The following is a 115,343-nucleotide window of genomic DNA, read 5'->3' as shown; positions in this document are numbered from 1 at the left end:
CGCCGCCCGCCGGCAGCGCCCGGCCGCGATTCAGGCGCGGCGTGCGGGTTCGCCCTTCACGCCGAGCATCAGCGCGGCGCCGCTCAGCGCGAGCAGCGCGGCCAGCAGGTACACGGCGAGATCCATGCTGCCGGTGCGCGTGCGGATCAGCCCGATCACCCACGGGCTGACGATGCCGCTCGTGATCCCGATGCTGCTGATCAGCGCGATCCCGGCCGCGGCCGCGTTGCCCGACAGATAGCGGGTCGGCACGGCCCAGAAGATCGGCAACGCGGCGAAGATCAGCGTCGCCGCGATCGACAGGCACGCGAGCATCGCCGCGAAGCTGTGCAGGTGCAGCGTGAGCGCCGCGAGCGCCAGCCCGCCGCCGATCGTGCAGCACGCGAAGTGCTTGCGGCGCTCGCCGGTGCGGTCGGAATGGCGGGCGATCAGGATCAGCCCGACCGCGCCGACCGCGTTCGGCACGACCGTGTAGAGGCTCACCGACACGACGTCGGTCACGCCGAAATCGCGGATCATCAGCGGCATCCAGAAGTTGAGCGTCAGCGATGCGCAGGTCAGCGAGAAATAGATGAACGCGAACAGGTAGACGCGCGGGTTCGCGAGCGCGGCGACCAGGCTGCGCTTATCGTGTGCGCCATGCGCACGGCCATCGCTGCACAGCGCGGCGACGCGCGCCTTTTCGTCGGACGTGAGCCACGCGGCGTCCTGCGGCCGGTCGACCAGGTACGTGAACGCGAAGCATGCGAGCACGATCGCCGGCGCGCCTTCGATCGCGAACATCCATTGCCAGCCGTGCAGCCCGAGCACGCCGCTCATGTCGCGCATGATCCAGCCCGACATCAGGCCGCCCAGCACGCCCGCCACCGCGACGCCCGCGAAGAACACCGAGATCGCCGCCGCGCGGCGGTTCGCCGGGAACCAGTAGGTCAGGTACAGCACGATGCCGGGAAAGAAGCCGGCCTCGAATACGCCGAGCAGGAAACGCAGCACGTAGAAATGCGACGGCTGCGACACGAACATCATCGCGGTCGACGCGATGCCCCACAGCAGCATGATCCGCGTGAACGTGCGGCGCGCGCCGAAGCGCGCGAGCAGCAGGTTGCTCGGCACCTCGCAGAACACGTAGCCGACGTAGAACACCGCGGCGCCGAGGCCGTACATCGCATCGCTGAAGCCGAGGTCGTGCTTCATCTGCAACTGCGCGAAGCCGATGTTGATGCGGTCGAGGAACGACACGACGTAGCAGAGGAACAGGAACGGCACGATCCGCCACGCGATCTTGCGGAACAGCAGCGCGTCGCCGGCAGCGGACGCCGGCGCGGATTCACAGGCGGAAGCCGACGCCGCGGCACTCGCGTGCGTGATCGTCGCTTCGGCGGGAAGCGATTGGGGCATGTCTCTCTCCAAACGGGCCGCGCGATTCGGGCGCGCAGCAGTCTCCGCGGGCGTGCATGCGCCCGGCTTTCTTGTGAGATCGGAAGTCGGCTCCCTGAACCGCCGCGCGATGCGGCCGCCGCTCAGGCGCCGTCAGGAAAACGGCGCGGCGCCCGCCCGGACGCCCCGCCGCCGTCACCCATTCAGTCCTGCAGCGCGTCCCACATTTCCTTGTCGCGCTGCGCGGTCCAGATGCGCGGATGCGTGATGCCGCTCGCCTCGTCGTACGCGCGCGACACGTCGAACGGCAGACAGTGCTCGTAGATGAACACGTGGCCGAACTTCGGATCCATCGCTTCGCGCGTGAGCGCCATCGACGCCTTCAGGTCGAGCTTGCGCTCGACGGCCTTGCGGCCCTGCGCGAGCAGCGTCGTCACGAAGTCCTTCGTGTAGTCGAGGCCCTTGTTCACTTCGGCCGGATTCAGCAGCGCGGGGCCGCGGCCCGGCACGAGCTTTTCCGCGCCGAGCGCGCGCAGCGCCTCGAGCGTGGCCGGCCACTGTTCGAGCTGCGCGTCGCCGCAATAGCAGGCCGCGTCGTACTCGACCAGGTCGCCCGAGAACAGCACCTTCTGCGACGGCAGCCAGACGATTGTGTCGCCCTTCGTGTGGCCCGAGCCGACGTGCATGATCTTCACCTCGAGCTTGCCGAGGAACAGCGTGATCTCGCGCTCGAACACGAGCGTCGGCCAGGTCAGGCCCGGCACCGTCTCCACGCCCGCGAACAGCCGCGGGAAGCGCTCGATCTCCGACTTCATGTCGGCCTCGCCGCGCTCGACGATCATTTCGTAGGTGCCGCGGCTCGCGATCACGTGCTGCGCGCCTTCGTCGAAATACGCGGACGCGCCGAGCACGCGCACCGCGTGGTAATGCGACAGCACGACGTGCTTGATCGGCTTGTCGGTCACGCTGCGGATCTTCGCGATCAGGTCCTGCGCCATCGCGGGCGTCGCGGTCGTGTCGACGATCAGCACGCTGTCGTCGCCGATGATCACGCCCGAGTTCGGGTCGCCTTCGGCGGTATAGGCGTACGCGTTCTCGGACAGCTGCGTCCAGGTGACTTTCTTCTCTTCCAGATCGGCTTGGGAGGCGAATGCTTTGGCCATGTTGCGTTCCGTGGCTGCGAGCCATGTGTTGAGGGGAGTGAGCGGATCATCTTCCCGCGCCGATTATTTGTCAATGACAAATTCACTTGCTATTGTCTAATACGGGTAAACCTGCGGGCTGGCGCGTCAAATGGCGTCGGATACCATGCGGGGTTTCGTCAACGGAAGAATCATCGCGTGCAGAACCACGAAGTCAGCGCAGACGACGCGCCGCCCAAGGCGCAGCGCGGGATCCAGAGCGTCGAGGTCGGCGGCCGGCTGCTCGACGCGCTCGCGCGCCGGCGCAAGCCGCTCGGGCTGTCGGAGCTGGCGGCCGCGGCCGACCTGTCGACCGCGCAGGCGCACACCTATCTCGTCAGCCTGACGCGGCTCGCGCTCGTGAAGCGCGACGCGCTCACCGGCAACTACGAGCCGGGGCCGCTGTCGCTGCGGCTCGGGCTGATGTCGATCGAGCGCCAGCCGGCCTATCGCGCGGCGCTGCCGCACGCGGCGCGGCTCGCGGAAGCGGTCGGCCTGAGCGTCGCGCTGTCGGTGCCGGGCGCGCTCGGGCCCACGATCGTGCGCATCGAGCACGGCGGCTATCCGCTGCACGTGAACCTGCACGTCGGATCCGTCATGTCGCTCGACACGACGGCGACCGGCCGGGTGTTCCGCGCGTTCGGCGACCCCGCCCAGCTCGACGCGATGGCGGCCAGCCAGGCCGGCGCCGGCGCCACGCTCGCCGGCGCGGAGGGCGACCAGCCCCCGTCCGACGCCCGCGCGTGGCAGGCCGAACTCGACGCGATTCGCGCGCGCGGGATCGAGCGCGGCGTGGATCGGCCGAGCCCCGGCGTCAGCGCGATGTGCGTGCCGGTGCTGGACGCGGACGGCCGCCTGCAACTCGCGTTGACGGTGATCGGTTCGAGCGGCTCGATCGACGTCGGCTGGGACGGCCCGATCGCGACGGCGCTGCGCGATGCGGCGCGGCAAGCCACCGCGGCGCTCGACGCGGGACGCGACGCACCGCCGGTCGCGCCGGGCATGCCGCCGGCCACGCAGCGCATGCCGCCCGCGCTCGCCGACGACACGAAGGCGCAGCGCGGCATCAACGCGCTCGACAGCACGGGCGAACTGCTGCTCGCGCTCGTCTCGGCGGGCCGTGCGCTGCCGTTGCGCGATCTCGCGGCAGCCGCCGGCATGCCGGCCGCGAAGGCGTTTCCGCACCTCGTGAGCCTGCAGAAGATCGGCCTGCTGAGCCGCGACGACGCGGGCTGCTTCGGCGGCGGCCCGCTCGCGCAGGCGCTCGGCCTGATCGCGATGCAGCGCGTGTCGCCGACGCGCGATGCGGAAGCCGAAATCGTCGCGCTGGCGGCCGCGACCGACCTGAGCGTGGCCGCGGCGACGCTCGGGCCGCTCGGGCCGACCGTGATCCGTCTCGAGGAATCGGCGCGGCCGCAGCACGTGAGCCTTCAGGTCGGCACGGTGATGTCGCTCGTGAATACGGCGATCGGGCGGATTTTCGCAGCCGGCATGTCCGACGACGTGCTGGCCGGCCTGCTGGCCGACGAGCCGGTGCGCCTCGCGGGCCGCGCGACGCAGGTCGACGACGCGTTTCGCGCGCGGCTCGCGACGATCCGCGCGGACGAACTCGATTTCGCCTTCGACGCGCCGGTGCCGGGCATCGGGACGATCGCCGCGCCGGTGTTCGATCACACCGGCAGCATCCGGCTCGTGATTGCGATCATCGGCTCGTCGCGCGGCTTCCCGCGCGGGCCGCACAGCGAACTCGCGCATACGCTGCTCGCCGCGGCGCGCCGCCTGTCGTGGCGCTTCGGGTGGATCGGCGGGTAATCGCAGCCGCGCTGCCGCGCCCGTTCTCATCACCCGGCTTTTCCTTTTCGCCCGTCAATGCGAGGCCGTGCTCGCCACGGTCTCGGCACGCCCGCTCGTCACGCAGAAGGTGGCGCAGCTCATGTTGCGTGGCAGCAACATAAATTGTCAGTAATTCTCATATAACGAAATCGCATTTCACAAGACGGTGACGTTTCTTTATGATTAGGGTTATCCCTAACTCGCCACCTACATGGGGCTTCGTCATGCAAACGTCTAATGTCTCCGATCGTTCCACCCAATCCGCTGGCTGGCTCGCACGTGTCGGCGAGCTGCTTGCAGAAGCATGGGCACTGCACCTCGAGAACTGCGCACTCATCGCTGAAGCGCACGCACGCCTGCCGCGCTGAGCGCAGCGACCGGCCGCCAGCCGGCCGCACGCCATCTCCATCCGTCTGATGCGCCTCGCCGGGACGCGCGCCGAAAGGCCGCCGCGTCCGGCATGGGGCGCCTGACGGAAGTCGCAAAAAGGGCGAATGCCGTCGATGGAATGGTGCTCACGCGCTGGGAGCACGGTCGCAGCGATGTCGATACGCAGATGCCGGTGCCGGCGAACTTGTCGGCACGGTGTTGATCGCAGCTTCCCGGAATGTCCGGCCGCTGCGTAGCCGATGCATGCCCGCTGCGCACCATGCGCCGGGCCTGGCCGTCACGGAAGATTCATCCGTTTTCCCGCCGCGCGGGCACGGCCTGCCGGTATCCGGCTCCGGGCCGCGCGCAACGGGCGCGAAGTCCGATTCCCGCCCTTCTCCAGCACCGCCGCGAACCGCGTCGTCACGACGCCGCGCGGCGCGTCGCCCGCGTCTTCATACCTGAATCGACGGCACGTCTTTCATGCACCGCAGCGCGAACATCGAGCGACTGTGGCGAATGCTCGAAATCCTGTACAGCTTCTCCCGCAGGAAGCGCTCGTAGCCGGCCGTGCCGTCCACCGCGACCTTGATCCAGTAGTCGTATTCGCCCGACACGAGGTAGGCCTCGAGCACTTCGGGCAGCGCCGCGAGTTCGGCGCCGAAACGCGCGAGCGCATCGTCCTCGTGGCGATCGAGCGTGACTTCGAGGATCACGATGTCCGCGTAGCCGAGCATGCGCTGGTTGACCAGCGCGACGTAGCCGTCGATGTAACCGTCGAGTTCGAGCTGCCGCGTGCGGTTCCAGCAGGCGGTGGTCGACATGCCGATCTGTTCGGCCAGTTCGGCGTTCGACAGGCGCGCATTTTTTTGCAGTGCACCGAGGATCTTGCGGTCCTGGTTGTCGAGGGTTTTCGGCGTGCGTTCGCGGGTAGCCATGACAGGAAGAATCTTCTACTGAAAATCTGCATTCTATCTGAACAGGCTTCCGGTTTCGGGTGCGTTTTGCTGGAAAATAGGAAGCCTTTTAACCGGCCCGCTTGATACATTTTCTCCATGCCTGGTGTCCGGCACGCTCCCCGCGACAACCCCTTCGCACCGGGACGCCTGGCCGCAATCACGAGTTGCGGCGCAGGACACGCAGGCATGCAACGTCCCGCCCCCCGCGCGCCTACCCGGTCGCACGGGCCGGCGCCTGATCCTCCGTTTTCGCACTCCCGTCATGTCGTTCAGGCTTTATCTGTCGTTCCTCGCTGCGTCCGCCGTCCTCATCTACGCACCCGGCCCCGTCAACCTCCTCACGATGAACCAGGCATTGCGCGCCGGCTGGCGCCGCGCGCTGCCGTGCGTCTGGGGCGGCACGCTCGCCGTGCTGCTGCAGCTCGCGCTGACCGCGCTGTGCCTGAATTCGCTGGTTCACCTCGACGAGCACGCGCTGACCGTGCTGCGCTGGGCCGGCGCCGCCTACCTCGTATGGCTCGGCTGCAAGCAATGGCTCGGCCGGGCGCCGGTCACCGCGCCCGCCGCGTCGACGGACGCCGGCAGCACGGCACCCGACGACACCGCCACCGGACGCGCGCTGTTCTGGCGCGGCGTCGCCACCTCGGGCCTGAACCCGAAGACGCTGCTGTTCTTTCCGTCGTTCTTTCCGCAGTTCATCGTCCCGGATCCCGACTGGAGCCTGAACGCGCAATTCCTGCTGCTCGCGGCGAGCTTCGCGCTGCTGTTCGCCGGCGGCGTCGCGTCGATGGCGCTGTTCTCGCACCGGCTGAGCCGTGCGCTGCAGCGGCCGGCGCGGATGCGCGCGATGAATCGCGTGACGGGCGGGCTGCTGGTCGGGATGGGCGCGATCATGGTCGGCTGGAACTGAGCGGCCGCCTGCGCGCGTGACGTGGCGCGCTACGGCGCGCATCACCCCACGCCGGCCGACGCGCGGCCGGTACGACCAGTACAATCGCGCGATGTCCGAACTGCTCACTTACGGCGGCCTGTTCGCCGTGTCGATGGTCGCCGCGACCCTGTTGCCGCTCCAGTCCGAAGCCGTGCTTGCCGGCCTGCTGCTCGCCGGGCGCGAACCCGTGTGGGCGCTGGTGCTGGTGGCGAGCGTCGGCAACGTCGCGGGCGCGGCGATCAACTGGGCGCTCGGCCGCGGCATCGAACACTTCCGCGACCGCCGCTGGTTTCCGGTGAAGCCGGCCGCGCTCGCGCGCGCCGAGGGCTGGTATCGGCGCTATGGCCGCTGGTCGCTGCTGCTGAGCTGGGCGCCGGTGATCGGCGACCCGCTGACGATGATCGCCGGCGTGCTGCGCGAGCCGCTGCCGACCTTCGTCGCGATCGTGACGATCGCGAAGGTCGGGCGGTATCTGGCGATCGCGTGGCTCGTCGTGCCTTGATGCATCGGCGCCTTGATGCCTTGGCGCCTTGGCGCACCGACGCATTCACGCATCAAGGCGGCCGCCCGCACGACGCCCCGTCGCCGTTACTTCTTGTCTCCCGCCAGGTCGATCGCCTTGTCCGATCCGACAGCGTTGCGCAGCTGGAATTTCTGGATCTTGCCGGTCGACGTCTTCGGCAGCTCGCCGAAGCGCACGACCTTCGGCACCTTGAAACCCGCGAGCAACTGCCGGCAGTGGGCGACGATCTCTGCCTCGGTCGCGCTCGCGCCTTCGCGCAGCTCGACGAACGCGCACGGCACCTCGCCCCACTTCGGGTCGGGCATCGCGACGACCGCCGCGACCGCGACGGCCGGATGCCGGTACAGCGCATCCTCGACCTCGATGCTCGAGATGTTCTCGCCGCCCGAAATGATGATGTCCTTGCGGCGATCCTTGATGCGGATGTAGCCGTCCGGCGTCAGCACGCCGAGATCGCCCGTATGGAACCAGCCGCCGTGGAATGCTTCCTCCGTCGCGTGCGGGTTCTTCAGGTAGCCCTTCATGCAGATGTTGCCGCGGAACATGATCTCGCCGAGCGTCTCGCCGTCGGCCGGCACCGGCGCCATCGTGTCCGGATCGAGCACCGTCGCGCCCGCTTCCAGGTGATAGCGCACGCCCTGCCGCGCATTGAGCCGCGCGCGCTCGTCGTCCGGCAGCTCGTCCCAGTGCGCCTGCTTCGCGCATACGGTTGCCGGGCCATAGACCTCGGTCAATCCGTACACGTGCAGCAGGTCGAAGCCGATCTCCTTCATCTTCGCGATCACGGCCGGCGCGGGCGCGGCACCGGCGACCATCGCGTGCACCGTGTGATCGATGCCGGCGCGCAACTCGGCCGGCGCATTCGCGATCGCGCTCTGTACGATCGGCGCGCCGCAGTAATGCGTGATGCGTTCGCGGCGGATCAGGTCGAACACCGTCTTCGCGTCGAACTTGCGCAGGCACACGTTCACGCCCGCGCGCGCCGCGACGGCCCACGGGAAACACCAGCCGTTGCAGTGGAACATCGGCAGCGTCCACAGATACACCGCGTGCTTCGGCATGTCCCATTCGAGGAGGTTGCTGATCGCCGCGAGATACGCGCCGCGATGGTGATACACGACGCCCTTCGGGTCGCCCGTCGTGCCGGACGTGTAGTTCAGCGCGATCGCGTCCCACTCGTCGGCGGGCGGCGTCCATGCGTAGTCGGGGTCGCCGCCCGCGACGAACGCCTCGTAGTCGGTCGCGCCCGCGAAGCGCGCGGGGTCGGCCGGCATCGCATCGGCGACGCTGACGATCTTCAGGCCCGGCACTTCGAGCGCCGCGCGATGCGCGAGCTCCGCGTATTCGGTGTCGACGATCAGCACCTTCGCCTCGCCGTGACGCAGCATGAACAGCACCGATGAAATGTCGAGCCGCGTGTTGATCGTGTTGAGCACGGCGCCGGCCATCGGCACGCCGAAGTGCGCCTCGACCATCGCCGGGATGTTCGGCAGCAGCGCGGCCACCGTCTCGCCGCGCGCGACGCCGGCCTGCGCGAGCGCGCTCGCGAGCTGCTTCGCCCGCGTGTAGGTCTCGCCCCACGTGCGCCGCACGTCGCCGTGCACGATCGCGAGGCGCGCGCCGTAGACTTCGGCCGCGCGGACCAGAAAATCGATCGGCGTGAGCGGCACGTAGTTGGCATCGCGGCGGCCGAGTCCGGCCTCGAACATCTGCGTCATGATCCTGTCTCCCGTTTTCTGTCGACCGGCGCGTGCGTCGGCCTCGTATCCGGCAAGTGTGCATGCACCCCGACCGGTCTTGATGTGGTTCAATTGCCGCTAGCCTAACGGGCGCTATTGTGAGCCGTCTGTCATCGAAACGACAGAGTGCCTCATGAGCGCTGCGCGTTATCCCTATCCTCGCAAACCCGCATCCATGCACGACCACCTCGTTGCGCCGCCCGACGCGGCCGCCGCTGTCAGCCCGCCGGCCAGCCCGCCGGCCGACACGCCGCTCGAACCGGGCCCGTTGCCCGCCCTGTCCGTGCTGTTCGGCCAGTGCGCGTGGTTCCGCGCGCTGGCGCCGGAACACCAGGCGCTCGTGCTCGCGCATTCGCGCGCCGAGCAGCACGAGGCCGGCGACGTGATCGCGCAGCGGCTCGCACCGTCCGAATACTGGATCGGCGTGCATCGCGGGTTGCTGAAGCTCGCGATCTTCAACGCGTCGGGGCGCGGCTGCACGTTTTCCGGCGTGCCGTCGGGCGGCTGGTTCGGCGAAGGCAGCGTGATCAAGCGCGAGCTGCGCAAGTACGAAGTCGTCGCCGTCCAGCGCTCGATCGTGCTGTTCGTCCCGGTCGACACGTTCCATGCGCTGCTCGACACGAGCCTGCCGTTCACGCGCTTCGTGATCCACCAGTTGAACAACCGGATGGGCGAGTTCATCGCGTCGATCCAGAACAGCCGGCTGCTCGATGTCGACGCGCGCGTCGCGCAGGCGCTCGCGCAGCTGTTCAACCCCGCGCTGTATCCGGACACCGGCCCGTCGCTCGCGATCTCGCAGGAGGAACTGGGAATGCTCGTCGGCGTGTCGCGGCAGCGGATCAACCAGGCGTTGCAGCAACTCGAGAAACTCGGCGTGCTGCGGCTCGCGTACAACCAGATCGAAGTCGTCGACCTGGCCGCGCTCGCGCGGGTCGGGATGGAACAGATCTGAGCGACGCCCGATGAACGGAAGCGTCGCCGCTGCGGCATGCGCGTGCGATGCGGCGGCCTTTTTCGGGCATCGGCGTCCGCGCGCGTTTTCATCCGATCAATCGACCTGAAGTCGCCTCGGTCGCCGCGCGCCGAACCTGACAAATCCGCCAGTTTCGTGTCAGTGACTCGTTCAGCCCCGACGCCTATCATTCGGGTTCCCCTCACCGCCGCCTGATCACCGCCTGTCCCGCCGCCTCCATGTGGATCGTCAATCTCGCGCTCAGGCGCCCCTACACGTTCATCGTGATGGCCATCATGATCGTGCTGGCCACCCCGCTTGCGCTGATGCGCACGCCTGTCGACGTCCTGCCGGCGGTCAACATTCCCGTCATCAGCGTGATCTGGAATTACACCGGCTTCTCCGCGAAGGAGATGACCAACCGCATCACGGCCGTCCATGAACGGATCCTGACGACGACCGTCAACAACATCCAGCACATCGAGTCGACGTCGCTGCCGGGCATCGCGGTCGTGAAGGTGTTCCTGCAGCCCGGCGCGAACGTGCAGACCGCGATCGCGCAGACGGTCTCGTCCGCGCAGGCGATCGTGCGGCAGATGCCGCAGGGCGCGACGCCGCCGCTCGTGATCACCTATTCGGCGTCGAGCATCCCGGTGATCCAGCTCGGGCTGTCGAGCAAGACGCTCAGCGAACAGTCGCTCGCCGACATCGCACTCAACTTCCTGCGGCCGCAACTGATCACGATCCCGGGCGCGCAGATCCCGTTTCCGTACGGCGGCCGCACGCGCGTGGTCGCGATCGACCTCGATCCGCAGGCGCTGCTCGCGAAGGGCCTCACGCCCGCCGACATCGTCAACGCGGTCAACGCGCAGAACCTCGTGCTGCCGACCGGCACCGCGAAGATGGGCCAGACCGAATACCGGATCGACACGAACGCGTCGGCCGACACGGTCGCGGACATCAACGGCCTGCCGGTCCAGACCGTCAACGGCGCGACGACCTACCTGCGCGAGGTCGCGTCGGTGCGCGACGGCTTCGCGCCGCAAACCAACGTCGTGCGGCAGAACGGCCAGCGCGGCGTGCTGATGTCGATCCTGAAGACCGGCGACGCGTCGACGCTGAAGGTCGTGTCGGACCTGAAGGCACTGCTGCCGAAGGTGATCCCGACGCTGCCCGAAGGGCTCACGATCACGCCGCTGTTCGACCAGTCGGTGTTCGTCAACGCCGCCGTGCAGGGCGTGATCCACGAGGCGCTGATCGCCGCCGTGCTGACCGCGATGATGATCCTGCTGTTCCTCGGCAACTGGCGCAGCACGCTGATCATCGCGATCTCGATTCCGCTGTCGATCTTCACGTCGCTGATCGCACTCTCCGCGCTCGGCGAGACGATCAACATCATGACGCTCGGCGGGCTCGCGCTCGCGGTCGGGATCCTGGTCGACGACGCGACCGTCACGATCGAGAACATCGAGCGGCACCTGCATCTCGGTACCAACCTGCACGACGCGATCCTCGAAGGCGCGGGCGAGATCGCGGTGCCCGCGTTCGTGTCGACGCTGTGCATCTGCATCGTGTTCGTGCCGATGTTCTTCCTGACGGGCGTCGCGCGCTTCCTGTTCGTGCCGCTCGCCGAAGCCGTGGTGTTCGCGATGCTCGCGTCCTACGTGCTGTCGCGCACGCTCGTGCCGACGCTCGCGATGCTGCTGTTCCGCCCGCAGCAGGCCACCAGCGGCGCAGATCATTCGACGTCGCGTTTCGCGCGTATCCATCACGCGTTCAACGCCGCGTTCGAGCGGCTGCGCGCGTGGTACATCGTGCTGCTCAGCATGCTGCTGGTGCGCCGCCGCTTCTACGCGACGTGCTTCCTCGGCTTCTGCGTGCTGTCGACCGGCCTCGTGTTCGTGCTCGGCCGCGACTTCTTCCCGAACGCCGATTCCGGCAACCTGCGGCTGCACATGCGCGCGCCGACCGGCTACCGGATCGAGGAGACCGCGCGCCTTGCCGACCGGGTCGAGCGCGTGATCCGCGAAACCGTGCCGGCGGACGAGCTCGGCGCGATCGTCGACAACCTCGGGCTGCCGGTGAGCGGCATCAACCTGTCGTACAGCAATGCCGGCACGATCGGCACGCTCGACGGTGAACTGATGATCGCGCTGAAGCCTGGCCACCGCGCGACCGCGCACTACGTGCAGACGCTGCGCACGCTGCTGCCGCAGCGCTTCCCGGGCGTCGAATTCTTCTTCCAGCCGTCGGACATCATCACGCAGATCCTCAATTTCGGTCAGCCGTCCGCGATCGACGTGCAGGTGCTCGGCAACGATCTCGCGAGTAACATGGCTATCGCGAGCAGCCTGATGAAGAAGATCAGGCAAATCCCCGGCGCCGTCGACGTGCACGTACTGCAGCGCAACGACGAACCGACCCTGGTGGCCGACATGGACCGTACGCGCATGCAGCAGCTCAGCCTCTCCGCGCAGAACGTCGCGCAGAACATGCTGATCTCGCTGTCCGGCAGTTCCCAGACGACCCCGTCGTTCTGGATCAATCCGCGCTCGGGCGTCCAGTACCCGCTGCAGATCCAGACCCCGCAATACAACATCGCGTCGATCGACGACCTGCTCGGCACGCCGATTTCCGCGAGCGGGCGCGCGGGCATGCCGCTGCAATTGCTCGGCAACCTCGTGCAGATCCATCCCGTCGCGAACCCGGCCGTGATCACGCACTACAACATCCGCCCGGCGATCGACCTGTACGTGAGCGTCGAGGGCCGCGACCTCGGCTCGGTCGCGGGCGCGATCGACCGGATCGTGTCCGACGCGCGCGCGACGCTGCCGCGCGGCACCGACCTGTCGGTGCGCGGCCAGGTCGAGACGATGCGCACGTCGTACCTCGGCCTCGGCGCGGGCGTCGCGATGGCGATCGTGCTCGTCTACCTGCTGATCGTCGTGAATTTCCAGTCGTGGCTCGATCCGCTGATCATCATCAGCGCGATGCCGGCCGCGCTCGCCGGCATCGCGTGGATGCTGTTCATCACCGGCACGCACCTGAGCGTGCCCGCGCTGACGGGCGCGATCATGACGGTGGGCGTCGCGACCGCCAACAGCATCCTGGTCGTGTCGTTCGCGCGCCAGCGCCTCGCGGCCGGCGCGCCGCCGCTCACGGCCGCGCTGGAGGCCGGCGCGACGCGGATCCGCCCGGTGCTGATGACGGCGCTCGCGATGATCATCGGGATGGTGCCGATGGCGCTCGGTCTCGGCGAAGGCGCCGAGCAGAACGCGCCGCTCGGCCGCGCGGTGATCGGCGGCCTGCTGTTCGCCACCGTTTCGACGCTGCTGTTCGTGCCGCTCGTGTTCGGCGGCGTGCATGCGCGGCTGGCCCGCCGGCGCGCGCGCCCGGCCGGACACTGAATTTCTAGCCTATCGACCCGGTCAATTCATGGAAGAGAAACATCACAGCTCCGTCGGCATCCAGGTGGACGAACACGGCATGCACCTGCCGACGCGCACGTCGGTGTCGCGGCGCGGGCGGGTCGTCCTGATCGTGATCGGCGTGCTGCTGGCCGCAGGCGCCGCGCGCACGATCGTCGTCAACGTGCTGAACCGGAATCACCTCGACGCGGTGGCCGAGCAGAACACGCGCCAGTACGTGAGCGTCGTGCATCCGGTCGACGCGGCCACCGGCGGCAAGCTGGCGCTGCCCGGCACGCTGCGCGGCTTCGTCGAAGCGCCGATCTACGCGCGTGCGAGCGGCTACGTGCTGCGCTGGCAGGCCGATATCGGCGCGCACGTGAAGCAGGGGCAATTGCTCGCCGAGCTCGACACGCCCGAGCTGAACCAGGAACTCGCGCAGGCCACCGCGCAGCGCCAGCAGGCGCAGGCCGCGCTCGCGCTCGCGAAGACGTCGTTCGACCGCGCGCAGCAGCTGCGCCAGCGCGATGCGGTGTCGCAGCAGGAACTCGACGACCGGCAAGGCGCGTTCAACCAGGGCACCGCGAACCTCGCGGCGGCCGATGCGAACATGCGCCGGCTCACCGAGCTCAAAGGCTTCCAGCGCATCGTCGCGCCGATCGACGGGATCGTCACGCAGCGCAACGTCGACGTCGGCGACCTCGTCAATTCCGGCAACGCGGGCCGCGCGCTGTTCACGGTCGTGCAGGCCGACCGGCTGCGCCTGTACGTGCAGGTGCCGCAGGCTTATGCGCAGCAGGTGAAGGTCGGCCAGCGCGTGAGCGTCGCGCAGGCAGAACTGCCCGGCCAGACCTTCGACGGCACCATCACGCGCACGTCCCAGGCGATCGACGTCGCGACGCGCTCGCTGCAGATCGAGATCACGCTGCCGAATCCGGACGGACGGCTGCTGCCCGGCGCGTACGTGCAGGCAACCCTGCCGATGACGCCGGTCGGCCGCCTGCAGATTCCGGCCAACACGCTGCTGTTCCGCGCCGAAGGGCCGACGGTCGCGACCGTCGACGCGAACGGCCAGGTGCGCCTGAAGGCGGTGACGGTCGCGCGCACGATCGGGCAGACGCTCGAAGTCGACGGCCCGCTCACGCCGAACGACCGCCTCGTCGCGAACCCGAGCGATGCGCTCGCGAACGGCGACACCGTGATCGTGCAGGCGCCGCCGGTCGTGAAGCCGGCCTCCGCGGCCGCGGGAGCGCAGTCGTGAGCGCGCTGCGCGCCTGCCTGCACCCCGCAACGGTCGTGGCCGTCGTCGCGGTCGCGACGCTCGCCGGCTGTACGGTCGGCCCCGACTACCGGCGCCCTGCCGTCGAGACGCCCGCCGTGTGGCGGCTCGACCCGGCGGATGCATACTGGCACCCGGCCGCGCCGGCCCGTGCGCCGCTCGACCCGGCGTGGTGGACCGCGTTCGGCGACGCACAGCTCGACGCGCTCGAAACCGACGCGCTGCGCAACAACCAGAACCTGAAGGCCGTCGCCGCGCGCTACGACCAGGCGAAGGCGACGCTCGCGTCGGTCGCGTCCGCGCAGTATCCGGCCGTCGGCCTGAATGCGAGCGGCCAGCGCTTCAAGATCTCCGCCGACCGGCCGCAGACCAACTACGCGACGAAGAGCATGTCGACCGTGCAGAACGACATCCAGGTCGCCGCGAGCGTCAGCTACGAACTCGACCTGTTCGGCCGCGTGCGGCGCAGCGTCGAATCCGCGCAGGCCAGCTCCGAGCAGGCGCGCGACGATTTCGCGAACGCGCGCCTGGTGCTGAGTGCCGATCTCGCATCGAGCTACTTCGCGCTGCGCGAGCTCGACACCGAGATCGACGTCGTCAAGCGTTCGATCGACCTGCAGCAGAAGGCGCTCGACTACGTGAGCGCGCGCCACGACCTCGGCGCGGTGTCCGGCCTCGACCTGCTGCAGCAGCGCGCGCAACTCGACGCGACGCGCACGCAGGCGCAGTTGCTGATCCAGCAGCGCGCCGAGGTCGAGACGGCGATCGCAACGCTGGTCGGCACGCCGGCCCCTGCGTTCTCGCTGCCGCCGCGCGTGGCGCCGATCAACGCGCCCGCGCTGCCGACCGGGATGCCGAGCGACCTGCTGCAGCGCCGGCCCGACGTCGCATCGGCCGAGCGCGCGATGGCCGCGGCGAACGCGCAGATCGGCGTCGCGCGCGCCGCGTATTTCCCGCGCATCGCGCTGTCGCCGGACCTCGGCTGGGACGCGACGCGCTTCTCCGGCCTGTTCACCGTGCCGGCGCTGCTGTGGTCGATCGGCGCGTCGGTCAGCCAGCCGCTGTTCGAAGGCGGCAAGCTGAAGGCCGGCGTCGATTTCGCGCAGGCCGGCTACGTCGCCGCGCAGGCCAATTACCGGCAGACCGTGCTCACCGCGTTCCAGGAGGTGCAGAATGCGGTGACGGGCCTGTCGGTGCTGGCCGAAGCCGCGCAGCAGGCGTCGGCGGCCGTCGACGACGCGCGCAAGCTCGTGTCGCTCGCGCAAGACCGCTATGCGGGCGGCCTGACGCCGTTCATCGACGTGCTGACGGCCCAGCAGCAGTTGCTGACGAGCGAGCGCCAGGCCGTGCAGATCCAGGGCCAGCGCGCGGCGCTCGTGGTGTTTCTTGCGAAGGCGCTCGGCGGCGGCTGGGACGGCGGCACACCCGGCGGCGCCCCGCCGACCGACGTCGCAGCGGCCGGCCCGCAACCCGCTACGAGCGTCACTCCCTAACCCGGTTACGCGGACCCGCCCATGAAAGTCCTGATCGTCGAAGACGAACCGAAAGTCGTCGAATACCTGAAGAGCGGCCTGAGCGAGGAAGGCTGGGTCGTCGACACCGCGCTCGACGGCGAGGACGGCGCGTGGAAGGCCGTCGAATTCGACTACGACGTGGTCGTGCTCGACGTGATGCTGCCGAAGCTCGACGGCTTCGGCGTGCTGCGCGCGTTGCGCGCGCAGAAGCAGACACCCGTGATCATGCTGACCGCGCGCGACCGCGTCGACGATCGCGTGCGGGGCTTGCGCGGCGGCGCCGACGACTACCTGACCAAGCCCTTCTCGTTCCTCGAACTGATCGAGCGGCTGCGTGCGCTCACGCGCCGCGCGCGCGTGCAGGAATCGACGCTGATCTCGATCGGCGACCTGCGCGTCGACCTGATCGGCCGGCGCGCGACCCGCGACGGCACGCGCCTCGACCTGACCGCGCAGGAATTCCAGCTGCTCGGCGTGCTCGCGCGGCGCAGCGGCGAGGTGCTGTCGAAAACGACGATCGCCGAACTCGTGTGGGACGTGAACTTCGACAGCAACGCGAACGTCGTCGAGACGGCGATCAAGCGCCTGCGCGCGAAACTCGACGGCCCGTTCGCGGAGAAGCTGCTGCATACGATCCGCGGCATGGGCTACGTGCTCGAGGCGCGCGAGGACGGCGACGCGGAGCGGCACGCATGAAACGCTCGATCACCCTGCGCCTGTCGGCGATGTTCGGCATCGTGTCGCTGCTCGTGTTCACGCTGGTCGGCTGCGGGCTGTTCGTGATGATGGAGCGCCAGTTGCTCGCCGAACTGCGTGCGACGATCGACACGCGCGCGAAGGTCGCGCAGATGATCGTGTCGCACGCGACCACGGCCGCGCGCGGCCGCCTGATGCAGGAAAAGCTCGCCGACCTCGAACCGCCCGACGGGTCGACGCGCTACCAGGTCGACGGCCCCGACGCGGACTTCCGCTTCGGCCGTCCGGTCGACGGCGTGCCCGTCGGCGAACCGTTCGGCGCGTTCCAGCAGTACGCGCTGAACCACAGCAGCTACGACGTGATGACGAAGACCGTCCCGATCGCAGGCAGCGGCGAGCGTCCCGACCTGAAGCTGGTCGTCGCGTCGTCGTGCGAGCGCACGCAGCGCATGCTGCGTCGTTTCGCGTGGACGCTCGCCGCGCTGATCGCGATCGCCACCGTCATCACGCTGCTGCTGAGCCGCGCGGTCGCGCGCTTCGGGCTCGCGCCGCTCGAACGGATGTCGCAGGACGCCGCGGCCATCGGCGCCACCGACCGCCGCCAGCGGCTGCACACCGACGCGCTGCCGACCGAGCTGCGCGATCTCGCCGCGTCGTTCAACGGCGCGCTCGAACGCATCCAGCAGACCTACGCGCGGCTCGAGGCGTTCAATGCGGACGTCGCGCACGAGCTGCGCACGCCGATCAGCATCCTGATCGGACAGACCCAGGTCGCGCTGACGAGCCGCGACCGCTCGGTCGACCGGATGCGCCAGACGCTGCAGTCGAACCTCGAGGAATTCGAACGGTTGCGCGTGATCATCAACGACATGCTGTTCCTGTCGCGCAGCGATCGCGGCGAACGCGCGACCGACCTGAAGCACGTGTCGCTCGCCGACGAAGTGCGCCGCATGCTCGACTTCCTCGAGATTCCGCTCGACGAAGCGCAGTTGCGCGCCGAACTGCACGGCGATGCGCGCGCGGCAGTCGACCCGTCGCTGTTCCGCCGCGCGATGACCAACCTGCTCATCAACGCGATCCAGCATTCGGCGCCCGGCGCGACGCTGAACGTGACGATCACGCCGCGCGATACGCTCGTCGACGTGTCGGTCGCCAACCCCGGCGAGCCGATCGACCCGGCGCAGCGCGCGCACGTGTTCGAGCGCTTCTACCGGCTCGAGGAAGCGCGCGCGAACAGCAAGGAGAATCACGGACTCGGGCTGTCGATCGTCAAGGCAGTCGCGGAGATGCATGGCGGCAGCGTGTTCGTCGCATGCGCGGGCGGCGTCAACACGTTCGGCTTCTCGGTGTCGACGCAACCGGGAAGCAGCGGCCCGCTGCGCGCGGCCGACGCCGGCGACCCGCACGCGCTGCGGCCGGCGCCCGCGCCGCGCGCGATGCATTGACGGCGGCCGCGCCGCCGAGGGCAGTTTTCTTCAATACGGACACGCACGGCTTCTTTAGTCTCGATGCGACTTTGACATTCGCATGGAGGCAATCAATGAGCATGCTGGTTTCGATGGCCGCGTTCGCGCTGGCGTCGTCGATCACGCCCGGTCCCGTCAACATCGTCGCGCTCAGCGCGGGCGCACGCCACGGCCTTGGCGCGAGCCTGCGCTATGCGGCCGGCGCGACCCTCGGCTTCGTCGCGCTGTTCCTGCTGATCGGCCTCGGGCTGCACGCGGCGCTCGCGCGCTGGCCGATGCTGACCACCGCCGCCCAGTGGTCGGGAATCGCGTTCCTGCTTTACCTCGCGCTGCGGCTCGCGCTCGACGACGGCCGGCTGTCGGCCGATCCGGACGATCCGGCTGCGCAGACCGTCGCCGGCCCGTCGGCGGCGGCCGGCGCGGCGATGCAATGGCTGAATCCGAAGGCGTGGCTCGCGTGCGTGGCTGCGATGGGCGCGTATGCGGCCGACGGCGAGCCCGCGCAGGTGTGGCAATTCGCGGCGTTGTATCTGGTGATCTGCTTTGCGTCGATCGCGTGCTGGGCGTACGCGGGTGCGTCGCTGCGGCACCGGCTCGCGAATGCGCAGCGAATGCGGCTGTTCAATCGCGCGATGGCGCTGCTGCTCGCGGGCAGCGCGCTTTATCTGCTCGACGTTTAGCGCCGTTGTTTCGGTGTGTGGTCGCGAGGCCGGCACCGCCCCACGGTTCGCCGGTCAGCTCGCCGCGCTTCGATACTGCCCAGGCGTGGCGGCCGCAATGCGCCGGAATGCGCGCTGGAAATGCGCCTGGTCCGCGAAGCCCGCATCGAGCGCGACGTCGGCGATCGGCCGGCCGCGGCGCAACTCGGCCCGCCCGTACTGCACGCGGCGGTCGATCAGGAACGCATGCGGCGTCATCCCGTAGCGGGCGTTGAACGCGCGGATCAGGTAGGACGGCGACAAGTCGGCGGCCGCGCAGATCGCATCGAGCGACACGGCCTGACGGCAATGCGCGGCGATGTAGTCGGCCGCGCGCGCGAGCTTCGCGTTGTCGGCCCCGGGCCGGGCAGTGTCGGGCAGCTCGCGATCGAGCGCGCCGTGCAGCCGTGTGAAGAACTCGACTGCCGCACTCTCCTTGCCGAGCGGATCGACGCCGGGCGCCACGAGCGTGCGGTAAAAGCCGCCGAACCGTGCGAACAGGTCGCGCCGTTCCGTCAACTTCGGCGAAAAGCCGTGAAAATCGCGGTTCGGGTCGCGTCCGAGCGAATGCTGCAGGCGGGTGAGCCACGGCACGTCCACGTAGACCATCCGGTACGCCCATGCGTCGGGGCCGTACGGATTGCACGCATGCACCTGCTCCGGATCGATGATCACGAGCACGCCGCGCCCGACGTGCTCCTTGGTCGCGCCGTTCAGGTAGGTGCTCGTGCCGCCGACGATCGCGCCGAGCGAAAACGTGTCGTGCGTGTGCTTCGCGTAGCAGATCGTCCGCCCGTCGTCGACGGTGCGCGCCTCGATGAACGGCAGCGCGGCGTCGCGCCAGAACGGCGACGGCATGGCGCAGGGGTTGGCGGAACGGCTCACGCGACGGGCTCCCGGATCGGATGGCGAACGCACACCGTACAAGACTGCGCGGCGCGATGCAACCGCGACCCGACGCTTCGCGGCCGGATCGCCTAAGCTTTGAATTCCGGCCGCCACGGCGCACCCGGCGGGTTCCGTTCCCCTCTTCCAACCGGTACACTCATGCACATCGATCTGACAGGCAAGACCGCGGTCGTCACCGCTTCCACCGCCGGCATCGGGCTGGCGATCGCCGAAGGGCTCGCGCAGGCGGGCGCGCGCGTCGTCGTCAACGGACGCAGCGAGAAGTCGGTCGACGCCGCGCTCGCGCAGCTGCGCAGCGCCGTACCCGGCGCGGACCTCGACGGCGTCGCGGCCGACCTGTCCGACGCCGCCGGCGTCGCGCGCATCGCGCAGCACACGCCGGAGGCCGATATCCTCGTCAACAACGCGGGCATCTACGGGCTGAAGGCGTTCTTCGACATCGACGACGACGAATGGGCCCACTACTTCCAGATGAACGTGATGTCGGGCGTGCGTCTCGCGCGGCACTACCTGAAGGGGATGCTCGCGCGCAACACGGGCCGCATCGTGTTCATTTCGTCGGAGTCGGGGCTGAACATCCCGGTCGACATGATTCACTACGGGTTCACGAAAACCGCGCAGCTGGCGATCGCGCGCGGCCTCGCGAAACTCGCGGCCGGAACCCGCGTGACGGTCAATTCGGTGCTGCCGGGGCCGACGATGTCGGAAGGCGTGCGGGCGCTGCTGAAGGAAACGGCCGACGCCACGGGCCGCAGCATCGACGACGTCGCGGTGGATTTCGTGCGCAGCGAGCGCGCGAGCTCGATCATCCAGCGGCCGGCGACGACGGAGGAAGTCGCGAACCTGGTCGTGTACGTGTGCTCGCCGCAGGCCTCGGCGACGACGGGCGCGGCGTTGCGCGTCGATGGCGGCGTGGTCGACACGATCGCGTGACGACGGCGTGACACGCTCGCGCGGCGCATGGCGGCCGCGCTAGCGCGAGGCGGCCTTGTCCGACTGAAGCGTGCCCTTGCGATCGGCGTCCATGCAGGTATCGAAGCCGTGTTGCGTGACGGCACCGGCCTTGTCGAACACGACGAAGAAAGCCCGGTGATCGTTGTCGTGCTCGATGAAGTAGTTGTAGCAGACGCCGCTGCCGTTGCGGACCATCCACACGCTGCGCGGGTTGCCGCCGGCGCGAACGATGTCGGCGCGCGTCGCGCCGTGCCGCGACGCGGCCCTCGCCAGCGGCGTGCGCGAATACGAGAACGGCAGCCACGAGTCGAACCACGCGCAACCGTGCAGCATCAGGCAGCTGGCGGCCAGGGACAGCGTCGCTGCGGGGCGGGACATCGGAATCAATCGCATGCTTGGTGAAATCTGCTGCGCCATGCCGGCGTGATCGAAAGCCCCATGCTACTCGACCTTTGGGTCCGGATCGAAAAGAAATGTAGAGACTGGTGTCCGATGCGCTGCCCGACGCAGTCCGGCGCAGGCCCGATCGTCACGAATCGTTGCCGTGCCGCGCGCGTTCGCGCGCCCACCCGCCCCCTGGCGTCGATGCGTCGAATCGGCGCGACGGGCGGCATCGTCAAGCAACCCATTCCGCCCACAGCATCGTCAGCACCGTCATCAGCGCGGGGCCGACGAACAGCCCGATCAGCCCGAACGTCTCGGCCCCGCCGAGGATGCCGAACAGCACGAGCAGGAACGGCAGGCGGGTCGAGCTGCCGATCAGCACCGGCCGCACGAAATGCTCGGCGACGAACACGACCACGCAGCCGAGCACCAGCACCACGACGGCCCACGCGGTCGCGCCCTGCACGAACAGCCAGAGCGCCGCGCCGCAGAACACGATCGGCGCGCAGAACGGCAGCATCGCGGCGACGGCCGTGACGAGGCCGAGCAGCGCGGCGTGCGGAACCCCGGCGAGCGCATACGCGACGCCGAGAATGGCGCCCTCGCCCAGCCCGACGACGACCAGCCCGGTCACCGTGCCGTACACGGCCGCGACCATCCGCTCGATCAGATCCGCGCCGCCGCGGCCGAACGCACGCCGCGCGCCCTGCAGCAACGCGCCCGACAGCTTGTGGCCGGCCCGCATGATCACGAACAGCGTGACCAGCATGAAGCCGAACTCGAACAGCGCATGCGCGAGCTTCGTGCCGAACTGCCGGCCGAACGCGATGACCTTCTCGCCGCTCGCGCCATGCATTGCGCTCCCCGCGTGCAGCGGATGACCGAGATTGGCCTGCCACCACTCGGTGACCTGCGCGGCACCGTACGGCAACCGGCCGACGACGTCCGGCAGCGGAATGCCGTTGTCCTGGATCGAATGCAGCCAGAGGCGCAGGTCGTGCGCCTGCGAGATCGCCTGCGCGAGCGCGATCGCGACCGGCAGCACGACCAGCAGCGACACGCCCGCGGTCATCACGGTCGCGATCAGGGTCGGCCGGTCGCGAAACCAGCGGTCGGATTCGAAGCGTTTCAGCAGCGGCCACAACGCGATCGCGATCACGCAGGCCCACGCGATGGCGGGCAGGAAATCGCGGATCACCCACAGCGCGAGCACCAGCAGCACCGCATACAGCACGGCGCGGGCGATCTGCTGGGCACGCGGCCGCGTGGCGGAATCCTGGGAAGGCGAGACATGTGCGCGCATGGCACCTCGGTCGAAATGAAAAAATGGCGGTCGTGCAGGCCGCAAGCCTGTACGAACCGCCATTCTATCCATCGACGCCGCAACGGCATGCGCACGCACTGCCAAGCATCGTCAAATGCGTGCCGCGAACGCCGCACCGCCGCGCGGTGCAACGCGCGCTCAGGCCGCCTTGTCGGCGATGCGGTAGCGTTCGAGCCAGTGCGCGTACGGCGCGGGCAGCGTCCACGACGGCCGCTCGACGCCGAGCTGCTTGGCCGCGTAGTACGGCCAGTGCGGATCGGCAAGATGCGCGCGGCCGACCATCACGAGATCGAGCTGCCGCTCGGCGACGACGCGCTCGGCCAGTTGCGGCGTGTCGATCCCCCAGGCGGACGACACCGGCAAGCCGGCCTCGCGGCGCACGCGTTCCGCGATCGGCGCGAGGAACGCCGGGCCCCACGGAATGCGCGCGGCGGGCGTCGAGAAGCCGACCGACACGCTCAGCATGTCGAGGCCCTCCTGCTTCATCCGCTGCGTGAGCGCGATCGATTCGGCGAGCGTTGCTTCATCGCGCCCGTCGTATTCGATCACGCCGAGACGCGCGGTCAGCGGCAGGTGCTCCGGCCAGACCTGGCGGACGGCCTTCAGCGTGTCGACGAGGAAACGGCCGCGGTTTTCCGCCGAACCGCCGTACTCGTCGTCGCGCTGGTTCGAATGCACGGAGAAGAAGCTCTGGCCGAGGTAGCCGTGCGCGAAGTGCAGTTCGAGCCATTCGAAGCCGAGGTCGCGGGCGCGCTTCGCCGACGCGACGAAGTCGGCCTGCACGCGGGCGATGTCGTCGTGCGTCATCGCGCGCGGCGTCTTCGGCAGGTGCGCGCCGAACGGCACGGCCGACGGTGCGATGGTCTGCCAGCCGCGCGGATCGCCGTCGGCGATGTGGTCGTCGCCTTCCCACGGACGGTTCGCGCTCGCCTTGCGGCCCGCATGCGCGATCTGGATGCCGGGCACCGCGCCGGCCGCCTTGATCGCCGCGACCGACGGCGCGAACGCCTCGGCCTGCGCATCGGTCCACAGCCCGGCACAGCCCGGCGTGATGCGGCCTTCCGGCGACACGGCCGTCGCCTCCGCGATCACGAGGCCCGCGCCGCCGCGCGCGATGCCGGCCAGATGCACGTGATGCCAGTCGTTGACGATGCCGTCTTCGGCGACGTACTGGCACATCGGCGGCACCGCGATGCGGTTGCGCAGCGTGACATCCTTGAGTTTGAACGGTTCGAACAGGGCAGACATCCACCACTCCTTTGCTTGGTTCTGCGAAACGACTGGATGAGCCGCCGCGCGGTGCGCACGGCGGAACGATGCGAGCCGTCGCCGGGACGGTCGCGCCCGACGACGGAAACCATCCGGCGCCGATCATGCCGGCGCCAGGCTCGGCTTACTGACGGCCGAGCTTCGCGAGCAGCGCCTCGGCCGCCGGCTCCGACGACGCAGGGTTCTGCCCCGTGATCAGCAGCCCGTCGGTGACGACATGCGGCGCCCAGTCGGCGCTGCGCTCGAACTGCGCACCGTTGGTCTTCAGCATGTCCTCGACGAGGAACGGCACCACTTCCGTCAGCTCGACGGCCGCTTCCTCGCTGTTGGTGAAGCCCGTCACACGCTTGCCGCGCACGACCGACTCGCCGGTCTTCGGGTCCTTCACGTGGCGCAGCACGCCCGGCGCGTGGCACACGGCCGCGACCGGCTTGCCGGCCGCCAGCGCGCGCTCGATCAGGCCGATCGAATGCAGGTCCTCGGCGAGATCCCACAGCGGGCCATGCCCGCCCGGATAGAACACCGCGTCGTAATCGTCGACCGACACCTCGGCCAGCTTGCGCGTGGCGGCGAGTTCGGCCTTGGCCGCCGGATCCGCGTCGAAGCGGCGCGTCGCGTCGGTCTGCGCCGACGGATCGCTGCTTTTCGGATCGAGCGGCGGCTGGCCGCCCTGCGGCGACGCGAGCGTCAACTCGACGCCCGCATCCTTGAACGTGTAATACGGCGCGGCCAGTTCCTCGAGCCAGAAGCCGGTTTTCTTGCCGGTGTCGCCGAGCGTGTCGTGCGAGGTCAGGACAACCAGAATCTTCATGATCGGACACTCCTTCGAAATGGGGGAACGGGGCCGCGTCGCGGCGGCGGCGGCGGCGCGCCTGCGGGTTAGGCCGCTGGCGCGCGTCAACGTGCCGGCTCCATACCAAAAATATTGCCAGGCCTAATAGACCAGTCGTCTAGAAATGGCTCGAAAAAAAGTGACGGCATCACCTGCGCGCCCAGCATCGCAGCGCGATATGGCATTTTCGCGACGTCGCATTCATGAGGCTGGATGATAGCGCCGAATTAGACCGGTCGTCTAGAAACCCGCCATTCGGCCCTGCCGCCGTCATGGCTTTTGCGACGGAGCGCGTCCCGCAACGTCCGTTGCGGATCGCGCCCCGCTCCCCGGCTCACACCGCGTCGGCTACCCGTGCAGCGGCCCGTCCGTATCGCCGGCGTCGATCACCGGCATCTCGAGCCGATGGCCGCGAACGCCGTCCGCGAGCAACGCCAGCATCAGGTCCGCGAGCGCACGCCCGGTCGCATGTCCGGTCGGCTGCACCACCGCCGTCACGCGATGCGGATGCGCGACGTCCGGCGGCACGCCGTCGTAGACGATCAGCGACATGTCCCGCCCCAGCTGCAAGCCGCCGTCGATCAGCGCCCGGAACGCGCCGCCGCCCACGATGTTGTTGTCGACCAGCAGCGCGGTCGGCCGTTCGGCCCGGGCGAGCAGCGCCTGCACGCCCTGCTGCCCGCCGTCACGCGTAAACGGACACTCGACGAGCAGTGCCGGATCGGGCGCGATACCGGCCTCGCGCAGCGCCGCAAGATACCCGGCGCGACGCTGCATCGCGAAATTGAGCGACAGCGGCGCACTGATCATCGCGATACGGCGATGACCGAAGCCGATCAGGCGCCGCACCGCATCGCGCGCGCCCGCCTCGTTGTCGAAATCGAACCACGCGTAAGGCTCGGCGGCTTGCGTGCGACCGTACGCGACGTACGGAAACGCTTGCGAACGCAGGTACGCGAGGCGCGGATCGTCGACCAGCGTGCGCGCGACGATCAGCCCGTCGACGAGCTTGCCGTCGACGAGCCGGCGATACGTGTCCAGTTCGGCGTTCGGCCGCGCGGCCGCGATGATGAAGTCGAGATTGCGCTCGCCGAGCCGTTCGGTAATGCCGGCGACGACTTCACCGAAGCGCGGGTCGCCCAGATCGCCGGCCCCGAACGGATACACGATGCCGATCGCATCGGCACGCCCCGTCGCCAGCCGCCGCGCGGTCGGATCCGCGACATAACCGAGTTCGCGCGCGGCCTTCATCACGCGCTCGCGGGTCGCCTCGCTCACGTCGTCATAGCCGTTCAGCGCCCGACTGACCGTCGTGCGCGACAGCCCGAGGGCATCCGACAGCACCTTCAGATTCACCTTCACGTCGCTCCTCGCGTTGTGCATGCCATCCGGCCGGGCCGCCCGTGCAGCAATTATTGCCGAATGGTAGTTATTACCGTCAAATATTTATCTTTTGACGTCCAAACCGGTTTGAATTAGCATCCAAACCGGTTTGGATATCGATATCCCGTCAGCAGTTCCTTCTCACCGTCAACGGAAACTACGCCTACATGACTTACTTTCCTTTTTGCCGCGCGACCGCGGCCAAACGTTTGCTGTTCGCTGGCGCGGCACTGGCCGCCTTCGCGTCCGCGTCGAGCGTCGCACTTGCACAGAGCACCGGTGCCCCCGCGCCCACGCCGCATACGCAGCAGGCCTATGACCCCGAAGGCAACTTCACGATGCGCTGGACCCGCGCGGACATCCGCCAGATCGTCGCGCAGTCGCACACGGCCGGCGCCGACAAGAACTCGCTGCCGCAGGCGCTGACGATGCCGGACATCCCGCAGGATTTCCCGCTGATCAACTCGAACGTGTGGGTCTGGGATACCTGGCCGCTCGCCGACCTGCGCGCGAACCAGCTCAGCTACAAGGGCTGGGAGGTGATCTTCTCGCTCACGGCCGACCCGCATGCCGGCTACACGTTCGACGATCGTCACGTCCACGCGCGCATCGGCTTCTTCTACCGCCGTGCCGGCATTCCCGCGTCGCAGCGGCCCGCGAACGGCGGCTGGACCTGGGGCGGCCACCTGTTCCCGGACGGTGCGAGCGTCAAGGTGTTCGGCACGTCGCCGATGACCAACAACGCCGAATGGTCGGGCTCCGCGCGCCTCACGCAGGGCGACAACGTCAGCCTGTACTACACCGCGACGTCGTTCAACCGTTCGGCGCCCGGCGGCGCCGACATCACGCCGCCGCAGGCGATCATCACGCGCGCCGACGGTCATATCCATGCCGACGACAAGCACGTGTGGTTCAGCGGCTTCGACGATCACAAGGCGCTGCTGCAGCCGGACGGCAACTACTACCAGACCGGCCAGCAGAACACCTACTTCTCGTTCCGCGATCCGTTCGTGTTCACCGACCCCGCGCATCCGGGCAAGACCTACATGGTGTTCGAAGGCAACACGGGCGGCCAGCGCGGCGCCCGGACCTGTACCGAGGCCGACCTCGGCTACGCGCCGAACGATCCGTACCGCGAAGACCTCAACGCCGTGATGAACTCGGGCGCAGTGTATCAAAAGGCCAACGTCGGCCTGGCGGTCGCGACGAACCCGCAACTGACCGAATGGAAGTTCCTGCCGCCGATCCTGTCGGCGAACTGCGTCGACGACCAGACCGAACGCCCGCAGATCTATCTGAAGGACGGCAAGTACTACCTGTTCACGATCAGCCACCGCACGACGATGGCCGCGGGCGTCGACGGGCCGGACGGCGTCTACGGCTTCGTCGGCAACGGCATCCGCAGCGACTTCCTGCCGCTGAACGGCGGCAGCGGCCTCGTGCTCGGCAACCCGACCGACTTCTCCGCACCGGCCGGCGCGCCGTATTCGCAGGACCCGAACCAGAACCCGCGCGAATTCCAGTCGTATTCGCACTTCGTGATGCCGGGCGGGCTCGTCGAGTCGTTCATCGATGCGATCGGCCCGCGTCGCGGCGGCACGCTCGCGCCGACGGTGAAGGTCAACATCAACGGCACGTCGACGGCGGTCGACCGCACGTACGGACGTGGCGGCCTCGGCGGTTACGGCGACATCCCGACGAACCTGCCGGCGACGGGCGCCGGTCACTGACGGCGACGCGGGCACCCGCCCGTGACGAGTCCGTAAAGGGCTCGCTACGGACGCGGCGGGCACCGCCCGCCCGCGTCGAGGCGGCGCACGTCGCGCGTGTCGCGGGCGCGCCGCCTCCCTCCTTCGCAGAAATCGCGCATGCCGCCGTCGCAAGCGGCATGCGCGTTCCTTTCCCGCTTCGCGCGCCGAAGCACGGAACCCCGCATGAAATCGACGTTTTTTCGCTTTTCCCGCTGGATCGCCCGGCTGCTGTTCGCGTGTGCGGCAAGCGCGGCCTGCACGCACGCCATCGCCGCGCCCTGCGGCACGCCGCCCGAAAACGGCACGCCGCAATGGCGACCGGCCGTGCATTACACGCCGCAACGCAACTGGATGAACGATCCGAACGGCCTCGTGTACGAGAACGGCCGCTATCACCTGTTCTACCAATACAACCCGCTCGGCCACGACTGGGGCAACATGTCGTGGGGCCATGCGACCAGCACCGACCTCGTCCACTGGCGCGAGCAGCCGGTCGCGATGCGCGCGAGCGCGACGGAGGAAATCTTCTCCGGCTCGATCGTCGCCGACACGCACAATACGTCCGGCCTCGGCGCGCCGGGCGAGACGCCGCTGGTTGCGCTTTACACGAGCGTCTACAAGGACGGCTCGGGTCACGCACCCGGCACGCAGGCGCAATCGCTCGCGTACAGCCTCGACCACGGCGCGACCTGGCGGCCCTACGCGCGCAATCCGGTGCTCACGCTCGATCCGGAATCGAAGCAGTTCCGCGACCCGAAGGTGTCGTGGTACGCGCCGGGACGCTACTGGCTGATGACGACCGTCGTCGCCGATGCGCAGGTCGTGAAGCTCTATCGTTCCGACGACCTGATTCACTGGTCGTTCCTGAGCGATTTCACGCTGCCGGACGTGCCGCATGCGGGCGTGTTGTGGGAAATGCCCGACCTCGTGCCGCTGCCCGTCGACGACGATCCGCGGCACATCAAGTGGGTCATGATCGTCAACGTCAACCCGTGGTCGATCGCCGGCGGTTCCGGCGCGATGTATTTCGTCGGCGACTTCGACGGCCGCACGTTCGTCCCCGACCGGGTCGCACCGGCCGGTTCCGATCCCGCACGATTCCGCTGGGTCGATCACGGCGCCGACTTCTATGCGGCCGGCGCGTTCTCCGGCGCGCCGGGCGCGCGCCCTGTCGCGATTGCATGGATGAGCAACTGGGACTACGCGGCGAAAGCGCCGACGGCGCCCTGGCGCGGCGCGACGACGGTGCCGCGCGAACTCGCGCTGAAGACGATCGGCGGCGAACCGACGCTCATCGTGACGCCGGCAGCCGCGTTCGATGCGTGGGCCGACGGGCGGCCCGCCGTGCATGAAGGCAACCTGAACGTCGAGTCCGCCACGCGCACGCTGTCGGACGCCACGCGCGGCACCGTCCAGCGCATCACGGTGACGATCGCGCCGCAGCGCGCGGCCCGCGCGGGTTTGATCGTGCGGGGCTCCGCGGATGGCTCGATCGGCACCCGGATCGTGTACGACACGGCGAAGCGCACGCTGACGCTCGACCGCTCGCGCTCCGGCGCCACGGATTTCGCGGGCACGTTCAGCCGCGAGCACATCGTCGATCTGCCGCTCGAGCACGGACAACTGCGGCTCGAAATCGTCGTCGATCGCGGTTCGGTCGAGGTGTTCGCGAACGGCGGCCGCGTCGCGCTGACGGACCTGATCTTCCCGCCGCCCGATGCGGACCGCGTCGCCGTGTTCGCCGAGCACGGGAGCGCGACGTTCTCGGGGTTGACGGTCACGCAGCTCCACGGACGCGATCAGGCCGGCGACGTCCGTGACGCCTGTGCATCGCGCTAGCGATGCGATTGCACGGCGGGGCTGCGGCGCCTGACCTCGCGTCAGGCCGTGCAGCCCCGCCGGTTCCACGCTCAAAGCAAGCCCATCCCGCCCGATGCGATGATTTCCGCGCCGACGATGAACGCCGACTCGGGCGCGCTCAGGTGCAGCACCGTCGACGCGATTTCGTCCGGCGTGCCGAACCGGCCGATCGGGACGAGCCCCCTGATCTTGTCGGCCGTCTCGTCGAGCGTCGCCGCATCGAGGCCGAGCTTGCCGTACAGCGGCGTCTGGACCGGCCCGGGGCTCACCACGTTCACCCGCACGCCGTGCGGCAGCAGTTCCGTCGACAGCGTCTTCGCGAACGAATTGACGGCCGCCTTGCTCGCCGCATACACGGACGAACCCGGCATCCCGATGTGCGCGTTGATCGAGCCATTGATCACGATCGACGCGCCGCGGTTCAGCAGCGGGACGAGCGCCTGGATCTGGAAATACGCGCCCTTCACGTTCGTGTCGAACACGAGATCCCACAACGCCTCGTCGATATCCGCGAACGGTGCGAGTTTCGCGACGCCCGCGTTGATGAACACGGCGTCGAGGCGCGCACCGGCGGCCGCGATCGCGTCCGCGAGCGCTCGCGCCGACGCGACGCTGCCGGCCTCGTTGCGGATCGCGAGCGCGCCGTCGCCGAGCGACTCGCGCGCGGCGGCAAGCGTCTGCTCGTCGCGGCCGGTGATGATGACCCGCGCGCCTTCGGCCGCGAATGCCCGTGCGGCCGCCAGGCCGATGCCGCTGTTGCCGCCCGTGACGAGGACCGTTTTTCCTTCGAAGCGATGCATGATGTTCTCCTTGAACCGGTGAGTTGACCGTGAACACAGGATGCGCGCGGCGCGCGGCCTTGCCGTACGACCGGCGCGGCAGACATGTGCGAAATCTTCGAACGTGTTTGCCCCGGCCGTCCGGCGCGTGCCGGCCCGGCGCGCTCAGCCCGACACGTCGATCCCGTCGAGCAGGCGCTGCGCGAGCCGCGGTTCGCGCAGTTGCTCCAGCCACCATTGCAGCGCGCGGCCGTCGCGGTCGCCACGCCACGCGACATATAAAACGTTCGGCTCGCGCGGATCGGCCGTTTCCTTTTCGACCAGCTCGCCGCGCGCCAGCAGCGACGCGACCCGCCGGCGCGGCACCCAGCCGACGCCGAGCCCGTCGCGCTGCGCGAGGATCTTCGCGCGCATCGACGGCACCGCAAGCACCGCCTGCCCGCCGAGCAGCCCGTACACGCGGCCGCCGGCCTGCCGCGACGAGTCGGCGACGACGACCGCGCGATGCGCGCCGATCGCGTCCCGGGTCAGCCGCGCGCCCGCCGACGCCAGCGGATGGCGCGGCGCGACGGCGAACACCCACTCCATCGCGCCGAGTTCGAACCATTTGAAGCCCGGAATCGCCGGCGGCTCGTTGGTCGCGCCGACGACCAGATCCGCGCGACCATCGCGCAGCGCTTCCCAGGTGCCGCCGAGCACTTCGTGCGTGAAGCGCAGCGACACGCCGGAATCGAGCGCATCGAATGCGCGGACGACCGGCAGCAGCGTATCGAATTCCAGCACCTCGTCGCTGACTATCCACAGCCGGTCTTCCCAGCCGCTCGCGACCTGCCGCACGCGCTGCGCGAGCCGCGCGACGTCCAGCGCGAGGCGCGATGCCTCGTCGGTCAGCAACTGGCCGGCCGGCGTGAGCTGCAGCCGGTAGCCGCGCCGGTCGAACAGCAGCGCGTCGAAGCGCGTTTCGAGTTGCCGCGCGGCGTGCGACACGGTCGACGGCGCCTTGCCGAGCCGCGCGGCCGCCCGCGACAGGCTGCCGGTGGCGCGGATCGCATCGAGCAGCGCGAGTTCGTCTTCGGACAGCATGAGGGCGCTCCGGTCGGGGGTCTGGTGGATCGTAAGGCAGCGGCGGGCGCCGGCGCAATCGAATGGCGCTGCCGGCAGCTGGCGGATGCCGTGCCGGCAGGAGCGCCGTAGCGCGCCGTGCCATTTTCCGCATCCGGCGGGCGTTGCGTGCCATGTGCTGCCGTTCCGTGCTCCCTCGACGCCACGCGCGTGCCCCGGCCGAACGATGGATGCCGCCCGCGCATGCGCGAACGCCGATCCGGCCATGAACTTCCGGTATGCTGATCGACGCCATATTTCCGAATTCGAGGTAACCACTGCGATGGACATCGCGATCCGCATCGAAGGCCGTCACGACCTGACCGGGCAAATCTTCCGGCAGTTGCGCACCGCGATCGTCGACGGGCGGCTCGAAGGCGGCGCCCGGCTGCCGTCGACGCGCGATCTCGCGAAGCAGCTCGGCGTGTCGCGCAAGACGACGCTCGACGCGTTCGAACGTCTCGTCGCCGAGGGTTACCTGAACACGCGCGCGGGCGACGGCACGTTCGTCGCCAGCGGCCTCGCGCGGGTTCCGCACGCGGCGGCCGCAACGCCGTCGCTCGTCGAGGATTCGCCGCCCGTCCATGCCGTCGACGCACGCGCGCTGTGGGACGCGCTGCCCGACGCGCTCGCGATGCCCATGCCGCAGGACACGCCCGCGTTCGACTTCCGCGGCGGCGTGACCGACAAGGCACTGTTTCCGTTCGACGCCTGGCGCCGCTGCCTGCATCACGCGTTGCGCCAGCAGGCACGCGGCCCCGGCCAGTACCATGCGCCGGCCGGCGATCCGCAGTTGCGCGGCGCGATCGCGCGCTACGTCGCGTTCAGCCGCGCGGTCGCGTGCGGCTGGGACGACGTGCTCGTCACGCAAGGCGCGCAACAGGCGCTCGACCTGATCGCACGCGTGGTCGTGCGGCCCGGCGACGTCGTCGCGGTCGAGAATCCCGGTTATCCTCCGGCGCGCGCGGCGTTCGCGTCGCTCGGCGCGACGGTGATCGGCGTGCCGGTCGATGCGCACGGCCTCGTCACCGGGCGGCTGCCCGACGACGCGCGCCTCGTCTACGTGACACCGTCGCACCAGTTCCCGCTCGGGATGCCGATGACGCTGGAGCGGCGCGTCGCGCTGCTCGAATGGGCGCAGCGCCGCCGCGCGGTGATCATCGAGGACGACTACGACGGCGAGTTCCGCTTCGAAGGCCGGCCGGTGGAATCGCTGAAGAGCCTCGACCGCACGGGTCTGGTCGCGTACGTCGGCACCTTCTCGAAGACGATCTTTCCCGAACTGCGGATCGGCTACGCGATTCCGCCGCGCGCGCTGCGCGGCGCGCTCGCCAAGGCGAAGCAGATCGTCGACTGGCACACCTGCACGCTGACGCAGGCGGCGCTCGCGCGCTTCATGCTCGAAGGCGATTTCGCGCGGCACCTGCGGCGCGTGCAGAAACACTACGACGCGCGCCGCAAGATGCTGCTCGCGCATCTGCGCGGCGGCCTCGCGCCGTGGTTCGACACGATCGTGCCGACCGCCGGCATCCACCTCGCCGCGCACCTGAAACCGGGGCTCGACGAAGCCGCGCTGGTCCGCGCGGCGCGTGAGCACGACATCGGCCTGTACGGGATCACCGCGTTCCACGTCGGCTCGGCGGCCCGCGCGGGGCTGCTGTTCGGCTATGGCGGGATCGACGCGCTGCGCATCGACACCGCGCTCGCGAAGCTGGCCGCGCTGCTGGATTCAGGCCGTGTCGGCGGGCTGCAACTGGTTACCTGAATTTTCCTGGAATTGGCCATTCAAGCAGGCCAGTGGCACGCTTAAAGTGGGTCCTGTCGCGCCACCGGGCGCACCCAACCGAACAGGACCTGCCATGCAACCGCGTCTGAACTTCTATGCCGCCAGCCCGAACGCCATCAAGGTGATGCGCAACGCCGAGGAATTCCTCGCGAAAAGCTCGATCGAGAAGCCGCTCGCCGAACTCGTCCGGCTGCGCGCGTCGCAGATCAACGGCTGTGCGTTCTGCGTCGACATGCACACCACCGACGCACGCAACGGCGGCGAAACCGATCGCCGCCTGGCGACGGTCGTCGTCTGGCGCGAAACGCCGTTCTTCACCGAGCGCGAACGTGCGGCGCTCGAATGGACCGAAGCGCTGACGCTCGTCGCCGACAACCACGTGCCCGATGCCGTGTGGGAAGCCGTGAAGCCGCATTTCAGCGACACGGAGTTGTTCGAGCTGTCGATGCTGATCGCGACGATCAACACGTGGAACCGCTTCGCGATCGCGTTCCGCAAGATGCCCGAGTAAGGGGAGACGACGATGATGCGCTCCAGCTCCACGCTCCGCCGCACGATGCTGTGCGCGTCGCTCGCACTCGGCGCCGCGCTGCCGGCCGCAGCCCGCGCGCACGATACCGGCGACAGCGTGCACGCGATCATGCAACAGGCCGTGCCCGAAGCGCCCGGCAAGCTCGCCGTCGTCGCGACCGTCGACTATGCGCCGGGCCAGGCGTCCGACGCGCACAAGCACCTCGGCTCGGTGTTCGCGGTCGTGTCGAAAGGCGAAGTGCTGTCGCAGGTGAACGACGGCCCGGTGCGCCGCTATCGCGCCGGCGAAGGCTGGTACGAGCCGCCCGGTTCGCGCCACAGGGTGTCGCGCAATGCGAGCGCGACCGAGCCCGCGCAACTCGTCGTGTTCGGGCTGACGGGCGAGCATGTGCCGCTGAAGTCGCCGATCGATCAGTAACGATGTTTCAGGGGGCGTGCCGCGTCGGGCACGCCTTCGTGCTGCACGGCCGGGTCCCGGCCCATGCCGCGCGTCTTCCCCATTAGCCGCTCCCTACAATCCACCGCCGGCACACGCCCCTTCGCCGCGCCGCCTCCCCGCCCGTCCGCCCCGCCATTCGCCACTCGCCTGATCGCGATCAACCTGGGCGAAAACCCTTCCTTGAAATTAACTAACTCATCAATTAGCGTCGATTTCATGAACGCGAAATCCACCGTCGCCAGGCCGCGCGGGCGCCGCCCGTCGGTGGACGACTTCGACTTGCGCGACCACATGCTCGACGTCGCGATGCAGCTGTTCGCCGAGCGCGGCATCGCCGCGACGACGGTCGCGCAGATCGCCGAGGCCGCCGGCGTCACGTCGGCGATGGTCCACTACTACTTCACGAATCGCGAGCAGTTGCTCGACGCGATCGTCGAGGAGCGGCTCGCGCAGGTCATCGCGTTCGTGTGGCGGCCGACCGCGCCGCACATCGAAAACGATCCGTTCGCGCTCGTCGCCGAGCTCGTCGACCGCTTCTTCGACGTCACGCATCGCATGCCCTGGTTGCCGTCGATCTGGCTGCGCGAGATCGTCCATGAAGGCGGCCTGCTGCGCGAGCGGATGATCCGGCGTATTCCGCTCGAGCATGTCGGGCGGTTTGCCGAGCGCATCCGCGCCGCGCAGCAGGCCGGCACGCTGAACCCCGCGCTCGAGCCCGCGTTCCTGTTCCATTCGATCATCGCGCTGGTGATGCTGCCGCTCGCCACCGCGAAGCTGTGGCAGAGCGCGCGCGGCCTGCCGCCGATCGATCGCGACGTGCTGCAGCGCCACGTCCGCGCGCTGCTCGGGTCCGGCATGCAGCCACCCGCCGCCGCGCCGGATCCCGACGCGCATTCGCGACGGAGGCCGTCGTGAACGCGCCCGGCCCGCTGCCGCTCGCGCTGGCCGCCGCCGTCGCGTTGCTCGCCGGTTGCGGACGGCCGGCGAACGACGTCGCGACCTTCCAGGGCTATGTCGAAGGCGAGTTCGTATACCTGTCGTCGTCGCAGGCGGGCACGCTGACGCAGCTGTCGGTCGAACGCGGCCAGGCCATCGCGGCCGGCGCGCCGGTGTTCTCGCTCGAAGCCGTCAACGAAACGGCCGCGCTGCGGCAGGCGCAATACCAGCTCGACGCCACGCGCGCGCAGCTTGCCGACCTGCAGACCGGCAAGCGCCCGCCGGAAGTCGCGGTCACGCGGGCCCAGCTCGCGCAGGCCGCGGCACAGGCCGCGCGGGCCGCCGCGCAATTCGCGCGCGACGAACGCCAGTACGCGGCCGGCGGCCTGTCGAGGCAGCAGCTCGACGATTCGCGCACGTCCGCACAGACCACCGCCGCGCAGGTGCGCGAGTTGCAGAACCAGGTCGACGTCGCGCGCCTGCCGGGCCGCGCGCAGCAGGTGGCGGCCCAGGCAGCGCAGGTCGATGCCGCGCAGGCGGCCGTCACCGAAGCGCAATGGAAACTCGACCAGAAGCGCGTCGCCGCGCCCGCCGCCGGGCGCGTGTACGACACGCTGTACCGCGTCGGCGAATGGGTGCAGGCCGGCAATCCGGTCGTGCAGATGCTGCCGCCGCAGAACCTGAAAGTGCGGTTCTTCGTGCCGGAGGCCGCCGTCGCGTCGATCGCGCCGGGGCGCACGGTCGCGATCCGCTGCGACGGCTGCCCGGCCGACGTCCCCGCGCGCGTCACCTACGTGTCGCGCGCGGCCGAGTACACGCCGCCCGTGATCTACAGCAACGAGAGCCGGACCAAACTCGTGTTCATGGTGGAGGCGCGCCCCGCCGTCGCCGACGCGCCGAAGCTGCACCCGGGCCAGCCCGTCGCCGTGAGGATGCGATGAACGCACCGCCCGCCCCGTATGCGATCGACGTCGACCGCCTGAACAAGCGCTTCGGCGACAAGCACGTCGTGAAGGACGTCTCGCTGCGCGTCGCGCGCGGGGAGATCTTCGGCTTTCTCGGGCCAAACGGCAGCGGCAAGACGACGTCGATCCGCATGATGTGCGGCCTGCTCACGCCCGACTCGGGCAGCGGCACCTGCCTCGGCTACGACATCGTGCGCGACAGCGCGCAGATCAAGCGCCGCGTCGGCTACATGACGCAGCGCTTCTCGTACTGGGAAGACCTGTCGATCCGCGAGAACCTCGATTTCGTCGCGCGCGTGTACGGGATGCCCGATCGCCAGGCGGCCGTCGCGCGCGCGCTCGACGGGCTCGGTCTCGCGAGCCGCGCGGACCAGCTCACGGGCGCGTTGTCGGGCGGCTGGAAACAGCGCCTCGCGCTCGCCGCGTGCATGCTGCACGAGCCGGAGCTGCTGCTGCTCGACGAACCGACCGCCGGCGTCGATCCGGCCGCGCGCCGCGACTTCTGGGAAGAGCTGCACCGGTTGGCCGCGCAAGGCATCTCGGTACTCGTCAGCACGCACTACATGGACGAGGCCGAGCGCTGCCACAAGCTCGCGTACATCGCGGCAGGCGCGCTGCTCGCGCAAGGCACGGCCGCGGAGATCGTCGCGTCGCAGCACCTGTCGACGCGCACGGTCACCGGCGGGCACCTGGCGGAACTGTCCGCGCGCCTGCGCACGATGCCGGGCGTCGACCAGACGGTCGTGTTCGGCTCGACGCTGCACGTGAGCGGCCGCGATCGCGCGCTGCTCGACGCGACGCTCGCGCAGGTCGCGGCGCAGGCCGGCGCGCAGGAGAACGGTCACGCGCCGCTGCAGGTCGCGCCGATCGACACCGGGCTCGAAGACGTCTTCATCTACATGATGGGCCGCGCATCCGGGCCGCCCGGCGGAGCGGCGACATGAGCACGTGGACGGGCCTGCGCGACGCGTTCTCGGTCGCGCGCTGGTGGAGCATCGTGCTGAAGGAATTCCTGCAGCTGCGCCGCGACCGCGTGACGTTCGCGATGATCGTCGGCGTGCCGATCATCCAGCTCGCGCTGTTCGGCTTCGCGATCAACACCGATCCGAAGCACCTGCCGACCGCGGTGATCGTCGCCGACTCGAGCCCCTTCGCGCGCAGCTTCATCGCCGCGATGCGCAATTCCGCGTACTTCGACATCGTCGCGACGCTGCCCGACGAAGCGGCCGGCCGGCATGCGCTCGCACGCGGCGACGTGCAGTTCGTGCTGAGCGTGCCGGCCGACTTCTCGAAGCGGCTGCTGCGCGGCGAGCGCCCGTCGCTGCTCGTCGAGGCGGACGCGACCGATCCCGTCGCGACCGCGTCGGCGCTCGGCGCGCTGCCGGGCCTCGTGCAACCCGTCGCCGACAAGGACCTGACGGGCCCGCTCGCGCACCTGAACGGCCGCCCGGCCGCGTTCGACATCGTGCTGCACCGCCTGTACAACCCGGAAGGCATCACGCAGTACAACGTCGTGCCGGGCCTGATGGGCGTGATCCTGACGATGACGATGGTGATGATGACGGGCCTCGCGATCACGCGCGAACGCGAGCGCGGCACGATGGAGAACCTGCTGGCGACGCCCGTGCGGCCGCTGGAGGTGATGACGGGCAAGATCGTCCCGTACGTGTTCATCGGGCTGATCCAGGTGTCGATCATCCTCGTGGCCGCGCGCTTCGTGTTCCACGTGCCGTTCGTCGGCGGCATGGTCGCGATCTACCTGTCCGCGCTGCTGTTCATCGCCGCGAACCTGACGGTCGGCATCACGCTGTCGTCGCTCGCGCAGAACCAGTTGCAGGCGATGCAGCTCGCGGTGTTCTACTTCCTGCCGAACATCCTGCTGTCGGGCTTCATGTTTCCGTTCGCCGGGATGCCGAAGTGGGCGCAGTTCATCGGCAACCTGCTGCCGCTCACCTATTTCAACCGCCTGGTGCGCGGCATCCTGCTGAAAGGCAACGGCTGGGCCGACCTGTGGCCGTCCGTGTGGCCCGTCGCGCTGTTCACGCTCGTCGTGATGGGCGTCGCGCTGCGCTTCTACCGGCGCACGCTCGACTAGGGGCCGCACGATGAAACCGGCTTCGCGTCGCGCCCGCCCCGCCGCCCGCCGCAGCGCATGGGCAGCCGTTGCGCTGCTCGTCGCCGGTTGCACGGTCGGGCCGGATTTCCGCACGCCCGACGCGCCGGCCACACGGCAATACACGCGCGATGCCGCGCCGGTCACGACGGCCGCCGCCGCCGGCCCGGGTGGCGACGCGCAGACGTTCGCATCGGCCGCGCACACGCCGCAACAGTGGTGGACCGCGTTCGGCTCGGCACCGCTGAACCGGCTCGTCGATACCGCGTGGCACAACAGCCCGACGCTCGCCGAGGCCCGCGCGCGGCTCGACGAAGTGCGCCAGAACCATGCGGCAGAAGCCGGCGCGACGATGCTGCCGCGCGTCGATGCGAACCTGTCCGCCAAGCGCGAGAAGGTCGACATCGCTGCATTCGGCCTGCCCGCCAACGTGCCGAATCCCGGGCCGTTCACGCTGTACGACGCGTCGGTGAGCGTGTCGTACGCGCTCGACGTGTTCGGCGGCAATCGGCGCGCGCTCGAGGCGTTGCGCGCCCAGGTCGACTATCAGGCGTACCTGCTCGACGCCGCACGCCTGACGCTCGCGGGCAACGTCGTCGCGACTGCGATCCTGCGCGCGTCGCTCGCACGGCAGATCGCGCTCACGCGGCAGCTCGTCGACGCGCAAGCCCGGCAGTTGCGGATCGTCGACGCACGCTTCGCGGCGGGCGGCGTATCGCAGGCCGACGTGCATGCGCAGCGCACGCTGCTCGCGCAGACGCAGGCCTCGCTGCCGCCGCTCGCAGCCCGCTACGCGCAGGCCGGCCACCGGCTCGCGATCCTGCTGGGCGCTCCGCCGTCCGGTGCCGAGCTGCCCGACCTCGCGCTCGACGCGCTCACGCTGCCGCGCACGCTGCCGGTCGCGCTGCCGTCGACGCTCGCGCGCGAACGGCCCGATATCCGCGCGGCGGAGGCCGTGTTGCATCAGGCGAGCGCGAACGTCGGCGTGGCGACCGCGAACCTGTATCCGCGTTTTTCGATTTCGGCGGGGATCGGTTCGGAACGCACGCGCATCGCGGATATCGTCAGCGGGCTGAATGTGTGGAATGTCGGCCACGGCCTGACGCAGCCGCTCTTTCATGGCGGCGAGCTGCGCGCGAGGAAGCGCGCGGCCGAAGCCGCGTACGACGCCGCGTTCGCGAGCTATCGGGAAACCGTGCTGCTGGCGCTCCAGCAGGTCGCCGACGCGATGCGCGCGGTCGAACACGATGCGACGGCGCTGCAAGCGCGCGACACGGCCGCACGGGAAGCGGCGGCAGGCAACGCGATCGCCGGCGACCGTTACGCGGCGGGCGGGATCAGCGCGTTCGCGCTGCTCGACGCCCAGCGGCAGGCATTGCAGACCGCGCTCGACCGCACGCGCGCGCAGGCCGACCGGCTGACCGACACGGCGGCGCTGTTCCAGGCGCTGGCGGGGAACTGGATGGATGATGCGGCGCGGTGATCGACACGACGGCGTCGGCGCCGACCGGGCATTGCCGGCCTGCACGTCATGCACCGCATGAGCGGCACACTTGTCGGGCTCGACAGCCGTCGCCGCGCGCTTCCATTCGACGACCATCCATGACCGAACCCGCAATACGCACAACGCGTGCCGCAAATGGAAAAACCGGCCCGAAGGCCGGTTTTCGTACCGCAAGCCGTAAGCGGCGCTCGCGCGCCGCGCGGCATCAGAAGCGGTGGATCAGGCCGACGCCGGCCGCGATCTGGTTCTGCTTCGAACCTGCGCCCACGCCGTCGCCGATCGACGTCGTTGCTGCCTGGATGCCGCCAGCCTTGTTCAGCGTGTTGCCGCTCGCGTGCTGGTAAGCCTCAACTGCATAGAGGCCGGTGCGCTTCGACAGGCTGTAGTACTGCGACAGCGTGACCTGGTGGTACTTGGCTGCGCTCGAGACGCCGTTCGACTGCGTTGCCGCCGTGTACGAGTAGCCTGCCGCGAAGTCCCACTGCGGCGCTGCCTTCCAGTGCAGCACGGCGCCTGCCGTGTTGAAGATCGCCGTATTGCGGAACGCCGAGCCAACTCCCGGCACATACTGGACGTTCGTGTACGACACGGACACGTCCCATGCCGGCGTGAACTGGTAGCCGGCCGTCACACCGAGGCGCTGCTGCGTTTGCGCCGTCTGGTAGCCGCTGTTGATCGCCGACACGGCCGGCTGGCCGCCGCTCGTGACCGTCGAGTTGTCGCCCCACACGCCGCCGCCGAGCGTCGAGTTGTTGACCTTCTGGAAGCCAACCGCGATGCCTGCCGGGCCGTTCAGGTACTGGACCGCCGCGCTCCAGGTCGAGCCGCGGTTGAAGCTGCCTGCCACGCCGCCGAGCGAGTACGAACCGCCGACCGTGAAGCCGTAGAACTTCGGCGACATGTAGACGAGCGAGTTGTTCGCGCGGTAGCTGGTGTCCAGCGAGTCGATATCGCCCGGGTGCGCGCCGTAATAGCCGGTCAGCCAGGTCGTCGGGCTATACGGCGACAGCAGCGTGTAGTACGCGGTGTACTGGCGGCCAGCCGTCAGCGTACCGTACGTCTGGTTGGTCAGGCCCACCCACGCCTGACGCGTAAAGATGCCGTTCGCCCATTGCGACGAGCCGTTGTTCGCGTTGAAGCCGGCTTCCAGCTGGAAAATCGCCTTCGTTCCGCCGCCGAGATCTTCGCTGCCCTTCAGGCCGAAGCGGCTGCCTGCCCAAATGCCGGTGGCCATCTGCACCTTCGAGTGACCGCCCGTGGTCGCGCCGACCGCCGACGAGTTGTTCTGCCAGGCGATAGCGTTATCGACGATACCGTACAGGGTCACGCTGCTCTGGGCGTGGGCTGCGGTAGCGGCTGCGAGACCCGCTGCCGTCATGGCGAAAGCGACGCGCTTTTTCATTGATTCTCCGTCCTCAAAGAATGATTTCTTTTCTGGTGTGGTTTTATGACTGACACATGTGCGAGTACATGCCGGTGCGATTCTGACGGATTACCAATCGTTTCCCAACATGTGCAGTCGGTCATCGTATGATCGACGCAACGCGGGGGTTCACCAAACGGTTACATAACACCTGAAAACGCTTACGCAGCGGGCCTTTCCGGCATTTCCCGGTGAAAACCCTAGCTTTACATTTTTACTGGTGCATCGCGACCGTCCAATGTCGTCAGACGCCCTCGGCAACAACCTTCCTACGAATGCGTGAGCGCGGCTGACGCCGCGATTCACGCCGCCGCGCAGGATCGCTGACATTCATGACACCCACGTTTCGGGAAGCGAAATCGTGAAAACGTTTCAGTCCGCGTGCGGACCATCGGACGGGAGACGGGAGCGGCCCGGCGAACGCGGGCCGAGGGGCGATGCCCGCGCCTACGGCGCCGGCATCGTTCAGCGCGAGTCGGCGATTCAGCGCGCGGACGGCTGCGCGATCCGCGCGTTCACCGCGTCGACGAGCGCGGTGATCCGCGCACGGATCGCGGCGTTCGAACCGACGAGCGCGAGCGACGACGCCATGATCCGGTAGATCCGCTTGCGCGGCACCTTCGCCGGCGTCGCCGGATCGAGCCACGCATCGTGGCCGGCCAGCAGTTCGAGCGTTTCGAGGCCGATCATGATCGGCCACAGGCATGCGAGCCGCAGCCGCACGAAGCGGCGCGGAATCGCGAGCGTGTAGCGGCACGCGTCGCGATACTGGTCGAGCGTCACGCGCAGCAGGTCGACCAGCACGCCGCGCGCGCGCGCCGACGCATCGGGTGTCATCAGGTCGGCGACGCCGACGCCGTATGCGGCCAGCACGTCCTCCGGCAGATAGCAGCGGCCGATCCGCAGGTCCTTCGCGCAGTCGCGCAGGATGTTGGTCATCTGCAGCGCCTTGCCGAAACGGATGCCCTTCTCGCGCATGTCCGGCACGTCCCAGCCGCGCGCGGCGCGCGTGTGTGCGCCGGTCATGTCGGTCCAGAATTCGCCGACGCAGCCGGCGACCAGGTACGTGTAGCGATCGAGCTCGGCACGGTTCGGCAGCGACGCGACGCGGCCCGACTGTTCGTCGGGGAACGTGCGCAGGTCGAATTCCATCCCCGACGTCAGCGTCGCGACGACCTTGCGGATCGAGGCGCAGTCCGCATCCGGCTGCGCGCGCAGCAGCGCGAGCATCGGCTGCATCGAGCCGAGCAGCACGTGTTCGTGCGAATCCGTCTGCATCCGCGTCACGTCCTCGAGCGAGCGCGACAGCGCCGCGCCGTCGCCGAGCCGCTCGATTTCGTTCCGCAGGTCGGTCAGCAGCGCCGCGCGGCGATCGGGCGCGACGAGCGCCGTGTCGGCGATCGTGTCGGCCGCGCGCGCGAGCAGGTAGGCCAGGCCGACCGGGTCGCGCATGCCGTCGGGCAGCACGCGCAGCGTCAGGTAGAAGGAGCGGGAAACGTTCTTCAGCAGGTCGCCGAGCAGGTAGGCGGGATCGGTATGCGTCGTCATGGGTCGGTAAAAATCGGCCGGCGCGGGCCCCGGACGCACGCGGGCGCCGGGCGCCCGCGCCGGCCCGCGAGTCGCCGCATCGCCGTGCGCGGGCGGGTGTCGGCCCGGCGCGGCGATGCAAAAGTCCCGCAAGTTTAGTGCATCCGGCGACCACGCTCGCGATCCGTCCGACGAAGTGAGCGCGCAACCGCCGAACCGCGTCGGCGCGACGATCGCGGCGCCGGCTGGCGGCGACGGGCGGATCGCACCGTCTCGACCGCGACGTGTTCCCGCAATTCTCGCGCCTGACGCGACAACAAAACAGAAAGGCGCAAGTAATACATATGTAATGCTCCGGTGCGACGATCGCGTCCCGTTCGCTCACGCGGCCCCGCATCGCCGGACCGCTTGCCCTTTCACCGACTTCCGTTCCGAAGGTTCATCGACATGCTCTTCCCGCGCCCGACCGCCCTGCGCTGCATCCCGTTCGCCTGTGCCGCCGCCGTCCTGCTTGCCGCCTGCGGCGGCGACGACGTCTCGGCGTCCGATCCCGCTCGCCCGATCTCCGCGAAGGTCCAGGTCGTCGGCCATCGCGGCGCGAGCGCGCTGCGCCCCGAGCACACGCTCGCGTCGTACCGCAAGGCGATCGAGGACGGCGCGGACGTGATCGAGCCCGACCTCGTCGCGACCCGCGACGGCGTGCTCGTCGCGCGCCACGAGAACGAGATCTCCGGCACGACGAACGTGTCGACGCTGCCGCAGTTCGCGAGCCGCAAGGCGACCAGGACGATCGACGGCACGCAGCTGACCGGCTGGTTCACCGAGGACTTCACGCTCGCCGAGCTGAAGACGCTGCGTGCCCGCGAACGTATTCCGCAGGTGCGCCCGGCGAACACCGCGTACAACGACCAGTTCGAGATTCCGACCTTCGACGAGATCGTCGCGCTCGCGAAACAGATGTCCGCGCAGACCGGCCGCACGATCCACCTGTATCCGGAAACCAAGCACCCGACCTACTTCCAGTCGATCGGCCTGCCGCTCGAGGATCGTCTCGTCGACGCGCTGCTGAAGGATCCGTACACGGCGCGCACGGCGACCGTCTACATCCAGTCGTTCGAGGTCGCGAACCTGAAGGCGATCCGCAACCGGATCAAGTCGAGCCAGCCGAACTGGAAGCTCGTGCAGTTGATGGACGAAGCCGGCCAGCGTCCGTACGACTTCGTGAAGGCGAACGACAAGCGCACTTACGGCGACCTGTCGACGCGCGACGGGATGCGCGAGATCGCGTCCTATGCGAACGGCGTCGGCCCGTACAAGACGTCGATCATCGCGGTGGCCGCGGACGGCACGCTGCAGCAGCCGACGTCGTACGTGCGTGACGCGCACGCAGCCGGCCTCGTCGTGCATCCGTATACGTTCCGCCCGGAGAACAACTTCCTGCCCGCGTCGCTGAAGGATGGCGGCACGCCGGCCACGCGCAACACCGCGGGCTCGGTGCGCGAGATCCAGGCCTACCTGCGCGCGGGCATCGACGGCTTCTTCACCGACGATCCGGCCGTCGGCCGCACGGCCGTCGATACGTTCAAGCGTTGAGCGCGCTGAACGTGCCGCATACGATGAGCCGCTGAACATGCGGCAACCGGGCGCGGCGCATCGCGTGCCGCACGCCGGTTGCCGCGCCGTGGTCAGATCACGCGGAAGTGGTGCGTGCCGTCCCGCTTCAGCTGGTCGACCAGCCCGTATTCCCAGTCGAGATACGCCTGCATCGCGGCGGCCGCGTTGTCGGTGCCTTCGTACGGGCGCCGGTAGCGATCGACGCGCGGCGACGCGAGGCGTGTCTCGCCGTGCTCGAGCGGCAACCCCGCGTCGATCCACGCGGCCGTGCCGCCGGTCAGCACCGAGATCGCCGCGGAAGCCGGCAGCCACGCGCGCGCGTCGTCGGCCGCGAACCGCGCGAGCAGGCTCGATCCGCACGTGAACACATAGCGCCGCGCCGGCGGAATCGCGGCGAGCGCGTCGCGCAACTGCGCGCGCACGACGAACCACGCGCCGGGGATATGGCGCTTCACGTAGTTCGCGCTGGCCGTCACGTCGACGATCGCGAGCTCGCCCGCGGCCGCCTCCTTCAGCCAGCCCGCGAGCGTCGCGGGCGACACCTCGCTCACCTGCGGCGTCGCGGGCACGTCGCGCGGCGGCTGGCCGCGCTCGGTGAACGCCGCCGTGCCGGCCGGCTCGAGCACCCGCACGTCCCAGCCCATCTGCGCGAGCCACGACGCGGTCATGTCCGCGCGCACGCCGTCATCGTCGGCGAGCACGATCCGCGCGCCGCGCACGGCCGCGTGATGGTCGGTCTCCTGCACGAGCTGGCCGCCCGGCGTGCCCAGGAAGCCCGGCAGATGGCCGGCCTCGTATTCCTCCGGCGTGCGCACGTCGAAGCGGTACAGCGTGCGGCCCGGTTCGTCGAGCGCGGCGAGCTCCGCGAGCGCGATGCGCGGCACGCCCGCGCGCTCGGCCACCGCGCGCGCGGCGCGGCGTGCTTCCTCACGCTGCGCGGGTGCGATCTCGTCCGGAAAGCGTCGCGCGGCGCCGTGCTCGAGCGTCTGGCCGGCGAGCGTCCAGCCGATCGTGCCGTTGCGCAGTGCCGCGACCGGGTTCGGCAACCCCGCGTTGACGAGCGACTGCGTGCCGATGATGCTGCGCGTGCGGCCCGCGCAGTTCACCACCACCTGCGTCGCCGGATTCGGCGCGAGCGCGCGCACGCGCAGCACGAGTTCCGCGCCCGGCACGCTCGTCGACGTCGGGATGTTCATCGTCTGGTATTCGTCGAAGCGGCGCGCGTCGACGATCACGACGTCGGCCTTTTCATCGATCAGCGCCTGCACCTCCTGCGCGGACAGCGACGGCGTATGGCGCTCGGCCTCGACCCATTCGCCGAACGACTTGCTCGGCACGTTCACGTCGATGAACAGTTCGCCGCCCGCGGCGAGCCAGCCCGCGAGGCCGCCGTCGAGCAGCCGCACGTCGGTATAGCCGAGCTGCGCGAGTTTCTCGGCCGCGCGCGGCGCGAGATCCTCGCCGCCGGCTTCGCCGAACACGACGATCGGCGTGTCGCGGCGCGGAATGCGCGTCCATGCGTCGAGTTCGAGCTTCGACAGCGGAAAGTTGGCGGCCCACAGCGGGTGGCCCTGCGCGTAGGGATCTTCCTCGCGCACGTCGATCAGCGCGAGCTCGTCGCGGGCCAGCAGGCGCGCGCGTACGTCCTGGTACGACGCGACGGGGAAACGGGAAGTGGAATCAACGGATTGCGTCACGATGTCTCTGTCGGATTCTGTTGGAGTCGGTGAAGAAAGCACATGGAAAACGGATGCAGCTCGATGCCCGCGGGCACGCCGTCGCAACGGGGCGCCGGCGACTTGCGGCGTCATGCGTCCGGTCACGCGTTCGAATAGCCGGACACGAACGGCTTCACGGTGCCGTCGTCCAGGAACACCGCACGTTCGACCTGGCCGATGTTCGCGCCGTACACGTGAATGCTGACCGACACCTGGTCGTCGAACGCGTTGGTCACGCGATGAACGTCGCCGATGCGCGGCGACACGGCCTCGACGTCGCCCGGCTGCAGCCGTACCGCGTCGCCCGCCGGCACCGGCCTGCCGGCCGCGTCGAACCGGTACGGTTGCGAAAACTCGCCGCCGCGCAGCATCCCGATCAGCCCCCACACCGTGTGGTTGTGGATCGGCGTCGTCTGGCCGGCCCCCCACACGAAGCTGACGACAGAAAACCGCGCGTCGGGATCGAGATGCAGCAGGTACTGGCAGTAACGCTCGGGATCGGGCTGCGCGAACGCGTCGGGCAGCCAGTCGTCGTGCGCGACGAGCGCGGCCAGCAGCGCGCCGCCCTCGTCGAGGATGCGCGCCTCGTTCGCGCCGGACGCGAGCAACGCGCCCAGCCCGTCGACGAACGGACGCAGCGGCGTCTGCTGCAACGAAAGCGTACTCATCGGCTGCCTCCTCGAATATGATGCCGAATATGATGGATCGTCATGATGCACCTGAAATACCATGCAGAACAAACATGAAAATTAGCGATATCGACGCTTTTGCAGCGGTCGTTCGCGGCCAGACGCTGAGCCAGGCCGCGGCCGAGCTCGGCATGACGCAGCCCGCGATCACGCGGCGCGTGCAGAACCTCGAGGAGGCGCTCGGCGTCACGCTGCTCGACCGCAACACGAAGCCGCCGCGCCCGACCGACATCGGCCTGCAGGTGTTCGAGCAGTGCCGCGCGATCCTGCGCGAAGTCGACGCGCTGCGCGAACTGACGGCCGGCCAGCGGCCGCCCGCCGGCGAATTCCGCGTCGGCCTCACGCAAGGGCTCGGCGAGCTGATGCTGCCCGGCCTGATCGCGCAGCTCGCCGCGCAATGGCCGGCGCTCGCCACGCAGGTCACGACCGCGTGGGGCGGCATGCTCGTCGAACGCGTCGCGCACCGCGAACTCGACGCCGCGCTGGTGTTTCTGGCCCGCGAGATGGTGCTGCCGCCGCACGTCGAAGGCGAGCGGCTGCTGGCCACGCGGCTCGTCGCTGTCGGCCGCAAGGGCGACTGGCCGCGCCGCAGCTACCGGCTCGCCGACTGCCAGGCGCGCGGCTGGGTGCTCAATCCCGACGGCTGCGGCTTTCGTGCGGGGCTGCGCCGCGCGCTCGACGCGCAGGGGCTGCCGATGCCGGTCACGCTCGAAGCCTACGGCCGCGACCTGCAATTGCAGAGCGTCGCGAACGGCTTCGGGATCGGGCTGATGCCGCTGCCGCTCGTCGAAGGCAGCCCGCTGCGCGACGCGGTCGACATCGTCCCGCTCGCCGATTTCAAGCCGCAGATCGATCTGTGGCTGCTGCACCGGCAGGACGCCGCGCGCTTCAAGGCACCGCTCACGGCCGTGGCCGCGCATGCGCGCACCGCGTTCGCGCTGCCGGCGGATGCGGCCGGGCACGACGAAGCCGCTTGACCACGCGCGACGGCGCCTGCGCGGCGGCGTCGCGTTGGCGTTGGCCTTTGCGTTGGCCTTTGCGTTGGCCTTTGCGTTGGCCTTTGCGTTGGCCTTTGCGTTGGCCTTTGCGTTGGCCTTTGCGTTGGCCTTTGCGACCACCATCCCGCCGCCCCGCTCACGCATCGCTGTCGCGACCGGATACCGGCACGTCGCGTGACGTTCCGCCCGCTTCCGCTTCCGCGTTCGTGGCAGCGCGTCGCGCCGCCGCGTCGAGCACGGCCCGTCCGGCGGCCACCGCGATCGCATCGTCCTGCGGCGTATGCACGCGGCTGCACAGCACGTCGCGATAGTGGCGTTCGAGCGGATTGTGGCGGCTCAGCCCGTGATTGCCCGACAGCTTCAACGCGTGCTCGACCGTGCGGATCGCCTGTTCCGTCACGGTCCGCTTGACGAGGCCGCTCGTCGTCACCGTCGGCGGGTCGCCCGCATCGGTGCGCGCGATGTGCTCGTCGAGCAGCACGCGGTTCGCATGCAGCCACCCTTCGATCTCGCCGACAGCCTCCTGCACGCGCGGCAGCGTCGCGAGCGGCGCACCGAGCCCGCTCGGCGCGCGCGTCGTCGCGAAATCGAGCAGCCAGTCGCGCGACGCGCGGGCGACCGCGTCGTAGAGGCTGCCGAGCAGCGCGACCATCCAGGCCTGCTGGTCGGCCTGCGCATCGACATCCGCATGACTCGCGGCCGACACGGCCCACGCATCGGGCGCGCGCACGTCCACCGCATGATCGGCGGGCAGCCGCACATCGTCGAACACCACCTCGTGACTGCCCGATGCGCGCAGGCCCAGGTGATTCCAGCTTTCGATCACGCGGATGCGCGCATCGACTTCCGTGTCGCGCTCGCGCCGCACGAGGAACACGCCGACGCGCGGCTCGGGTTCGTCCGTGCGGGCCCACACGGCCAGCCAGCGCAGCGCCGGAATGCCGGTGCTGTACAGCTTGTGGCCGGACAGCCGCCAGCCGTCGCCGTCGCGACGCGCGATCGTTTCGGGCAGGCCGCCGCGCGACGGCGAACCGAGCGCCGGCTCGACGCGCAGCGCGTTGATCAGCGCGCCGTCGGCAACCGCGCTGTCGAACACCGCACGCCGCAGGCGCGCGGGCCAGCGGTTGTCCGCGCGGCCGAGCGCGCGATGCTGCAGGTAGGTCATCGTCAGCACCAGCGCGGTCGCCGGATCGGCGCGCGCGACCGCGGCCACGATCCGGCTCGCCTGCGCGAGCGTCGCGCCCGCGCCGCCGTGCTCGCGCGGCACGACCTGCGCGATCAGCCCGGCGCGATGCAGCCGCGCGAAGTTCTCGTGCGGGAAACGGCCGTCGACATCGTTGCGGGCGGCGTCGGCCGCGAGTTCGGGCGCGAGACGCGCGAGCAGCGCGGTAACGCGCGCATCGTCGGCAGGCAGGTGGCGCAGCGACGACTGGGACGACTGGGACGACTGCGACGATAGCGGCGAGGAAGCGGCAAGGCTGGCGGACATCGGTACGGATTCCCTCGGTGACTGGGTAGCGGGATAAAACGTCGTGGCGAAGATCGCTCGGCGAATGGCGGCGGTGGCTCGTGGAGCCGGCGGCAATCGGCGCTGGGTTCGCCGGGGGCGCGTGGCGTGGATCCGGGGCGCTCGCGCACGCATCGGCCGCATACCTCTGCCTTCGACCCGCCCCCCGCTTCCGAACCCGATGCCGATCCGGCTCCCGTCGTGTTGATCCGGCGCGCAAGCCCCGCTCGACACGCAGCCGGCGCCCATTCGGCCCGATCGTGAGCCCATAGCGTATGCGCAACGCACACGCGCCCAAACCATGCAAATCTGATATTCAATTCGGGATTGATTATTTCCGTTCCGCATGATCCCGGCGGTAATCTGCGCTCCATTCCCGCCCGGCCGGCCATCGCTGGCCGCGCCGGGCCGTCCTTGCATCGGAGACCCAGATGAGCGTCGAATTCATCGGCATGATCCAGAGCCAGAAGCAGTCGGAAATCCATCCGCCTGCCGGCCCCGTCGTCGACCCCGACTACGTGCGCGACTTCGCCCGCGCCCACGAAACGGCCGGCTTCGACCGGATCCTCGTCCCGCATCACTCGACCGGCCCGTCGGCGACGCTGACGATCGCGTTCGCGGCCGCGGCGACCGAGCGCATCCACTTCATGCTCGCGCATCGCCCCGGCTTCACCGCGCCGACGCTCGCCGCGCGGCAGATCGCGACGCTCGACCAGTTCAGCCGCGGCCGGCTCGCCGTGCACTTCATCTCCGGCGGCTCGGACAGCGAGCAGCAGCGCGACGGCGATTTCCTCGACCACGACGCACGCTACGCACGCACCGACGAATACCTCGGCATCCTGCGCCGCATCTGGACCGACACGCAGCCGTTCGATCACGACGGCGCGCACTACCGCTTCACGCAGGGTTTTTCGGAAGTGAAGCCGTTCCAGAAGCCGCACGTGCCGATCTACTTCGGCGGTGCCTCGGAAGCGGCGCTGGAAGTCGCCGGCAAGCACGCGGACGTCTATGCGCTGTGGGGCGAATCGCTCGACCAGGTGCGCGACCTGACGACGCGCGTGCGCTCCGAAGCCGCGAAGCACGGCCGGCAGGTGCGCTTCTCCGTGTCGTTCCGGCCGATCCTCGCGGCGACCGAAGACGAAGCGTGGGCGCGCGCGCACCGGATCCTCGACGAAACCCGCCGGCTGCGCGAAGCGGCCGGCCTCGCCACCGGCGGCCCGCAGCAGAGCGAAGGCGCGCGGCGCCTGCTCGCCGCGGCCGAACGCGGCGCGCGCGTCGACAAGCGGCTGTGGACCGAGATCGCGAAGCTCACCGGCGCGCGCTCGAATTCGACCGCGCTGGTCGGCACGCCCGAACAGGTCGCCGACGCACTGCTCGACTACTACGACCTCGGCGTGACGACGTTCCTGATTCGCGGCTTCGATCCGCTCGAAGACGCGATCGACTACGGCCGCGAACTGATTCCGCGCGTGCGCAGCGCCGTCGCGGCACGCGACGCGGCGCGCCGCGCGGCCTGACGTTAAGGGAGCCGCCGACCATGTCCGCCGTCCTGTCTTCGTCCTCGCCCGTGCGCACCGCGTCGGGCCTCGTCCTCGCCGACACGCCGCGCCAGCATTTCTGGTTCGATCCGCCCGCGCCGCGCTTCGACGTCGCCGCCGAGCGCCGCCACCGGCAGGAGCGGCTCGCGGCCGCGTTCCGCCTGTTCGCGCGCTTCGGCTTCGCGTCGGGCCTCGCCGGCCACATCACCGCGCGCGACCCGGAACTGCCCGACCACTTCTGGGTGAATCCGCTCGGCGTGCATTTCTCGCAGATCAAGGTGTCGGACCTGCTGCTCGTCAATTCGCGCGGCGAAACCGCGATCGGCAACCGGCCGCTGAACAAGGCCGCGTTCGCGATCCATGCGGCGATTCACGACGCGCATCCGCATCTCGTCGCGGCCGCGCATACGCATTCGACCTACGGCAAGGCGTGGTCGACGCTCGGCCGCCCGCTCGACCCGCTGACGCAGGACGCGTGCGTGTTCTACGAGGACCACGCGCTGTTCGACGACTTCACCGGGATGGTCGTCGATACGAGCGAAGGCGCGCGGATCGCGGATGCGCTCGCGAAGCCCGACGGCACCACGCACAAGGGCGTGATCCTGAAGAACCACGGCATCCTGACGGCCGGCCCGACGGTCGAGGCCGCCGCGTGGTGGTACATCGCGCTCGACAACGCCGCGCACACGCAGCTGCTGGCCGAAGCGGCCGGCACGCCGCAACCGATCGATCATGCGACCGCGCGACACACGCACGGCCAGATCGGCGGCCCCGACGGCGCATTGCACGCGTTCGACAGCCTGTTCGCGCGCGTCGTCGCCGACGAACCCGACCTGCTCGACTGAGCGCCCGCCGCACGACCGGAACCGGAGACCACACCATGACCAAAACCACCGCACCCGCGCCGACCGGCGCCCATGACGACAAGCGCCGCCGGCTGCTGCGCGCGGCCGGGGCCGCCGCGCTCGCCGCACCGGCGATCACGCTCGGCCGCAAGGCCTGGTCGGCGCCGCCGCTGAAGAAGCTCACGTTCGCGTGGAACCAGAACGCGTTCTGCCTGACGCCGATCGTCGTCGCGCAGGAGAACGGCTTCTTCGAGAAGAACGGGCTGAAGGTCGAACTGATCAACTACAGCGGATCGACCGACCAGCTGCTCGAATCGATCGCGACCGGCAAGGCCGATGCCGCGGTCGGGATGATCCACCGCTGGCTGAAGCCGCTCGAAGCCGGCTTCGACGTGAAGATCATCGGCAGCTCGCACGGCGGCTGCGTGCGGCTGCTCGGGTCGAAGACGGCGGGCGTGACGACCCTGCAGGCGCTGAAGGGCAAGACGGTCGGCGTCAGCGATCTCGCGGCGCCCGGCAAGCATTTCTTCTCGATCCTGCTCGCGAAGAACGGCATCGATCCCGAACGCGACATCACGTGGCGGCAGTATCCGGCCGACCTGCTCGGCGTCGCGGTCGACAAGGGCGAGATCCAGGCCATCGCCGACGGCGACCCGAACCTCTATCTGCTCGAGAAGCGCAGCAACGGCGCGTACACCGAACTCGCGACGAACCTGTCCGGCGAATACGCGCGCAAGGTGTGCTGCGTGATCGGCGCGCGCGGCGACCTCGTGCGCAACGACCGCCCGGCGGCCGCCGCACTCGCGCGCTCGATCGTGCAGGCCACCGAGTACACGCACGACAACCCGAACGAAGCCGCGAAGGCGTTCGCGAAGTACTCGCCGAAGATCAACCCCGACGACCTGCGCAAGCTGTACGCGACGCTGACCTACACGCACCACCCGACCAACGTCGACCTGCAGCAGGAAATCGCGTTCTACGCGGACGATTTCCGCCGCATCAGCGTGCTGAAGAAGAGCACCGACCCGCAGCGCTTCGCGCAGCAGGTCTATGCGAACGTGCTGGGGTGACGCGATGTCGACGATCGAACACGCGTCCGCCGCGCGCACCGCGTCCACCTCGGGCAATGCCGCCACCGCGGCGCCGCCCGCGACTGCCACGTCCCGTCCCGCGTGCACGGCCTGCGACGCGACGCTCGCGGCCGAAGCCCGCCGCGCACGCAGCTGGCCGACCGGCGTCGTCGCGGCGCTCGCGTGGGCCGCGCTCGGCGCGGTGACCTACGTGTGGCCGAACCGCGTCGTCGGTTTCACCGACTGGGCGTACACCGACACGTTCGGCATCGCCGCGTGGGCGATCGGCGCGCTGCTGCTGGCCGCCGCGACGCTCGGCCATCGCGTGCCGGCCACGCGCGCGCGGCTCGCCCGCGTGCGCCCGGCCGGCCCGTGGCTCGTGGCGCTGCCGCTCGTGCTCGCAGTGTGGGAAATCGTCACGGCCAAGACCGGCTGGCTGCCGACGCCGTTCTTCGCGCCGCCGCAGGCGCTGATCGAGGTCTACGCCGACGACTGGCCGCGCCTTGCCGGCAGCGCCGGCAACACGCTGAAGCTGCTTTCCCTCGGGTTTGCGTACGGCGTCGCGGTCGGGTTCGCGGTCGGCGTATCGATCGGCTGGTCGCGCCGCATCGGCTACTGGGTGCATCCGGTGCTGCGCGTGCTCGGCCCCGTGCCGGCCACCGCGCTGCTGCCGCTCACGTTCTACTTCTTCCCGACGAGCTATTCGGCCGCCGCGTTCCTGATCGCGCTGTCGACCGGCTTCCCGGTCGCGGTGCTGACGTGGTCGGGCGTCGCGAGCGTAAACCGGCAGTACTACGACGTCGCGCGCACGCTCGGCGCGAACGCGCGCTTCCTCGTGTTGCGCGTCGCGATTCCGGCCGCGCTGCCGCACGTGTTCGTCGGCATCTTCATGGGGCTGAGCGCGTCGTTCACGGTGCTGGTCGTCGCCGAGATGATGGGCGTCAAGTCGGGGCTCGGCTGGTATCTGAGCTGGGCGCAGGGCTGGGCATCGTACGTGAACATGTATGCGGCGCTGATCGTGATGGCGCTGCTGTTTTCCGGGCTGATCGCGCTGCTGTTCGCGGTGCGCGACCGTGTGCTCGCGTGGCAGAAAGGAACCGTCAAATGGTAAGCGCCGCCGTTCTCGAATCGTCCGTTGCCACGCCGCCCGCCGCGCTCGACGCCACGGCGCCGCGCGGCGCGCGCATCGACATCCGCCGCGTGAGCCACGCGTTCGACGGCCCCGGCGGCCCGCTGCCGGTGCTCGACGACGTCACGCTGTCGGTCGCGGCCGGCGAATTCGTCGCGCTGCTCGGCCCGAGCGGCTGCGGAAAATCGACGCTGCTGCGGCTCGTCGCGGGCCTCGACGCCGCGCGGCAAGGCACGATCGCGCAGGACGGCGCGCCGATCGAACGGCCCGATCCGTCGCGCATCGTCGTGTTCCAGGATCCGACGCTCTACCCGTGGCGCCGCGTGCGCGCGAACGTCGCGCTCGGCCTCGAGGCGCGCGGCGTGGCCCGCACGTTGCAGCATCGCGTCGACGATGCGCTCGCGCGCGTCGGGTTGCAGGAATTCTCGAACGTGTTTCCGCATCAGCTGTCGGGCGGGATGGCGCAGCGTGTCGCGCTCGCCCGCGCGCTCGTCAACGATCCGCGCCTGCTGATCCTCGACGAACCGCTCGGCAAGCTCGATTCATTGACGCGTCTGACGATGCAGGCCGAGCTGACCGCGCTGTGGCAACGCGACGGGTTCTCCGCGCTGCTCGTCACGCACGATGTCGAGGAAGCGCTGTTTCTCGCGCAGCGCGTGATCGTGTTCGGGCCGCGGCCCGCACGCATCGTCGCGGAACTGCGTGTCGACCTGCCGTATCCGCGCCATCGCGGCGACCCGCGTCTCGCCGAACTGCGTCACGAAGCGCTGCGGCATCTCGGACTCGATGCGAGCTGGTAGATGCGCAGTGCCTTTCGCAGGATGGCCGGTGCGCGGCAAGGGCCGCGCCGATGAACGCGCCGCCGTTCGCCGACTGGGCGCTCCTGTTCCTGCAACTGCTGTATCGCGCACAGATCGCGTTGGCCCGGGTGCTGCATGCGACCGGCCTGACCGGCGATGCCGACGGACAGGCCGCGTGGCCCTGGGCACACCGCATCGCGCTCGAAACGCTGCGCATCGACGCGGGGCTCACGCGACAGCTTGCATTCGCCATCGCGATGACCACGCTCGCCGCGGCGCTCGGCTGCATCGCACTCGTGTCGCGCAAGTGGCGGGCGGCAGCGGTAATCGCCGCGCTGGCCGTCGCGTGGTTCGCGCCGTGGCCGCCGCCGTCGCTGTGGCTCGCGCCGGCGGTGCCCACGAGTTTCCAGCGCAGCCCCGCCGCGTTTTCCGTCGTGAACCTGATGCGCGGCGCGCATCTGTATGCGCAGCATTGCGCAGCCTGTCACGGCGCGGACGGCCGCGGCGAAGGCCCGCTCGCGGCGAGCCTCGCGCATTGGCCGCCGACCTTCGCGGGCGCACTGCTTGCCCGCCGGCTCGACGGCGAACTGTATTGGCGCATGCGGCACGGTACGCGCGACGCGCGCGGCGCGGCGTCGATGCCGGGCTTTGCCGCGACGCTCGGCCCGGCCGACACCTGGGCCGTGCTCGATTACCTGAAAGCGCTGTCAGCCGGCAGCGGCGCGCAGGCGGAAGGGGCGTGGCCCGTGCCCGTTCCGCTGCCGGCGCTCGACGTGCGCTGCGGCAGCGCCGCGCCGCAACCGCTCGAGCGCTGGCGCGAAGGCCAGCGCGTGCGCATCGTCGCGCTCGCGCCGGGCGGCACGCCGCCTCTGGAAGACCCGCGCTGGCAGACGCTGCTGGTCACCGCCGGCGATCCGTCCACGCCGCCCCCGCCGGTCGGCACGCGCGCGAACTGCGTCACATCGACGCCCGATGCATGGCAAGCGTTCGCGACGATTGCGGGCGTGCCGACCGCTGCGTTCGGCGGCACGCAACTGCTTGCCGACCGGCGCGGCTGGCTGCGGGCGCGCGCGTTGCCGGGCAGTGCGGGCTGGTCGGCCGACGACTTGCTGTGCCGCTCCGATGCCGCGGCGCGAGCGCCGGCCGGCGCCGCGAACGTCGATCCGCTGACCGCGCTGCTGCTGCGCGTGGACGCCGAACCCGTACGCGACGTGCAGGCCGGGCTCCCGCATTGAATCCCTGAACCGCTTTCCCGACGAACCGAACTTCACGATGAATCCGACCCGACGCCACTTCCTCGCGCAAGCGAGCGCCCTCGCCGCCGCCACCTTCGCCGCCGCGCCGACCACGCTGCATGCGCAATCGGACGCGCGGCCGCTGCTGCGTGCCGGCGACCAGAAAGGCGGGCTGCGCGCACTGCTCGAAGCGGCCGGCGAACTGAACGGCCTCGCGTACGACATCGCATGGACCGAATTCCCGGCCGCCGCACCCCTGGCCGAAGCATTGAACGCGGCGGCCGTCGACTGCGGGCCGATCGGCGACGCGCCGGTGATCTTCGCGCTCGCCTCGGGCGCCCGCATCAAGGTGATCGGCGCGAACCGGTCCGACCCGTACGGCACCGCCGTGCTCGTGCGGCCCGACGCGACGCTGAAGGACGCCGCCGACCTGAAAGGCAAGCGCATCGGCACCACGCGCGGCTCGATCGGCCATTTCGTCACGTTGAAGGCGCTCGACGCGGCCGGCCTGCCGCCCGACGCCGTCTCGTTCCGCTTCCTGCCGCCGGCCGACACGATGCTTGCGCTCGCAACCGGTTCGATCGATGCGTGGGCGACGTGGGAACCCTATACGGCCCTCGCGGAAACGAGCGGCCGCGCGCGCGTGCTCGTCAACGGCCGCGGTCTGTGGTCGGGCTTCAGCTACATCGCGGCGACCGACGCGGCGATCGCGTCGAAGCGCGAGGTGCTGCACGACTTCCTGCAACGGGTGGTGCGCGCGCAGGCCTGGTCGTACCGGCACGTCGACGCGTATTCCGCGGCACTCGCGCGCATCATCGGCATCCCGCCGGCGGCCGCGAAGCTGCAGTTCGAGCGCCGCAACACGCGCTGGCAGCCGATCGACGCGACGGTGATCGCCGGGCAGCAGCGCACGGCCGACTTCTACCTGAAGGCCGGGCTGCTGCGCCAGCCGCTCGACGTGCGCACGACCTTCGACCTCGGCTTTCCGCTGGCATGACCAGCCGCGGCCGTGCGGCGGCCTGCAACCGCCCAAACGGCTTTCGCACGATCTGGCACAATCGCGATTCGACCATCCTGCCCGTGTCAGCCAGCGTCATGCCAGCCATCTCCGAACTCTTCGTCTACCCGATCAAATCCTGCGCCGGCATCGCGCTGTCGCGCGCGCAACTGCTCGAAACGGGCCTCGCGTACGATCGCCACTGGCTGATCACCACCCCGGACGGGATGATGATCACGCAGCGCACGCACCCGCGCCTCGCGCTGATCCGCACCGCGCTCGAGCACGACGCGCTCGTGCTGAACGCGCCGGGCATGCCCGAGATCCGCACGCCGCTCGACGGCGACGCGACGCCCGCCACGCCGAAGATGGCCGCGACCGTCTGGCGCGACACCGTCGACGCGATCGACACGGGCGCCGCGACAGCCGCATGGCTCACCGAATTCCTCGGCACGCCGCTGAAGCTCGCGCGCTTCGGCGCGGATGCGCGCCGCGGCTGCAACCGCAAATGGACCGGCGACATCGACACGCACACGCAGTTCGCGGACGGCTATCCGCTGCTCGTGATCGGCCAGTCGTCGCTCGACGACCTGAACGCGAAGCTCGTCGCGAAAGGCGCGCCGGCGATTCCGATGAACCGCTTCCGCCCGAACATCGTCGTGTCGGATCTCGATGCGTATGAAGAGGATTTCGTCGAGCATCTCGACGCCGAAGGCGACACACCCGTGCGGCTGCGCCTCGTGAAGCTGTGCACGCGCTGCCCGATGCCGACGATCGACCAGGTGACCGGCGCGCCGAACCCGGCGTGGCCGCACGAGCCGACCGACACGATGCAGACCTATCGCGCGAATCCGAACTACGACGACGCGCTGACGTTCGGCATCAATGCAATCGTCGTCGAAGGCGCGGGAGCCTGGCTGGAGGTCGGGCAGTCGCTCGAAGCGGAGATCGGATTCGGCGATTGAGCGATTGGGCGAACCAGCCCTTCTACTGCGCCGCCGTCGGCAACATCACCGTCACGATCAACCCGCCTCCCGCCGCATCGGCCAGCGTCACGCTGCCCTGATGCACGCGCGCGATCTCGCGCACGATCGACAGCCCGAGCCCCGTGCCTTCGACCGTCTGCGTCTTGCTGCCGCGATGGAAGCGCTCGAACACCGCGTCGCGCTCGCCAGCCGGAATGCCCGGCCCGTTGTCGATCACGTCGAGCCGCGCATGGTCGCCATCGCGCGACACGCGCACCGTGATCACCGCGCGGTCGCCCGAATAACGAATCGCGTTGTCGATCAGGTTGCCGATCAATTCGCCGAGCAGGTCTGCTTGGCCGAGCACGTCGACATCCGCCTCGTGCTCGAAGCCGAGATCGATGTCGCGCGCGCGCGCGACCGGCGACCAGTCGAGCGTCACGCTGCGCGCGAGCCGGTGCAGCGCGACCGGCTGGTGCGCGACCGCCTGACCGCTGTCCGAATCGAGCCGCGACAGCGACAGCAACTGCTGGACGATCTTCGCGGCCTGCCGCACCGCACCGTTCACGCGCCGCAGATGCACGTTCACGCGCGGCTGCTCGTCCGGCCGCAACGCCAGCTCGACGCCGGCCTGCACCGCCGCGAGCGGGGTCTTCAGCTGATGGGCCGCGTCCGCGAAGAAACGCCGCCGCGCGACCTGCATCCGCTGCGTGCGGCCGATGTACTGGTTGATCGACTCGACGAGCGGCGCGAGTTCGCTCGGCATGCCGCCGGTATCGAGCGGCGTCGGATCGCCGTCGCTGCGCGCGGCAACCGTCGCCGACAGCCGGTTCAGCGGCCGCAGCCCGCGCCCGACGCCGAGCCACACGATCCCGAGCGCGAGCACGACGAGCAGCCCCTCCTGCAGCAGCGAGCCCATCAGGATCTCGCGCGCGAGCGCCTGGCGCGCCTCGATCGTCTCGCCGACCATCACCCACACGATGCGCGTCTGCGCGGTCGGCACGTCGTGCACCGGCACGCGCAACGCGGCCATGCGCAACTGCTCGCCGCGATAGACGACGTTGTAGTAGCGCGTGACGAATAGCGTGCCGTCGCCCTGCGGCAGCGGCAGGTCCGGATAGCCGGTGATCGTGCGGCCGTTGTCCTCGCGGATCAGGTAATAGATCTTGCCGCCGTCGCCCGACTCGAACATCTCGAGCGCGAGATACGGCAGGTCGACCTCGATCTCGCCCTCGTTGAACCGCACGCCTTCGCGGATCGACTTCAGAGACGACGACAGCGTGCGGTCGAACGCGACGTGCGCGGCGCTCATCGCGCGCTGGTACGTGAGCCACGAGTCGAGCGCGAGCAGCCCGAGCAGCGGCAGCAGCAGCCACAGCGCAACCTGTGCACGCAGGTTCGGGCGTGTCACCATGCTGCCCGCCGGGCTGCACCAGCCAGCGTGGCGGAGAACGCGTGCGGCCTCGCTCCGCGCCCGCGCAGCCGGCCGGCTTTGCCAGGCCGGCCGCGGATGGCTGGCGCGCCCGCGGCAAGCAGCGAACGTGTCGATCCCGAGCAGCGCTTTGGCGCGTACCGCGGCCCCATGCAAAGAAGGCAAGCCTGGCGGTGGTTCATCCGGCCGCCTTCGCTTCGAGCAAGTATCCGAGGCCGCGCAGCGTGACGATCGCGACGCCGGTGTTCTCCAGCTTCTTGCGCAGCCGGTACACGTAGATCTCGATCGCATCCGCGTTGACCGACTCGTCGAGCCCGAAGATCTTCTCCGACAGCGTCTCCTTGTTGATCGCGCGGCCGTTGCGCAGGATCAGCACCTCCAGCACCGAGCGCTCGCGCGGCGTGAGCGGCAGCGGTTCGCCGGCGAGGTGGAAGCTGCGGTCGATACTGTCATACGAAAGCGGCCCGCACTCGACCCGCGAATGCTCGTGGCCGAGGCTGCGCCGGATCAGCGCGCGGGCGCGCGCCTCCAGCTCGGTCAGCTCGAACGGCTTCGCGAGGTAATCGTCGGCGCCGAGATCGAGCCCCTTCACGCGGTCCTCGACCGAGCCGTGCGCGGTGAGGATCAGCACCGGCACCGGATTGCGGCGCGCGCGCAGCCGCCGCAGCACCTCGAGCCCGTCGAGCTTCGGCAGCCCGAGATCGAGGATCACCAGCGCGTAGTCCTGCGTGCGCAGCACATGATCCGCCGCCTCCCCGTCCGCCATGTGATCGACCGCGAAGCGCGCGGCACTCAGCGCGTCGTTCAACGACTGCGCAAGGTTCGGGTTGTCTTCGACGAGCAGCACACGCATGGGGACCTCGGGAAATCCATGACACAAAGGACACTATTGTGAACCGAAATGAAAGCAGGCTGAAAGTGCCTCGCAATTAACATCCGCGTCACTCGAACAACACACACGCGTAACTGGAGGAAGACATGCCGTTTGCACCGAAGCAGCTCGCCGCCGCGCTGGCGATCGTCCTGGGCACCGCCGCCGGCGCCGCCACCGCGCAGGTTCCGGCCGGGTATCCGGGTAACTACCAAGGTGTCGTCGACGCCGCGAAGAAGGAAGGCAAGCTGATCGTCTACTCGACGACCGACACGGGCCTCGTGCGCCCGCTGATCAAGGACTTCGAAAGCCTGTATGGCGTGAAGGTCGAGTACAACGACATGAACAGCACCGAGCTGTACAACCGCTACATCAGCGAGAACGCCGCGAGCAGCACCAGCGCCGACGTGCTGTGGAGCTCGGCGATGGACCTGCAGGTCAAGCTCGTCAACGACGGCCTGATGACGTCGTACGATTCGCCGGAAAGCGCGAACGTGCCGCAATGGGCGCAATACCAGAAGCAGGCATACGGCACGACGTTCGAGCCGCTCGCGATCGTCTACAACAAGCGGCTGATTCCCGAGAACGAGGTGCCGAAGACGCGCACCGACCTGATCAAGCTGCTCACGTCGCAACCCGACAAGTTCAAAGGCAAGCTGACGACGTACGACGTCGAGAAATCCGGCGTCGGCTTCAACGCGCTGACGCAGGACGCGCACCTGAACGAGAAGGTCACGTGGGAGCTCGTGAAGGCGATCGGCGCGACCGGTCCGAAGCTGCAGTCGAGCACCGGCGCGATGATGGAGCGCATCTCGTCGGGCGAGAACCTGATCGGCTACAACATCATCGGCTCGTATGCGTACGCGAAGGCGAAGAAGGACAAGTCGATCGGCTACGTATTTCCGAAGGACTACACACAAGTCGTGAGCCGCCTGGCCACGATCTCGAAGAAGGCGAAGAATCCGAACGCCGCGAAGCTGTGGGTCGACTACCTGCTGTCGAAGCGCGGCCAGACGCTGATCGCGAACCAGGCGAACCTGTACGCGATTCGCACGGACGTGACCGGCGAAACGTCGGCCGCGAGCCTCACGAAGGAACTCGGCGATTCGCTGAAGCCGATCCCGATCGGCACCGGCCTGCTCGTCTATCTGGACCAGTCGAAGCGGCTCGCGTTCCTGAAGCAATGGCAGCAGGCGATCAAGAGCTGATCCGCTGATCGGCTTCGGCTTCGGCCTCGGCCGACCGACGGCCGCCCGCCGCACGCCGCGCGGTCGGCCTCCTTCCCCTTACCGACTTCCTAGAGGCGGCCATCCGGATGGCCGCAGGGGCGAACTCATGCTTTCAACCAGCACACGCGGAGCGGCGCCGGCCGTTCCACCCACCACCGGCCAGGGCGGCGCGATTCCCGCGCTGCAGGTCAGCAACCTGCAGCCGCTCGCCGGCATGCTGCGCTGGATCGTCGTCGCGGTGCTCACCGTCGCGGTCGCGCTGCCGCTCGGCTTCATCCTGTTCCAGAGCCTGCTGTCCGCGCCGTTCTTCGACGCGAACAAGACGCTCGGCGTCGAAGGCTTCCGCTTCATCTTCACCGACCCGGACTTCTGGTCGGCCGTGAAGAACTCGTTCATCATCGCCGGCGGGATGCTGTTCATCTCGATCCCGCTCGGCGGCATCCTCGCGTTCCTGATGGTGCGCACCGACCTGCCCGGCCGTCGCTGGCTCGAGCCGCTGCTGCTCACGCCCGTGTTCGTGTCGCCGATGGTGCTCGCGTTCGGCTACGTGGTCGCGGCCGGCCCGGTCGGCTTCTATTCCGTGTGGTTCAAGGAACTGTTTGGGGTACAGAACGTTCCATGGAACGTGTACTCGATCTTCGCGATCACGATGATCGTCGGCCTCACGCACGTGCCGCACGTGTACCTGTACTCGTCGGCCGCGCTGCGCAACCTCGGCTCGGACGTCGAGGAAGCCGCGCGCGTGACGGGGGCGCGGCCGTTCCGCGTCGCGCTCGACGTGAGCCTGCCGATGACGATGCCCGCGCTGCTGTTCGCCGGCGTGCTCGTGTTCTTCCTCGGCTTCGAGGTGTTCGGGCTGCCGCTCGTGCTCGGCGATCCGGAAGGCCACCTCGTGCTCGCGACCTACCTGTACAAGCTGACCAACAAGCTCGGCGTGCCGTCGTATCACCTGATGGCCGCGGTCGCGGTGTGCATCGTCGCGATCACGTTCCCGCTCGTGCTGCTGCAGCGCCGCCTGCTGAAGACCGCGAACCGCTTCGTCACGGTGAAGGGCAAGGCCGGCCGTGCGACGGTGCTGCCGCTCGGCGTATGGCGCTGGGTCGCGCTCGCGATCGTCGCGCTGTGGCTGATGCTGACGGTGATCGTGCCGATCTCGGGCATCGTGCTGCGCGCGTTCGTGAGCAACTGGGGCGAAGGCGTCGCGCTCGCCGAAGCGCTGACGCTGCAGAACTTCGTCGAGCTGTTCGAGCAGGACAACCTCGTGCGCGCGATCGTCAACACGCTCGGCATCGGCGTGATCGGCGGTGCGCTCGCGATCGGCTTCTACTCGCTCGTCGCCTTCGCCGGCCATCGCCGCAACGACTGGGCGACGAAACTGCTCGACTACCTCGTGCTGCTGCCGCGCGCGGTGCCGGGCCTGCTCGCCGGTCTCGCGTTCCTGTGGATCTTCCTGTTCGTGCCGGGCCTGCGCGAGCTGAAGAATTCGATGTGGAGCATCTGGATCGCATACACGGTCGTGTGGCTCGCATACGGGATGCGGCTCATCCAGAGCGCGCTGCTGCAGGTCGGCCCGGAACTCGAGGAAGCCGGCCGCAGCGTCGGCGCGACGCGCAGCCGCGTGTCGCTCGACGTGACGCTGCCGCTCGTGCGCTTCGGCCTGCTCGCCGCGTGGCTGCTGATCTTCATGATCTTCGAGCGCGAATACTCGACCGCCGTCTATCTGCTGTCGCCCGGCACCGAAGTGATCGGCGCGCTGCTCGTGTCGCTGTGGGCGACCGGCGCCGTCGACCAGGTTGCCGCGCTCTCTGTCATCAACATCGCGATGGTCGGCGCCGGTCTCGGCGTGGCCCTGCGCTTCGGAGTGAAACTTCATGGATAAGCTCATCGTCGACGACCTGCATCTCAGCTATGGCGCCAACCCGATCCTCAAGGGCGTGTCGTTCGAACTGAAGGCCGGCGAAGTCGTGTGCCTGCTCGGCGCGTCGGGCAGCGGCAAGACCACGCTGCTGCGCGCGGTGGCCGGCCTCGAACAGCCGTCCGACGGGCGCATCCAGCTCGACGACCGCGTGTTCTTCGACGGCGCGCGGCACGTCGACCTGCCGGTCGAACAGCGTTCGCTCGGCCTCGTGTTCCAGTCCTACGCGCTGTGGCCGCACCGCACCGTCGCCGACAACGTCGGCTACGGGCTCAAGCTGCGCCGCGTGGCGCCGGCCGAACAGAAGCGCCGCGTGCAGACCGCGCTCGACCAGCTCGGCCTCGGCCACCTCGCCGAGCGCTTTCCGCATCAGCTGTCGGGCGGCCAGCAGCAGCGTGTCGCGATCGCGCGTGCGCTCGTCTACAACCCGCCGGTGATCCTGCTCGACGAGCCGCTGTCGAACCTCGACGCGAAGCTGCGCGAGGAAGCGCGTGCGTGGCTGCGCGAGCTGATCGTGTCGCTCGGGCTGTCGGCGCTCTGCGTGACGCACGACCAGACCGAAGCGATGGCGATGTCCGACCGCATCCTGCTGCTGCGCAACGGCCGCATCGAACAGGAAGGCACGCCGGCCGAGCTGTACGGCGCGCCGCGCTCGCTGTACACGGCCGAATTCATGGGCAGCAACAACCGCATCGATGCGCGCGTCTCGGCCGTCGACGGCGAACGCGTGACGCTCGCCGGCGACGGCTGGGAGCTGCAGGCGCTCGCCCGCGACACGTTCGCGCCGGGCCAGGACGCGCAGGCCGTGATCCGCCTCGAACGCGTGCAGGTCGCCGACGGCCCGGGCGCGAACCGGCTGCAGGCCGACCTCGTCACGTCGATGTATCTCGGCGACCGCTGGGAATACCTGTTCCATTGCGGCGAGATGCGCCTGCGCGCGTTCGGCCAGGTGCCGCGCGCGGCCGGCAAGCACTGGATCGAATTCCCGACCAACGACTGCTGGGCGTTCGCGAAAGCGGGCTGACCCGCGTCGCGGCGGCTCGTGTGCCGCCGCGCAGGCATTCAGGCGCACATCCCTTTGCGACTCGAATCGGCGGACGCTTCATGGCGTCCGCCGATGGCGCACCGAGTACGCGTTTTCCGTTTCGACCAGCCCACAACAACCAAGGAGACACCGTCAAAATGAAGTCACGCGCAGAACATTCGATTCGAACAGTAGTCCTCACCGGTTCGGCCGCGGCAGCCTGTCTCGCCGCGCCGGCCGCGCACGCGCAGTCGTCGGTCACGATCTACGGGATCATGGACGCCGGCATCGAATACACGAACCATGCGGCACCGGATGGCGGCAATTCGTTCAAGCTGAAGTCGGGCAACAAGAACACGTCGCGCTGGGGCTTGCGCGGCGTCGAGGATCTCGGCGGCGGGTTGAAGGCCGTGTTTCGCCTCGAAAGCGGCATCGATCTCGCGAATGGCGCGTCCGACGACGGCCCCGACTCGATCTTCGCGCGCCGTGCGACGGTGGGCCTGAAAGGCAAATGGGGCGAGCTGACGCTTGGCCGCAACTTCACCGTCACGTACGACTACATGATGCCGTTCGACCCGATGGGTTACTCGCAAAACTATTCGTGGGCGTCGTCGTCGATGGCGACCGGCGGGCGCAAGGACGGCATGTTCACGCGCTCGTCGAATGCGGTGCGTTACGACGGTGAATTCAGCGGCTTCAAGTTCGGCGCGATGTATGGCTTCGGCAATGTGCCGGGCAGCGTGAAGACCAGCTCGAAATACGACTTCGCGCTCGGCTACGAGACCGGCCCGTTCGCGGCGGTGCTCACGTTCGACCGGCAGAACGGTGCGGCCGACAGCGTCACGCCGGCCGATACCGTCAACTACATCCAGGGGATTCACGCGGGCCTGAGCTACGACTTCGGCAACCTGAAGACAATGGCCGGCTATCGCAACTACAAGCGCACGTTTCGCACCGCGGCGGCGAACCAGCTGAGCGATATGTACTGGCTCGGCGGGTCGTACCAGTTCACGCCGACGTTCTCGCTGATCGCGGCCGTCTATCACCAGAACATCAAGGGCGGCACGGATGCCGACCCGACGCTGGTATCGGTTCGGGCGCAATACGCGCTGTCGAAGCGCACGGTGCTGTACGCGGCCGGCGCGTTCGCGATCGCGAAACACGACCAGAAGGTCGGCGTGTCGCGCGATTTCGCCGGGTATGGCACCACGCAGGTCGGCGTGACGGCGGGGATTCAGCAGCGGTTCTGAGTGTGACGACGCGGGCGGCGGGTGACTTTCATGTCGCGCCGCCCGTTGTCGGTACGCACCACCGCCCTGCTTCACACCGCGCGTTCGCAATCGTCTAGCGGCTCGACGCGACGGTGGATGCCAGTCTGCCGCCGGTGCGCGCACCGATCGCGTCATGTCCACGGCCTGCGGCCGGTCAATCGCCCTGCATCGTGAATACCGGGCGCACCCGACTGTTCGCATCGCCCCAGTGTTCGCCGACCGCCGACAGCGGCACCGTGCGCGTTTCGAGCGTCAGCCCCGCCGGGCCTGCCGCGTCGAACACGCCGCGCACCGAAGCCAGCAACCCCGGCAGCGACACGCTGCCAATACCGCTGCCCAGCAGTTCGATCGCGGTGGCACGCAATACGGCGCCCGGCAACAGCACGTCCGCGCCGCCGATCGAGCCGATCTGCACGAAGCGCAACCGACGGCCGTCGGGCGTCGCCTTCGCGGCGGAAATCAGCAGTGCGAGCGCGCTAGTCCCCCAAAGATAGTCGAGCACGACGTCCACACCCGCGCGGAAATGCGGTTCGAGCGCGCGGGCCAGATGCGCGTCGTCCTGCTGCAGCGACACGACGGCGTCCGCGCCGGCGTTCAGCAACGCGTCCAGCGCGGCCGCGTTGCGGCCCGTCGCGATCACCTTCGCGGCGCCCAGATGCTTCGCGATCCGCACCGCGAGCCCGCCCGAGGCGCCCGTCGCGCCGTTGACCAGCACCGTCTCGCCCGCGACCAGCCGCGCGCGCTCGGTCAGCGCCGCCCACGACGACATGCCGGGAATCGCGATCGCGGCGGCCGTCACGTCGTCGAGGTTGTCCGGCAGCGGCACGCACTGCGTGTCGGGCACGATCGTGCGTTCGGCCATCGCACCGAACGGCGCGGGCGCGCCGAAGAAATAGACGCGCCGGCCGTCGTCGCCACGCCCCACGCCGTCGACGCCGACGACGAACGGATAGCCGCCGCCGGACGAATAGTGCGTGCCCGCCGCGCGCGCCTGCGCAAGACGGCTCAGCGCAGATGCCGTCACGTCGATCAGACGGTGGCCCGGTATCGCATGCGGCGCTTCGAACTCCATATGAACGGGGCGCTCGCCGGCGCCCGTCACGACTGCTGCTTTCATGCCGACTCCTTGATTGATGGATCTCGATCGACGGTTCCGTCGTGTATCAGCGTGCGTCGAGCCATGCGCGCAGTGCTGGATCGCGCACTTCCAGCACGTCGAACAGGCCGAGCGCACGCAGCGCGGGCAATGCGTCGAGCGCGTCGGCTTCGGCACGGGCGCGCTCGGCGGGCGCCGCATCCGGATCGGTCAGCACGCGCGCATTGACCAGGAACGCGCCGACGGTGCCCTTGCGGATCGTCGTTCCGCCGGCCTCGATCCGGTCGGCATGGTCGGGAAGCATCTGTTCGGCTCGCATCGCGTCGTACTCCGGTTGTCATCGATGGACGCAGTTTAGGCGTGCGCAGCCGGCCAATCTCCGGTATAACAGTCATTCGATACTGAAATCCGGCCATGACCGATCCACTCCTGCCCGCCCGATTCGTCACGTCCGACGACGGCCCGTTCGTCGTTGCAGCCGTTCTGTCGCAGCGCGACCCGCGCATCACGCCGCCGCATGCGCACGCACGCGGCCAGCTCGTCGGCGCACTGAGCGGCTTGGTGTCGATCGGCCTCGACGATCAGGATTGGGTCGTACCGGCGATTCATGCGATCTGGATTCCGCCGCATTGCCGGCATTCGCTGCGCTCGTTCGGGCCGATTTCCGGATGGTCGGCGTTCGTCGCCGAAGCGCGCTGCGCGGGGTTGCCTGACGCGCCGCGCGCGATCCGCACCACGCCGCTGCTTCGCGAAGCCGTGCAGCGCGCGGCAAGCTGGGGCGATGCGGAACTCGATGCCGCGCAGGCGCGCATTGCCGACGTGATCCTCGACGAAATCGCGTCGTCACAGGTAGAGGCGCTGGGGCTGGTGCGGCCGCAGGATCCGCGGCTCATGAAGATCACCGATGCGCTCGCCACGAATCTCGCGAACAACCGGCGACTGGAGGAATGGGCAGCATGGGCCGGCATCGGTGCCCGGACGATGAGCCGCCGCTTCGTCGCCGAGACAGGGCTGACGTTCGCGCAGTGGCGTCAGCAGGCACGGCTGCTGCGGGCGCTGGAGAAAATCGCCGACGGCGTGCCGGTGACGACGATCGCGCTCGATCTCGGGTATGACAACGTGAGCGCGTTCATCGACATGTTCCGGCGGGCGACGGGGACGACGCCGGGAAGGTATATGGAAGCGGGACGATAAGGTCGGCGCGATGCGCCGCGATGACGCAAGCCGATTCCCGTATCCCGTACGATTCAAATAATCGTTCGATAGGCATCGAGTATCTTGCAGGTCTGAACCATACCCAGGCGCTGCAATATTTCGAGATAGCGCTCCGCCAACATCGGCGGATGCTTGAGTGTTTCGCGCTGCCGCCGCGCGGCAGCAATCACTGCTGCCGGCTCGAGATCGAAGAGATTGTCGACGAACACGTCAGGGTGCTGTGCTTCGACACCGTAGGTCGACAGCACTTCTTCCGGGAAATCCTTCTGATTGAACGTCACGATCACGCTGGCGTTGCAACGGATCGCGGCAGCGAGCACGTGTCGATCTCCTGCGTCCGGCAGGGTCAGCCCTTCAATCAGTGCTTCATAGCCGGTCACGACCGCATCGGGTATCGCCCGATCCATCAGGGCGGCTGTCCGGTCGAGTTGCGCAGCGGTCAGGTCTGCCCGATTCCGCAGCAGATTCCGCTTCCATTCGTCGTGGATATCGACACTCCAGCGGGCCCTGAAACATCCGCTCAACGCAAGCCACATCAGGAAATCGCGCAGCGGCGCGGGATAAAGCACACACGCATCGTAGACCGCCGTGAATGGCGAACTCGTCATTCGTAGCCCATCCCGTGCTCCTGCGCCAGTCGGCTCAATTCCTCCATCGCGGCCGCGCTCGCCTGATCGCGCTCGGTTTTGTAGCGCATCAAATCGGAAAATCGCACGCGGCGATGCTTGCCCGTCTTGTGATGCGGCAGCGCATTCGATTCAAGCAGCTTGATCAAATGCGGGCGAGAAACGTTGAGCAGATCGGCAGCTTCCTGCGTCGTCAGTTCCGCATGGACCGGCACGACCTTGACGGCATTGCCGTCGGCCAACTCGGCGAGGATATCGACCAGCAAACGTAATGCGGAAGTCGGAAGCTCGACCTGATGTGCGCGATTCTCGTCATCGAAAATCTGGATGCGTTGTATTTCCGTTCGCGTGGCCAGATACGCTGCGAGCGCGCGCTGCCCTTCGACAGCCGCCCGCATCTCGCGCTCGACGGGCAAGATCGTCTCGGACATCGTGGAATGAGGCATCGCGCGCTCCAAGGAGGTTTGTTGATGGCGCGATTTTATTCGAAACAATCGAAACTCGCAACAAACGAAACAGAATGCGTCCCTTATAAAAGATCCCGTCCGCTTCGCTCAATACGTCCCATCCCCGTTCTTCACCGCGCCCCCACCGCCCCCCTTGAACTGCGCCGCCAACCGCTCCGCACTCCGCGCCAGCAGCGTCGTATCGACCCCCACCGCAACAAACAACGCCCCCGCTTCCAGATACCGCCGCGCCGCCGCCTCATCCGCGCTGAGAATGCCCGGCGCCTTGCCTGCCGCCTTGATCGCCCGGATCGCGCCGTCGATCGCCGCCTGCACCTCCGGATGCCCCGGATTGCCGAGATGCCCGAGATCGGCCGCCAGATCGGCCGGCCCGATGAACACGCCATCGACGCCGTCCACCCGCGCAATCGCATCGATCGCGTCGAGCCCGGCACGCGTCTCGACCTGCACGAGCACGGCCATTTCGTCGTTCGCGCGATGCAGATAGTCGCCGACGCGGTTCCACCGCGACGCGCGCGCGAGCGCACTGCCGACGCCGCGGATCCCGTGCGGCGGATAACGCGTCGCGGCCACCGCCGCGCGCGCTTCGTCGGCGCTCTGCACCATCGGCACGAGCAGCGTCTGCGCGCCGAGATCGAGCACCTGCTTGACGATCACCGGATCGTTCCACGGCACGCGCACGACCGGCTGCGACGGATACGGCGCAATCGCCTGCAACTGCGCGAGGATCGTCGGCACCGTGTTCGGCGCATGTTCGCCGTCGATCAGCAGCCAGTCGAAACCGGCGCCCGCGACGACTTCGGCGCTGTACGGATTCGCGAGGCCGAGCCACAACCCGACCTGCGCGTCGCCACGCGCGAGCGCGGCCTTGAAGACATTCGACGGAATCTGCATCGCTCGCTCACCTCATGCGAAATAGCACTGGATCGTCCCGAGCGGGCCGTAGTCGACGCTGAACGTGTCGCCCGAGCGCGCCGCGCACGGCCGCGTGAACGAGCCGCCGAGCACGACCTGCCCCGGCTCCAGCGCGACGTCGAAGCGCGACAGCCGATTCGCCAGCCACGCGACGCCATTGGCCGGATGGTTCAGCACGCCGGCCGCGACGCCCGTTTCCTCGACCACGCCGTTGCGCGACATGATCGCCGCGACCCAGCGCAGGTCGACGTCCTGCGGCCGCACCGGCCGCCCGCCGATCACGACGCCCGCGTTCGCCGCGTTGTCGGCGATCGTGTCGAACACCTTGCGCGGCCGCTTCGTATCGGGATCGATCGACTGGCTGCGCGCGTCGATGATCTCGAGTGCGGGCACCACGTAATCGACCGCGTCGTACACGTCGAAGATCGTGCAGTTCGGGCCGGTGAGCCGCTTGCCGAGCACGAACGCGAGTTCGACCTCGACGCGCGGCACGATGAAGCGCCCGGCCGGGATCGTGCCGCCGTCGTCGAAGAACATATCGTCGAGCAGCGCGCCGTAATCGGGCTCGTCGATCTGCGACGTGTTCTGCATCGCCTTCGACGTGAGGCCGATCTTGTGCCCCTTGAGCGTGCGGCCTTCCGCGAGCTTGAGGGCGACCCACGCGCGCTGGATCGCATACGCGTCGTCGATCGTGATGTCGGGATGGTCGAGCGAGATCTGGCGGATCTGCTTGCGCTCGCGCTCGGCGTCGTGCAGACGCCGCGCGAGCTGGTCGATGATGGCGGGTTCGAGCATGGTCGGGTCGGGAATGGGGTTCAGCCGGCCCGCTTGTAGCGGGCGTGAATGTTGTTGTGCTTGTACGAGCCGCTTTCGCTGAACTCGGTCAGCTCCATCGACAGCGCGAGATAGCGCTTCGCATACAACTCCGCGAAATGCGCCTTGATCGCGTCGAACAGCGCGTCGCACGCGGCCTGCTTGGTCTCGTCGCTGCGGCCCGAGCCGATCTTCAGCGTCACGTGGACGAACGCGTCGTCCTCCGTGCCGTCGGCGACGCAGTAATCCTGCAGCTCGATCGCGCGCGAGCGGATGCCGCCGGTCGGAAACACGCCGCCCTGCGCGATCAGCGTCGCGTTGATCGTGCGCAGCAGCGCGGGAATGCGCGCGTCGTCGCGGATGTTCGCGGTGTATTCGACGACGATGTGTGGCATGGCAACGCTCCGGATAAGTGATGTGGCACTCAGGCGAGCGGGAAGATCGCGTTGATCTGCCCGGTGCCCGAGCTCGCGAAATAGTCGGTGACGATCTCGACGGGCTTGTCGTAACGATCCCAGCCGAGCAGGCCGAGCAGCATCGCGGTGTCGTGCATGCCGCCTTCGCCGTGACAATGCGTGTTGTACTCGGGCAGCATCGCGCAGAAGGTCTTGAAATCGCCCTGCTTCCACAGCTCGACCACGCGCAGGTCGACCTGCCGGAAGAACTCGCGGCTGATCTCGTGAATCGATTCCTCCGGGCTGCCGTTGTCGTTGAAGCGATGCGACAGCGAGCCGCTCGCGAGGAACGCGACGTTCGAATCGCTCTTCTCGATCGCCTCGAGCAGCGCCTCGCCGAAGCGTCGGCTTTCGTCGAGCTGATGCCACATGCACCAGCCCGCGATCGACACGACCTTGAAGTGCTGGTCGCCGTTCATGTAGCGCATCGGCACGAGCGTGCCGTATTCGAGTTCGAGGCTGTCGATCTCGTGTGCGCGCGTCGCGATGCCGCGTGCGCTGGCCGTCTCCGCGATCAGGCGGCCGAGTTCGGGGTTGCCCGGATACGCGTACTGCATGTCGCGAATGAAGTGCGGCAGCTCGTTGCTGGTATACGTGCCCGCGAACCGCGCATTGCAGTTCACGTGATAGCCGGCGTTGACGAGCCAGTGCACGTCCGACACGACGATCGTATCGACGCCGAGCGCGCGGCAGCGCTCGCCGATCAGCTGGTGGCCGCGGATCGCCGCTTCCCGGCAGCCGTGATGCCTGCCGGGCAACTCCGACAGGTACATCGACGGCACGTGCGTGATCTTCGCGGCGAGGGACAGTTTGCCCATCGTTCAAGTCTCCGTATCGTTCGTTCTTGCCAGCGGCGCCACGATCCGCGCCCGTCACACGCCCCAGCGGGGAATGTGATGCGAACCCATCGAGATGCACACGTTCTTGATCTCCGCGAACACCTCGAAGCTGTACTCGCCGCCTTCGCGCCCGGTGCCCGACTCCTTCACGCCGCCGAACGGCTGGCGCAGGTCGCGCACGTTCTGGCTGTTCACGAACACCATCCCGGCCTCGATGCCGCGCGCGAGGCGATGCACCTTGCCGACGTCCTGGGTCCAGATGTACGACGCGAGCCCGTAGGACGTGTCGTTCGCAAGCCGCAGCCCGTCCTCCTCGTTCTCGAACGGAATCAGGCACGCGACCGGCCCGAAGATCTCTTCCTGCGCGATGCGCATCCGGTTGTCGACGTCGGCGAACACGGTCGGGCGCACGAAATTGCCGTTGCGCAGATGGTCGGCGAGGCCGGCAGGCTTGTCCGCACCGCCTGCCACCACGCGCGCGCCTTCCTGCTCGCCGATCCGGATATAGCCGGTCACCTTCTCCCAGTGCTGGCGCGTGATCATCGCGCCGAGCTGCGTCGCCTGATCGGACGGATCGCCGACCACCAGGTTGTTCGCACGGCGCGCGAATTCCTGCACGAAGCGGTCGTAGATCGTGCGCTGCACGAAGATCCGCGAGCCCGCGGTACAGCGCTCGCCGTTGATCGAGAAGATCGTGAACAGCGACGCGTCGAGCGCGCGGTCGAAATCGGCATCGTCGAAAATCAGCACGGGCGACTTGCCGCCGAGCTCCATCGAGTATTTCTTCAGGCCCGCGCGCTCCATGATTCGCCTGCCCGTGACCGTGCCGCCCGTGAACGACACCGCGCGCACGTCCGGATGGCGCACCAGCGCGTCGCCGGCCGTCGCGCCGTATCCCTGCACGACGTTCAGCACGCCCGCCGGAATGCCGGCTTCGAGCGCGAGCCGGCCGAGCTGGTCGGCCGTCAGCGGCGACAGCTCCGACATCTTCAGCACGGCCGTGTTGCCGAGCGCGAGACACGGCGCCGTCTTCCACGTCGCGGTCATGAACGGCACGTTCCACGGCGACACCAGCGCGCACACGCCGACCGGCTGGTACAGCGTGTAGTTCAGCATCTGGTCGTCGACCGGATACGTGCGGCCGTTCATCTGCACGCACACTTCCGCGAAGAAGTTGAAGTTCTCGGACGCGCGCGGAATCAGCTGCTTGCTCGTCTGCGCGATCGGCAGGCCGGTGTCCTGCGTCTCGAGCGCGGCGAGCATCGGCACGTTCTTCTCGATCAGCTCGCCAAGCTTGCGCATCAGCTTCGCGCGCTCCTTCGCGGGCGTGTTCGCCCACTTCGGGAATGCGTCCTTCGCCGCGCGCACGGCCGCGTCGACTTCGGCCTCGCCGGCCGACGCGACGTCGGTGATCGCGTCGCCCGTCGCGGGATTCAGCGTCGTGAAGGTCTCGCGGCTCTCGACCTCACGGCCGCCGATCCAGTGCTTGATGGTCATGTGCTCTCCTTGGGCGACGGGCTCAGCCGGCGCGATAGTAGTCTGCTTCGCCGACGATCGTGTTCACGAGCCGGCCGATTCCTTCGATTTCGGTCACCACTTCGTCGCCGGGCTTCGTATCGGCCAGCCCTTCCGGCGTGCCGGTCAGGATCAGGTCGCCCGGCGAGAGCGTCATGAAGCTGCTGATGTGCTCGATCAGCGCGGGCACGTCGAAGATCATGTCGCGCGTGCTGCCGCGCTGCGTCTCCCGGCCGTTCACCGTCGTGCGCAGCGTCAGGTCGCCCGCGTCGCCGATCTCGTCGCGGCTGACGAACCACGGCCCGAGCGGCGTGCAGGTATCGCGGTTCTTCACGCGCAGGTTCGGGCGGTAGTAGTTTTCGAGGTAATCGCGGATCGCGTAGTCGTTCGCGACCGTGTAGCCGGCGACGTGGTCGAGCGCCTGCGCGCGGCTCACGTTGCGCGCCGGGCGGCCGATCACGACGGCCAGTTCGCACTCGTAGTGCATGTGCGTCGCGTCCGCCGGGCGCACGGTGCGCGAGCGGTGACCGATGAACGTGTTCGGCCCCTTCAGGAAGATCAGCGGCTCGCTCGGCGCGTTGAACGCGAGTTCCTTCGCGTGGTCCGCGTAGTTGAGGCCGAGCGCGAACGTCGTGCGCGGCGCGACGGGCGGCAGCCACGTCACCACGTCCTCGGCGACCACGCGGCCCGTGTCGAGGCGGATCGCGCCGTCGCCGGCCGGTTCGGCCGCATGCAGTGCGCCGTTGTAGATCACGCGCGCCGTCTTCATCGTGCTTCCTCCGCAATCAGCGTATGCCGCAACGTGCCGATGCCGGCGGCGGCAATCTCGATCGTGCTGCCCGCGCGGGCACGCGGTGCGCCACCCGCGACGCCGAGCAGCAGCACGTCGCCCGCGTCGAACGACATGAATGCCGTCACGTCGGCGATCAGTTCCCGCACCGGGCGGATCAGCGTGGCGGTCGACGCGGACACCACGGCGTCGCCGTCGATCCGCACGGTCAGGCCGATCGCGTCGACATCGCCGAGCGCGGCCGCCGGCACGATCGCCGGGCCCAGCGGGCAGGAGCCGTCGCGACACTTGAAGCGCACGGCCGGACGGTAGTAATCGGGATGCGGAACCGACACGTCGCTCGCGAGCGTGAAGCCGTGCACGTAATCGAGCGCCTGCGCGGCCGGCACGCGCGTCGCGCGCCGCGAGAACACGACGGCCAGCGACGCGCCGATCTCCAGCGCATCGACGCCCGCCGGCACCACGACGGCCGCACCGTCGGCCGCATGCGTGTTGGCCGGTTTGATGTAAAGGATCGGCGCCTGCGGCGGACGGCCGTAAGGCGGTGCGTGCACGGCATCGCCGAGCGCGTCGAGTGCGGCGCGCTCGTTGAGCAGCGCACCGTAGACGGTACCAATGGCGACCGGCAGCGGCGGCGCCGCGGCGGTCCTGCAAGACAGCTCCATGCGTCATTCCCCTGCCGCGCGTGGCGGCGCATCGTCAATAGTTAACATCTTAAGTAAACAATCGGACGCTGGCAACCGCGATTACCCTGATACATGAAATTCAGTACCGTCGGCTGTTAAGATTGATGCGTCCCCGTCCATTCCCCACCCCCGATGAACCGTACGCTCGACCATCGCAACCTGGCCATGCTGCTGCTCGAGGCCCGCGAAACGCTGATGGGCCTGTTCCGCCCCATTCTCAAGGAATTCGCGCTGACCGAACAGCAATGGCGGATCATCCGCGTGCTCGACGGCGAGCCGGCGAATGCGCTCGAAGCGGGACAGATCGCGCGCCGCTGCTGCATCCTCAGCCCGAGCCTCACCGGCGTGCTGGAACGGATGGAGCGCGACGGCCTGATTACGCGCACGCGCGCGCAGGAAGATCAGCGCCGGCTGCTGGTGAGCCTGACGCCGCAAAGCAGGAAGCTGGTGACCGAAATCGGCCCGCGCATCGACGAGCAGTATCGCCAGCTCGAAGCACGTTTCGGCCAGGACGGCCTGGACGACATCTACCGTGCGCTCGACCGGCTGATCGAACTCGGCAGCGCGTCGTAGGGCCTGCCGCGGCCGGACCGCGGCGAGCAGCGGCGGGTGACCCCGCACCCGGCAACCGGCAAGCCGCGGATCGCGCGGGCCGTCAGTGCAGCGCCCCGCGCATCAGTTCGGTCACCGCGACGCCGCGGGACGTGCGCATGCATTCCTCGACGTAATCGATGAACGGCAGCGGCTCGAAATCGATTTCGTCGCGCACGCGGCGGTTGTCGAACACGCGATCGACCGTCGCGAACTCCGCGCCACGCTGCAGCGCCCGGCCGATCACGCGCTCGAGCGCCGGATCGGACCGCCCGAGCACGTCGCGCACCACGAGCGGCAGGTCGGCCGGCGCGCACGCGGCGTAACGCGGCGCGCCCGTCATGCCGGCCGCCTCGTCCATCGCGCGCACGATCTGCGCGACCTGCGGTGCCTCGTCGCCGGCCGACACGTGGTACACGTCGTGCATCAGTGTCGGCTTCACGGCCAGCAGCATCGTCGCGCGTGCGACGTCGTCGACCGACACGATATCGATGCGCGTCATCGGCCGCGCGGTGAAGCGTCGCGCCGCGTGCGCGACGCGGAACATCCAGAACGAATTCGGCGCGGGCCGCGTGCCGAGCACCGTGTGACCGACGACGTGCGACGGACGCACGACGACGAGCGGCAGCCCGAGCGCGCGCAGGCGCTGCTCCGTTTCCGCCTTCGCTTGCAGGTAGCCGGCCGCGAGCACCGCGCCGTGCAGCCCGTCGCTGCCCTGCGCCGCGTCGCTCGCCGCCGCACCCGCCATTTGCTCGTAAACGATCCCGCCGCGGCCCGCATGCGCATAAGCGGTGCCGACGTACACGAAACGCTGCAGTTGCGGTGCGTGCGCGAACCGCTCGGCAAAGCGCAGCGATTCGGCGAGGTCAGCCTGCAGATGCGTACCGTCGGCCGGCGACGCGTGGCCCGCGCAGTGAATCACGTGCGTCGCGCCGGCGAGACGCGGCGCGTCGGCGCCCTGCCATACGTCGCCGAGTGTACCGACGACCACGTTCGCGTCGCCGAGACGCGATGCCCAGTACGGCGCGAGCCCCGCGCGCAGCGCCGCTTCACGCAAACGCGCGACCGCGTGGCCGCGATTCCCGGCGCGCACGACACACACGATGCGCTCGAGCAAGCCTGCGTTGACGAGCGCCGTCAGTACGGTACTGCCGATGAAGCCGGTCGCGCCGGTGAGCACCAGCCGCCCGACGTTGGCCGCCGCGACCGGTGCGCTGGCCGGCGACACGAGGCTCGTGCGCCAGTTGAGCGACAACGCGGTTTTCCAGATCAGCACGATAGTCTCCTTCGAAGAATCGGCCGGACGGCGCGGCAGCCCCGGATCGCGGCGCTGCGCACGGCGGTCGGCCGGGCCGGGGCCGACGCTCGCCCCGGCAGTCCCGACCGGCTGCGGCCCGCGATCGCGTCGATCGCGTCTCTGACACGAGGCGGCGGCTTGCCACGGACGGGCCGTCCGCGGCGCAGGATCGGGAAAATCCAAGTGTGGGGCCGGATCGTCCGCAAGTCTGTCCTGAAAGTTTCGTGAAAGTGTGTGGTTTTGTGCGCGTATGTCGGCGTGTGTCGTGCCGGCCGGCTTGTCAACTCGGTGAAACGCCCGGCCGGGCAGCTTTCGACTGAGGCTCGCCGGCGCGCTGCGGGCCAGCGCTTCGGCGCGACACATCGACGCGCCCCGGCCTAGTCATCGCATATCCCGGGCAAACCCGACGCGACGCCGCGGCATGCCGATCGCGGTGGCGTCTGCGTTTGCGCGCGGGGCCGGAATCCGCGCGTATCGTCAGACGTCCTTTCATCCGAGACACTTATAGACGCAATGCGGACTTATTGAGGATTATCACTTGCGTTTCACTGCAGTCTATCTAGACTATCCAAACCAAATCGGTCGAATGTGTCATTTTCTACTTTCCAGGAGACGTTCCAATGCGCCTCACTATTCGGATTAATGGCAGCGAATCGGCAACCCGGCACTCGTACGCGGTGTTGTGGGTCGATACCGACGAGCGGCTGTGGTCGCGCGAGGCACACCAGGGCATCGATCTTCCGGCCTGGGGCAAGGTTCGGGACGTGGAAGGCGCGATGGCCCTCTGCGCCGCCGACAGTGGGAATGCCGTGTGCCAGTTGAAGGGCCTGTCGTTCAGCGCGACGCAGCGCGAACAAGGTACCGCGGTGCTCGCCGGCGAGCACCCCGACGGCGCGTGGCGACTGCAGGCGGTCGATCGCTCCACGGCGGAGCCGGAATACCACGAATTCATTTCCGTCGCGCGATAGGTATTTTTGACGGCAATCCTCTGCGGTTTTCGGGTTTATTCCGGTTTCCGCGATATTCATTTCGATATTCAGAAATAACGGCGCCTCTTTTCGAGGCGTTTTTATTTTTCCGTCCCGAAAATAATCGGGGCCGGGTTGATTGAGTCGCGTCCGCGGTGACGACCCGCCGCGCCATTCCGATTCGTCGGCGACATCGGGCAATGCCCGCGCCGCCGTCCCCGCCTTCGTCCCCGCCTTCATCCCGCCTTCATCCCGCCTTTTCCGCCCGAAGCCCGGTCGCCGACGCGCATCTTTTACGGGGCCGAAGCACAGTTTCCCCACACGACGTTTACTCATTTATTACAATCACATTATTCCGACTGACTTGCCGCCGTCCGGCGGCCCGACCCGGCCCTTGCATGAAAAAGAAGACCCACCCCGCCGATCCGTACGCCGCCGCGACCAAGCATCCGATGCTCGCATCGCGCCTGCCGATGTGGCGCTCGAAGCTGGTCGTGATCATGGTGTCCGTCGGTTTCGCCGCGCTGATCGGACGCGCGTTCTGGGTGCAGGTCGCGAACCAGGATTTCTATGTCGGGGAAGGCCAGAAGCGCTACCAGCGCACGATCGAGCTCGACGCGATGCGCGGGCGCATCGTCGACCGCAACGGCGCGATGCTCGCGGTCAGCCTGTCGACCTATGAAATCTGGGCAAACCCGAAACAGGTCGCCGAAATCGACTATCCGCAGATCGCGAAGCTGCTCGACATGCCGCTCGCGGAAGTGAAGCGCCGCCTGCGCAACGACCGTACGTTCGTGCTGCTCAAGCGGCAGATCGACGCCGAGACCGCAAGCCGGCTCGACAAGCTCGAGATCGACGGCATCACGCAGATCGCCGATTCGAAGCGCTTCTATCCGGAGGGCGAATCGGCCGCGCACGTGGTCGGCTTCACCAACGTCGAGGACAAAGGCCAGGAAGGCGTCGAGCTCGCGGCGAACGGGCGGCTGTCGGGTACGTCCGGGCAGCGCGAGGTGATCCGCGACCGGCTCGGCCGCATCGTGTCCGACACGCGCCCGCTCGTGCCCGCGCAGCACGGCGCGACGATCGAACTGACGATCGACCGGCGGATCCAGCAACTCGCGTTCAGCCAGCTCAAGGCCGCGGTGCTCGAGAACAACGCGGTGGCCGGCAGCGTCGTCGTGCTCGACGCGCAGAACGGCGAAATCCTCGCGCTTGCGAACTATCCGACCTTCGACCCGAACGACCGTGCACGCCTCACGGGCCAGCAACTGCGCAACCGCGCGGTGATCGACACGTTCGAGCCGGGCTCGACGATCAAGCCGCTCGTCGTCGCGCTGTCGATCGACGAGCGCAAGGTCACGCCGAACACGATCATCAACACGTCGCCGGGCACCTACAAGATCGGCCCGGCCGTGATCCACGACACGTCGAACCACGGCTCGCTGACCGTTTCACAGGCACTGCAGAAGTCGAGCAACGTCGCGCTCGCGAAGCTGGCGCTGAACCTGCCCGCCGAAACGATCTGGAACAAGTACCAGGAATACGGGATCGGCCGCGCGCCGGAACTGACGTTCCCGGGCGTCGCGTCGGGCCGCCTGCGCGGCTACAAGCGCTGGCGGCCGATCGAGCAGGCGACGATGGCGTACGGCTACGGGCTGTCGATGTCGCTGCTGCAGATCGCGCAGACCTACACCGCCTATGCGGGCGACGGCACGCTGCACCCGGTGTCGCTGCTGAAGAACGGTTCCGACCCGCAGACGACCGCGGCCCATCGCGGCCACCGCGTGACGTCGCCGCAGACCGCGGCGGCGATCCGTTCGATGCTCGAGTCGGCCGTCGGCGAAGGCGGCACGGGGCGCCGCGCGCGAGTCGACGGCTACCGGATCGGCGGCAAGACGGGCACGGCGCGCAAGCAGGTCGGCGCAACCTATGCGAAGGGCAAGTACCGCGCACTGTTCGCGGGGATGGCGCCGATGAGCAATCCCCGCCTGATCGTCGCGGTGATGATCGACGAGCCGCGCGGCAAGGGCTATTACGGCGGCACGGTGGCCGGCCCGGTGTTCTCGTCGGTCACGAGCGGCTCGCTGCAGCTGCTCGGCGTGCCGCCGGACGCGCCGGTCGAGCCGACGCCGAATGCGCCGCTCAAGGCTGCCGCGCCGCAAAAGACGGTCGCGGCGCCGAAGGCCGCCGTGCAACCGAAGACGGCAGCCGGGCAACAGGCGTCGGCACCTGTGAAAACGGCCGCGCAAGCCGGCGCGGCCGTAGAGAGAAAGGCGGCGGGCTGAAGCCGCCTGGGCGTTGCTGAAGTCGCCGGGGCGCGGCGCGGCGGCGAACAGGTCGGCTGACGGAACGAGATCGGCTAGTCGCTACGTAGAACCCGCCGCACGCGCCGCTCCGAGAGGCCGGCGCAATCCTGTAATCCCGGCGATCCGCGCAGTCGCAGCGATCCTGTCGACCCGCGCGATCCCAGCCGCTAACCATCAATGCGCGGCCGCCACCGGCTTCGCCATCCTGCCGAGCACGTGCTCGGTCATCCCGCGCGCGAGTTCGCTCTCGCTCATGAACACGGTGCCGATGCCCTCGCTCGACAGCAAGTCGGCCTCGTCGCTGCTGTTCGTGCACAGCACGACCTCCAGCGCCGGATTGAGCGTGCGCGAGATCTCGACGATCTGCCGCACGTCGAATACGTCCGGCAGCGTGACGACCAGCATCCCGGCGCGCGCGATATGCGCCTGCACGAGCACGATCGGCTCGATCGCGTCGCCCGACACGGCCGCGACACCGTCCGCGCGCAGCTTCTCGACGAGCTCGCGATTCTGCTCGACGACGACATAGGCGATCCCGCGCTCGTCCAGCGCGTGCGCGATCCGCGTGCCGACCTTGCCGTAGCCGACGATCACGACCTGGCCGGTCAGGTGCGTCTGCGGCGTCGACATCGGCAGCGCGGCGAGCGGATCGTCGCGTGCCTCGAGCTTGCGCGCGAACGCCGAATGCTTGCGGATCCATGCGAGCGCCGGATCGATCATCGCGAACAGCAGCGTGTTCATCGCGATCGAGATCAGCGCGACCGCGAGAATCAGGCTTTGCCCCTCGGCCGACAACAGCCCGAGCGCACGTCCGAGCCCCGCGAGGATGAACGAGAACTCGCCGATCTGGGCGAGGCCGGCGCCGACCGTCAGCGCGGTGTTCAGCGGATAGCGGAACGCGATCACGAGCGCGACCGCCGCGAGCGTCTTGCCGATCAGCACGATCGCCGCGACCTCGATCACATGCAGCGGCTCGGCGAGCAGCACCTTCGGGTCGAACAGCATCCCGACCGAAATGAAGAACAGCACCGAGAACGCGTCGCGCAGCGGCAGCGTCTCGTCGGCCGCGCGCCGGCTGAATTCCGACTCGCGCATCATCATCCCGGCGAAGAACGCGCCGAGCGCGAACGACACGTCGAACAGCTTTGCCGCGCCGAACGCGATGCCGACCGCCGCGGCGATCATGCACAGCGTGAACAGTTCGCGCGAACCGGTACGGGCGACGAGCCACAGGATGCGCGGGAACACGCGCTTGCCGACCACGAGCATCAGCGCGATGAACGCGGCGACCTTCAGCATCGTGACGCCGAGCGTGCCCCACACGCTGCCGCCGGCCGCGTGCGCGTCGCCGGGCGGCGTGCCGCCGAGCAGCCCCGCGACGGGCGGCAGCAGCACGAGCACGAGCACCATCACGAGATCCTCGACGACGAGCCAGCCGACCGCGATGCGTCCGTTGACCGTCTCGACGAGCCCGCGCCCCTCGAGCGCCCGCAACAGCACGACCGTGCTCGCGACCGACAGCGCGAGCCCGAACACGAGCGCCGCGCCGACGCTCCAGCCCCAGGTGAGCGCGAGCCCGCCGCCGAGCAGCGTCGCGACGGTAATCTGGACGACGGCCCCCGGCAGCGCGATCTTGCGCACCGCGAGCAGGTCGCCGAGCGAGAAATGGAGGCCGACGCCGAACATCAGCAGCATCACGCCGACTTCCGCGAGCTGCTGCGCGAGCGACAGGTCGCCGACGAAACCGGGCGTGCCGGGGCCGATCACGATCCCGGCGAGCAGATAGCCGACGAGCGGCGGCATTTTCAGCAGCGACGCGAGGTAACCGAAGATCATCGCGAGACCGAATCCGGCCGCGAGCAACGCAATCAGGCTGACGTCATGAGGCATCCTCCCTCCCGAGTTCTTGTAACGATTTAGTAAGGTTCAAGAATGGAAGGATAAGGGATGAGGCGAAAAATTGGCGCGCCACGGCGAAAAATTCACGCATTGGCGCGCCATTGCGGGGTACAACCCCGGGCGGGTGGAACACGCGCCCCGCGGGCCAGTGGGCGCCGCGAGGCGGATCGATCGGGCGGGGCCGGATGCCCCGCCGCGTGCGTCAGCGCGACGCCTGCGGGAACCGCGCGCCCGGCGGCGGCTCGGGCCGCGTCGACGGCGTGCCCTTGCGCACCTTCGCGACCTGCGCGGCCGTGATCGGCGCGCCCGTATTGCCCCAGCTCGTGCGCACGAAGTTCGACACGTCTGCGACTTCCTGGTCCGACAGGCGCCAGCCGAACGGCGGCATCGTGAAGGTCGACGGCGCCGTATGGGTGCCCTGCAGCGCGCTGCCTTCCAGCACGACGTGGATCAGCGACGTCGGATCGTCGCCCTGCACGACCGGGTTGCCGGCGAGCGCCGGGAACACGCGCGTGTAGCCGTGGCCGTCGCTGCGGTGGCACGCCATGCAGTTGTCGCGATAGACGGCGGCGCCCGGCTTGCTCGCGTCGCCGGTCTGCAGCGCCTTCGCCGCGGCCGCGTCGTACACGTGCGGCTGCTCGCCCTGCACGCGCGGCGGCAGCGTCTTCAGGTAGCGCGCGATCGCGGTCAGGTCGCCGTCGCTCATGTGCTGCATGCTGTGGCCGACCACGTCCGTCATCCCGCCGAACGCGGCCGTGCGCAGCGTGCGGCCGGTCTTCAGGAACTGCACGATCTCGGTTTCGTTCCACGTGCCGAGCCCGGTGCGCGGCTCGCCGCGCAGGCTCGTCGGTACCCAGCCGTCGATCGCCGCGCCGCCGGCCAGGAAGTCGAGGCCGCCCGCATCTGTCAGCGCGCGTTCCTGCATCGTCGCCGCGCGCGGCGTGTGGCACGCGCCGCAATGGCCGAGCCCCTGCACGAGATACGCGCCGCGCGCGACCACCGGATCGGTGTACGGCGTCGCATCGAACGGCTTCGGCGCCGGCGCGAACATCTTGCGCCAGAACGTCAGCGGCCAGCGCATCGACAGCGGCCACACGATGTCCACCTTGCGGTTCTCGTGCTCGACCGGCGCGACGCCGTGCATGAAGTACGCGTACAGCGCCTTCATGTCGTCGTCGGTCAGGCGCGCATAGGACGGGTACGGCATCGCCGGGTACATCGTGTCGCCGTTCTTGCGCACGCCCTCGCGCACCGCGCGGGTGAAGTCCTCATACGTCCAGCCGCCGAGGCCCGTCTTCGGGTCCGGCGTGATGTTCGTCGAGTAGATGCCGCCGATCGGCGTGTCGAACTTCAGCCCGCCCGCGAACGGCTTGCCGCCGCTCGCGGTGTGGCACGCGATGCAGTCGCCTGCACGGGCCAGATATTCGCCGCGCTTGACGAGGTTCGCGTCGGCAGACTGCGCGGCCGGTGCGGCGGCCGGGCCCGAAGCCGCGGCGGGCGCGGATGCCGGCTGCGCGAACGCGGTGCCGCCCGCGAGACCGAACGCCGCCCATGCCGTGCCGATCGCCAGTGCGCGCCGCAGCGGGGAAATCCGGCGCGCGGCCTTGTAGTGGTTCACTGTCCTCTTCATACGGTCACCAGCGGGGCGGGATTTTTCAGGTATTGCTCGCGGATCGCACGTGCCGACCAATAGGCCAGCGCCGCGATGATCCCGGTCGGGTTGTAGCCGATGCCCTGCGGCAGCGCCGACGCGCCCATCACGAACACGTTGTGCACGTCCCAGCACTGCAGGTAGCGGTTCAGCACGCTCGTCTTCGGGTCGGTGCCCATGATCGCGCCGCCGACCAGGTGGGTCGTCTGGTACGCGCGCGAATCGAAGTGCTTGCCGAACTCGCGCGTCGACACGCCGATCGCCTTCGGCCCCATCGCTTCCGCGATCTTCTTCATCTGCCCGGTCACGTATTGCGCCATCCTGATGTCGTTGTCCTTCCAGTCGAAGGTCATCCGCAGCAGCGGCTGGCCGTACGAATCGCGATAGGTCGGATCGAGGTCGAGATACACGTCGCGGTACGACATGTTCGTGCCGTGCGCGTCCATCGAGATCGTGTGCGCGTAGTTGTCCTTCACGGCCTTCTTCCACGCGGCGCCCCACTGCGGCGTGCCCGGCGGCGTCGCGATGCCGCTGATCGGCTTCACGCCTGCCTGGTTCACCCACAGCGGCGAGCCGCCGACGAAGCCAAGCGGGCCGTGGTCGAAGTTGTCCGCGTTGAAGTCGTCCACCGCGACGCCGTTGCCGCCCGCGCCGATGAACGGGTTCGTGTAGGTGTCCTTGTCGAAGAACGCCTTGATCGTCGACAGGTTCTGGTACGCGAAATTGCGGCCCACCACGCCCTCGCCCGAGATCGGGTCGTACGGCTTGCCGATGCCCGACAGCAGCAGCAGGTGCACGTTGTGATACTGGAATGCGGCGACGATCACGAGATCGGCCGGCTGATGCACTTCACGGCCAGCCGGGTCGACGTAGGTGACGCCCGTCGCGCGCTTCTTCGTGTCGTCGAGGTCCACGCGCAGCACGTGGCACTTCGAGCGCAGCTCGAAGTTCGGCACCTGCTTCAGCGCCGGGAGGATGTTCAGGTTCGGCGATGCCTTCGAGTACATGTAGCACGCGTAGCCGCTGCAGTAGCCGCAGAAGTTGCACGGCCCCATCTGCACGCCGTACGGGTTCGTGTACGGACCCGACGTGTTCGCCGACGGCAGCCGGTACGGATGCAGCCCGAGCGACTTCGCGGCATCGGAGAAGCGCTGCGCCGAATACGTATTGAGCTGCGCGGGCAGCGGAAAGTTGTCGCTGCGGTTCGCCTCGAACACGTTGCCGTCGCCGACCACCTTGCCGCCGACCTTGTAAGCCTGCCCCGACGTGCCGAACACCTTCTCGGCGAAGTCGAAATACGGCTCGAGTTCGTCGTAGGTGACGCCCGTGTCCTGGATCGTCATCCCTTCGGGGATGAACTTCTTGCCGTAGCGCTCTTCGTAGTGGCTGCGCAGGCGCAGCTCCTCCGGCGTGATCCGGAAATGCACGCCCGACCAGTGCAGCCCCGCGCCGCCGACGCCCTCGCCCGGCAGGAACGCGGCGAGCTGCCGGTACGGCAGCGCGGTGTCCTGCACGCCGTGGCGGATCGACACGGTCGTCTTCGACAGGTCGAGGAACAGCTTCTTGCGGACGTTGTAGGTCAGCTCGTCGATCGTGTTCGGATACGCGCCGTCCGGATAGGTGTCGCGATACTCGCCCCGCTCGAGCGCGACGACGTTCAGGCCCGCTTCGGTCAGTTCCTTCGCGAGAATCGCGCCGGTCCAGCCGAAGCCGACGATCACCGCATCGACGTGCGGCTTCTTTTCTGCGGCCATCAGGTGCGCTCCCCGTTGATCGAGACGGGGCCGTACGGATAGGGCTTGCCGTTCTGGTTGACGAAATCCATGAAGTCGGCGCGCGCGCCCGGAAACCCGATCATCTTCCACGCGGCCATGTCGTGATTGCCGCCATGCACCGGATCGCAGAAGTAGCCTTCGCGCGTGTTCTGCAGCAACAGACCGAAGAACACCGTGGACGGCACGTCGTCGATCTGCGCGCCGCCTTTCTCCAGCGCACCGAGCACGGTGTCGCGGGTCGGCGCGTCGAGGTCGGCGAACGCCTTGCCGTGGGCCTTTTCGCAATAGCGGTTGACCGCCGCGATGCCGAGCCGGTAGATGTCGCGCGGCACGAGCTTGAGCTGGTAGCCGAGCTCGGGCACGCCCTGCTGGAACGGCCCCTGCATGTACCACGTCGCGCCGTGCGCGTACGGGGTTTCCATCTGGCGGTCGATGAATTCGGGCACGCCCGATTCGAGCGCACCGGGGCCTTCGGCATCGGCCGGGATCAGCCGGTCGACGGCGGCCTGGACGAACGACCACTCCTTCGCATCGAAGAAGGTCGGCTTGTACGGCGCGCGTTCGGCGCCGGTCGACGCGGTGGAGGCATTGCCGGCCGCGGTCGAGGACGACGACGAGCGCAGGTCGCAACCGGCGACCGACGCGATCGGCACGAGTGCGACCGACGTGCGCAGGAAGCGGCGACGCGAGTTGGGTTTGTCGGGTGGCGTGGACATGGTCGGATGTTGATCGTTGGGGAGCGTGATTCGGGAACCGCATTCCGGATGCGGCATGCCCGACACGGTAGCCATGCCGCGCGCGGCCGGCCGTCCTGTTCTTGCGATGTTGCGAGCAAGCTCGATGCAGGCGCCGGCCGCGCACTGCGCGGTGGCGCCCGTCATGCAGCCGCGCGGCGCGCCGGTTCCGGCAGCCGCGCGGGGTCGACCTCTTCGCGGGTCTTGTCGTCGGACAAATACCGGCTTGCCGCCCGCATCTGCCCGTCATCGCCATGGCCTATTCAACTTAGACGCCGCGCTAACCGACGGCAAGCGCAACGTGCACGACCCTCATTTCGGGCCCGGCGACAAACGCCGCGAATTATAGATGGAACCGGTTCCATTTCCAAAGGGTTCGACGCAATTCATTGCATCGAAAACCGCAATAATGAGGAAATCGTTTTCCGGAATACGCAAGAGCCGTGGCGCGGCCGCGGCGTCGATAGCAGGGCCGGACACGCGCGCGCGTCGCCCGACCGGCGCCCGTCGTTTTCAGGGGTTGCCCTGCCCGCGTCGCTCGGCGCTTTCCGATGCGGCGCCCGCGACGCGCGTTACCGCTTCGCTCGCGGTAAAACGGCCGTCCCGCTCGACGCAGTGCTCACCACGGCCACAGCATCGACGCGATCGACAACGAAAGTGCCAAACACAGCGGCGAGTAACAGAGGCTGTCCATGCGCGCGAAACGCGACCCGCGAACCCGCTTGAAGAAGCCGACGTAGCGGAAATCACCGACGGCGCGCACCGCGAAGATCAGTGCGAGCGCAACGATCGCGAACGCGATCGCGCCGGGATAGAGGTTCGGCCACAGCCAGCCCGCGCGCGACGCCACCGCGCTTGCGCCGGCCAGCAACGCCGCCGCGACCGCGAGCGTGCCGGGCGCGGTCGGCCGCAGCAGCGGTACGCCGTCCTGTTCCGGAATGGCCGCATGCTTGCCGAGCCGTCCGCCGAACGCCCAATAGACGTGAACGAGTGCGATCGCACAAAGCGTCGGCACGCTGAAATACGCGCCCGTCATGTCGGTAAGCTTCCTTGTCTCATCGTGTCGTCGTGTCGTGATCCAGCCGGAAGGAATCCGGCGCGCGGCCCCGCTCCGCGCCACCCGAGACGATACCCAAACCGCGCGCCGCATGCATTGCGACGTCTGGTCGCAATACGCCATGCCGCGTGTTGCGGTGCAGTGCGCACGCACCGTCGCATCGGGCCGCCGCTTGACTTCCCTCCGGGCACCGCTACCCTCTTATTCCAGTACGGCACGCGAACCGTGCATGCGCAACCGTCGCACACGTGCCGTTCGCCGGCACGCACGATCGGACGATCGCGGCACGCCCGGGCACGACAACCATAACGAATACCCATGGAGGCGACTCATGCTGATCGGTGTGCCGAAGGAGATCAAGAACCACGAATACCGCGTCGGCCTCACGCCGGCCGGCGCACGTGAGCTCACGCGACACGGCCATCGCGTGCTCGTGCAGCGCGGCGCGGGCACGGCAATCGGTCTGCTCGACGACGACTACACGGCCGCCGGCGCCGCACTGTGCGACGACCCGCGCGACCTCTTCGCGCGCGCCGACATGATCATCAAGGTCAAGGAGCCGCAGGCGGCCGAGTGCGCGATGCTGCGGCGCGGACAGATTCTTTATACGTATCTGCATCTCGCGCCCGATCCCGAGCAGGCGGCCGCGCTCGTGAAGTCCGGCGCGGTCTGCATCGCGTACGAAACCGTGACGGGCCCGGGCGGCGGACTGCCGCTGCTCGCGCCGATGAGCGAGGTCGCGGGGCGCATGTCGATCCAGGTCGCGGCAACGCACCTCGAAAGCCCGCGCGGCGGCCGCGGGGTGCTGATGGCCGGCGTGCCCGGCGTGCCGGCCGCGCACGTCGTGGTGCTCGGCGCGGGCGTGGTGGGCACCGGTGCGCTGCAGATGGCGGTCGGCCTCGGCGCGCGCGTCACCGTGCTCGACACGAACGTGGGCCGGTTGCGCCAGCTCGATCTGGTCTTCGCGAACCGGATCGCGACCGTCTGCTCGAACGCGCATACGATCGACGAAGCCGTGCGCGACGCCGACGTCGTGATCGGCGCGGTGCTCGTGCCGGGCGCGTCGGCGCCGCGGCTCGTCACGCGCGACATGATCGCGACGATGCGCACGGGCGCCGTCGTCGTCGACGTCGCGATCGACCAAGGCGGCTGCTTCGAGACCTCGCATGCAACGACGCATGCGCAGCCGACCTTCGTCGTCGACGGCGTCGTGCATTACTGCGTTGCGAACATGCCTGGCGCGGTCGCGCGCACGTCGACGTTCGCGCTGAACAACGCGACGCTCGGCCATGCGCTCGCGCTCGCCGACAAGGGCTGGAAACGCGCGATGGCCGACGACCCGCATCTGCGCGCGGGGCTGAACGTGTGCGACGGCCACATCACGTACGAGGCCGTCGCGCTGGCGCTCGGGCTGCCGTACGTACCGGCGGAAGACGTGCTGGCCTGACTTCGGCATGCGTGACGGCGCGCACGTGCGCCGTCACGCGCCCTTCGGGCGGCCGCGCTTCGACGCGATGCTTGTGCCGCTTGTGCCGCTGGCACCACTCGCGCCCATCGTACGCGCCAGCAGCGGCCGCAGTTGCGCGAGCGTGCGCGTGTTGAGCACGTCCTGTCGCGTGAGCCAGCCGCGCCGCGCCTGGCCGATACCGTATCCGAGATTGTCCAGATCGTCCGCGCACCGCGCGTCCGAGCCGATCGCCACCGCGACGCCAGCCTTGGCGGCCTCGCGGCACCAGACGTCCGGCAGATCGAGCCGCCGCGGGTCGCCGTCGAGTTCGACGAAGCAGTGGCGCGCGGCGGCCGCGGCGAGCACGCGCGGCACGTCGAGTTCGCATGCGTCGCGTTCGCCGAGCAGCCGGCCGGTCGGATGCGCGAGGATCGTGAAATACGGGTGATCGATCGCGCGCAGCAGCCGCTCGGTCTGCGCGTCGCCCGGCAGGTCGAAGCGGTCACGTACCGCGCCGACGACGAGGTCGAGCCGGCCGAGCACGTCGTCGGGCACATCGAGGCTGCCATCCTCGCGAATGCCCGCCTCGACGCCCTTCAGCAGCACGAAGTCGTCGAACAACGCGTTGAGGCGGTCGATCTCGCCGCACTGCCGCACGAGCCAGTCGCAAGCGGCGCGGCCGCCGCCGGACTCCGGCGTGCGATCGGTGACGGCCAGATACGCGAGCCCGCGCGCACGCGCCGCGTCCGCCATCGCGCGCAGGCTGTCGCGCCCTGCCGACGCGTCGGTATGCGCATGCAGATCGCCATGAACGTGCTTGCGTTCGACCAGCGCCGGCAGCGCGCCGACGCGCGACGCGTCGATCTCGCCGCGGCCCTCGCGCAACTCGGGCGGCACCCAGTGAAGGCCGATCGCCTCGTAGACGGATGCCTCCGTCGCGCCCGCGATCCGCTCGTCGCCGCGGAATACGCCGTATTCGTTGATCTTCAGCCCGCCGGCCTGCGCGATCCGGCGCAGCGCGATGTTGTGCGCCTTCGATCCCGTAAAGTAGACGAGCGCCGCGCCGAACGCGTCGGCGTCGACGACGCGCAGGTCGACCTGCAGCCCGTTGCCGAGCACAACGCTCGAACGTGTCTTGCCGTTCGCGAGCACGCGTGCGACCTCGCCATAGCCGACGAACGCGTCGGCCACGGCGGCCGGATCGCGTGCGGTCACGAGGATGTCGAGATCACCGACCGTCTCGCGGCAGCGGCGAAAGCTGCCGGCCGACACCGCTTCGCCGACGCCGGCCACCTTGCGCAAGCGCTCGAGCAACGGCATCAGCGATTGCGCGGCATCCGGCAGCAGAAAGCGCTGCGGCTCGCGCTTCAGGCGCTCGTCGAGCGCGTCGAGCAGGTGCGCTTCGGTCTTCGCGCCGAAACCCGGCAGCGCGCGCACGTGCCCGCTCTTCGCTTCGACGCGCAGCTGCTCGAGCGAGTCGACGTGCAGTGCGTCATGCAGCGCCTTGACGCGTTTCGCGCCGAGCCCCGGCACGTCGAGCAGTTCGACGATCGCGCCCGGCAACGCATGGCGCAGCGTTTGCTGCAGTTCGCAGGTACCGGTCGCGGCGATCTCGCGCAGCTTCGCCGCGAGATCGGCGCCGATCGATGGAATCCGGCCGAGATCGCTGCCGCTCGCGATCATCGCCGGAATGTCGCGCCCGTAGTCGGCGATCGTACGGGCCGCATTGCGGTAGGCACGCACGCGGAACGGGTTGGCGCCCTGGATCTCGAGCATGTCGGCGATTTCGGTGAAGACGGCCGCGCACTCGGCATTGTGGATCGGCATGATCGGCGTGGCTCCCTTCCACGTGGATGGCGCCGTGCGCCGGCGTGCCGGCGTCGGCCCGCCCGGCGCCGCATGTCGACGGCGGCGGGTGCCCGTTGGTCATCCTGCGCCGATTGCCCGTGTCGTGCCGCGCGGGGCTCGCTGCTTGCGCGGCCCCTGCACCGGCGTCACAGCGATGCGCGCGGTGTCGTCGCGTAGCGCCGCTCGTAAATCGACTGGCAATGCGTGCAACGCTCGGCGGTCGGGCGCGCGAGCAGTCGCTCGTAGCCGACCGGCGCATCGCAATCGATGCACTCGCCGTAGCTGCCGTCGCGCATGCGCTGCTGCGCACGCCCGATCGCGCGCAACTCGGCCAGCTTCATCCCGATCAGCGCGTGATCCATGTCGACGAACAGATCGGCATTGGCCTCGTCGCCCTCGTCCGGCGCCGCGCCGGCAAGCTCCGCATAGGACTCCGACGCGCGCTGGTCCTCGCTCGTCCGGATCTCCGCACGCAACGCCTGCTCGCTCTCGGTCAGCCGTCGCTGCAGCGTCTGCCGTTGTTCTCGATCGAGCGCCATCGCCGTCCCTCCTTTTCCGGGTTCCGCGCAATGAGGCATGCGGCGCGCGGTTGTCGCGCCGGTGCACGGCGGGCCGGGATGCCCGGCTCGTCGTGCCCGGATGCGCGTCCGGCCACACGAAGTGCGGGACGCATTCGACGCAGCATAAACCCAATGCACACGCATGTGTTGACCGGCGTCAGCGCCCCTCCGCGCATGAGAAACCGGGGACTGATGCGAACACCCCACGGGGCAGCATTCGTCTGACGCAGCCGCCGTTGAGGTCGATCAATCCCCTGTAAAAAGTTGCGTCGTAGATTGAGAGCATGCGCGGCGAATCCGCGGCTTTCCGGGAGAACGTCATGTTGTTCGGCGTCGTCATCTGGGTGGCCCTTGCGGCCCTGTTCCCGACGATGGTCGTGCCGACGATCCAGCACGCCATCCAGCCGTCGAGCGCGCAAGCCGCACCCGATGCCAGCCCCGCCGTCTCGCCCGCTGCGTTGCCGGCAGCCGCTCGGCCGCCGGCGGACAGCTGAAGCGCGGTTGCGGGCTCGCGGTTGCGGGACGCGTCGTATCGAGGCCGGAAACACGAGTCTACGCTAGATACTTCGTAATCCTCGTCATCAGAACGCATTGCGCCCGACGAAGCCGCGCACGACCGTCATCAGGATGATCTTCATGTCGAACCAGAAGCTCCAGTTCTGCATGTAGAACAGGTCGAACTTCACGCGCGCAGCCATCGCCTCGACCTTGCGCGTCTCGCCGCGATAGCCGTTCACCTGCGCCCATCCCGTGATCCCCGGCCGGACGCGATAGCGATACATGTAGCAGTCGATCAGTTGCCGGTAGAAGTCGTCGTGTTCGATCGCGTGCGGACGCGGGCCGACCACCGACATCTGGCCGAACAGCACGTTGAAGAACTGCGGCAACTCGTCGAGCGACGTGCGTCGCAGGAACGCGCCGACCGGCGTGATGCGTGCATCGTTGCGCGAGGCCTGTCGCACGATACCGGGCTGTACGCGATGCACGCGCATCGTCCTGAACTTGAGGATATGGAACTCGCGCCCGTCTGCACCCTTGCGGCGCTGCCTGAACAAGACGGGCCCCGGCGACGACAGCTTCACCGCGATCGCCAGCGCCGCGAGCAGCGGCAGCAGCGGAATCAGCACGGCGACGGCGAACAGCCGGTCGAACGCGAACTTCGCCCACAGTTCCGGCGCGGAACGCGGCGTGGTCGCGAGGTTGATGGCCGGCATGCCGAGCACATCGGTCGCGGATCGCTCGACGACCGCCATCTGCCGCACGTCCGGCAACAGCCGCAGCTCGACGAACTCGTCGCGCAGTTCGCGCACGATACGCTGGATGCGTGACTCGTGCGACATCGGCAGCGTGAGCCACACTTCGTCGATCTCGCCGCCGCGGATCATGCGCCGCAGCGCGACCCAGTCGTCGATCACCGGCACGCCGCCGATCCCGTCGGCGGCTGCCGCGGCCGGTGCATCGTCGTCGAACACGCAGGCAGCCGCGAACGGCCCGGCCGGTTCGAGCTGCATGCGCTCGATCGCCACCCGTCCGTAAGCGGTCGCCCCGACCACCGCAACCCGCCGCTGCCGCGCGCGCGGATCGCCACGCTTCATCGCCAGCGCGCACAGTACCAGCCTGCCGAGCAGCAGTGCCGCGTCGCCGGACAGCACCGTCCGTGCGATCCAGCGCGTCGTGATCGTGCCGCCGCGGTTCATGATCCACATCGTGCCGGCCACCGTCAGCGTGCCCACGCACACGACGGCCACCACCGTGCGCGTCAGCACGGCACCGCCGTCGTGCGGCGACGCCGCGCCGCGCGTCACGCGCACGCTGCGCGGCAACAGCGCGACGGTCAGCACGCACAGCAAAGCAACCGTGCCGCGCTGCGCGTCCGACAGATCGTGCCACGCGAGCCCCATCGCAGCCTGCGCGGCGAGCGCACCTGCCAGCACCAGCGCAACATCGACCGCGGCGATCGCGGCGCGTCGCATCGCATTCGTTCCACCCGCCATCGCATGCATCGTCACACACCGTGCGCGGGGAAACCGCCGTGCAAGTCCTGCATGCGCGGCCGCAGCGGCACCGCACGCGCGCCTGCCCGCGTGCCGAGCAGCCGGCGATAGTCCGCGCGAATCAGCTCGTAGCACTCGCACGCCTGGCGCTCGAGACCGTCGCGATCGAGCACGGTGATGCGGCCGCGACGCTGACGGATCAGCCCGGCTTCCTGCAGGTTGCCGGCCGCTTCCGTCACGCCTTCGCGCCGCACGCCGAGCATGTTCGCGATCGTCTGCTGCGTGACGGCCAGCTCGTCGCCGTCGATCCGGTCATGCGCGAGCAGCAGCCAGCGGCTCAACTGCTCGCTGACCGAGTGATGCCGGTTGCACAACGCGCTGCGCGAAATCTGCGCCATCGTCGCCTGGCAGTAGTTCAGCAGCAGCCGATACGTCGCCGGCGAACGTTCGAATTCCGAGCGCATCACGCAGGTCGGCACGCGGTAGGCCATCCCGCCGATACGGACTTCGACGCGATTCGATACCGCGGTGCCGCCGACGAGCGTCGCCAGGCCGACCACACCTTCGCGGCCGACCACGGCGACCTCGACCATCGCTCCGTCCTCCATCAGGTGCTGCACCGACATCATGGCGGTGGTCGGGAAATGCAAGTGGCGCATCGGTTCCCCGACACGGTCGAGCATGCCGGCCTTGATCCGGACCAGTTCGAGGTGCGGTGCGATGGCGCGGATGCTGTCCTCCGGAAGGGCATCGAGGATGGCATTCGCCGAGTAGCTCGAGTGAAGATGAAGCATGTCTGTATCCCTTTTATCGTCCGCGCCGCATGCAGCTGCGTCAGCGGAACTCGTTATCGCGATGCGCGCCCGGACGGCGACGCGGGTTGCGGCCCACAATCCTCGATCCAATCGACCCTCGGCGTCTCGCCGCTGGATCGAATCGGCAGTCCCGTTTCGACACGCCCGTTTCGATAAGCGATTTACGTGCCAATACCCGCTCCATCCTTAATATATAAATGACTTGCGATTTAGCACCCTCGAATAGCCGGTCGAAAACCGCAAAAAATGTCTCATTTCCGGACACCCGCCGTCGTCGCGGACGCAGCCGGTGATTCGACTGATCATTGGGCGCGGGGGCAGGCAGTGCCACCAGCAGCGGCGCGGGAGTCTTATCGTTCAAGAACTTACACCCGGTTTTCAATTGTTTCCGTGATGTCTCACGCGGACCCGAGTCGCTTTCCTCGCGCTCGAATGGTCGTTTGAAACTGTCTCAAATATGAATCGCCGGATTAATTTACGGCTTTGTAAGCGAACACACATATCCCACATAACATCATGATTTGATTGATGAATCACGACCATTAATCCAAATTGTCAAACAATGTTCAATGCATTCTTGATATTTTTCTTGTACGATTCGCATCGTTGCCCGATTGATTCTCGATCGGCACCGAATTCGCGATTCATCCGCCAATCCATTTCGGTTCAATTAATTCATACGAAGATGATCTTCAAATACATATAACCTTTTCATTTACCAGAAATCGTCAAACTTTGTGAAGTGACGTAATGCGCAATTTATCGAATTGAATTGCGTGCTAGCCTTTTCCGCCATCGGCATTCGAATTTCGATCAACACAAATCCGCACGTGCGTGCTAAACCCTCGTGGATGGCGTCGCGCGATGTGCGATCGCTCCCTACGAGGATCCGCCGTGACCCACCAGGCCAATGACGCCGTCGCCCACGCGAGCGGCATGATCGAGCTTTCCCATAGCTTCGACGCCAACCGGTTCCTCGCGGCCCTCGACCGCGACGAACGCGCGACGCTGATTGCCAACCTTCAACTCGTTCACCTGAAATCGGGCCAGGTGCTGTGCGAACCGGGTGAAATGCTCACCGCGGTCTACCTGCCCGTCACGACGGCGATTTCGCTGCAGTACGTGTCGTCCGGCGGCATGACGCTCGAAGTGGCCGAGATCGGCAGCGAGAGCGTCGTCTGCGACGACGTGATCGGCGGCAGCGGCCGGATGCCGTGCCGTGCCGTCGCCTGCCGCGACGGCTTCGTCTACCGGCTCGACCGGCGCATCTTCGCCGCCGCGTTCGACGCGTCGCCGGTGATTCGCCATCTGGTGTTCGTCTGCGTGCGGCTGCTGATGGCCCAGGTCTCGCAGATCACGTTCTGCAGCCGACATCACGTGCTCAAACATCAGTTATGCAGATGGTTCCTACTCGCGTACGACCGGTCGCGCAGCATCGAGATCCAGATCACCCACAGCATGCTCGCGCAGATGCTCGGCGTGCGGCGCGAGACGGTCACGGATGCGGCCGGGGAGATCCAGAAACTCGGCCTGATCCGTCAGTACCGGAGCTCGATCGAGCTTGCCGACCTTGCGGGCCTCGAGAAAATGTCGTGCGGCTGCCGCGCGATCGTGCGCGACGAGATGAAGCGCATCCTGTCGGCCGACTCGGGCGTGAGCGCCGCGGCACGCGCGTGATGCGCACGGCGTGCCGGCGCACGCGTGCGACCCGAGTCAGCCGATTGTAGGGTGGCGAACAGAACGCCGGGCGTGCGAATGGTCTACTGATGCCGGACTGCCGGGGGGATGTCAGCGCGCTGCGCGCGTCCGCCCTTGCGGACGACACCTCACACGCCGGAGCAGCACGTGAAAAACGAAATCAGAACCATCCTCAAGCACGTCGCCCACCTCGAAGCCGCGATCGACTCGATCGGTGACGGGGATGACCTCTACGAAGCGGGCCTCTCCTCGCTCGATACGATCCAGCTGATGCTCGCGATCGAGAAGCAGTTCAACATCGAGATTCCCGACGAGATGCTGAACCGCAATCTGTTCCGCAGCGTCGACGCGCTCGCGGACACGATCGCGACCCTGCAACGCGCCGAGCATTCCGCATGAGCGCGCTGCTTCCCGAACTCGCGGCCGACGACGAACCACGCCGGCTCGACGAGGCCGCGCACGCCGTCGCGCAAATCGCCGCCCAGCACGCGGATGCGGTCGACCGGGACGCGCGCTGCCCCGTCGAGGCGATCGAGGCCATGCGTGCGCGCCGCCTGCTGAGCGCAATGGTTCCGACCCAGCTCGGCGGCGCCGGCGCGTCGCTGGCCGACATCGCATCGGCATGCTCGATCCTCGGCCAGGCCTGCGCATCGTCGGCGATGGTGTTCGCGATGCACCAGATCCAGGTGGCCTGCATCGTCGATCATGCGGCCGACCAGGGCTGGCACAAGCTGTTCCTGCAACAGCTCGTGCGCCATCAGTGGCTGCTCGCGTCGGCGACGTCGGAGGACGGCGTCGGCGGCAACCTGCGCGCGAGCCAGTGCGCGCTCGAGACCAACGGCGGCGAATTCCGGCTGCACAAATCAGCGCCGACGATCTCGTACGGCGACTACGCGGACGGCATCCTCGCAACCGCACGGCGCGACGCCGACGCGCCGGCGTCCGAGCAGGTGCTCGTCACGGTGCTGCGCGACGGCTATACACTCACGCGCCGCGGCGAATGGGACACACTCGGCATGCGCGGCACGTGCAGCAACGGCTTCGTGCTCGATGCGCAGGGCGCGACCGTGCAATGCCTGCCCGTGCCGTTCGCGCAGATCGCCGAACAGACGATGGTGCCGGTTTCGCACATCCTGTGGGCGGCGGTGTGGATCGGCGTGGCCGGCGACGCGTTCCATCGCGCGCACCAGTTCTTCCGCACGCAGGCGCGCCAGACCGACGGTGCGCCGTCGCCCGCGTCGCGGCGCATCGCCGAGTCGCTTGCACTGATGCAGGCGATGCAGGCCCGCGTCGACAGCGTGCTGCGCCTCTATGCCAGCGCGTCGCCCCGCTCGTGGTCGGCCGGCATGGCCTGGGCCGCCGAGATCAACACGCTGAAGACCTATGTGTCGTCGACCGCGCTCGAAGTCGCCCAGCAGGCAATGATGATCTGCGGGATGGCCGGCTACAAGCACGGCACGCCGTTCAGCATCGGCCGCCACCTGCGCGACCTGCACGCGGCGCCGCTGATGATCAGCAACGACCGCATTGCCGCCAATACCTCGAGCCTGCTGCTCGCACTGCGTCCCGCGACGCTGGAGAAACATTCGTGAACGATCGCCTCTCCGTGCCTTCCGCCGCCACCCCGTCCGACGCGCCGCTCGACCGCGCGGGCGTCAATCCGCTGCGCGACGAGCTGATCGATGCGGGCCTGCTCGTGTCGACCGGCATCCAGGGCCTGTTCGGCCGCAGCGAGCGGTTCGAGCGCGTCGTCGAAGCGCTCGACGCGTTCGTCACGCGCCTCGGCGCCGACCAGCAGGCCGAAGTGCTTCGCTTCCCGCCGGCGATGAGTCGCACCGAATTCGAGCGCAGCGAATACATGAAGAGCTTCCCGCAACTCGCGGGCAGCGTGCATGCGTTCTGCGGCGACGAACAGCGGCACCAGCGCGTGCTGCAGTGTCTCGACCGCGGCGAGGACTGGACCGAAAGTCAGAAGCCGACCTACGTCGTGATGACGCCGGCCGCCTGCTATCCGGTCTATCCGGTCGTCGCGCGCGCCGGTGCGCTGCCCGACGACGGCCGCATCGTCGACGTGTTCTCGTATTGCTTCCGCCACGAGCCGTCGCTCGACCCGACCCGCATGCAGCTGTTCCGGATGCGCGAATACATACGCATCGGCACGCCCGAGCAGATCGTCGCGTTCCGCGCGACGTGGATGGAGCGCGGCACACGGATGATCGAGGCGCTGCGCTTGCCGAACGCGATCGATCTCGCGAACGATCCGTTCTTCGGGCGCGGCGGCAAGATCGTCGCGAACAGCCAGCGCGAGCAGAACCTGAAGTTCGAGCTGCTGATCCCGATCGAGCACGACGACCGCCAGACCGCGTGCCTGAGCTTCAACTACCACATGGATCACTTCGGGCTGCTGTGGGACATCCGCACCGCGACGGGCGACGTCGCGCACACGGGCTGCGTCGGCTTCGGCCTCGAGCGGCTGACGCTCGCGCTGTTCCGTCATCACGGTTTCGACCTCGACGCATGGCCGGCCGACGTTCGCGACGTGCTGTGGGGTACGCGATGAAATTCGTGTCCCGCGACGGCGAGGACGCGTCGTTCGAGGACGTGCGCCACCGCGCACGCCACTATCGGCCGCACCCGCTGCACAGTCAGGAGATGGTCTGGAAACAGACCAACTGCTATGTCGACATGTGGCTCGAGGTGCTCCGCTGGTGGGGCCTCAACCCGTACGCGGCGCTGCCGTTTACGATCGCGCTCGACTTCGAGGGCGACCAGTTCACGTTCTTCAAGTTTCCGCACGACGAACTGGAGCGGCTGTACGGCATCGTCGTCCAGGAACACTCGATCTACGAGCCGCTCGACCAGCATATCGAGACGCAGGTCGCGCGCGGTCACCTGATGATCGTCGAGGTCGACGCGTGGTTCCTGCCGGACACGCGCGGCAGCAGCTACCGTACGCAGCATACGAAGACGACGATCGGCATCGACGCGATCGATCGCACGCGCCGCCAGATCGGCTACTTCCACAACAGCGGCTATTACGTGGCCGAGGACTTCGACTACAACGGGCTCGTCGGCGGCTGTTCGCCGATGCCGCTGCCGCCGTACGTCGAGTGCGCGAAGCGGCGTTTCGCACCGCTCGACGAGCGCGCGCTGTGCGAAGTCTCGCTCGCGTCGCTGCAGCGGCATCTGCGCCGGCTGCCGGTCGTCAATCCGGTCACGGCGTTCCGGCGCCAGCTGCAGCTCGATGCGAAATCGCTCGCCGATTCCCCGCTCGAACGCTTCCACGCGTACTCGTTCAATTCGGTGCGGCAACTCGGCGCGAACTTCGAACTGTTCGGCCATTACGCGCGCTGGCTGCAGGCGAGCGGCTGCGTCGGGCCGTTCGCCGAGATTCGTACCGCCTGCGACCGCATCGCATCCGAGGCGATGGTGCTGGAGTTCCGGCTGGCGCGGGCGTGCGCGCGCGGCAAGGAAGAGCGCGGCGACGCGACGCTCGAAGCGATCGAAGCGGCTTACGCCGACCTGATCGACTGCGCGCGGCAGATCGCCCCGCCGCAGCAGCACGCGGCGCCCGTTCGCGTCGACGCGGCCCCCGTGCCGTTGCTGCGGTGACACGCGCGCATGCCGCGCTCGCGTGGTCGCTGCTCGCCACGCCCGCGGGGGCCGCGCGCGGGCCGCTCGATCTTCCCGCCGACGGCTGGATCGCCGCCCCCGTCCCCGGCACGGTCGCGCAGGCGCTCGCGCTGGCCGGCCGGGCCGACGATACCGCGTCGCTCGACGAGCGCGACCACTGGTATCGCGTCGAACTGCACGGCCACGGGCCGCGCGTGCTGCGCTTTCACGGCCTCGCGACGCTCGCCGAGGCATGGCTCGACGACACGCCGATCCTGCGCTCGGACAGCATGTTCGTCGCGCACGACGTGCCCGTGTCGCTCGACGGCACGCACCGGCTGACCGTCTGCTTCCGCGCCCTCGCGCCGCACCTGCGCGATGTGCGCGCACCGCGCCGCGCACGCTGGCGCACGCGGCTCGCCGAACCGGCGACGTTGCGCACCGTTCGCACGTCGCTGCTCGGGCACATGCCCGGCTGGTTTCCGCGCTGCGTGCCGACCGGTCCGTGGCGGCCCGTCGACGTGCTGTACCCTGCCGACGGTCCCGTTCTCGTCCATTGCGACCTGCATGCGCGCATCGACGGCGATACCGGCTGGCTCGATGCGGCACTCACATTCGCCGGGCCGCTGCCCGAGGCGTTCACGGCCCGGCTGTCGTGCGGCGAGCACCACGCGACGCTCGAACGCCGCGGCGCCGACCGGCTGCATGCGAGCGTCGCGGTGCCGAACGTGCGCCGCTGGTGGCCGCACACGCATGGCGAACCGGTGCTTTACGAGGTCGCATTGCACATCGGTGCCGAACGGCGGCCGCTCGGCACGACGGGTTTTCGCACGATCGAACCGGACGCGGGCGACGACGGCAAGGGGTTCGGGTTGCGCGTCAACGGCGTGCGCGTGTTCGCGCGCGGCGCATGCTGGAGCAGCGCCGCGCCGCTCGCGCTGCACGCGGACGACGCGACCTACGGTCGCCTGCTCGGATACGCGCGCGACGCCGGCTTCAACATGATCCGCGTCGGCGGCACGATGACCTACGAGGCCGACGCATTCCATGCGTGGTGCGACCGGCTCGGACTGCTCGTCTGGCAGGACTTCATGTTCGCGAACTTCGACTATGCGCTCGACGATCGCGCCTTCGCGGACGCCGTCGGTCACGAGGCAGAACAGTTCCTCACGCGCGTGCGCGCGTCGCCGTCGCTCGCGGTGCTGTGCGGCGGCAGCGAGATCGCGCAGCAGGCCGCGATGTCGGGGCTCGGGCCGAAGCAGCGCTTCCTCGAACTGACCGCCGAGCGCCTCGCCGATCACGCGGCGGCACGGCGGCCCGACGCGCTGTACGTCCCCGACTCGCCCGACGGCGGCGTGCTGCCGTTCATGCCGCGCGAGCGCGTGTCGCACTATTACGGTGTCGGCGCGTACCTTCGCCCGCTCGACGACGCGCGTCGCGCCGACGTGCGCTTCGCGAGCGAATGCCTCGCGTTCGCGAACGTGCCGTGCGATGCGATGCTCGCCAGCCTCGGCTGGCCGGGCGTGCACGAGCCGCGGTGGAAGGCGGCCGTGCCGCGCGACCCCGGCACGTCGTGGGATTTCGACGATATTCGCGATCATTATCTGCAGACGTTGTACGACGTGGCGCCCGACCGCCTGCGGCGCGAGGATCCGTCGCGCTACTTCGAGCTGTCGCGCGCGGTGATCGCGGACCTGATGCGGGACACGTTCTCGGAGTGGCGGCGCACCGGCTCACGCTGCGCGGGCGCGCTCGTCTGGCAGTTCCAGGATGTGATGGCGGGCGCCGGATGGGGCTTGCTCGATGCAACGCATCGGCCGAAATCGGCGTGGTATGCGCTGCGCCAGGTGCTTCAGCCAGTGCAGGTCCTGCTCGTCGACGAAGGGCTGAACGGGCTCGACGTGCACGTGATCAACGAGCGGCCGGCGCCGCTGTCGGCGGCCGTCGAACTGGTCGCGCTGCGCGACGGCCGCACGCCGCTCGCGCGTGCCGGCGCTCCGGTCCGGATCGCCGCGCACGACACGGTGCGGCTCGATTCGGCTGAATTGCTCGGCCGCTTCTTCGACTGGACCTACGCGTATCGCTTCGGCCCGTGCGAGCACGATACCGTCGTCGCGACACTGCGCGCCGACGACGGCACGCTGCTGTCGCAGGCGTTCTACTTCCCGTCCCGCACGCACCCGGCCGTGTTCGCCCGCCGCGAACCCGGCATCGAGGCATGCGTGTCGCGCACCGGCGACACGTGGCACGTCGACATCGGCACGCGCCACGTCGCACGTCACGTGCAGATCGATGCACCGGGCTTCGTGCCGCGCGACGACTGGTTCGATCTCGCGCCCGGCACGCCGGCGCGTGTCGCGCTGGTGCCGCTGGAAAACACCGGCGGCCATGCCGTCGCCGGCGCGCCGCCGACCGTCGAAATCCGCGCGGTCAACGCCGCGCGAACCGTGCGCGCGGCGTTGACCGGCTGACGCGAGCGCGCACGGGACCAGGATCACGCACGCGCTCGCACGGCCGCACCGCGCACGTCAATCCGACGACCCCGTGCCGCGCGGCCGCTCGATGCCGTACGCTTCCATCCAGCGATAGAGCGTTGCACGCGACACGCCGAGCTCGCGCGCGGATGCGGCGACGCGTCCGCGCGTGCGCAGCAGTGCGGTTTCGATCGCTTCGCGCTCGATCGACTTGCGGATGTCGGCCACCGACGGCGATGCCGCGTCGAGACAGTATTCGAGCTCGAGGTCCTGCGCCGTGATCAGGCGCCCTTCCGTCATCACGACCGCGCGCCGCACGCGGTTGATCAGTTCGCGCACGTTGCCCGGCCAGTCATGCTTGTAGAGCGCCGTGATCGCATCCGTCGAAAAGCCGCGCACGCGATGGCGCGCGTCGCCGCGAAAGCGTTCGAGCATGTGATCCGCGAGCAGCTCGATGTCCTTGCCGCGCGCGCGCAGCGGCGGCTGGTCGATGCGCATCACGCAAAGACGGTGGAACAGGTCCGCGCGGAAACGCCCTTCTTCCATCGCTTCGCGCAGGTCGACGTGCGTCGCGGAGACGATCCGCACGTCGACCGGCACCGGGTCGCTGCCGCCGAGGCGATGAATCGCACGCTCCTGCAGGAAGCGCAGCAGGCTCGCCTGGCTCTCGTGCGGCAGGTCGCCGATTTCGTCGAGCAGCAGCGTGCCGCCATTTGCGGCCTCGACGTAGCCGATCTTGCGCGCGTTCGCACCGGTAAACGCGCCGCGCTCATAGCCGAACAGTTCCGATTGCAGCAGGTGGGGCGGGATCGCACCGCAGTTGACCGCGACGAACGGGCCGTTGCGCCGTTCCGAATGACGATGGATCGCGACGGCCGTCAGTTCCTTGCCGGTTCCCGTCTCGCCGAACACGAACACGGGCGCGTCGGTACGCGCGAAGCGCCGCACCGTATCGAACAGCCGCAGCATCGCGCTGCAGGTGCCGACGATACCGTTCTCCTGCGATTCGAGGCGTTCCCGATCGCGCGCGAACAGGCATTCCATTCCGTACGCATGGCCGACCGTATCGGCGATGCGTTGGTGCGACGCGGGCAACGTGATGTAGTCGAAGCAATAGTCGCGCAACAGCGCGCGCACGTTCGGCGAGGCGGTCTGGCCGGTCTCGACGAGCGCAACCCACACGACGTCGCGCATCGACGCGCAGGTCGACGCGATGCTGCCGATCGCGTCAGCGTGACCGCCGCTCAGGTCGAGGATGCCGCAGGTGATTTCGCCGGAGGTATCGCGCAATTCGCTCGCGTGCGCGACGACCGTCACTTTCCAGTCGCGACGCGTAAGTTCCTTGCGCAGCATGACGGACGGCGACCGGGTCCAGTAAATCAGAGGACGCTGCCCGGTAGTCCTCTCCCCGCCGGCGCTCTTATCGCGCGTTATTGGCATATTCATAGCGAACCATCACTTTCTCCACTCCGCGAACCGTTCGCGTGCGCTGCGGTCGGCGGCGCATGGCCGCCTGTCCGCGCTGCGTTTCCGCAGCTTTGGCGAAGATCGAAACTGCACACGGCGAGAGCCCCCGGAGGTCGAGCCGAATGTCATCCGGCCTCGTTGTCATCGAACTCGAAGGGAACGCGCGGCCGCGGGAGCCGCGGCGTTCCGGCTTTCATACGACGCGCCGTCAGGCGGAGCGCGTCGGCAAACGGGATTTCCGTCCGCATTTGCGTCGCGTCGTACACGACAGCCGCGCCCGATGCTGAACCGGATGGCCGCCAACCCGCTTTCGGAATGGTGGCCTCATTTCATCCACTTCTGAATCTACACCCCGTATCAAGATGGCCTTGTTACCAAAAGATAAAATCGATTCAGCCGATTACGCTGCCGCCCCGGCGCGCGCGGCGCGCGTTTAGCGCCTCAGATTTGATTATCCACGACCATTCCCGTCAAACAGTGCCAAATACCACTTTTCTGCAAGATCGGCGCCTTCCATTGCCTGCGATTCTCGCCTGAATCGCGCAAATAATCCGGGCAGCGTTTTGCATCCGTGGATAATCGCGCGTCCCGTGCGACACCGCCATCGCGCATCGAACGCGGGCGAACCGCGCGAGTTCGTTACAACATCGTAACGAAGCAGCCGGTCGTGCGGTCCATCTCCTGACGCGATGCAGCATGGCGTCCATGCGTGTCGCGCCGCCCACGATCGCTGCCGACAGGCCGGCGCGACAGGCACGGTGCTGCCGCAAGCCCGCATGCAGCGCGAAAGCATCGGGCAGCGCATCGTCGCAAGTATGCGCGTGTTTGCTGGCGCGTCGAAACGATCGTGTCCGGATGAAGGATGCGCGCATCGCGAGGATATCGATGATGCGGCGGATGTTGGCCTGCGAGCAGCCGGTCGCGATGCGCGACCGGCCCGCCGTGAACGATCGCAATCTTCAAGTACAGCCCCCGATTCTTCAATCGCGTTCGATGCGGACGGCCCGCTGTGCGGTTCGCAGCGGGCAGTCGCGACGAATCAATTATCGGAAAGCCGGCATGCGGCCACCGTGTGCTACCGCACAGTGCCCCGCTCGCGGCACGGCCCGTTTCGCGCTGCCGGCATCGGCCGCACAAAACGGCGTAACGGGAGCGTGAGTATGCTTTCGAACAGACCGGCGCGCCCCGCATCCGCATCATGGATATCGGCGAGCCGCACCGAACGAACGCGTTCATGCGGCTCGGCGTGCTGAAGGCTTCACACGAGGACCGCATCATGAAATGGCATTGTTGTGAATTCGAACATCTGAGCGCCGTCGATCTCTATGCAATCCTGCGCTCGCGCAACGCAGTGCTGGTGGTCGAGGACGCGCATACGCATCTCGACATCGACGGCAAGGATGCGCATGCGCTGCACGTATTCGCGTGCATGCACAAGGGCGACACGACGGAAGTCGTCGCCTACGCGCGCGTGCTGCCCGGCGACGACGCCGATCCGGACGTCGTGATCGACAAGGTGCTGACGAGCGAGGCGTGTCGCGACGACCGCACCCTCGAGCAACTCATGCAGCGCGCGCTCACGGCTGCGCAGGCCGCATGGCCCGATGTGGCGGTGCGCACTCACGTGCCCGCACAACGCCAGGCCTTCTACAAACGTTTCGGATTCCGCAAGGCATACGGTCCCTATCTCGAACAGGGCGCGCCGTTCGTCGGTCTCGTCCGGCCCGCCGACCGCGCCGCCGGCGCGCTGCGTCAGCTGCTGTCCCGGACCGTCTCGGCGCCGCGATCGCGAACCGAGGATACGCGCGTCGACGGCCGCGCACACAACCGGCTGCCCGCCGATACCGGAGCCAATCGATGAACGCCAACCTTCGCCCGGTTCCCGATCCCGAGCTGCCCTGCGTGTTGCCCGTCATACTCGCCGGCGGTTCCGGCACGCGCCTCTGGCCGCTGTCGCGCGAGCAGTATCCGAAACAGCTGATCGAGCTGACCTCGAACGAATCGCCGCTGTCGGCGACCGCGCGCCGCCTGAACGGCATCGCGAACGCGGCGCTCGGCGACACGCTGCTGCTGGTGTGCGGCGAACAGCATCGCATCATGAGCGCCGCGCAGGTGCTCGGGCGCGCGGCCCCCGCCCGCATCCTGCTCGAACCGGCCGCGCGCAATACGGCGCCCGCGCTGACGCTCGCGGCGCTCGACGCCAGCGTGCTCGCGGACGATCCCATCCTCGCGGTCATGCCGGCCGATCACGTGATCGGCGACGTCGCCGCATTCCAGGAAGCGGTCGGCCGCGCGGCGCGCTACGCACAGGAAGGCGCGATCGTCACGCTCGGCGTGCTGCCGCGCCGCGCGGAAACCGGCTACGGCTACATCCAGGTCGGTGAACCGCGCGCCGGCCGCCTCGGCGGACAAGGCGGCTATGCGATCGGGCGCTTCGTCGAGAAGCCGAACGCCGCGCTCGCCGAGCGCTACCTGCATTCGGGCGATTACTGGTGGAACAGCGGGATTTTCGTCACGCGCGCATCAACCTGGCTGAAGGCGATCCGCGCGCTCGCACCCGACATCCATGCGGCCTGCGACGCGGCATGGCGCGCGGGCACCGCCGAGCATCCGTTCTTCCGGATCGACGCGGCGGCCTTCGACGCGTGCCCGTCCGACTCGATCGACTACGCGGTCATGGAGCGCCTCGCGGAGCACCCCGAACTCGGCATCGAAGGCATCGTGGTGCCGCTGTCCGCAGGCTGGTCGGACGTCGGCACCTGGGATGCGATCTGGGAAATCATGCCGAAGGACGATCAGGGCAACGTCGCGCGCGGCCCGATCGTGTTCGAGGACACGCAGGACAGTCTCGTGCGCTCGGAGGGCCGGCTGATTGCGTGCGTCGGGATGAAGGACGTCGTCGTGATCGAGACGCCCGATGCGGTGCTGGTCGCGAACAAGCACGACGTGCAGCGCGTGAAGAACATCGTCGCGCGCCTGAAGACCGAGCAGCGCCCGCAGGCGAGCGAACACCGCAAGGTACAGCGGCCGTGGGGCCACTACGATTCGATCGATCTCGGCGAGCGGTTCCAGGTGAAGCGGATCGTCGTCGAACCCGGCAAGCGGCTGTCGCTGCAGATGCACTATCACCGCGCCGAGCACTGGATAGTCGTGCGCGGCACCGCGAAGGTCACGCGCGGCAACGAGACCTTCCTGCTCAGCGAAAACGAATCGACCTATATCGCCGTCGGCGAGGTCCACCGCCTCGAGAATCCCGGCCGGATTCCGCTCGAGATCATCGAGGTGCAGTCGGGTGATTATCTCGGCGAAGACGATATCGTGCGGTTTGAGGATCAGTATGGGCGGTCGACAGTCGACGTCTCCCCTGCGGAACCGAACGCGCGGATGCCGGTGCATCGTTTGCGATCGACACAGAACGGCGTCCGATAAAGCTGCATCATTCGCCCAGACGGCCGTTGAAGACACCGCCATGAGCGCCGTCGACCCGGCGTCACGGCGGTCCGGCGCCTCATCGAACGACAATCGGGGCCGACACGATATTCTGGATGAACGGCTTGCCCACTGCCTTGATGAAATAAGTGGCCGCATGGGTATCCGGAAGCGCAACGCTCGTCGCATCGACCGGATAACGGCCGATCAAGCTGAATGCCCCCGTATCCAACTGCTTGTATAACTCGAGGTGGTCGACGGTTTCCGGATACGTGATCTGTACAGTGAGGCTTCCTCCCGCTGGTCGGGCATCCACGCTGGTGCAACTGGCAATGCCAGTTTCCAGCGCGGTGCCCTCCTCGTAGTCGTTCCAGGTGACCAGTTGAAGGAACGGGAGCTGTTGCTGCGCACTGTAGCGGTCGTTGATACTTTTGAATGTGTCGAGCCAGGTTTGGCCGCACGATTGCGCAAGATAACCTGGCGCAGCGGCACCCCACGGCGCCTTCGAATTGTCGAATCCGCTCCAGACACCGCCGACCATGATCATCGTCGGCCGTTTATCCCTGGCGAAATCGTAGAAGCGTTCGCGATAGATTTGGTCACGCTTTTTCCCCACGGGTTGCAGCATCCTGGATGACGGCTGAACCCATACGAAGGCCCCCTTGCTATAAGGAAGATCAAATCCTTGTGGGTGCGTATGAATCCAGTGGATGTCGGGGTAAGCGGCGTGAATTCGAGCCCAATCCGCCTTTCCGACGGCGTCGATCCCGAACTCGGACATGATAGGGTGACCGTCGTAACGCAAATACTGGTTCGACGTAAAGTATTGCCGCGAGATGTAGTCGAGATTGTACAGAATGGTTTCGGTCAGATCGCATCCACTGCAGGCATTGAACTTGAAGGTGCCACTGTCGATCATGATCGAAAACGTCATCCCGGGAAATTTCGCCAGCGCTGGCAGGGATGCCTGCCAGGCCTTGTCCACGAAATGCCCCTTGCCGTACCAGTCGACAATCACGCCGTCGACACCCCGCGACTGCATGTCGGCGAACGTTCGCAGGGCCTGCTGCGGATTGTCGGATCGATAGCCGACGTTCACTCCACGCGCGTCTGGCCCCCACCACGGCAAGTAGTGGGCCAGTACTTTGGTCGTGCTGCCCGGGTACAGCAGCGTATGGACGTTGACCTTCGACACGGAAGCCGTGCCGGCGAGCATTCCGTTTGATGTGCTCTTGAAATCGCGGCTGCCGGAGGTATTCGCAGGCGCAATCGTCATCACGGGCTCGTCACAGTAGCCGTGACCGGCCGACAAGGTCAGCGCGCCTAGCACACCAATCAGGATTCGTCGAAGTGCCGGCATACGTTCCTCATTCCGGTTGAAATTTTATGGAAAACGAATCATCACCTTTTCGTTCCGGCGGGCACGGGCATTTCACCCACGTTCCCGCAATAGAACAATCCCGCACACGCGTCAAGTTGGCACGCGCGACTGCCGACAGCCCGCCGGAGATTCGATCGCGGCCATCTTGCCGACAGCCGTCTGTCGCGTATCAAGCTCCTTGGTAAACTCCGCGCACAAAGCCACGACCCGATCGACCGCATGCGAACCGAAAAGACTGTGATCGACCTCATCAAGCACGACCGTACGCGCCGATGAGAATCGCGACAGTCGCTTTCCGTACCGACCGAAATGCATCGTCATCAAATCCAGGCTGCTGTCATATGCGCCGCATACGAACAGTGTACTCACCCCGTTTCGCTGCAAAGTGCGCAGGATGCCACGCGGATCGGCCTGCATCGCCTCGACACCGGAAGCGCCGCTCATCCAGCGCCACCAAGCGGCGCCGCAGGCACCCAGCGGCGTCGCCGCGCGCTTCAGGACAAGACGGACGAAAGGCAATATCCTTCGCTTGCCGCGCAGAACCTGCTTCCATTTGGACCGGTCGAAAAACGACGAACGGTAACCCGCCATCGAATTGGTCTGATATCGGCTCAACCTTTCTATCGAAACACCGTCGGGCATATGGAAACTCTGCAGATTGACAGATACGACGCCCGACAGTGCCCGCCCATACAAGGCGGCACGCAATGCGCTGTATGCCCCGGAGCAGATTCCGAACGACACGACGTTTCGATACCCCCTCTCCTTTAGCCAGCCGGCGGCTGTCGCAGTGTCCTCAACGACAGCAGTCGAATAAACCGGCTGAAGCACCGTGTCCGCCCCCGTGGCGCCGGACACGACACTGTCGCCGATACCCCGCCCATCGAACCTCAGCGAGGCAATGCCGCGACGCGCCATTTCCCGTGCTATGCGAACCGAAAGGCGGCTATCGCCGACATGCGCGCTGGCGGACGTATTCGTGATCAAAAGAACCGAACCGAGATCGCTCATTGCCTGCGGCGTGCAAAGGATTCCAAACAAGCCTGCGGCGCCAAACCTCACCGGCTGCTCGCACGCGTCGGCCATCCGCAGCATCAGACCCGGATCCCAACCCGCGTCCGGCACAACGCGCGGCGACGGATCGTGCCGGATCTTCCCGGTCGCGATCCAGTCGGCCACGGCAGATAAAACCCGCCTGGGAACCTTCGAGAAAACCGACTCCTGCATGAAGGCCGCGTAACCGTCGAAAGGCCGGATCTCGACTGCGCCGCCGAGCGCCTCGAATCCCTGGCGCAACGGCTCGCTATTGGCGACGTTGGTGTCAAAGATCAATGTACGCACCGCCTTGGCAAATGTGCCCTTCTTCAATACATCGACGGCGTCGAATGCCTTCAACTGCGCGCTGAACGCAGCGCTATAGACCTGTCCCAGCACATTGAACAAGGCGTCCTGCTGCTGAGCCGCGCGCAAAGGTGCCGGCAACTGGTCGAGCCAGATGTTGCGCATGATCGACAATTCCCGCATGTAGCCGCGCCCGCTCACCACGGGAGCCAGCAACACGAGTTCGTCAACGTCGCTTTGAGCGGCCGCGAGCAGCATGAATGCCGTCCCGAGTCGCAGGCCACATAAAGTGACATGGGTGACGCCCGTTTCTGCCTTGAGCCGTTCAATCGCGGCGCACACGTCAGCCACGGCCGTCTCGAACTGATCGCTCGCTCCGTCGTCCCCTGCCGAATCCCCTGTTCCGCGGTAATCGAAACGCAGCACCGGAATACCGCGGGCTGACAGGTCATCCGCCAGGCTGCGCATGCCGGCGTGGCTCCAAACGGACTCGTGTCCGAATGCGCTGCACAGCACGACCCCTCGCGCTCCGCCCCCCGAATGCAGCCAGCCAAAACGCCCACCAAATACGATTGGTCTCATTCTCTATTGGATATCGAAAAAATTTTGCATCTTTCAGCCGAACGGCAAAATCGAACGGCCGCCTGATGACAAATCGCCTACGGATAAGAATCCGCCCCCTTTCCTGCTTCCAGGTTTGACTGGAATCAGCCGGAAGTCGAAACTTCGCAGCTGTCCTGGTCACGACCTCAACACCCTCCGTTTTCAAGTTGGCACCTTGCTTGCGTCGGGTACAGCAGTCCTGCGCATCACGACATGCTGTTCGGTTCGATCAACTCGCGCCAGCGCCGCTCGAACAGCGGCATGCTGAAATGATGCTCGCAATAGTCGGCGAAACGCGTCGCCGCTTCCACGACATGAACCAGGTCCGCGGCGGGCTCGGCCACGAAGCGCTCCAGCCGCGACTCGTTCATGGCCAGCGCGTCGTCATGGAACCCGAGTCCCTCGTAAGCCGCTGCGTTTCCCACCGGAACGCAGCCATATGAGATCGCCTCCAGGACTTTCGACTTGATGCCGCCACGGAGAAAGGCCGGGCACAGCGCAATGGAACATCCGGTATAGACGTCCGCCTGAGTTTCCGCAAATCCTGCGAATACGACGTTGGGCACAGGATCGTACTGCCCGACCATGCTCCCGAAAATCACCAGCGGAGCAGACGGGGCAAGCCGTGCCCAGAGTTTCACCAGATATTCGATGGCGAGCCGATTCTGCAATTGTCTATCCGAGCCGATAAAAACGAACCGAAGCGGTACCGACGGATGACGCACCGGAATCTGCGAACTCATCGGCGGAGCGATGACATGCGTCTTTGCCGCCTCGCCGTCTTCAAGGGAAGCCCGCAATGCACCGGCGTCTTCCGTGGAAACGAGCGTGACGGCATTCGATGCCCGGATTGCTTCTCGCTCCTGCCGCCTCAACGCAAACTCCTCATACTGGAGAAATGCATTTCGAAAAATCCCGGCGTTGGCGAGTCTGACGAACGGGCCCGGAATCGACTTCGCCAAGTACCCTGCCGACAACGGAAAGTCCTGCTCTCGCAGAATGCCTGCGCGACGCGACATGAGATCGTCGAAATCCATGACGATTCGACATTCGGGCAGCTTGCGCCGAACCAGAACCGCATAGTCGATGAGGCGAATGCCGTCGAAATAGATCACGTCCGGCCTGAACTCCGCGATAGCGCTCATTAACGCCACCCTCTTTCGCGGGTGGGAAAATATCGCCACCTGCAGCGCGCACGGCACGCCACGCAACAAGTCCCATCCAAGGCGAACGCCCACGCCGAACTTCGCAAGCAGACCGCCATCCTCGAAGATCGAACGAATCTTGAATTCGGCGATTTCCATCTCCTCGCCGATCGCGTTCCGAATGAAGCTCAGCGTACGCTCCCGCCCATTGGACGCTTCCCGCGGGATGTCCCGCGTCATCACCATCAAGACGCGCGTTTTCACGCCACCTCCCCGACGGCCTGGCCCCTGCATCCGGTTTCCGGCACGTGCAGGGCGCAGGTCTCGCTCTCTCGACGGCATGCGCGGCAGCCAGCATCGACACCGCCGGCAGCCAACGTCCGAACACAAATGAACTTATGCATCCCGGGACTCCCCCTTGCGTCGTAACATGCTGTCGAGTCTGTTGCGTTTGGCGATCGTCGACAGCAACACCTGCTCGAATTGCCGAACTTGCCGCGTTTGCGCGAAATCCGCCCGCCGGGCATTGCATCGGCGCGCAACGTCCAGATATAGCGCTTCGTCGGTCGCGAGTCGCGCGATCAGGGCACCAAGCGCGTTGCAATCGCCGCGCGGAACGATCAGCTCGGGCAGCGCGGCGAACGCTTCCATCAGGCCTCCGGACGCAAAGGCAATCGACGGCTTGAAGAACGCCCACGGTTCTATCGCAACCACGCCGAATGGTTCATCCCACATCGACGTCACCGCGATGAGATCAACATCCCGGTAAAAAGACGCAGCACCAATAAAACCGTGAGACACGACGGTCAGGCCGGGATGCTCACGCATCAGTTCCGGCAACATCCCGTCGTGATCCCTGCCCGCGATATGGATTTCAATGGCCGGCACCACCTTCGCCGCCTCGGCGACACTCGCGAAAAACTCGCGGATGCCTTTTGTTTCGTCCACTCTCCCGATGAACCCCACTCGAAAAGGCGTATGCGGTTTCGTCGGTTCCTCGCCTTCCGTGCCGGTCGCCGGGGTCGAATTGTGGATAACCGACTGCTCGGCGGCAGGAAAGAAACCCTGTTCGCGATGGCGCGCCATCACGAATCCGCTCACAGCGACGGCATGGTCTACCAGCCGCGACAACCGGGCCTTCGGGGCCGAAATCCGACGACATCCGTAGCATGCGCCGTTGCACGCGCTTCCGTTCCTGAATCGGGTCGAAGCGGGACAGATGAGCCAGTAGTCGTGCATCACATGAACCAGCGGTATGCGTAGCATTCGGGCCGCGAGCCATACTGCCGGCCCCATGCCCTTGATATTGTTGGTACACAGGACGTCGACGCCGAGCGATTTCAATTGACGCCACGCCGCAAAAAACATGAATGGATTGAGCGTGTCCAGCACGCCGAACAAGGCCTTCTTCACCCAGCTCCGCTTCGCGGGCGCAAACTGGTTGTAGAGGTTCAGGTTCGGCATGATGCGCACATCCAGATCGTCGACGATCGTCCGCGTTCCGACGCGCGTATCCGACAACGTCAGGATGGACACCTGATGCCCTCGACCGCGCAATGCGACGGCGAGGTCGCGAACGACGACTTCGGCGCCGCCCACCACGTTCGGTGGAAAACGATTCGCACAGAGGCAGATCTTCACCGCTGCTCCTTGCTAGAGATCAGGTATCCAAGCAAGCCGCACCAAAACACGACGAGCGATACGGCAATGCCCGTCGAAGGCGCATACATAATGAGCGACCGGGGCACGACGAACGGCGCCGCGCCAATGGCCGCGACGATCAGTGCTTGCTTGACCATGACGAGGCGATAACGGCGTGCCGCCAGGAGCCACGTGCTCAGACCTGCATCCACGAAGGTGGCAATCGAACATCCGGTCGCGTAGACCATGATCGGCACACCGGATACGAAAGCTGGCCCGTATATCATCAGAAAAACATTGCGACCAATGAAAAAGCTGCCGATCCAGGCAACGCCGCCCACCAGCCCCAGATACGCGCCGAGCTTCACCGCCTTCGCGCGCGCGTCCGACTCGCTGCGCGCCGAAAAAACCATGCTCGGTGCCAATGCCAACGCCAGCGTCATCCCCACCGAATTCCACTGCTCCACCAGCGATGCAGCTGCCGCATAAATACCAAGATCCGCCTTGGACACCAGCACGCCGAGCAATAGGCGATCCATCCTCAACACCAGGACGCTGGCGGCAATGGCAGGCCATATCTTCAGCCCTCGAATGACCAGCGTCTTCGTCACGACCGCGCTGCCGCGAAACGACTTCGGAGACTGCAGGGCAAGTGAGCGATAGCGACTGAAAGGCGCGGCGGCCGCGACACACGCCTCCAGCGGCCACGCCAAGGCCGCGACGATCGCGCCCATCGAAGCATGCGCGGCCACGTACAGCCAGAGCACCCGAACACAGCTGGCATAGGCCCTCGCTCGCGTGATAACCCACGGTTTGGATTCGGCGTAAGCCATCAGGGAACCCAGTGCGATCGGTTCGACGATCAGCGCGAATGCCGCGATCAAGGTCAACTCGGACACGCTCGACTGGCGCATGACGATCGACACGATGCCCATGAAAATCAGCATCACGGCCAGCGTCAACGCGAGCCGCAAGCGAAAGGCGCGGTAGACGACCATGTGCCGCAACCTCGGATGTTTGCCGAGGATCGGCTGGATCACTTGCGCGCCGAAGATCAGCGCGCCGCTGCCGATCACGTATGCAAGCGACAACGCGAACTGCAATTCGCCGAACAGGCGTGCGCCATAGAGGTTCGCAAACAGATGATTGCTCGCGACGGCCGCGAGTGCTCCGATGAGTTTTTCGCAAACCACGCCGGCGAACGACGAAAACAGGAGCCTGATGAAAGCGTTCAAGATAACCCCGCCGCCTTCGATGCAGGACGCGACTGCCTCGCGTCAATGAAATACCACCACATCACCGCGATCATCAGGTAGAAAAGCGTCCGCGCACCGAACATCGTCCAATATTCGCCTTGCTGCGTGGCATATGTCGCGTACGCGAAGATCTTCGCGCTCAGCCAGAGCACCACGACGCCACCGCGCATCGCGACCTGAATCAGTATCGCGCTCAGAGCCCCGTACACGGCGCCCGTTACCGCAACGAAAAGCATGCCGCCCGCGTAGCCGAACCAGTAGACCGGCACCGCCATATTCCCCATCGTGAACGTGACGTCGTCAAACACGTAGGCCTTCAGAATTTCGGGCGTTCCGTATGACAGCATCAGGTCGCGCAAACCGCTCACCGGCGCGTCGCTGAAGAAGTTCGGTTCCGTCAGGGAGCCCAGGGATCGCACGAAGCGCTCGAATGCGGTGAGCCCCCCCAGCACCGGTGCACTGAACGTATGTGCGTCGCTGTCCACCACATACCAGACCTGCCCCTGCTCGAGGAAACGGGAAACGACAGTGTCGGATACGTCCAGCCCCTGTCCCTTGTACGCATAGAAGACGGAAACCGTGCCTATCGTGAGTGCGAGGCCCGCCCCGATTCCCAGATAGCGAAGCACGGGCTTGCCGTTCATCGCGTGAATCGCAATGAACGGAATCAGCATGGTCAGGCAGACGTGCAATACCGACATGAACTGCTCGCCGTGCAGCACTTCGAGCGCCAGGTCCGCCACGATCATGAAAACGGACACCCACCGTACGGTCCGGTTCGAACTCGTGCAAAAAGTGCCCAGCAGCACGGCGACGAACGTCTGGTTGTTCAGGAACAGGTTGAACAGCGTGCCGTTCGACGCATCGTTGCGCAATGCATAGCGATTCACACCGTTCAAAAGCGAGAAACCGCTGCTCAACCCGGCCAGTAGCCCAATACCGAGGATCGCCGCGGCTAGCCCCAGGCCCAATGCAATACTGGAGGGACGAAGCGTCATGTGTGCCGTGATCGGCGCGCGTGCGGCGCGCTCGTTCACGATGCGCCCGAACGCTAAAAGTGCGCAGACGACGAAAACCAGATAAAACGAAAACAATCGGCTGAAAGCGCCGTTTGCCACGCCGAATATGTCCGTTTCACGCAGAAACCCGCCGGATTCGATCCCGACACCGGCAACGAATGCGGTCAATCCGATCGAAAACGTGTAAAGCATGGCCACGGTGAATACCGGGCGCGCCTGGATCAGCACGATCAGTCCGGCCACCGCGACCAGCAGCGTGCAAATGGCACTCGACTGCATCACGCCGAGCGCCGGCAACATCGCATTGACGATCAATACGAGTATGAAGAGCGTCCGCCCGGCAAGGCGGATTGTCGCGTCAACCCCTGCGCCGACTC

97 protein-coding genes (1 of these 97 cut by a window edge) are annotated in these 115,343 nt (G+C 68.0%); 49 read left to right on the top strand and 48 right to left on the bottom strand.

The window, feature by feature from the left end:
* Positions 1–30: 30 nt before the first annotated feature.
* Positions 31–1,398 carry an MFS transporter gene (locus NQV17_RS12630; RefSeq protein WP_257772532.1) on the bottom strand — a complete coding sequence of 456 codons (1,368 nt, stop codon included), beginning with the start codon at positions 1,396–1,398 and terminating at the stop codon, positions 31–33.
* A gap of 182 nt (positions 1,399–1,580) precedes the next feature.
* Positions 1,581–2,540: an MBL fold metallo-hydrolase gene (locus tag NQV17_RS12625; RefSeq protein ID WP_044843030.1), complete on the bottom strand. Its 960-nt coding sequence runs from the start codon at positions 2,538–2,540 to the stop codon at positions 1,581–1,583.
* 177 nt (positions 2,541–2,717) lie between these two features.
* On the opposite strand from NQV17_RS12625, the gene NQV17_RS12620 reads away from it, so the two are divergent.
* Positions 2,718–4,370, top strand: a complete 1,653-nt coding sequence (locus NQV17_RS12620) for an IclR family transcriptional regulator (RefSeq protein WP_124519516.1) — start codon at positions 2,718–2,720, stop codon at positions 4,368–4,370.
* Positions 4,371–5,215: 845 nt separating this feature from the next.
* Here the strand turns inward: NQV17_RS12620 and NQV17_RS12615 are convergent.
* Entirely contained in the window at positions 5,216–5,698 is a 483-nt protein-coding gene (locus NQV17_RS12615) for an Lrp/AsnC family transcriptional regulator (protein ID WP_006755380.1), read from the bottom strand.
* Positions 5,699–5,981: 283 nt separating this feature from the next.
* Here NQV17_RS12615 and NQV17_RS12610 point away from each other — a divergent pair, with 283 nt between their 5' ends.
* Together NQV17_RS12610 and NQV17_RS12605 are read left to right on the top strand one after the other, a co-directional pair.
* Positions 5,982–6,629, top strand: coding sequence for a LysE family translocator (locus NQV17_RS12610; RefSeq protein ID WP_257772531.1), 648 nt, complete (start codon positions 5,982–5,984; stop codon positions 6,627–6,629).
* Positions 6,630–6,720: 91 nt separating this feature from the next.
* Positions 6,721–7,152: a YqaA family protein gene (locus tag NQV17_RS12605; protein ID WP_124665862.1), complete on the top strand. Its 432-nt coding sequence runs from the start codon at positions 6,721–6,723 to the stop codon at positions 7,150–7,152.
* Positions 7,153–7,238: 86 nt separating this feature from the next.
* On the opposite strand, the gene NQV17_RS12600 is transcribed toward NQV17_RS12605, so the two are convergent.
* The gene (locus NQV17_RS12600; RefSeq protein WP_257772530.1) at positions 7,239–8,891 is read right to left on the bottom strand and encodes an acyl-CoA synthetase; all 1,653 of its coding nucleotides are present in this window, start codon (positions 8,889–8,891) and stop codon (positions 7,239–7,241) included.
* A 196-nt stretch (positions 8,892–9,087) separates the two neighbouring features.
* On the opposite strand from NQV17_RS12600, the gene NQV17_RS12595 reads away from it, so the two are divergent.
* The 7 genes from NQV17_RS12595 (at position 9,088) to NQV17_RS12565 (ending at position 18,906) form a co-directional block, all read left to right on the top strand.
* Positions 9,088–9,864: a Crp/Fnr family transcriptional regulator gene (locus tag NQV17_RS12595; RefSeq protein WP_257772529.1), complete on the top strand. Its 777-nt coding sequence runs from the start codon at positions 9,088–9,090 to the stop codon at positions 9,862–9,864.
* Between the two features lie 239 nt (positions 9,865–10,103).
* Positions 10,104–13,271, top strand: a complete 3,168-nt coding sequence (locus NQV17_RS12590) for an efflux RND transporter permease subunit (RefSeq protein WP_257772528.1) — start codon at positions 10,104–10,106, stop codon at positions 13,269–13,271.
* Positions 13,272–13,299: 28 nt separating this feature from the next.
* Positions 13,300–14,532: an efflux RND transporter periplasmic adaptor subunit gene (locus NQV17_RS12585; protein WP_257772527.1), complete on the top strand. Its 1,233-nt coding sequence runs from the start codon at positions 13,300–13,302 to the stop codon at positions 14,530–14,532.
* Positions 14,533–14,537: 5 nt separating this feature from the next.
* Entirely contained in the window at positions 14,538–16,043 is a 1,506-nt protein-coding gene (locus NQV17_RS12580) for an efflux transporter outer membrane subunit (RefSeq protein ID WP_257772625.1), read from the top strand.
* A gap of 21 nt (positions 16,044–16,064) precedes the next feature.
* Positions 16,065–16,760: a heavy metal response regulator transcription factor gene (locus NQV17_RS12575; protein WP_044843022.1), complete on the top strand. Its 696-nt coding sequence runs from the start codon at positions 16,065–16,067 to the stop codon at positions 16,758–16,760.
* Positions 16,757–18,205 carry a heavy metal sensor histidine kinase gene (locus NQV17_RS12570; protein WP_257772526.1) on the top strand — a complete coding sequence of 483 codons (1,449 nt, stop codon included), beginning with the start codon at positions 16,757–16,759 and terminating at the stop codon, positions 18,203–18,205. The genes NQV17_RS12575 and NQV17_RS12570 overlap by 4 nt, the downstream gene beginning before the upstream one ends.
* 95 nt (positions 18,206–18,300) lie before the next feature.
* Positions 18,301–18,906 (top strand): LysE family translocator, encoded by a 606-nt coding sequence (locus NQV17_RS12565; protein ID WP_257772525.1) that lies wholly within the window; start codon positions 18,301–18,303, stop codon positions 18,904–18,906.
* 54 nt (positions 18,907–18,960) lie between these two features.
* On the opposite strand, the gene NQV17_RS12560 is transcribed toward NQV17_RS12565, so the two are convergent.
* Complete coding sequence (locus tag NQV17_RS12560) at positions 18,961–19,809, bottom strand: AraC family transcriptional regulator (RefSeq protein ID WP_257772524.1); 849 nt, start codon at positions 19,807–19,809, stop codon at positions 18,961–18,963.
* Between the two features lie 162 nt (positions 19,810–19,971).
* Here NQV17_RS12560 and NQV17_RS12555 point away from each other — a divergent pair, with 162 nt between their 5' ends.
* Positions 19,972–20,766: an SDR family NAD(P)-dependent oxidoreductase gene (locus NQV17_RS12555; RefSeq protein ID WP_044843012.1), complete on the top strand. Its 795-nt coding sequence runs from the start codon at positions 19,972–19,974 to the stop codon at positions 20,764–20,766.
* A 39-nt stretch (positions 20,767–20,805) separates the two neighbouring features.
* Here NQV17_RS12555 and NQV17_RS12550 read toward each other — a convergent pair whose 3' ends face one another.
* The 5 genes from NQV17_RS12550 to NQV17_RS12530 all read right to left on the bottom strand — a co-directional run bounded on the left by NQV17_RS12550 (position 20,806) and on the right by NQV17_RS12530 (position 25,979).
* The gene (locus NQV17_RS12550) at positions 20,806–21,180 is read right to left on the bottom strand and encodes a hypothetical protein (protein WP_257772523.1); all 375 of its coding nucleotides are present in this window, start codon (positions 21,178–21,180) and stop codon (positions 20,806–20,808) included.
* A gap of 223 nt (positions 21,181–21,403) precedes the next feature.
* Complete coding sequence (locus NQV17_RS12545) at positions 21,404–22,474, bottom strand: AI-2E family transporter (RefSeq protein ID WP_257772522.1); 1,071 nt, start codon at positions 22,472–22,474, stop codon at positions 21,404–21,406.
* 159 nt (positions 22,475–22,633) lie between these two features.
* Entirely contained in the window at positions 22,634–23,743 is a 1,110-nt protein-coding gene (locus tag NQV17_RS12540; RefSeq protein ID WP_257772521.1) for an NADH:flavin oxidoreductase/NADH oxidase, read from the bottom strand.
* Between the two features lie 145 nt (positions 23,744–23,888).
* The gene (locus tag NQV17_RS12535; RefSeq protein ID WP_044843008.1) at positions 23,889–24,575 is read right to left on the bottom strand and encodes a type 1 glutamine amidotransferase domain-containing protein; all 687 of its coding nucleotides are present in this window, start codon (positions 24,573–24,575) and stop codon (positions 23,889–23,891) included.
* 369 nt (positions 24,576–24,944) lie between these two features.
* Positions 24,945–25,979 (bottom strand): substrate-binding domain-containing protein, encoded by a 1,035-nt coding sequence (locus NQV17_RS12530; RefSeq protein WP_257772520.1) that lies wholly within the window; start codon positions 25,977–25,979, stop codon positions 24,945–24,947.
* Between the two features lie 167 nt (positions 25,980–26,146).
* On the opposite strand from NQV17_RS12530, the gene NQV17_RS12525 reads away from it, so the two are divergent.
* Complete coding sequence (locus tag NQV17_RS12525) at positions 26,147–27,709, top strand: glycoside hydrolase family 68 protein (protein ID WP_257772519.1); 1,563 nt, start codon at positions 26,147–26,149, stop codon at positions 27,707–27,709.
* A gap of 204 nt (positions 27,710–27,913) precedes the next feature.
* Positions 27,914–29,569, top strand: coding sequence for a glycoside hydrolase family 32 protein (locus tag NQV17_RS12520; protein WP_257772518.1), 1,656 nt, complete (start codon positions 27,914–27,916; stop codon positions 29,567–29,569).
* Positions 29,570–29,640: 71 nt separating this feature from the next.
* On the opposite strand, the gene NQV17_RS12515 is transcribed toward NQV17_RS12520, so the two are convergent.
* The gene (locus tag NQV17_RS12515; RefSeq protein WP_257772517.1) at positions 29,641–30,390 is read right to left on the bottom strand and encodes an SDR family oxidoreductase; all 750 of its coding nucleotides are present in this window, start codon (positions 30,388–30,390) and stop codon (positions 29,641–29,643) included.
* A gap of 144 nt (positions 30,391–30,534) precedes the next feature.
* The gene (locus NQV17_RS12510) at positions 30,535–31,452 is read right to left on the bottom strand and encodes a LysR family transcriptional regulator (RefSeq protein ID WP_257772516.1); all 918 of its coding nucleotides are present in this window, start codon (positions 31,450–31,452) and stop codon (positions 30,535–30,537) included.
* Between the two features lie 301 nt (positions 31,453–31,753).
* Between NQV17_RS12510 and NQV17_RS12505 the strand changes: the two genes are divergently transcribed.
* The 3 genes from NQV17_RS12505 (at position 31,754) to NQV17_RS12495 (ending at position 34,205) form a co-directional block, all read left to right on the top strand.
* The gene (locus NQV17_RS12505; RefSeq protein ID WP_257772515.1) at positions 31,754–33,235 is read left to right on the top strand and encodes a PLP-dependent aminotransferase family protein; all 1,482 of its coding nucleotides are present in this window, start codon (positions 31,754–31,756) and stop codon (positions 33,233–33,235) included.
* Positions 33,236–33,329: 94 nt separating this feature from the next.
* Positions 33,330–33,767: a carboxymuconolactone decarboxylase family protein gene (locus NQV17_RS12500; protein ID WP_257772514.1), complete on the top strand. Its 438-nt coding sequence runs from the start codon at positions 33,330–33,332 to the stop codon at positions 33,765–33,767.
* Positions 33,768–33,779: 12 nt separating this feature from the next.
* Positions 33,780–34,205, top strand: coding sequence for a cupin domain-containing protein (locus NQV17_RS12495; protein ID WP_257772513.1), 426 nt, complete (start codon positions 33,780–33,782; stop codon positions 34,203–34,205).
* Here NQV17_RS12495 and NQV17_RS12490 read toward each other — a convergent pair.
* Positions 34,199–34,519 (bottom strand): hypothetical protein, encoded by a 321-nt coding sequence (locus tag NQV17_RS12490; protein ID WP_257772633.1) that lies wholly within the window; start codon positions 34,517–34,519, stop codon positions 34,199–34,201. The two genes, NQV17_RS12495 and NQV17_RS12490, sit on opposite strands and share 7 nt — an antisense overlap.
* Between NQV17_RS12490 and NQV17_RS12485 the strand changes: the two genes are divergently transcribed.
* The 5 genes from NQV17_RS12485 to NQV17_RS12465 are packed head-to-tail and all read left to right on the top strand — an operon-like array spanning position 34,443 to position 39,723.
* Positions 34,443–35,141, top strand: a complete 699-nt coding sequence (locus NQV17_RS12485; protein ID WP_257772512.1) for a TetR/AcrR family transcriptional regulator — start codon at positions 34,443–34,445, stop codon at positions 35,139–35,141. The genes NQV17_RS12490 and NQV17_RS12485 overlap by 77 nt on opposite strands.
* Entirely contained in the window at positions 35,138–36,103 is a 966-nt protein-coding gene (locus NQV17_RS12480; protein ID WP_257772511.1) for an HlyD family secretion protein, read from the top strand. Before NQV17_RS12485 ends, NQV17_RS12480 begins: the two co-directional genes overlap by 4 nt.
* A complete protein-coding gene (locus tag NQV17_RS12475) occupies positions 36,100–37,071 on the top strand; it encodes an ABC transporter ATP-binding protein (RefSeq protein WP_257772510.1) in 972 nt (323 codons plus the stop codon). The genes NQV17_RS12480 and NQV17_RS12475 overlap by 4 nt, the downstream gene beginning before the upstream one ends.
* Positions 37,068–38,222 carry an ABC transporter permease gene (locus tag NQV17_RS12470; RefSeq protein ID WP_044842997.1) on the top strand — a complete coding sequence of 385 codons (1,155 nt, stop codon included), beginning with the start codon at positions 37,068–37,070 and terminating at the stop codon, positions 38,220–38,222. The genes NQV17_RS12475 and NQV17_RS12470 overlap by 4 nt, the downstream gene beginning before the upstream one ends.
* A 10-nt stretch (positions 38,223–38,232) precedes the next feature.
* Entirely contained in the window at positions 38,233–39,723 is a 1,491-nt protein-coding gene (locus tag NQV17_RS12465) for an efflux transporter outer membrane subunit (protein WP_257772509.1), read from the top strand.
* 226 nt (positions 39,724–39,949) lie between these two features.
* On the opposite strand, the gene NQV17_RS12460 is transcribed toward NQV17_RS12465, so the two are convergent.
* Positions 39,950–41,146 carry a porin gene (locus NQV17_RS12460; RefSeq protein ID WP_257772508.1) on the bottom strand — a complete coding sequence of 399 codons (1,197 nt, stop codon included), beginning with the start codon at positions 41,144–41,146 and terminating at the stop codon, positions 39,950–39,952.
* Between the two features lie 504 nt (positions 41,147–41,650).
* Positions 41,651–42,715: a phytoene/squalene synthase family protein gene (locus NQV17_RS12455; RefSeq protein ID WP_257772507.1), complete on the bottom strand. Its 1,065-nt coding sequence runs from the start codon at positions 42,713–42,715 to the stop codon at positions 41,651–41,653.
* Positions 42,716–43,141: 426 nt separating this feature from the next.
* Here NQV17_RS12455 and NQV17_RS12450 point away from each other — a divergent pair, with 426 nt between their 5' ends.
* Positions 43,142–44,287: a glycerophosphodiester phosphodiesterase gene (locus NQV17_RS12450; RefSeq protein ID WP_257772506.1), complete on the top strand. Its 1,146-nt coding sequence runs from the start codon at positions 43,142–43,144 to the stop codon at positions 44,285–44,287.
* A gap of 92 nt (positions 44,288–44,379) precedes the next feature.
* Here the strand turns inward: NQV17_RS12450 and NQV17_RS12445 are convergent, their stop codons facing one another.
* Together NQV17_RS12445 and NQV17_RS12440 are read right to left on the bottom strand one after the other, a co-directional pair.
* The gene (locus NQV17_RS12445) at positions 44,380–46,005 is read right to left on the bottom strand and encodes a rhodanese-related sulfurtransferase (protein ID WP_257772505.1); all 1,626 of its coding nucleotides are present in this window, start codon (positions 46,003–46,005) and stop codon (positions 44,380–44,382) included.
* 122 nt (positions 46,006–46,127) lie between these two features.
* A complete protein-coding gene (locus NQV17_RS12440) occupies positions 46,128–46,694 on the bottom strand; it encodes a cysteine dioxygenase (RefSeq protein ID WP_257772504.1) in 567 nt (188 codons plus the stop codon).
* Positions 46,695–46,768: 74 nt separating this feature from the next.
* Between NQV17_RS12440 and NQV17_RS12435 the strand changes: the two genes are divergently transcribed.
* Positions 46,769–47,692 (top strand): LysR family transcriptional regulator, encoded by a 924-nt coding sequence (locus NQV17_RS12435; protein WP_257772503.1) that lies wholly within the window; start codon positions 46,769–46,771, stop codon positions 47,690–47,692.
* Between the two features lie 157 nt (positions 47,693–47,849).
* On the opposite strand, the gene NQV17_RS12430 is transcribed toward NQV17_RS12435, so the two are convergent.
* Positions 47,850–49,202 carry an acyl-CoA dehydrogenase family protein gene (locus NQV17_RS12430; protein ID WP_257772502.1) on the bottom strand — a complete coding sequence of 451 codons (1,353 nt, stop codon included), beginning with the start codon at positions 49,200–49,202 and terminating at the stop codon, positions 47,850–47,852.
* Between the two features lie 449 nt (positions 49,203–49,651).
* On the opposite strand from NQV17_RS12430, the gene NQV17_RS12425 reads away from it, so the two are divergent.
* The 8 genes from NQV17_RS12425 (at position 49,652) to NQV17_RS12390 (ending at position 57,799) form a co-directional block, all read left to right on the top strand.
* Positions 49,652–50,737 carry an LLM class flavin-dependent oxidoreductase gene (locus NQV17_RS12425; protein ID WP_257772501.1) on the top strand — a complete coding sequence of 362 codons (1,086 nt, stop codon included), beginning with the start codon at positions 49,652–49,654 and terminating at the stop codon, positions 50,735–50,737.
* A 20-nt stretch (positions 50,738–50,757) separates the two neighbouring features.
* Positions 50,758–51,603, top strand: coding sequence for a class II aldolase/adducin family protein (locus tag NQV17_RS12420; RefSeq protein WP_124484933.1), 846 nt, complete (start codon positions 50,758–50,760; stop codon positions 51,601–51,603).
* A 35-nt stretch (positions 51,604–51,638) separates the two neighbouring features.
* A complete protein-coding gene (locus NQV17_RS12415) occupies positions 51,639–52,673 on the top strand; it encodes an ABC transporter substrate-binding protein (RefSeq protein ID WP_044842987.1) in 1,035 nt (344 codons plus the stop codon).
* A 4-nt stretch (positions 52,674–52,677) separates the two neighbouring features.
* Positions 52,678–53,784: an ABC transporter permease gene (locus tag NQV17_RS12410; RefSeq protein ID WP_257772500.1), complete on the top strand. Its 1,107-nt coding sequence runs from the start codon at positions 52,678–52,680 to the stop codon at positions 53,782–53,784.
* Positions 53,778–54,602 carry an ABC transporter ATP-binding protein gene (locus tag NQV17_RS12405; protein WP_257772499.1) on the top strand — a complete coding sequence of 275 codons (825 nt, stop codon included), beginning with the start codon at positions 53,778–53,780 and terminating at the stop codon, positions 54,600–54,602. Before NQV17_RS12410 ends, NQV17_RS12405 begins: the two co-directional genes overlap by 7 nt.
* Before the next feature lie 50 nt (positions 54,603–54,652).
* Positions 54,653–55,837 (top strand): cytochrome c, encoded by a 1,185-nt coding sequence (locus NQV17_RS12400; protein ID WP_257772498.1) that lies wholly within the window; start codon positions 54,653–54,655, stop codon positions 55,835–55,837.
* Positions 55,838–55,874: 37 nt separating this feature from the next.
* A complete protein-coding gene (locus NQV17_RS12395; RefSeq protein ID WP_257772497.1) occupies positions 55,875–56,834 on the top strand; it encodes an ABC transporter substrate-binding protein in 960 nt (319 codons plus the stop codon).
* A 98-nt stretch (positions 56,835–56,932) separates the two neighbouring features.
* Positions 56,933–57,799, top strand: coding sequence for an MOSC domain-containing protein (locus tag NQV17_RS12390; protein WP_124485076.1), 867 nt, complete (start codon positions 56,933–56,935; stop codon positions 57,797–57,799).
* A 22-nt stretch (positions 57,800–57,821) separates the two neighbouring features.
* Here NQV17_RS12390 and NQV17_RS12385 read toward each other — a convergent pair whose 3' ends face one another.
* Both NQV17_RS12385 and NQV17_RS12380 read right to left on the bottom strand, forming a co-directional pair.
* Complete coding sequence (locus NQV17_RS12385; RefSeq protein ID WP_257772496.1) at positions 57,822–59,213, bottom strand: sensor histidine kinase; 1,392 nt, start codon at positions 59,211–59,213, stop codon at positions 57,822–57,824.
* A gap of 196 nt (positions 59,214–59,409) precedes the next feature.
* The gene (locus NQV17_RS12380; protein ID WP_044842980.1) at positions 59,410–60,084 is read right to left on the bottom strand and encodes a response regulator; all 675 of its coding nucleotides are present in this window, start codon (positions 60,082–60,084) and stop codon (positions 59,410–59,412) included.
* Between the two features lie 125 nt (positions 60,085–60,209).
* Between NQV17_RS12380 and NQV17_RS12375 the strand changes: the two genes are divergently transcribed.
* From NQV17_RS12375 to NQV17_RS12360, 4 genes are all read left to right on the top strand, one after another.
* Positions 60,210–61,310, top strand: coding sequence for an ABC transporter substrate-binding protein (locus NQV17_RS12375; protein ID WP_044842979.1), 1,101 nt, complete (start codon positions 60,210–60,212; stop codon positions 61,308–61,310).
* Between the two features lie 127 nt (positions 61,311–61,437).
* A complete protein-coding gene (locus tag NQV17_RS12370) occupies positions 61,438–63,210 on the top strand; it encodes an iron ABC transporter permease (protein WP_257772495.1) in 1,773 nt (590 codons plus the stop codon).
* The gene (locus NQV17_RS12365; RefSeq protein WP_257772494.1) at positions 63,203–64,270 is read left to right on the top strand and encodes an ABC transporter ATP-binding protein; all 1,068 of its coding nucleotides are present in this window, start codon (positions 63,203–63,205) and stop codon (positions 64,268–64,270) included. Before NQV17_RS12370 ends, NQV17_RS12365 begins: the two co-directional genes overlap by 8 nt.
* 158 nt (positions 64,271–64,428) lie before the next feature.
* Positions 64,429–65,520: a porin gene (locus tag NQV17_RS12360; RefSeq protein ID WP_257772493.1), complete on the top strand. Its 1,092-nt coding sequence runs from the start codon at positions 64,429–64,431 to the stop codon at positions 65,518–65,520.
* A 175-nt stretch (positions 65,521–65,695) separates the two neighbouring features.
* Here NQV17_RS12360 and NQV17_RS12355 read toward each other — a convergent pair whose 3' ends face one another.
* The gene (locus tag NQV17_RS12355; protein WP_257772492.1) at positions 65,696–66,658 is read right to left on the bottom strand and encodes a zinc-binding alcohol dehydrogenase family protein; all 963 of its coding nucleotides are present in this window, start codon (positions 66,656–66,658) and stop codon (positions 65,696–65,698) included.
* A 46-nt stretch (positions 66,659–66,704) separates the two neighbouring features.
* The gene (locus tag NQV17_RS12350) at positions 66,705–66,956 is read right to left on the bottom strand and encodes a hypothetical protein (protein WP_044842974.1); all 252 of its coding nucleotides are present in this window, start codon (positions 66,954–66,956) and stop codon (positions 66,705–66,707) included.
* A gap of 95 nt (positions 66,957–67,051) precedes the next feature.
* Here NQV17_RS12350 and NQV17_RS12345 point away from each other — a divergent pair, with 95 nt between their 5' ends.
* Positions 67,052–67,831, top strand: coding sequence for a helix-turn-helix domain-containing protein (locus NQV17_RS12345; protein ID WP_257772491.1), 780 nt, complete (start codon positions 67,052–67,054; stop codon positions 67,829–67,831).
* A gap of 53 nt (positions 67,832–67,884) precedes the next feature.
* On the opposite strand, the gene NQV17_RS12340 is transcribed toward NQV17_RS12345, so the two are convergent.
* From NQV17_RS12340 to NQV17_RS12300, 9 genes are all read right to left on the bottom strand, one after another.
* Complete coding sequence (locus NQV17_RS12340; RefSeq protein WP_257772490.1) at positions 67,885–68,460, bottom strand: PIN domain-containing protein; 576 nt, start codon at positions 68,458–68,460, stop codon at positions 67,885–67,887.
* Entirely contained in the window at positions 68,457–68,924 is a 468-nt protein-coding gene (locus tag NQV17_RS12335) for a helix-turn-helix domain-containing protein (protein ID WP_257772489.1), read from the bottom strand. Before NQV17_RS12335 ends, NQV17_RS12340 begins: the two co-directional genes overlap by 4 nt.
* Positions 68,925–69,032: 108 nt before the next feature.
* Entirely contained in the window at positions 69,033–69,839 is an 807-nt protein-coding gene (gene hpaI, locus NQV17_RS12330; RefSeq protein ID WP_257772488.1) for a 4-hydroxy-2-oxoheptanedioate aldolase, read from the bottom strand.
* Between the two features lie 12 nt (positions 69,840–69,851).
* On the bottom strand, positions 69,852–70,655 hold the full coding sequence (gene hpaH / locus NQV17_RS12325) for a 2-oxo-hept-4-ene-1,7-dioate hydratase (RefSeq protein WP_257772487.1): 804 nt from the start codon (positions 70,653–70,655) through the stop codon (positions 69,852–69,854).
* A gap of 20 nt (positions 70,656–70,675) precedes the next feature.
* Positions 70,676–71,068 (bottom strand): 5-carboxymethyl-2-hydroxymuconate Delta-isomerase, encoded by a 393-nt coding sequence (locus NQV17_RS12320; RefSeq protein WP_044842970.1) that lies wholly within the window; start codon positions 71,066–71,068, stop codon positions 70,676–70,678.
* 29 nt (positions 71,069–71,097) lie between these two features.
* Positions 71,098–71,946, bottom strand: coding sequence for a 3,4-dihydroxyphenylacetate 2,3-dioxygenase (gene hpaD / locus NQV17_RS12315; RefSeq protein ID WP_257772486.1), 849 nt, complete (start codon positions 71,944–71,946; stop codon positions 71,098–71,100).
* Between the two features lie 54 nt (positions 71,947–72,000).
* Entirely contained in the window at positions 72,001–73,464 is a 1,464-nt protein-coding gene (hpaE, locus tag NQV17_RS12310; RefSeq protein WP_257772485.1) for a 5-carboxymethyl-2-hydroxymuconate semialdehyde dehydrogenase, read from the bottom strand.
* A 22-nt stretch (positions 73,465–73,486) separates the two neighbouring features.
* The gene (locus NQV17_RS12305) at positions 73,487–74,251 is read right to left on the bottom strand and encodes a fumarylacetoacetate hydrolase family protein (protein ID WP_257772484.1); all 765 of its coding nucleotides are present in this window, start codon (positions 74,249–74,251) and stop codon (positions 73,487–73,489) included.
* Positions 74,248–74,937 (bottom strand): fumarylacetoacetate hydrolase family protein, encoded by a 690-nt coding sequence (locus NQV17_RS12300; RefSeq protein WP_257772483.1) that lies wholly within the window; start codon positions 74,935–74,937, stop codon positions 74,248–74,250. Before NQV17_RS12300 ends, NQV17_RS12305 begins: the two co-directional genes overlap by 4 nt.
* A gap of 153 nt (positions 74,938–75,090) precedes the next feature.
* On the opposite strand from NQV17_RS12300, the gene hpaR reads away from it, so the two are divergent.
* Positions 75,091–75,531 (top strand): homoprotocatechuate degradation operon regulator HpaR, encoded by a 441-nt coding sequence (hpaR, locus tag NQV17_RS12295; protein WP_124665820.1) that lies wholly within the window; start codon positions 75,091–75,093, stop codon positions 75,529–75,531.
* 82 nt (positions 75,532–75,613) lie between these two features.
* Here the strand turns inward: hpaR and NQV17_RS12290 are convergent, their stop codons facing one another.
* Entirely contained in the window at positions 75,614–76,825 is a 1,212-nt protein-coding gene (locus NQV17_RS12290) for an SDR family oxidoreductase (RefSeq protein ID WP_257772482.1), read from the bottom strand.
* 641 nt (positions 76,826–77,466) lie between these two features.
* Here NQV17_RS12290 and NQV17_RS12285 point away from each other — a divergent pair.
* Positions 77,467–77,814, top strand: coding sequence for a DUF3564 domain-containing protein (locus NQV17_RS12285; protein ID WP_257772481.1), 348 nt, complete (start codon positions 77,467–77,469; stop codon positions 77,812–77,814).
* A gap of 398 nt (positions 77,815–78,212) precedes the next feature.
* A complete protein-coding gene (locus NQV17_RS12280) occupies positions 78,213–80,099 on the top strand; it encodes a penicillin-binding protein 2 (protein ID WP_257772480.1) in 1,887 nt (628 codons plus the stop codon).
* 195 nt (positions 80,100–80,294) lie between these two features.
* Here NQV17_RS12280 and NQV17_RS12275 read toward each other — a convergent pair whose 3' ends face one another.
* From NQV17_RS12275 to NQV17_RS12255, 5 genes are all read right to left on the bottom strand, one after another.
* Positions 80,295–82,010, bottom strand: coding sequence for a cation:proton antiporter (locus NQV17_RS12275; RefSeq protein WP_257772479.1), 1,716 nt, complete (start codon positions 82,008–82,010; stop codon positions 80,295–80,297).
* 211 nt (positions 82,011–82,221) lie between these two features.
* Positions 82,222–83,649, bottom strand: a complete 1,428-nt coding sequence (locus NQV17_RS12270; RefSeq protein WP_257772478.1) for a cytochrome c — start codon at positions 83,647–83,649, stop codon at positions 82,222–82,224.
* Positions 83,646–85,424 (bottom strand): GMC family oxidoreductase, encoded by a 1,779-nt coding sequence (locus NQV17_RS12265; RefSeq protein ID WP_124570039.1) that lies wholly within the window; start codon positions 85,422–85,424, stop codon positions 83,646–83,648. Before NQV17_RS12265 ends, NQV17_RS12270 begins: the two co-directional genes overlap by 4 nt.
* Complete coding sequence (locus NQV17_RS12260) at positions 85,424–86,161, bottom strand: gluconate 2-dehydrogenase subunit 3 family protein (RefSeq protein WP_257772477.1); 738 nt, start codon at positions 86,159–86,161, stop codon at positions 85,424–85,426. The genes NQV17_RS12265 and NQV17_RS12260 overlap by 1 nt, the downstream gene beginning before the upstream one ends.
* A 637-nt stretch (positions 86,162–86,798) precedes the next feature.
* Positions 86,799–87,215 carry a DUF3995 domain-containing protein gene (locus NQV17_RS12255; RefSeq protein ID WP_257772476.1) on the bottom strand — a complete coding sequence of 139 codons (417 nt, stop codon included), beginning with the start codon at positions 87,213–87,215 and terminating at the stop codon, positions 86,799–86,801.
* A 352-nt stretch (positions 87,216–87,567) separates the two neighbouring features.
* On the opposite strand from NQV17_RS12255, the gene ald reads away from it, so the two are divergent.
* Positions 87,568–88,683, top strand: a complete 1,116-nt coding sequence (gene ald, locus NQV17_RS12250) for an alanine dehydrogenase (protein WP_124665812.1) — start codon at positions 87,568–87,570, stop codon at positions 88,681–88,683.
* A 33-nt stretch (positions 88,684–88,716) separates the two neighbouring features.
* On the opposite strand, the gene polX is transcribed toward ald, so the two are convergent.
* Together polX and NQV17_RS12240 are read right to left on the bottom strand one after the other, a co-directional pair.
* Positions 88,717–90,510 (bottom strand): DNA polymerase/3'-5' exonuclease PolX, encoded by a 1,794-nt coding sequence (gene polX, locus NQV17_RS12245; protein WP_257772475.1) that lies wholly within the window; start codon positions 90,508–90,510, stop codon positions 88,717–88,719.
* Between the two features lie 167 nt (positions 90,511–90,677).
* Complete coding sequence (locus tag NQV17_RS12240; protein ID WP_044842954.1) at positions 90,678–91,070, bottom strand: TraR/DksA C4-type zinc finger protein; 393 nt, start codon at positions 91,068–91,070, stop codon at positions 90,678–90,680.
* 341 nt (positions 91,071–91,411) lie between these two features.
* Here NQV17_RS12240 and NQV17_RS12235 point away from each other — a divergent pair, with 341 nt between their 5' ends.
* On the top strand, positions 91,412–91,585 hold the full coding sequence (locus NQV17_RS12235; protein WP_257772474.1) for a hypothetical protein: 174 nt from the start codon (positions 91,412–91,414) through the stop codon (positions 91,583–91,585).
* Positions 91,586–91,672: 87 nt separating this feature from the next.
* On the opposite strand, the gene NQV17_RS12230 is transcribed toward NQV17_RS12235, so the two are convergent.
* Entirely contained in the window at positions 91,673–93,064 is a 1,392-nt protein-coding gene (locus tag NQV17_RS12230) for an undecaprenyl-phosphate glucose phosphotransferase (protein ID WP_257772473.1), read from the bottom strand.
* 32 nt (positions 93,065–93,096) lie between these two features.
* A complete protein-coding gene (locus tag NQV17_RS12225) occupies positions 93,097–93,879 on the bottom strand; it encodes a Crp/Fnr family transcriptional regulator (protein WP_257772472.1) in 783 nt (260 codons plus the stop codon).
* Between the two features lie 915 nt (positions 93,880–94,794).
* On the opposite strand from NQV17_RS12225, the gene NQV17_RS12220 reads away from it, so the two are divergent.
* From NQV17_RS12220 to NQV17_RS12195, 6 genes are all read left to right on the top strand, one after another.
* Positions 94,795–95,577, top strand: coding sequence for a Crp/Fnr family transcriptional regulator (locus NQV17_RS12220; protein WP_185500280.1), 783 nt, complete (start codon positions 94,795–94,797; stop codon positions 95,575–95,577).
* 168 nt (positions 95,578–95,745) lie between these two features.
* The gene (locus NQV17_RS12215) at positions 95,746–95,997 is read left to right on the top strand and encodes an acyl carrier protein (protein WP_044842951.1); all 252 of its coding nucleotides are present in this window, start codon (positions 95,746–95,748) and stop codon (positions 95,995–95,997) included.
* Positions 95,994–97,190, top strand: a complete 1,197-nt coding sequence (locus tag NQV17_RS12210; RefSeq protein WP_257772471.1) for an acyl-CoA dehydrogenase family protein — start codon at positions 95,994–95,996, stop codon at positions 97,188–97,190. Before NQV17_RS12215 ends, NQV17_RS12210 begins: the two co-directional genes overlap by 4 nt.
* On the top strand, positions 97,187–98,158 hold the full coding sequence (locus NQV17_RS12205; protein ID WP_257772470.1) for an amino acid--[acyl-carrier-protein] ligase: 972 nt from the start codon (positions 97,187–97,189) through the stop codon (positions 98,156–98,158). Before NQV17_RS12210 ends, NQV17_RS12205 begins: the two co-directional genes overlap by 4 nt.
* A complete protein-coding gene (locus NQV17_RS12200; RefSeq protein WP_257772469.1) occupies positions 98,155–99,210 on the top strand; it encodes a DUF1839 family protein in 1,056 nt (351 codons plus the stop codon). The genes NQV17_RS12205 and NQV17_RS12200 overlap by 4 nt, the downstream gene beginning before the upstream one ends.
* Positions 99,207–101,681 carry a glycoside hydrolase family 2 protein gene (locus tag NQV17_RS12195; protein WP_257772468.1) on the top strand — a complete coding sequence of 825 codons (2,475 nt, stop codon included), beginning with the start codon at positions 99,207–99,209 and terminating at the stop codon, positions 101,679–101,681. The genes NQV17_RS12200 and NQV17_RS12195 overlap by 4 nt, the downstream gene beginning before the upstream one ends.
* A gap of 57 nt (positions 101,682–101,738) precedes the next feature.
* Here the strand turns inward: NQV17_RS12195 and NQV17_RS12190 are convergent, their stop codons facing one another.
* Entirely contained in the window at positions 101,739–103,130 is a 1,392-nt protein-coding gene (locus tag NQV17_RS12190; RefSeq protein ID WP_257772467.1) for a sigma-54 dependent transcriptional regulator, read from the bottom strand.
* A gap of 1,297 nt (positions 103,131–104,427) precedes the next feature.
* Between NQV17_RS12190 and NQV17_RS12185 the strand changes: the two genes are divergently transcribed.
* Both NQV17_RS12185 and NQV17_RS12180 read left to right on the top strand, forming a co-directional pair.
* Positions 104,428–105,012 carry a drug:proton antiporter gene (locus NQV17_RS12185; RefSeq protein ID WP_257772624.1) on the top strand — a complete coding sequence of 195 codons (585 nt, stop codon included), beginning with the start codon at positions 104,428–104,430 and terminating at the stop codon, positions 105,010–105,012.
* Positions 105,009–106,580 carry a mannose-1-phosphate guanylyltransferase/mannose-6-phosphate isomerase gene (locus tag NQV17_RS12180; RefSeq protein WP_257772466.1) on the top strand — a complete coding sequence of 524 codons (1,572 nt, stop codon included), beginning with the start codon at positions 105,009–105,011 and terminating at the stop codon, positions 106,578–106,580. Before NQV17_RS12185 ends, NQV17_RS12180 begins: the two co-directional genes overlap by 4 nt.
* Positions 106,581–106,659: 79 nt before the next feature.
* On the opposite strand, the gene NQV17_RS12175 is transcribed toward NQV17_RS12180, so the two are convergent.
* The 6 genes from NQV17_RS12175 to NQV17_RS12150 form a co-directional block, all read right to left on the bottom strand.
* Positions 106,660–107,940: a hypothetical protein gene (locus NQV17_RS12175; protein WP_257772465.1), complete on the bottom strand. Its 1,281-nt coding sequence runs from the start codon at positions 107,938–107,940 to the stop codon at positions 106,660–106,662.
* 111 nt (positions 107,941–108,051) lie between these two features.
* Entirely contained in the window at positions 108,052–109,884 is a 1,833-nt protein-coding gene (locus NQV17_RS12170; protein ID WP_257772464.1) for an alpha/beta fold hydrolase, read from the bottom strand.
* A 227-nt stretch (positions 109,885–110,111) separates the two neighbouring features.
* Positions 110,112–111,314 (bottom strand): glycosyltransferase, encoded by a 1,203-nt coding sequence (locus tag NQV17_RS12165; protein WP_257772463.1) that lies wholly within the window; start codon positions 111,312–111,314, stop codon positions 110,112–110,114.
* A gap of 132 nt (positions 111,315–111,446) precedes the next feature.
* Positions 111,447–112,691 (bottom strand): glycosyltransferase, encoded by a 1,245-nt coding sequence (locus NQV17_RS12160; protein ID WP_257772462.1) that lies wholly within the window; start codon positions 112,689–112,691, stop codon positions 111,447–111,449.
* Positions 112,688–113,926 (bottom strand): hypothetical protein, encoded by a 1,239-nt coding sequence (locus NQV17_RS12155; protein ID WP_257772461.1) that lies wholly within the window; start codon positions 113,924–113,926, stop codon positions 112,688–112,690. Before NQV17_RS12155 ends, NQV17_RS12160 begins: the two co-directional genes overlap by 4 nt.
* Positions 113,923–115,343: the 3' portion of a DUF6418 domain-containing protein gene (locus NQV17_RS12150; RefSeq protein WP_257772460.1), read on the bottom strand. Its footprint extends 13 nt past the window's final position; 1,421 of the gene's 1,434 nt are visible here — the last part of the coding sequence; the start codon falls outside the window, past its right edge — the gene reads right to left on this strand; the stop codon is at positions 113,923–113,925. Before NQV17_RS12150 ends, NQV17_RS12155 begins: the two co-directional genes overlap by 4 nt.

Source organism: Burkholderia sp. SCN-KJ (assembly GCF_024656005.1).
In the GTDB taxonomy this organism is placed as follows: Bacteria; Pseudomonadota; Gammaproteobacteria; order Burkholderiales; family Burkholderiaceae; genus Burkholderia.
The sequence above is the reverse complement of the archived record's forward strand: the minus strand, read 5'-3'. Positions and strand labels throughout refer to the sequence as shown.

Excerpts from the sequence above, each read along its gene's own strand:
- NQV17_RS12340 (WP_257772490.1), bottom strand. The coding sequence starts at position 68,460 with ATGACGAGTTCGCCATTCACGGCGGTCTACGATGCGTGTGTGCTTTAT.
- NQV17_RS12500 (WP_257772514.1), top strand. The coding sequence starts at position 33,330 with ATGCAACCGCGTCTGAACTTCTATGCCGCCAGCCCGAACGCCATCAAG.
- NQV17_RS12505 (WP_257772515.1), top strand. The coding sequence starts at position 31,754 with ATGGACATCGCGATCCGCATCGAAGGCCGTCACGACCTGACCGGGCAA.
- NQV17_RS12425 (WP_257772501.1), top strand. The coding sequence starts at position 49,652 with ATGAGCGTCGAATTCATCGGCATGATCCAGAGCCAGAAGCAGTCGGAA.
- NQV17_RS12230 (WP_257772473.1), bottom strand. The coding sequence starts at position 93,064 with ATGCGACGCGCCGCGATCGCCGCGGTCGATGTTGCGCTGGTGCTGGCA.
- NQV17_RS12525 (WP_257772519.1), top strand. The coding sequence starts at position 26,147 with ATGACTTACTTTCCTTTTTGCCGCGCGACCGCGGCCAAACGTTTGCTG.
- NQV17_RS12470 (WP_044842997.1), top strand. The coding sequence starts at position 37,068 with ATGAGCACGTGGACGGGCCTGCGCGACGCGTTCTCGGTCGCGCGCTGG.
- NQV17_RS12595 (WP_257772529.1), top strand. The coding sequence starts at position 9,088 with ATGCACGACCACCTCGTTGCGCCGCCCGACGCGGCCGCCGCTGTCAGC.
- hpaE (WP_257772485.1), bottom strand. The coding sequence starts at position 73,464 with ATGACCATCAAGCACTGGATCGGCGGCCGTGAGGTCGAGAGCCGCGAG.
- NQV17_RS12180 (WP_257772466.1), top strand. The coding sequence starts at position 105,009 with ATGAACGCCAACCTTCGCCCGGTTCCCGATCCCGAGCTGCCCTGCGTG.
- NQV17_RS12610 (WP_257772531.1), top strand. The coding sequence starts at position 5,982 with ATGTCGTTCAGGCTTTATCTGTCGTTCCTCGCTGCGTCCGCCGTCCTC.
- NQV17_RS12385 (WP_257772496.1), bottom strand. The coding sequence starts at position 59,213 with ATGGTGACACGCCCGAACCTGCGTGCACAGGTTGCGCTGTGGCTGCTG.
- hpaD (WP_257772486.1), bottom strand. The coding sequence starts at position 71,946 with ATGGGCAAACTGTCCCTCGCCGCGAAGATCACGCACGTGCCGTCGATG.
- NQV17_RS12410 (WP_257772500.1), top strand. The coding sequence starts at position 52,678 with ATGTCGACGATCGAACACGCGTCCGCCGCGCGCACCGCGTCCACCTCG.
- NQV17_RS12605 (WP_124665862.1), top strand. The coding sequence starts at position 6,721 with ATGTCCGAACTGCTCACTTACGGCGGCCTGTTCGCCGTGTCGATGGTC.
- NQV17_RS12585 (WP_257772527.1), top strand. The coding sequence starts at position 13,300 with ATGGAAGAGAAACATCACAGCTCCGTCGGCATCCAGGTGGACGAACAC.
- NQV17_RS12375 (WP_044842979.1), top strand. The coding sequence starts at position 60,210 with ATGCCGTTTGCACCGAAGCAGCTCGCCGCCGCGCTGGCGATCGTCCTG.
- NQV17_RS12450 (WP_257772506.1), top strand. The coding sequence starts at position 43,142 with ATGCTCTTCCCGCGCCCGACCGCCCTGCGCTGCATCCCGTTCGCCTGT.
- NQV17_RS12415 (WP_044842987.1), top strand. The coding sequence starts at position 51,639 with ATGACCAAAACCACCGCACCCGCGCCGACCGGCGCCCATGACGACAAG.
- NQV17_RS12455 (WP_257772507.1), bottom strand. The coding sequence starts at position 42,715 with ATGACGACGCATACCGATCCCGCCTACCTGCTCGGCGACCTGCTGAAG.
- NQV17_RS12570 (WP_257772526.1), top strand. The coding sequence starts at position 16,757 with ATGAAACGCTCGATCACCCTGCGCCTGTCGGCGATGTTCGGCATCGTG.
- hpaI (WP_257772488.1), bottom strand. The coding sequence starts at position 69,839 with ATGCAGATTCCGTCGAATGTCTTCAAGGCCGCGCTCGCGCGTGGCGAC.
- NQV17_RS12270 (WP_257772478.1), bottom strand. The coding sequence starts at position 83,649 with ATGAAGAGGACAGTGAACCACTACAAGGCCGCGCGCCGGATTTCCCCG.
- NQV17_RS12475 (WP_257772510.1), top strand. The coding sequence starts at position 36,100 with ATGAACGCACCGCCCGCCCCGTATGCGATCGACGTCGACCGCCTGAAC.
- NQV17_RS12185 (WP_257772624.1), top strand. The coding sequence starts at position 104,428 with ATGAAATGGCATTGTTGTGAATTCGAACATCTGAGCGCCGTCGATCTC.
- NQV17_RS12465 (WP_257772509.1), top strand. The coding sequence starts at position 38,233 with ATGAAACCGGCTTCGCGTCGCGCCCGCCCCGCCGCCCGCCGCAGCGCA.
- NQV17_RS12210 (WP_257772471.1), top strand. The coding sequence starts at position 95,994 with ATGAGCGCGCTGCTTCCCGAACTCGCGGCCGACGACGAACCACGCCGG.
- NQV17_RS12520 (WP_257772518.1), top strand. The coding sequence starts at position 27,914 with ATGAAATCGACGTTTTTTCGCTTTTCCCGCTGGATCGCCCGGCTGCTG.
- NQV17_RS12265 (WP_124570039.1), bottom strand. The coding sequence starts at position 85,424 with ATGGCCGCAGAAAAGAAGCCGCACGTCGATGCGGTGATCGTCGGCTTC.
- NQV17_RS12225 (WP_257772472.1), bottom strand. The coding sequence starts at position 93,879 with ATGCTTCATCTTCACTCGAGCTACTCGGCGAATGCCATCCTCGATGCC.
- NQV17_RS12335 (WP_257772489.1), bottom strand. The coding sequence starts at position 68,924 with ATGCCTCATTCCACGATGTCCGAGACGATCTTGCCCGTCGAGCGCGAG.
- hpaR (WP_124665820.1), top strand. The coding sequence starts at position 75,091 with ATGAACCGTACGCTCGACCATCGCAACCTGGCCATGCTGCTGCTCGAG.
- NQV17_RS12435 (WP_257772503.1), top strand. The coding sequence starts at position 46,769 with ATGAAAATTAGCGATATCGACGCTTTTGCAGCGGTCGTTCGCGGCCAG.
- NQV17_RS12345 (WP_257772491.1), top strand. The coding sequence starts at position 67,052 with ATGACCGATCCACTCCTGCCCGCCCGATTCGTCACGTCCGACGACGGC.
- ald (WP_124665812.1), top strand. The coding sequence starts at position 87,568 with ATGCTGATCGGTGTGCCGAAGGAGATCAAGAACCACGAATACCGCGTC.
- NQV17_RS12235 (WP_257772474.1), top strand. The coding sequence starts at position 91,412 with ATGTTGTTCGGCGTCGTCATCTGGGTGGCCCTTGCGGCCCTGTTCCCG.
- NQV17_RS12630 (WP_257772532.1), bottom strand. The coding sequence starts at position 1,398 with ATGCCCCAATCGCTTCCCGCCGAAGCGACGATCACGCACGCGAGTGCC.
- polX (WP_257772475.1), bottom strand. The coding sequence starts at position 90,510 with ATGCCGATCCACAATGCCGAGTGCGCGGCCGTCTTCACCGAAATCGCC.
- NQV17_RS12590 (WP_257772528.1), top strand. The coding sequence starts at position 10,104 with ATGTGGATCGTCAATCTCGCGCTCAGGCGCCCCTACACGTTCATCGTG.
- NQV17_RS12555 (WP_044843012.1), top strand. The coding sequence starts at position 19,972 with ATGCACATCGATCTGACAGGCAAGACCGCGGTCGTCACCGCTTCCACC.
- NQV17_RS12495 (WP_257772513.1), top strand. The coding sequence starts at position 33,780 with ATGATGCGCTCCAGCTCCACGCTCCGCCGCACGATGCTGTGCGCGTCG.
- NQV17_RS12360 (WP_257772493.1), top strand. The coding sequence starts at position 64,429 with ATGAAGTCACGCGCAGAACATTCGATTCGAACAGTAGTCCTCACCGGT.
- NQV17_RS12255 (WP_257772476.1), bottom strand. The coding sequence starts at position 87,215 with ATGACGGGCGCGTATTTCAGCGTGCCGACGCTTTGTGCGATCGCACTC.
- NQV17_RS12545 (WP_257772522.1), bottom strand. The coding sequence starts at position 22,474 with ATGCGCGCACATGTCTCGCCTTCCCAGGATTCCGCCACGCGGCCGCGT.
- NQV17_RS12380 (WP_044842980.1), bottom strand. The coding sequence starts at position 60,084 with ATGCGTGTGCTGCTCGTCGAAGACAACCCGAACCTTGCGCAGTCGTTG.
- NQV17_RS12430 (WP_257772502.1), bottom strand. The coding sequence starts at position 49,202 with ATGTCCGCCAGCCTTGCCGCTTCCTCGCCGCTATCGTCGCAGTCGTCC.
- NQV17_RS12420 (WP_124484933.1), top strand. The coding sequence starts at position 50,758 with ATGTCCGCCGTCCTGTCTTCGTCCTCGCCCGTGCGCACCGCGTCGGGC.
- NQV17_RS12390 (WP_124485076.1), top strand. The coding sequence starts at position 56,933 with ATGCCAGCCATCTCCGAACTCTTCGTCTACCCGATCAAATCCTGCGCC.
- NQV17_RS12535 (WP_044843008.1), bottom strand. The coding sequence starts at position 24,575 with ATGAAGATTCTGGTTGTCCTGACCTCGCACGACACGCTCGGCGACACC.
- NQV17_RS12440 (WP_257772504.1), bottom strand. The coding sequence starts at position 46,694 with ATGAGTACGCTTTCGTTGCAGCAGACGCCGCTGCGTCCGTTCGTCGAC.
- NQV17_RS12530 (WP_257772520.1), bottom strand. The coding sequence starts at position 25,979 with ATGCACAACGCGAGGAGCGACGTGAAGGTGAATCTGAAGGTGCTGTCG.
- NQV17_RS12615 (WP_006755380.1), bottom strand. The coding sequence starts at position 5,698 with ATGGCTACCCGCGAACGCACGCCGAAAACCCTCGACAACCAGGACCGC.
- NQV17_RS12485 (WP_257772512.1), top strand. The coding sequence starts at position 34,443 with ATGAACGCGAAATCCACCGTCGCCAGGCCGCGCGGGCGCCGCCCGTCG.
- NQV17_RS12175 (WP_257772465.1), bottom strand. The coding sequence starts at position 107,940 with ATGCCGGCACTTCGACGAATCCTGATTGGTGTGCTAGGCGCGCTGACC.
- NQV17_RS12550 (WP_257772523.1), bottom strand. The coding sequence starts at position 21,180 with ATGCGATTGATTCCGATGTCCCGCCCCGCAGCGACGCTGTCCCTGGCC.
- NQV17_RS12400 (WP_257772498.1), top strand. The coding sequence starts at position 54,653 with ATGAACGCGCCGCCGTTCGCCGACTGGGCGCTCCTGTTCCTGCAACTG.
- NQV17_RS12625 (WP_044843030.1), bottom strand. The coding sequence starts at position 2,540 with ATGGCCAAAGCATTCGCCTCCCAAGCCGATCTGGAAGAGAAGAAAGTC.
- NQV17_RS12515 (WP_257772517.1), bottom strand. The coding sequence starts at position 30,390 with ATGCATCGCTTCGAAGGAAAAACGGTCCTCGTCACGGGCGGCAACAGC.
- NQV17_RS12280 (WP_257772480.1), top strand. The coding sequence starts at position 78,213 with ATGAAAAAGAAGACCCACCCCGCCGATCCGTACGCCGCCGCGACCAAG.
- NQV17_RS12600 (WP_257772530.1), bottom strand. The coding sequence starts at position 8,891 with ATGACGCAGATGTTCGAGGCCGGACTCGGCCGCCGCGATGCCAACTAC.
- NQV17_RS12355 (WP_257772492.1), bottom strand. The coding sequence starts at position 66,658 with ATGAAAGCAGCAGTCGTGACGGGCGCCGGCGAGCGCCCCGTTCATATG.
- NQV17_RS12490 (WP_257772633.1), bottom strand. The coding sequence starts at position 34,519 with ATGTGGTCGCGCAAGTCGAAGTCGTCCACCGACGGGCGGCGCCCGCGC.
- NQV17_RS12460 (WP_257772508.1), bottom strand. The coding sequence starts at position 41,146 with ATGAAAAAGCGCGTCGCTTTCGCCATGACGGCAGCGGGTCTCGCAGCC.
- NQV17_RS12540 (WP_257772521.1), bottom strand. The coding sequence starts at position 23,743 with ATGTCTGCCCTGTTCGAACCGTTCAAACTCAAGGATGTCACGCTGCGC.
- NQV17_RS12565 (WP_257772525.1), top strand. The coding sequence starts at position 18,301 with ATGAGCATGCTGGTTTCGATGGCCGCGTTCGCGCTGGCGTCGTCGATC.
- NQV17_RS12320 (WP_044842970.1), bottom strand. The coding sequence starts at position 71,068 with ATGCCACACATCGTCGTCGAATACACCGCGAACATCCGCGACGACGCG.
- NQV17_RS12200 (WP_257772469.1), top strand. The coding sequence starts at position 98,155 with ATGAAATTCGTGTCCCGCGACGGCGAGGACGCGTCGTTCGAGGACGTG.
- NQV17_RS12275 (WP_257772479.1), bottom strand. The coding sequence starts at position 82,010 with ATGCCTCATGACGTCAGCCTGATTGCGTTGCTCGCGGCCGGATTCGGT.
- hpaH (WP_257772487.1), bottom strand. The coding sequence starts at position 70,655 with ATGCTCGAACCCGCCATCATCGACCAGCTCGCGCGGCGTCTGCACGAC.
- NQV17_RS12300 (WP_257772483.1), bottom strand. The coding sequence starts at position 74,937 with ATGGAGCTGTCTTGCAGGACCGCCGCGGCGCCGCCGCTGCCGGTCGCC.
- NQV17_RS12285 (WP_257772481.1), top strand. The coding sequence starts at position 77,467 with ATGCGCCTCACTATTCGGATTAATGGCAGCGAATCGGCAACCCGGCAC.
- NQV17_RS12395 (WP_257772497.1), top strand. The coding sequence starts at position 55,875 with ATGAATCCGACCCGACGCCACTTCCTCGCGCAAGCGAGCGCCCTCGCC.
- NQV17_RS12365 (WP_257772494.1), top strand. The coding sequence starts at position 63,203 with ATGGATAAGCTCATCGTCGACGACCTGCATCTCAGCTATGGCGCCAAC.
- NQV17_RS12190 (WP_257772467.1), bottom strand. The coding sequence starts at position 103,130 with ATGAATATGCCAATAACGCGCGATAAGAGCGCCGGCGGGGAGAGGACT.
- NQV17_RS12405 (WP_257772499.1), top strand. The coding sequence starts at position 53,778 with ATGGTAAGCGCCGCCGTTCTCGAATCGTCCGTTGCCACGCCGCCCGCC.
- NQV17_RS12510 (WP_257772516.1), bottom strand. The coding sequence starts at position 31,452 with ATGCTGTCCGAAGACGAACTCGCGCTGCTCGATGCGATCCGCGCCACC.
- NQV17_RS12240 (WP_044842954.1), bottom strand. The coding sequence starts at position 91,070 with ATGGCGCTCGATCGAGAACAACGGCAGACGCTGCAGCGACGGCTGACC.
- NQV17_RS12575 (WP_044843022.1), top strand. The coding sequence starts at position 16,065 with ATGAAAGTCCTGATCGTCGAAGACGAACCGAAAGTCGTCGAATACCTG.
- NQV17_RS12370 (WP_257772495.1), top strand. The coding sequence starts at position 61,438 with ATGCTTTCAACCAGCACACGCGGAGCGGCGCCGGCCGTTCCACCCACC.
- NQV17_RS12260 (WP_257772477.1), bottom strand. The coding sequence starts at position 86,161 with ATGTCCACGCCACCCGACAAACCCAACTCGCGTCGCCGCTTCCTGCGC.
- NQV17_RS12170 (WP_257772464.1), bottom strand. The coding sequence starts at position 109,884 with ATGAGACCAATCGTATTTGGTGGGCGTTTTGGCTGGCTGCATTCGGGG.
- NQV17_RS12305 (WP_257772484.1), bottom strand. The coding sequence starts at position 74,251 with ATGAAGACGGCGCGCGTGATCTACAACGGCGCACTGCATGCGGCCGAA.
- NQV17_RS12350 (WP_044842974.1), bottom strand. The coding sequence starts at position 66,956 with ATGCGAGCCGAACAGATGCTTCCCGACCATGCCGACCGGATCGAGGCC.